Genomic DNA, 112,975 nt, shown 5'->3' with positions numbered 1-112,975 from the left:
GCGTCCCTACGGGGATTCGAACCCCGGTTACCGCCGTGAAAGGGCGATGTCCTAGGCCTCTAGACGATAGGGACGTTTCAGAGGTGGGCGTATATTAGGTCGATTTAATAAAAGTGTCAAATAGTTTTCTGAAGAAATATTAAAAAAAACAGTCAAGCGATTAAAAATAACTCAAATTGTAGAAAATATATACATTTAGCCTTCATTTTTCTGAAAAGGCTCAATAATTGCCTTTATGACCGACGGATGTTGTAGATACCCTAAAATCTCATGAGGTTGGTTGGCGAAAGTATAAATTTTCTGATTAATAATGGCAGGTTCAAAATTAAATGGGGCTTCGCACAATGGAAATGCGGTCAAAAAATCATCTTGAGAGTAAAAATTAAACCAATCACCGTAAATACATGGCGGTCTAGAAATTGGACTCGGGAGCTTACTTTGAATCACGCGAAAAGATAAAGGGGAAGCTAGGGTGATAAAACGCTTAACTGAGAATTGATAAGATGGATCTGATAATAATTGGAAAGCGATAACTGAACCAAGAGAGTGTCCGACCACAATATAATCTTCGTCTTCTCGCATTTTCTTTAAAATTCTTTGATGTACTTCCTCCATAAACTCTGGGTTAGATAGATACATATAGGTTTCGATGAGGAATTGTTGAATCAAACTTTCATGCAGTTTAGGAAAGTTATTTAATAAAACAACTAGTTCTTTCAGTACACGATCTTTAACTAATTGAGAAGTGAGATAAAGCCGTTCTGAGAAGCTTTTATCAGCTTGATCGGTTGAGGGACGTAACAATGGAACAAATGGAGTGTGCTCTCTAGTCGGAGGATTACTTGGGTGTAAGTTAATAGGGAAATAATTATTAAAAAATGACTTAGGTAACAAAGTGTTAAGATCTAATTGGTTACTTAACTGGTATTTGGTCATTAAGTCGCCATAAAATGGCATGTGGATATGAAGATCCCGGACATTAACTTTGCAAGGCATTTGTTTTAAGCCCAGCTTAAACACTTTTAACCAATGCTCTTTCAAGCGATGTGCTGTGTAGTTTTGTTGATTCATCCCATGGATAAATATAATTTTCATTCTATACAAGATTTTGTTTTTAATATAAATTTTAATCTACAACGGTATGTTATTTAAAACCAGTATATAGGCAAAAAAAAGTGTAGCTTTTTGCTACACTTTAATTGAATAACGACGCGTTTAGCCTTTATTGCGATAAAAAATAAAATAACTGACATAACATAAAGCTGTAAAAATAAGACAGCCTACAAAACCAGCGCGCATTTCAGGGTCTGCTGCCATACTTAAGCAAGTAATGAAACAGAAAACAAAACCTAAAATTGGCACAATAGGGAATAAAGGCGCAGCATATTGTAAGTCTTTAACTGTATGACCTGATCTATACCATTGGCGGCGGAAGTTGAACTGACTTAAACAAATGCTCATCCATACGATGACCATGGTAAAAGCAGCTACACCCAGCAGATTCTTAAAAATAGTCTCAGGTGCAAATTGCTCTGATAATAAACCTGGAATTGCACCGAACATAGTTACAACTAGAGCTACGATTGGTGTTCCACTTTTTGATAAAGTCGCAAACACACTAGGTAGTAATTTTTGTTCTGACAGAAACCACATCATACGTGAAGCTGCATATAGGCCAGAATTGGCTGCTGAAAGCAGAGCTGTGATAATTACAAATCTAATAATGTCATCCGCATATGGAATGCCAATATAATTAAATACCGTCACAAAAGGACTGCTACTTACACCGTCACCTCCTAAACCCGCAAGTTGGAAAGGAAGTAAAGCGCTAATAACAATGATGGTACCCACAAAGAAAATAAGGAGGCGCCAGATCGCGGCATTAATCGCTTTTGGTACATTTTGAGCCGGATCTTTTGTTTCGCCAGCTGCTACACCAATTAATTCGGTTCCTGAGAATGCAAAGTTAACAATTAACATGGTCGTAAAAATAGGAATTAAACCATGTGGGAACCAGCCTTGAGCCGTAAGATTGCTAAATAGTGGAGCAGTCTGGGCACCATGGAATGGAATTAAACCAAAAATTGCTAATAGGCCGAGCACAATAAAGGCAATGACAGTAACGACTTTAACAAGAGCCAGCCAAAACTCAGATTCAGCAAAAATACGCGTTGAACTAATATTTAAGCCAAAGATGGTAACTGCAAAAATAATTGTCCAAATCCACATGGAAATCTGCGGGAACCATTCTTGCATGAGTAGAGCTGCGGCAGTGAATTCAGTTCCAAGCGTTGCAGTCCAGGTGAGCCAGTACATCCAAGAAATCATATAGCCAGTACTTGGACTGATATATTTTTTGGCGTAGGCACCAAAAGAACCTGAAACAGGCATGTGTACAGCGAGTTCTCCTAGGCAGAGCATGACCATGTAAGCGATCGCGCCACCAAGAATATAGGCAATAATTGCGCCAATAGCTCCAGTTTGTGAAATGACTTCCCCTGAACCTAAAAATAGACCAGTTCCGATCGCTCCGCCCAGTGATAACATCACAAGATGGCGAGTACTCATGGCTCTTTTTAAAGGTGCAGTACTGTTCTGATGCTGATGAGCATCTAGTTGATTGTCAGATGGCTGCATATTACACATTGAGAGAATTAAGAAAGACGCTATTTTAGATAAAATAGACAAATGTGCAATCTAGAAAGAGATAAAGAATAAACAGTAAGGTGACGATAGAGTCTTTTTATAATTTTTAAAGCAGAATATGGCGTCCCTACGGGGATTCGAACCCCGGTTACCGCCGTGAAAGGGCGATGTCCTAGGCCTCTAGACGATAGGGACTTGATGAGGCAAACACAAAGGAGCGTGGTGGAGTCAAGCGGGATCGAACCGCTGACCTCTACAATGCCATTGTAGCGCTCTACCAACTGAGCTATGACCCCAGTTTGTGTGAGCGCAATCTTAGGGTGAATGCGCTCACACGTCAACAAAAAAATGAATTAAACTTCGCTAGTTGCGTCATTTTTCGGCAATTTTAAGCTCTCATTGAGTTTTTCCCAATTTTTAACTTCTTTCTTGCTTGGTCCGCCCACAATTTCTAAGGCATGACGTAAGCGAGCGAAAGTTAAATCAGGTCCAAGCGTAACCATTGATTGCATCACTGGTGTTGAACTCGTTGAACCGGCAATTGCGATAAAGAACGCTGGCATGAAATCACGTAGTTTAATGCCCATCTGATTCGCAAGATCCATTAGGGTTTGGCTAACGGTGTCATTATTCCAAGTAAACTGACCTTCAAGACGCCAAATTGCAAATTGTAAACTTTGACGAACTTGCTCTTGAGTCAATTTTTTACTTTCAAACATTTCAGCAGTAATTTGTGGCATATGGTTAAAATAGAAACCAGCCCAATTCACAGCTTCTGAAAGTAAATTAATACGTGGTTGAATAGCGGCAGCAATGTCTTCTAAGGTGCTGCGATCACTCTTCCATGTTAATAAACGGTCTAATAATTGACCTGGAGTTAACCCTTTAATCCACTGACCGTTGAGCCAGTTGAGTTTCTCAACATCAAAAATTGGTCCGCCTAGTGATACACGTTGAATGTCAAAGTTATCCATCATGTCTTGTAATGTGAAAACTTCTCTTTCATCTGGCATTGACCAACCCATACGGCCTAAATAGTTGAGTAAGGCTTCTGGTAATACACCGATATCTCGGTAGTAGTTAATTGATGTTGGGTTTTTGCGTTTAGATAATTTTGATTTATCAGGGTTACGCAACAGTGGCATATGGCAAAGTGTTGGCATTTCCCAACCAAAATATTGGTAAAGCAACTGATGCTTCGGTGCAGATGGAAGCCATTCCTCACCACGCAATACATGAGTGATTTCCATTAAATGGTCATCAACAACGTTAGCTAAGTGGTAAGTCGGTAAGCCATCATTTTTAAGAAGAACTTGCATGTCGACTTGCGCCCAAGGAATTTCAACCTCACCACGTAGCAAGTCATTAAATTTACAAACACCTTCTTCAGGCACTTTCATACGAATGACATGAGGTTCACCCGCTTCAAGACGTCGAGTCACTTCTTCTTGAGAAAGTTTTAAACCGCGGCCGTCATATTTTGGTGTTTCGCCACGTGCTTGTTGTTCAGCACGCATTTGGTCAAGTTCTTCTGCGGTTGCGAAACAGTAAAAAGCATGACCTTTTTCAACAAGTTCTAATGCGTATTGCTTATAAATTCCCATACGTTCAGATTGGCGATATGGTGCATGTGGGCCACCTACATCTGGACCTTCAGACCAATTCAAACCTAACCAACGTAATGAATCCAAAATCATTTTTTCAGACTCTGGTGTAGAACGAAGTTGGTCTGTATCTTCAATCCTTAAAATAAATTCTCCGCCATGTTGCTTCGCAAAACACATGTTAAATAAAGCAATATAGGCTGTGCCCACATGAGGAAAACCAGTAGGGGAAGGTGCAATACGAGTACGAACTTTCATAGATAATGGGTCAGAATAAAAATTGAAACTATTATAACGAAAAAGCCCAGTATTCTGACGTTTTATTTAACGTCAGTCTGGGCTAAAACTGAAACGAAGAGGGGGGTGTTTCAGATTTTAAGAAGCATGCGGCTGAAAGATTGCCTGAACAAAACGTGAAAAACGTTCGTGTTGTGCAGCAAGAAAATTTTGAGTTGGTGTAACGCGAATCGTATTCAGAACCTTAAGTTCATCATTTGTAGAAGGTAATACAATAGGATTACGTTTCTGCTGATCTAAAGCTTTTTCAATAAGCGAAGTTTGCTTATCTGATCCAGTTTTGTTTGGAGTATCTTTAAGTACTGCTGCTGCAGAAAACTGTGATGCCAAACTCAGCACCAAACTTAAGCTTAAAGCTTTTCCATAATGAATTTTCATTGTTAATCATCCCCTCTGTTCATTACATTTCATCTATTTTTTGAGTTTAACAAAATGTAAAATTACGGTAATGCTACGATTTAAACATAAATATTAATAAAAAAGTGGAACTGTGTCACACTTTTTACAAAATTTACCTATATTTTAAATTGGTCGACTCAAATGTAGACCATATGTATCCTTTACGCTTCATTATTTAACAAATTAATGTGTAGATAAAGTGAAGGCCCTAAATAAGTTGTAAGAATAATTACAAAATTTTTCAAAAATGAAATAACTTCGACATTCTAAGCTATATATCTAAAAAAGATTAATAAAAAAGATATAAATATAAGTAATTGATTGTAAAAAATAAAATTAAAAATATAGTTAAACTAAAACGAATGATGGATTTTGTAAATGAAAAAAATATCAATAATAGCGGTCGCTTTATATGTGGGAATGGTGACAACAGCGGCTCAAGCAGCGACCTCTTTTTTAAATGTTTCTTATGATCCTACTCGAGAGTTCTATCAAGAATATAACCAAGCATTTGGTAAGTTTTGGAAACAGCGAACAGGGCAAGATGTTGAATTTAAACAGTCACATGGTGGATCTGGAAAACAAGCCCGCGCGGTAGCCACGGGACTTGAAGCTGATGTAGTAACGTTAGCATTAGCGAATGATATTGATGAGATTGTGAAAGCTGGGTTTATTCAGCCGAACTGGCAAAAAGAATTCCCAAATAATTCTGCCCCCTATACGTCAACTGTCGTGTTTCTAGTACGAAAAGGTAACCCGAAAAATATACGCGACTGGAATGATTTAACAAAACCAGGTGTGGAAATTATCACCCCTAACCCTAAAACAGGTGGCGCACCGCGTTGGATTTATCTTTCTGCATGGGGATATGCTTTAAAACAGCCGGGTGGAAATGACACTAAGGCTCGAGAGCTAGTTAAAAAACTTTATCACAATGTAAAAGTTCTAGATTCGGGAGCGCGTGGTTCACTTACGACATTTGCCGAACGTGGCATTGGTGATGTTTTGTTGTCTTGGGAAAATGAAGCTTTGTTGGCGACGAAAGGACCTGATAAAGATAAATATCAAATTGTTTATCCATCAATTTCAATTTTGGCAGAACCATCTGTCGCGATTGTAGATAAAACCGTAGATAAAGATGGAAACCGAACCTTGGCAAAAGGTTATCTGAACTTTTTATATTCACCTTTAGGCCAAGAATTGGCTGCTAAACATTATTTCCGACCGCGTAATGCTCAAGTGGCTACAAAATATGCAGCGCAATTTCCAAAAATTAAATTATTTACCATTAATGATGTGTTCGGTGGCTGGGCTAAAGCTCAGAAAACTCACTTTGCAAACGGTGCTATTTTTGATCAAATTTATGATGGCAAGCAGTAAATAAAATGATCTAAAAACAATAGTCCAAAAAGAAAACTTAGAAGTTAAATATTCATAAAGAAAGCAAGCAAACTTAAAAAAGTAAGCTTGCTTTCTTTTTTTGCTTAAAAAATGCTAACAAAACGGTTTTATCTATGAAAAATTAATATTTTCCTACAAAAAGCCGTTTGGCGTTGGTCATAAACAAGGTGATAATGTGCAGTTACATTTTTACGCAATGATTTAACACCTATGTCGCATATTTCTGTCTTACTTTTTGAGACCGTTGAGAGCTTATTGGCAGATCGCACAACAGGGGTGTATATCGATGCAACCTTCGGACGAGGTGGGCATACACGTTTATTGCTCTCGAAACTTGATGAAAATGCACGAGTATATGCATTTGATAAAGACCCTCAAGCTTTGGAAGTTGCAGCTGCTTTGGCACAAGAAGACCCGAGATTTACCATTATTCATGCCAGTTTTGCTGATATTAAAGAAAAAATGCAGGAAATTGGTGTGATGAGTGTTGATGGCATTATGGCTGACTTAGGGGTGTCATCTCCTCAACTCGACCAAGCTGAGCGTGGTTTCAGTTTTATGCAGGATGGTCCTCTAGACATGCGAATGGATAATTCTAAGGGGTTAACCGCAGCTGAGTGGTTACTTGAAATTGAAGAAGAACAATTAGCAAATATTATTTATCAATATGGCGAAGAACGTTATAGTCGACGTATTGCAAAAGCGATTAAACAAGCTGGAAAACTAGATACAACAGCCCAATTGGCAGAACTTGTTAAAACAGCTCATCCAAAGTGGGAAAAACATAAGCATCCAGCAACACGTACATTTCAGGCAATTCGTATTGCTATTAATAAAGAACTAGATGATATTGAAGTATTTTTACCACAAGCTGTAGACTTACTAAAACCAAAAGGGCGTTTGTCTGTGATTAGCTTTCATTCTCTTGAAGATCGTTTAATCAAACAATTTATTCAAAAAGAATCGACTTTGGCAGAAGATATTGGCTGGGGAATGCCACAGCAACAGGTAGATACAAGAAGGTTAAAGAAAATTTCACGGGTTCGTGCGAGTGGAGAAGAAGTAAAAGCGAACCCACGTTCACGTAGTGCATGGCTTCGGGTTGCTGAACGCTTGGAACAAAAAGGCGCGTAATGAAAAGCAGTGATGAAATTGAAACCACCGAAAATAAAGTGGTGAAAAAAGTTGTGGCATACACCGTATTAGTGGCGCTTGTTTTTATCAGTGCCATGATGGTGGTATTTCAAGTATTTGAATATCGTCATGATTATAGAGAGCTTAGCTCTTATATGCGTGAACGTGATGATCTCAATGCTGAATGGGGGCGTTTGCTTATTGAGCAACAAACCTTCGGTGCAACAGCACAGATTGGTACGCGTGCTGTAACTCAACTACGCATGTTTTCGCCACCTGCTGCAGAAACGGTGGTAATTTCTTTACCGATGACCTCAGAGCAAAATAAGTAAGGCCTTGCTGTATGGTAGATAAGCGAACAAAGCAAACACGGAAAAAACAGCAGTCTATTTCGGAAAAACCAACTCTTGCCTTCGATATGTGGCGGTTTTATCTGCTATGGGCAACAGTACTGCTCTGTTTTGTTGTATTAATTGCACGTGCATTTTATGTGCAAGTGATTAATAAAGACTTTTTACAAAACAAGGCCAATGCCAATATTTTGCGTACGGAACGTATTGAGGCAATGCGTGGGGTTATTAGCGACCGTCATGGTGTGCCTTTGGCCATTAGTACGCCTATTATGAAAATTGTCATTGATCCACGTGATTACTTTGATACCAAGCATTTATATGACGAAATTACAGCCGAATTAAAAAAAGATCCAAATAATCGTAAGTTAAAACGACAATTACCAGATAAAAACCTAAACCTTGATGAGTTAGCGGATGTGGTTGGTTTAGATCGTGCAGATCTAAAAAAACAGATGAATGCGCGTCCACGTTCTCGTTATTTGGTTTTGAAAAAAGAAGTGCCGCCACAGCAGGCAGATCTCATTACAAAGGGTAACTTCCAAGGCGTTTATGCTGAGAAAACATATAAACGTTATTATCCTCAACCGCAGCCAAATGCTCAGATTATTGGTTTAACCAATAGTGAAGGCCAAGGGATTGAAGGCTTGGAAATGCAGTTGAATAAACAACTGTCTGGGATAGATGGCGAACAAAAAATTATTCGTGATAAACGTGGTAACCGCTTAAAAGTTTCTGAGGTTATTCGTGAAGGTGAGCCGGGCGAAAACATCACTTTAAGTATCGACTCTCGTTTGCAATATATTATGTATCGTGAGTTGACTGCTGCTGGTGTTGCAAATAACGCCCGTTCGGCGACAGCAATTGCTGTAGATGTTAAAACAGGCGAAATTCTGGCTATGACCAGTTGGCCATCTTATAACCCGAATGATAAAAACGGTTTATCTAATAAAGATGCCATGCGTAACCGCGGTGCGATTGATATGTTCGAGCCGGGTTCTACTATGAAGCCTTTTACAGTTTCTGCTGCACTCGAAACTGGACAATATACCCCAAATACGATTGTCAACACTTCGCCAGGTTCAATGCGTTTAGGCTGGCATACTATTCGTGATACGCATAACTATGGTGCTTTGACTGTCAGTGGCGTAATTATTAAGTCATCAAACGTGGGTTCGGCAAAAATTGCGTTGTCACTTCCTAAAGAAACGTTACCAAGCTTCTTTAATCGTGCTGGCTTTGGTAAACGTTCTGCTGTGAAGTTCCCCGGTGAAAGCTCTGGTTTAGTACTTCCTGTAAGCAAATTAAACTCTTCCCAAATTGGTACCATGGCTTATGGTTATGGTCTAAATGCAACTATTCTTCAGTTGGCGCAAGGCTATGCAATGCTTGCAAACCATGGGGTGAAAATGCCTCTAAGTTTGCATAAGCTCGATCAAGCACCTAAAGGTGAGCAAGTTCTTGCTCCAAAAATTGCTGATCAGGTTTTGCTTATGCTAGAACAGGTGACGATGCCGGGCGGTACTGCAAAGCAAGCTAATATTCCGGGTTATCGCGTTGGTGGTAAAACAGGTACAGCTCATAAACTTCGTGCAGACCGTAAAGGTTATTCAAATAATGAATACCGTGCTTTATTTGCAGGCGTAGCTCCGATTAGTGATCCTCGTTTAGCGGTTATCGTAGTTGTTGAAAATCCACAAGGTCGTTATTACGGTGGTTTGGTTGCGGCCCCTGTTTTCGCACGCATTATGCAAGAATCATTGCGCTTAATGAATGTGCCGCTTGATAAGCCTCTTGATACTCCAGAAAATCCTATTCGCAGGTAAGCTATGTCTGTTTCTTTCCAAGAAATTAATCCAGTCGAGATCGATGCACAGTGGTCTAAACAGCCTTTTCAAGGCTTTAGTTTAGATAGCCGTAAGGTTGTGTCAGGCCAGATCTTTATCGCTTTGACCAGTTATAGCCAACCTGAAAAAACACGCGCTTTTGCTGAGTCAGCTTTAGCTAATGGTGCACTTGCCATTATTAGCGAAACTGAGTTGGGCGTAGCAAATGAGTGGGTGTGTTCTGATGTGCGTCAACGTATGGGTGAGTGGCAAGAACGTTATTTACAGCGTATAGATCCCGTAGTACCAGTGCGTATTATTGCAGTGACTGGTACAAATGGTAAAACCACAATTTCGCGTCTAGTGGCTGAATTAATTAGCTCTCAACAACAGCGCTGTGCTGTTATGGGCACTACAGGCAATGGTATTTTACCAGACTTAACACCATCAACTCACACTACGCTTGATGCTTTACAACTGCAAAATGCATTGCATGATTATGCAAAACAAGGCGCGACTTTTGCTTCTTTAGAGGCAAGTTCACATGGTTTGGAACAAGGTCGTTTAAATGGTTGTGCGATTGAGATTGCTGTTTATAGCAATTTGAGTCGTGACCATCTGGATTACCACGGCACTTTAGAGGCTTATGCAGAAGCGAAGGCTCTTTTATTCCGTTTTAGCTCTTTAAAAGTAGCCGTTATTAATTTAGATGATGAGCATGCAGCTCTCATGATTAATGCAGCAAAGCAAAATCCTGCTCAACCGAAAATTTTAACGTATTCACTTACTCAAAATACTGCTGATTATTATATTACTGACCTGAGTTACAGTTTAGCGGGGGCGACATTTAATTTAGTGAGCCCGCAAGGTTCTTTTGCTGTGCAAAGTCCATTGTTAGGGCATTTTAATGTCGAAAACTTGGTTGCAGCTCTTATTGCTACTGAGCAAGCAGGTTTTGATTTAAAAGCGCTAGTAGCTTTCGTTCCTGAGCTGATTGGTGCTCCAGGTCGAATGCAAGTTATTCGTGATGGTGAGCGTTTATTTGTTGTTGATTATGCGCATACACCAGATGCATTAATTCAAGTGCTTAAAACATTAAAACGTCATGTTTCGAATCAACTTTGGGCTGTATTTGGGTGTGGCGGGGACCGTGATCGCGGTAAGCGCCCATTAATGACTCAAGCAGCTTTAGACGGCGCAAATCCAGTTATTTTGACGTCGGATAACCCAAGAACAGAAGACCCTGAACAAATTTTTGCTGACATGAAGCAAGGAATCGATTTTTCAGGGCACCGTATGCATGAAATTCATGACCGCCGTGAAGCAATTAAATTTGTTGCACAGCAGGCTCAGGCTGGTGATATTGTTGTGATTGCCGGTAAAGGACATGAAAATTATCAAGAAATTAATGGCGTACGTCACTGGTTTGATGATGTTGTTGAAGTGCGTTCTGCGATTGATGCACAACATCACACTGTAGACGCTGCTTACCCTGCACAATAGGACAAATTATGCATACTTCAACCACCAGTACCGTGCCTTTGGAACCGTGGACAGCTCAACAATTACAACAGGCAACACAGGGCTACTGGCATAAAGACCAAATCCCTCAAACTGAAATTAAACGTATTTTGACGGACTCTCGTCATGCGGAAACTGGGGATGCCTTTTTAGCACTAAAAGGTGAGCGTTTCGATGCGCATGATTTCGTTGCGCAAGTTGCTGCAAATGGTTGTCAAATAGCTATTGTGGAACGTCCGCTAGATGTAGATATTGCGCAACTCGTTGTTGCCGATACCCGATTGGCTTTAGGGCAACTCGGCGCTTATCGCCGTGAGCAAAACTCACAATTAAAGGTGATTGCCTTAACTGGAAGTAGTGGTAAAACTACAACCAAAGAAATGCTGGGAAGTATATTGTCGCGCTTAGCACCGACACTAATCACCCGAGGCAATTTAAATAATGACCTTGGTGTACCAATGATGTTGCTAGAGCTTCGCAAAGAACATCAATATGCGGTGATGGAGTTGGGTGCAAGCCATCAAGGCGAGATTGATTACACATCAAAACTCGTTCAGCCTCATGTTGCCGGCATATTAAATATTGGTACAGCTCATTTAGGCGAATTTGGTGGCCGTGAAGGTATTTGCCGCGCAAAATCAGAAATTTATCGTCATATTTTACCAAATGGTGTTGCAATTGTGCCGCAACAAGATGACTTCACTGCCGAAATTCTTGATGCTGCAAAAGCTCATCGTATTTCTACATTTGGTGTAGGAGGCGATGTCTATGCAACAGATGTGGAATTATTGCCTCAATCAACGAATTTTAGCCTTCATACACCACAAGGTAGCAGTGCAGTTAAGCTTCCTTTTGCGGGTGAGCATAATGTTCAAAATGCGACCGCAGCTGTAGCTTTTGCTTTAGCAATTGGTATTGGACTAGAAGATATTGTCCAAGGACTAGAGCAAGCTCAGGGAGCGAAAGGTCGTCTTAACTTTATTCAAAAGTCACCTTACTTATTTATTGATGATACCTACAATGCCAATCCGACTTCTATGCGCGCTGCTGCACAAGTGTTGTTGCAGCAACAAGGCGTAAAAGTAATGGTCATGGGGGATATTGGTGAGTTAGGTGATAGCAGTTGGCAAGAGCATCATGATTTAGGTCGTGATCTTGCCGAACTCCCTTTAGATCATATTATTGCAGTTGGACAGTTCGCTCCAGCTGCTCTCGAGGGTGCAGACTCTCATTCTAATAAAGTGAAAGCATTTCAGACACAAGCTGAGGCGCTTCCATTTTTAATCAATCTAATCCAAACACATCAACCCCAGTCCATGAGTTTCCTGTTTAAAGGTTCTCGCTTTACTCATATGGAAACGTTGATGGCTGATTTGATGGAGAAACTTTAAATGCTGTTATGGTTGTTTGAACAACTTGCGGGCTATCACAGCTCGTTTCAGGTCGTTCGTTATTTAACATTACGTTCTTTACTCAGTGTATTAACTTCACTGACCATTGGTTTGGTCCTTGGGCCGATCATGATTCGTAAATTACAAGCGTTAAAATACGGTCAGGCAGTAAGTTCGTTTGCTCCTGAAAATCATGCTAAAAAAATGGGTACACCAACGATGGGTGGAATCTTAATTCTACTTTCAATTGGTATTAGTACTTTGCTATGGGCTGATTTATCTAACCCTTATGTCTGGATTGTGCTTGGTGTAATGGTTGTGTTCGGTGCTGTAGGCTGGGCAGATGACTGGATTAAAATTCGCTATAAAGACAATGCAGGTTTACCTGCACGTAAGAAGTTTTTCTGGACTTCTGTTGCATCGCTGGGTGCTGGTATTGCGTTATATTTAATCGCAACTCAACAGTCCAATGCAGAACATACCGCAAACATGTTGGATTTATTGATTCCATTCTTTAAGAATCTTTCAATTCCACTCTCAATTGTTCCTTTAGGTCTGGCATTTATTGTATTTACCTATCTGGTGATTAATGGTGCTTCTAACGCAGTTAACTTAACAGATGGTTTAGATGGCTTGGCAATCATGCCAGTTGTCATGGTAGCTACGGGCTTAGGCGTATTTGCTTACTTGTCTGGTGACATCCGTTTCGCTAACTACTTACATATTCCTTATGTGAAATATACATCTGAACTCGTAGTAATCTGTTCTGCCATGATTGGTGCTGGTTTGGCATTCCTTTGGTATAACGCGCATCCTGCTCAAGTATTTATGGGGGATGTCGGTGCTTTAGCTTTAGGTGCGATGCTTGGAACAATTGCAGTTATGGTTCGTCAAGAAATCGTATTTGCAATTATGGGTGGTGTATTTGTAATGGAGGCAGTATCTGTATTCTTACAAATCGGCTCCTTGCGTATGCGTAATAAACGTGTGTTCTTAATGGCGCCGCTGCATCATCACTATGAAAAGCAGGGCTGGAAAGAAACGCAAGTTGTGATCCGTTTTTGGATTATTACAATTATATTAGTAGTTTTAGGTCTAATGACTTTAAAATTGCGATAGATCTTATTTTAGTGTCAATATAAAGCCAGTTCTACTGGCTTTTTTATTGGAGAGGTGAATGACAAAAGTTGCTGGTCTAGACCAATTATCGGTGATTAATCAAAAAGTAGTTGGAGAGGGCGAGGTATTACCTCAAGTTGTACTTAAAGATGGAAGTCAGGTTCAAACAGGAACTGTAGCAACAATGCTGCACAATATTGAATTATACAATGCAGGGCAAAGAGGACAAATTGAGGAAGAGCTAAAGATCGCAATTCCAACGTTAGTCAAAGTAGGTCTGTTTGATTTGTTTCAGGTAGATGAATGGATTAATGGTACAAATGCAGGTCGCACCTTTGTTGGACTACACGCAAAGACTTATTTACAACAAAAAGAACAAGAGAATAATTAAAAGTGGCTAAGCAAGTTTTAATGTGTCCTGTGTGTCGTCAGTCCCTGAATTTAACTGAACGAACTTGGCGATGTGAGCAAGAACATAGTTATGATGTAGCTAAACAAGGCTATGTCAATTTACATGTGGTGCAACATAAACATAGTAAAAACCCAGGGGATACGCCCGAGTCAGTCGATGCGCGACGAGCTTTTTTGCAAGGTGGTTATTATCAGCCTTTACAGCAGGCTGTAGTCGCTTTATTAAAGCAATTAGATGTAAAAGCAATACTCGATATCGGATGTGGTGAGGGCTACTATACAAGTGCTATGCAGCAAGTTGTTGAGCAGTGTGTTGGAGTTGATATTGCAAAAAACGCGGTACAACGTGCGGCAAAACTCAACACTGAAGTAACTTGGGTGGTGGGAACAGGAGCAACTTTACCTGTATTGGATAGGAGTATGGATGCTTGCACCAGTTTATTTAGCCCAATTCCGCAAGCAGAAATTGCGCGTGTTTTAAAAGATGAGGGTCATTTAATTGTTGTTACGCCTGCTTCTGAACATTTGTATGCCATGCGTGAGGCTTTATTTGAGCAAGTTAATCCTCACACACCAGAAAAGTTTGTAGAGCAACTACAAGATTTGTTTGAATTAAAGCAAGAGCAAATTATTGATGCGCCTTTTGTGCTTGATCAACAGGCTCTAAAAAATCTGATTGCTATGACACCTTATGCTTATAAAGCCTCTCCTGAGCGCCGTTCGCAGTTAGAGCAGCAATCACAATTAGAAATAACTGCATCTTTTCAAATTTATGTCTTTCAGAAGCGCAATAAAAAAGCCATCTAACGATCTATTTTAAGAGCGCAAAAAAAGAAGCCATCTAACGATGGCTTTTTCTATTATTCAATCTGATTAATCAGATTTTCTAATTCATCTTTTTCTCGCTTAGGAGCGGACTCCTGTGAAGGTCTCATGGCAGGAGGCGCAGCTTTTGACGGAATAACAATTTCTTCACCTGGTAAATCGGAAAAGTCATTGTCATTGCTTAGTTTTGGTTGTGGCGGTGCTGGTCGATAGAGCGGACGTGCTAGTGGTGGAGCCGCACGATAAGTTTTCTTATCGGCTACTTCTGTCACCGTTTCTTGTTGGTCACGTGAAATAGGACCTTTAGCATCTTTATCTAAACGGACCCAAGCTGCTGGCGTACCTTGCAATGCTTGACCCATAAAGTTAATCCAGATCGGTAATGCAGCAATACCACCATATTCACGACGGCCAAGCGTAGTCGGTTGGTCAAATCCAACCCATGCTACAGTCACTAACTTGCCGTTGAAGCCTGCAAACCATGCATCTTTTGCATCATTTGTAGTACCTGTTTTACCACCTAAATCACTACGGCCAATTTTAAGTGCAGCACGACCTGTACCATGCTCAATTACATCACGTAAGATGTTCGCCATATCATAAGCAGAGCTTGACTTTAAAATACGTTGAGCTTGGCGATATTGACTGTTGTTTTTGTCAGTCTGTTTAAGATTAAGCTGCTTAGCTGCGTTTTCTTTCTGTTCTATGTCTTTATTCGTAACTTCAATGACTTCATCATCAGTCGTTGTAGGTTTTTGTTCATCACCTGTCGTGTCAGGTGCATTAATACATGGAATACATGCGTATTCTGGTTTGGCTTCATAAATGACTTTGCCGTAAGCATCTTCAATACGTTGAATGAAATGCGGTTGAACACGGTAGCCGCCGTTTGCAAACGTTGCATAACCAGTTGCCATTTGAATTGGTAATACTTGAGGAGTACCTAAGGCAATGGTGTAGTTACGAGGAATTTGATCTTCTTGTAAACCAAAATCCATAAATAATTGGCGAGTACGTTCAATCCCTACTGTTTGTAGAAGTCTTACTGATACGGTGTTACGAGACAAATATAAAGCACGACGTAATGGGATCATACCTAAGTAACGGCCATCAGAGTTTCGTGGTGTCCATTTGCCAATCGTAATTGGGCTATCATTCACCATGCTATACGGGGTCATACCTCTTTCTAATGCTAAAGCATAGAGGAATGGCTTGATTGTAGAACCCGGTTGACGCCAGCCTTGTAAGGCGCGGTTAAATTTTGATTGATAGAAGTTATAGCCGCCTACGATTGCTTCAATTGAACCATCATTAGGGTTAATTGCAATGAGTTGACCTTGAACTTTTGGAACCTGAACTAAAGACCATGCTGTTTTATTATCGTTTGGGCGTAAACGAACAATATCTTTAACTTTAACAATTTGGGACGCACGTGAAGGAGCGCCACCTACGCTATTTGCATTGCGATAGGGGCGTGCCCATGACATGCCGGACCACTGAACCGTAACGGTTGAGCCATCTTGCATTAATGCTTCAAAAGAGCTGCTATTTACCTTAGTAACTTGTGCAGGATAGGTGTTGGCATATGCTCTAAATTCAGTTAACGGTTTGTCATGTGCTTCTGCACCACGCCAGCCATGGCGACGGTCATAAGCTTCAAGGCCATCTTGCACAGCTTTTTCTGCAATCGCTTGGCGTTTAGCATTAATTGTTGTGTAGACTTTATACCCAGAATCAATGGCTTGTTCACCAAAATGCTTTACAAGTTCTGAACGAACCATTTCCCCAGCATAGGGATGAATATTATTTAAATCCCGATTGGGCATATTTAAATTGATCGGCTCTGCAACTGCTTTTTGATATTCTGCTTGAGAAATATAACCCAGCTGTAACATACGGCCTAAAATCCAGTTGCGTCGTTCGAGTGCGCGCTCAGGATTAACTACAGGGTTATATTTAGAAGGTGCTTTTGGCAAACCTGCGATCATTGCCATTTGAGCAATGCTGAGCTCATTAATGCTTTTGTTATAATAAATTTTAGCTGCTGCCGCGATACCATACGCATTTTTCCCTAAGAAGATTTTATTCACATAGAGACTGAGAATTTCTTCTTTAGACAAATTTTGCTCAATTTTTCGAGCCAAAAAGATTTCGGTTATTTTACGTTTTAGAGTTCTTTCTGGACTCAAATAATAGTTCTTTGCAACTTGCATGGTGATCGTTGAACCACCAGTTTGCACATCTGAACCCGTCACACTTTCGCTCAAAGCACGACCTAAACCTTTAAAACTGATCCCGCTATGTTCAAAGAAAGAAGAGTCTTCTGCTGCTAAAAATGCATGAATAAAAGCAGGGGGAATTTGTTTGTATTCAACCGGAATAGAAAGCTTACCACCGTACTCGGCAATCAGTTGATTGTCTGAAGTGTAGACCTGTAATGGTTTTAAGAGGGGAGCTTTTTTTAGTGAACTCATTTCTGGAAGCGATGGGGCGATATAGAGATACATGCCATAAAAGCCCATCGGAAGTGAGACTAAGATAATAATAATGATCAAAAAAATTGGACGCACGAAGCCCAAACTGGATAGCTTTTTCATGATAAGTAAGCTTTAATAAGATCGAATACAAACTAATTGTGGTCAGTATAGCCTTTAGACATGCGGATTGTTAGATGAGATATTGTATCCGTGTAAAAATAAAGACCTAGATTATTGGTTTGTAATTTTTTTTGGGGATAAAAAAATAATAGGACAATAGTGTGCTCAGGTTATATCGTAAACCGAATAAGGGGTTAATGGGCGTCGATATTAGTTCGACTTCTGTTAAGTTGTTAGAGCTCTCTGTTAAGAACGGTAAATATTGGGTAGAAAGCTATGCTTTAACGCCTTTACCTGAGAACAGTGTAGTTGAAAAAAATATTTTGAATCCAGAAGCAGTTGCAGAAGCTTTGGAACGGGCGATGAATTTAGCAAATCCCCACACCACTAACGCTGCAATTGCTGTTCCAACATCGACGGTTATTCATAAAACCATCGAAATGGATGCAGATATGAACGATGATGAACGTGAAGTTCAGATTCGATTAGATGCGGAGCAATATATACCGTTCCCTTTAGATGAGGTGAGCCTTGATTTTGAGGTTTTACCAGATCGACTGCCGAATCCAAATCGTGTGAATGTACTTTTAGTCGCAACACGAACAGAAAATGTTGAAACACGCGTAGAAGTACTGGAACTGGTTGATTTAACGCCTAAGCTTGCTGATGTTGAAAGTTATGCTGTCGAGCGTGCTTTCAGTGTGTTTGCTGATAGCTTACCCATGGGTGCAAATACCATTGGTATTTTAGATATTGGCCATACCATGACCACATTATCGGTTATGCAAAATGGCAAAATCATTTATACCCGTGAACAAGTCTTTGGCGGTAAACAGCTTACTTTGGAAATTCAAAGCCGTTACGGTTTGTCATTAGAAGAAGCGGGACGCGCTAAAAAAGAACGTTCTTTGCCAGATGATTATGACATCGAAATCTTAGAACCATTTTTAGATGCTGTAGTTCAGCAAGCTGCTAGATCTCTACAATTTTTCTTCTCTTCATCCCAATTCAATGAAATTGACCATATTTTGCTAGCGGGTGGCAATGCCAACATTCCAGGGCTTGCTAAATTGTTGCAGCAGAAACTCGGTTACCGAGTCACTATTGCCAATCCATTTTTACAAATGGGTTTCTCTCCTCAAGTCGACGTTCAAAAAATTGAAAATGATGCTTCTTCATTAATGGTTGCATGTGGCTTGGCTTTAAGGAGTTTTGATTAATGGCAACAATTAATTTACTCCCTTGGCGTGATGGGCTTAGGGAGCAGCGTAAAAAACAATTTATTATTTTATGTTTTGGGGTCGTTGTTTTGGGGATAACCACTGTATTTGCAGGGTGGTTTTATTTGAATCAAAAATTAAATGATCAAGAACAAGCAAATCAGCTCATCATCAGTACAAACCAGAATCTAGATCAACAACTTAAAACCTTAAATGGCTTGCAAGAACAGCGGGACGCAATTATTGAGCGTATGAAGCTCATTCAAGGTTTGCAAAGCCAGCGTCCGGTCGTTGTACGTTTGGTGGATGAATTAGTACGTGTGACCCCGGCAGCCATGTATTTGACTAAATTCAGTCGAACCGGAGATAAATTTACGATTGAAGGTAAAGCGGAAAGTCCAAATACGGTTGCAGAATTATTACGTAATCTCGAAGCATCGCCATGGTATCGCAACGCTTTTATGAGTTCTTTCTTGGCGACCGAAGAGAAAAAAGATAAAGCTGTAAGTTCTTTGCTTCCTAGAGTTGAAGATAGCTATGGCAGTTTTGTTGTTACTGTTGATGTAGGGGAAATGGGGGTGACCACAACAGATGATACCGCCAATACGCCTTTAGGTACGGATAAGGGGGTGGCAAAATGAGTCCTGATGAACTTCATGAGCTGTCTTTAGAACAAGCTCCATCTAAGAAAAAAAAGATCACCTTAGAAAAATTTCTTCAGCAATTTAACACGCTCGACATGAACAGTTATGGCAGCTGGCCATTATCTGTGAAAATTACGTGTTGGATTTTTATTTTCTTTGCTGTACTGGCTTTAGGGTATTTTGTTGCTATTCAACCAAAGCTACAAGCAATTGATAATGCTCAAGCACAAGAAAGTAATTTATTAAATGAGTTTCGTGAAAAAGACTCAAAATTACGCAACTTGCAGCAATACCAGCTTCAACTTCAAGAGATGCAAGCCAACTTCAATCAGCAGTTAGAACAATTGCCAAAAGAAACCGAAATTCCAAGTTTAGTTGAAGATATTAACTTAACGGGCGTGAATTCTGGTCTGAAGTTTAAAAATATTCGCTTAGAAGATGAAGTGAAGCAAGAAATTTTTATTGAACAGCCTATTACTATCGAAGCAACTGGGGATTATCACGCTTTCGGTGCTTTTGTTAGCAGTATTGCGGCATTACCACGTATTGTGACGATGCATGATTTTATTGTTGAAGCTGCTCCTGTTAAGGATGGTAAATCAGATATTCCTGTGCTTAATTATTCTATCAAAGCAAAAACTTATCGCTATATGGGCGCGGTTGAAAACCAAAATAACAGTGATCCTCAAGTAATAAATGGTGAAAGTCAGATAAACGCCTCCGATAGCCGTAATGCACATATTCCTTCTATAAAGAAGTCAAAGCGAAAGTAGGAGGATAACTAATGAAACTAAAGAAAATTTTACTTTCTCTGGGGATAGGCTTGGTTTTGGTTGGATGCGACTCTAGAATCGACGCCGTAAATCAACAAATGGCCGATATACGTAATCAGCCACCACAAGCTATAGAATCGGCACCTGTTTTTACACCTGTGCCACAATTTAATTATGCAGCCCATCAGTTAAAGAGCCCATTTTTACCAAGCTCACTTGCTGCTGAGCTGAAAATTATGGCGGGGAAACGAGTATATCCGAATTTCTCACGTGCACCACAGCCACTCGAAAGCTATGCATTAGAGTCCTTAAATATGAAAGGAAGTATGCGTAATAGCCGCGGGCAAGTCATGGCTCTGATCCAAACACCTGATCAACAAATTGAGCGAGTGCAGGTAGGGAACTATATCGGGATGAATCAAGGTCGAATTACCCATATTGGTCCTACTCAGATTGATTTGGTGGAGATTGTCCCTGATGGGCGAGAAGGCTATGTGGAGAGACCAAGAACCTTAGTGTTAATTGGACCCGCACCCTAAAATTTAGGGAATAACAAAGAAAAAATTATTTTTAAAGATTATTTATTGGGGATGGTTAGACAATGAATCAGGTATTCCGTCAGTTTTCTATGGGAGCTGTGGCGATTGCAATTATGCAGGTTGCGTCTGCACAGGTCAGCATGACTAATATTGTACCGATGCAAATAGCGGGTCAGGGAACAGAAATTCGAGTGATATTTAATGGCTTGCCACCGCAACCACAGGCATATCAGCTTGAGAATCCTTCACGTTTGATTTTAGACTTTAATAAAGCGCAGCAGAATTTAATAGAGTCAAAAGTGGCGATTGGAACGGATGAAGCGAGTTCGGTCGATGTAAGCTCTGATGATCAGCGTTCACGTTTAACTGTAAATTTGAAAGAGGCAGGTGCTTTTACTACTCGTATTGAAGGCAACACTTTTATTTTAAAGATTAATTCTGCGCAAGCTGTAGCTAAACCTGTATCAGCAAATGCAATGCAAACCCACGGTGTTTCAAACATCGGCTTCCAACGCGGTAGTCAAGGGGAAGGTCTTATTGTTATTGACCTGTTGGGGAGTAATACGCCTGTTGATGTGCAACAACAAGGCAGCAAAGTTGTAGTAAAAACTTTGGGTTCTAAAATTCCTACTCATTTAGCTAAGCGCTTAAATGTAAATGATTTTGCAACGCCTGTTTCGACCATTGAATCTTATAATGATAAAGGCAACGGTGTTATTACGATTCAATCTACTGGTAGCTATGAATATATGGCTTATCAGGCGGAAAATAAATTAACCATCAGTCTCAAGCGTCCTCAAGATAAAAGTGTAAACACTTCATCTAAACCATCTAATTATTCTGGTAATAAGCTTTCTCTTGATTTTCAAGATATTGAAGTTCGTCGCGTTTTACAATTACTTGCTGATTTTACTGGCATTAATATGGTTGCGGCTGACAGTGTGCAAGGTAACATCACTTTGCGTTTAAAAGATGTTCCATGGGATCAGGCACTTGATATTATTTTAAAAACTAAAAATTTAGATAAACGCAGAAATGGTAATGTAATTTGGATTGCTCCAGTTGCGGAACTGATCAAGGCAGAAGACGATGAGGCAAAAGCTTTAGCACAAACTATTAAATTAGCACCGATCCAAACAGATTATATTCGTTTGAATTATGCAAAAGCAGCAGATGTCCTTAAACTAATTGAAGAGACTCGTGATGGCAAGACAGCTGTCGCAAATCGTACAGCAGGTTCAGACTCTCTTGCTTTAGAAAGCTTGTTAAGCTCAAGAGGTAGTGCTGTTGCCGATACGCGTACTAATACTTTGATTGTAAATGATACAGCCCAAAATATTGATAAAGTTCGTAAAATGATTGATTTGATTGATGTACAGATCAAACAAGTCATGGTGGAAGCTCGAATTGTAAGAGCTTCTACTTCTTTTACTAAAGAGCTCGGTGTTAAATGGGGAATATTATCGCAAGGGATTACCAACAATAATAATTTATTAGTTGGTGGTAGCGAAACGACCTTATGGAATTTACGAGAGCCCAAAAAGGATGAGACTACGGGTGGTTATAAATACACGATTGAACGTCCAGATAACTTAAATGTCGATTTAGGTGTAACCAATCCGGCTGGAAGTATTGCCTTTGGCTTGATTAGTATGTCTGATTTTATGCTTGATCTCGAACTTTCTGCATTACAAGCTGACGGTTATGGTGAGGTGATTTCTACACCTAAAGTGATGACTGCAGACAAACAACCTGCGAGAGTGGCAACAGGTCAACAAGTTCCTTATCAAACCACGACGAATTCTGCTGCGGGTGCCACAGCAAGTACATCATTTAAAGATGCACTATTAAGCCTGGATGTTACCCCGAGCATTACGCCTGACGGTAAAATTCAAATGAAATTGGATATTTCTAAGGATTCTGTAGCTGGCGAAGCACCTAATGGTGAATTAATTTTAAATAAAAATAATATTAATACCAATGTACTCGTTAATAATGGTGAGACAGTCATTTTAGGAGGGGTGTTTGAGCAGACTACTTCTAATTCACAAACCAAGGTTCCTTTCTTTGGAGACATTCCTGTCGTTGGACGTTTATTTAGAAAAGATGTGAAATCTGATGATAAGCAAGAGTTACTGATTTTCGTTACGCCACGAATTGTTAATGACACTTTGGTGAGAAATCATTAATATATTTTTTAATGAAAGCAATTGAAATAGGTGGCGCCTTGCCAAGCAAAGCGTTTGAAACCCTGCCAAATATTTATTTGGTAGGGCCCATGGGGGCAGGAAAAACAACCGTTGGACGTCATTTAGCCGAACTATTAGGGCGTGAATTTTTAGATAGTGATCATGAAATTGAACGCAAAACAGGTGCCACTATTCCCTGGATTTTTGAGAAAGAAGGGGAGTTTGGATTTCGTACTCGTGAAACAGTAGTGTTAAATGAGTTGACTTCCCGTAGAGCCTTAGTGTTGGCGACAGGTGGAGGTGCAATTACTCAAGCACCCAACCGCGAATTTCTAAAGCAACGTGGTATTGTTGTTTATCTTTACACTCCTGTAGAACTACAATTACAACGAACTTACCGCGATAAAAATAGACCTCTATTACAAGTTGAAAACCCTGAACAAAAATTACGTGATTTGTTAAAAATACGTGATCCTTTATATCGTGAAGTTGCGCATTACACGATTGAAACCAATCAGGGTGCTGCTCGTGATCTTGCTCAAAAGATTTTGCAACTTATTTTGTCCAACCCGCTAAAATAGCCAAACTTACTTGTGGTTTTATAAACTCATGCAAACTTTACATGTTGAATTAGGCGAACGCCGTTATCCTATTTTTATTGGCAGTCAACTTGATCCTAAGCAGTTGCTTGAGCCTTATATTCATGGTCAACAGGTCATGATCGTGAGTAACGAAACGGTCGCTCCTTTATATTTATCTCATTATCAAGAAGCTTTAAAAAGTTTGGGTAAAACTGTAGCGACTTGTATTTTGCCAGATGGTGAGAAATATAAAGATATTCAACATCTAAATTTAATTTTTGATGCTTTACTTGAAGCTGGTTTTAATCGTGATTGTACGGTTTTAGCTTTGGGTGGTGGTGTTATCGGGGATATGGCTGGTTTTGCGTCAGCATGTTTCCAACGTGGTGTTTATTTTATTCAGGTTCCGACTACACTTCTTTCACAAGTAGACTCAAGTGTAGGTGGTAAAACGGGGATTAATCATCCTCTTGGTAAGAACATGTTGGGCGCATTTCAGCAACCTCAAGTTGTTTTGGCTGATATGGCTCAACTCGATACTTTACCAGATCGAGAGTTATCTGCTGGATTATCAGAAGTCATTAAATATGCCTTGTTGGGTGACGCTGATTTTCTTGTTTGGTTAGAGCAGAATATGGATGGGTTAATTGGGCGAGATGCTGAACTTTTAGCAGAAGCTGTTTATCGTTCATGTGCTCATAAAGCACGAATTGTGGCCAACGATGAAAAAGAGCAAGGCGAACGAGCTTTACTCAACTTGGGTCATACTTTCGGTCATGCGATTGAATCTTACCTTGGCTATGGCACTTGGTTGCATGGTGAAGCAGTAGCGACAGGGATGGTAATGGCGGCTGATTTATCACAACGTTTAGGTTGGATTTCAAGCGATGATGTAGAGCGTACAAAAAAAATTATTCAACGCGCTAATTTGCCGATATCATGTCCAAAAATTCCATTGGATGAATTCCTTGGATATATGGCGCATGATAAAAAAGTTCTCAATGGTCAATTACGTTTAGTGCTGTTAAAGCAACTTGGGCAAGCAGTAATTACTAAAGACTTTGATGTCGAACTCATGAAACAAGCTATTTTGGCAAATCAACACGGATAATAAATTAAGGTAACACATGACTGTATCACGTACACTTTGGCAGAATGTTCAACAATATATCTGGTTGGTGGGTGGTATCGTCTGCTTGTTGCTCGCTTTTATTTTTTGGGTAATGACCGATAGTAAAAAGCTGGTTGAAGTTGAAAAATCAGCTGATTCGGATGCGCCAGTGCAAATTCAGCCAGAGAAGGTAGCAACAACGGCTAATTTAGGGGCTTTAGCTGATGAAGTTAGACCTCTTGATTTAACAACTCGTACGGTTGCTTCTGGTCAGCATGAGGCAGAGTTTCGCGGTACAAAATTTATTAATGAAAACAAGAAACAATGGACGCTTGAGCTTTTCCGTGCGTCTGATGAAGATATTATTAAAAACTTTTTAAAAAATCGTCCAGAACGAAATAAATTTATCTACTTCCGTTTAAGCGGAGATAAGCAATCTGAACAATATGTTTTGACATATGGTGTATTTAAACGTTCTGAAGATGCAATTCAGCAGTTAACCCAACTTAATCTTGATTTACCTGAATCAATTAAACCCCAACCGCAACAATTTTCGACCTATGCGCCATTAGTCAATGATTTAGGGGCGGATGAAATGAAGGGTGGTATTAGCCAAACTTATGAAGTGCGGTTACGTCCAGCTGCTCTGCCTAAAATTGATGAGTCCTTACTCATAGGGGGCGGCGTGGCTACACAACCTAAAGTGGTGGCTCCAGCAACAAACTCTACAACTCGTACAACCATTATTCGTCGAGATGCTGAGGGGAATGTTGTGGATGTACATCAGTCTAATTCGGCAGTTGATGTGGCTAAAAAGGCTCAACAGAATCGTACAACAGAACCTTCAGTAAAAAATGCAACAAATGAGGGCACAAGAGGGAATTAATTATAAGGATGTATCGCACAAATATGGTGCAATAATAATAAGCATATATATTTTTTGATCACCTGTGGTGCATATTTAGTCATTTATTAAAATGATAACGCGAATAAAATCGATCTATTTTCAACAATTATAAATACTTAATTGTAAAAAATAACATTGGCATAGTTTTTGCTTTATTCTTGTGCTTATTAATGTGCTGTAAACTATTTTAGCGCTCTAAAGAGTAAATTCTATGCAGAGTCGAGGGGTCGAACTGCTTTAAAAGAGTGCGAAATAAGTCAAAACATTTTTCTAGCAAAAACCAGTGTACGTAAAAATGGAACAGCGTATATTGGCTTATCAGCCCAAAAATTTTTTTTGTGAAACATTGAGCTAACTGTCGTCCGTAGGCACTATCGCAAAAAGAAGTTGTTTGTTTGACGCTCGAAAGAGCCTTATTGAAAGAAGGGTACGCTATGCACATGCCATCGCCTAATACTGTAGCTCCCGCTCAAGGTTTATATCAACCTGATGAGTTTAAGGATAACTGTGGTTTTGGACTGATTGCCCATATGAAGGGTGAATCAAGTCATCATCTAGTTGAAACCGCGATTCACAGTTTAAGTTGCATGACGCACCGTGGTGGTATTGCCGCAGATGGCAAGACGGGAGATGGTTGCGGCTTATTATTGGCGATGCCAAAGCAATTTTTCCGTGATGAAGCAAAAAAACTGAGTGATATTACACTGAGTGAAATTTTTGCTGTGGGTACTGTATTTTTAAATACTGATCCGGCATTAGCGCAACATTCTAAAAATATTTTAACGAAAGAAATCGAGTCAGATGGCCTACGTGTACTGGCTTGGCGTGTTGTCCCTACAAATAACGATGCATTAGGTGAAATTGCGCTTCAATCTTTACCAGCTTTTGAACAGGTCATTGTGAACTGTCCAATGGGCGTAACTGAAGTTGAATTTAACCGTAAATTATTCTTGGCACGTCGTCGTGCAGAACAACAATTACAAAATGATCCGTCATTCTATGTGACTACGCTTTGTTCGACAGTAATCAGCTATAAAGGCTTGATGATGCCGGCTGCAATTGCTGAGTTCTATACAGACTTAGCAGATGAGCGCTTAAAATCACATATCGTGGTATTCCACCAACGCTTCTCTACTAATACATTACCGCGTTGGCCGTTGGCTCAACCATTCCGTTACCTTGCTCATAATGGTGAAATCAACACAATTACAGCAAACCGTAACTGGGCGTTGGCGCGTACTCCTAAATTTGAAAACCCATTATTACCAGGTCTTACTGAGCTTAACCCAATCGTTAACCGTACGGGTTCGGACTCTTCAAGCTTAGATAACATGCTTGAGATCTTAGTTGGTGGTGGTATGGATTTATTCCGTGCCTTACGTATGCTCGTACCACCAGCTTGGCAAAACGTAGAAACTTTAGATGCAGACTTACGCGCATTCTATGAGTTCAACTCTAAACATATGGAAGCTTGGGATGGCCCAGCAGGTCTTGTTATTCAAGATGGTCGTCACGCAATCTGTATGCTTGACCGTAACGGCTTGCGTCCTGCGCGTTGGGTAATTACTAAAAATGATTACATTACTTTGGCATCTGAAATCGGTGTTTGGGGTTATGAGCCTGAAGACGTAGTTTCTAAAGGTCGTGTAGGTCCTGGCCAAATTTTGGTAGTTGATACCTTAACAGGCAAAGTACTTGATACTAAAGATGTTAGTACACATTTGAAAAACATGCGTCCGTACCGTGAGTGGTTGCGTGATCATGCGATCCGTTTAAATGCAAACCCAGAACTTGAAGAGCAATTAGTCGATAAAGGCTTAACTGGCGACGCTTTAAAAGCGGCTCAAAAAATGTTTATGGTGACATTTGAAGAACGCGACCAGTTGTTACGTCCAATCGCTGAAAGTGGACAAGAAGCTGTTGGTTCGATGGGTGATGATACGCCAATGGCTGTATTGTCTCGTCAAGTACGCCACGTAACAGATTACTTCCGTCAACAGTTCGCTCAAGTTACGAACCCGCCAATTGACCCGCTACGTGAGTCAATTGTAATGTCGCTTGAAACCTGTTTGGGTCGTGAGCAGAATGTATTTGAGCAAGGCCCTGAGCATGCTGACCGTATCATCATCTCTAGCCCTGTATTGTCAAATTCAAAAATGCAGCAAATCCGTAGCATTGAGCGTCCGGGTTATGAAGCAGTTGATATCAATTTAAACTATGCCGAAGAAGAAGGGTTACAAGCTGCGATCACGCGTATCTGTGAAGAAGCGGCGCAAGCGGTTCGTGATGGCAAAACTTTAATTGTTTTAACAGATAAAAATATCCGTCAAGGTTTACTGCCAGCAAACGCAGCACTTGCAACAGGTGCGGTACATCATTACCTCATCAAAACTGGTCTGCGTACTGATGCAAACATCATGGTTGAAACTGGTTTTGCACGTGATCCGCATCAATTTGCGGTATTACTTGGTTTTGGTGCAACCGCAGTTTACCCATATCTTGCATATGACGTGATCAATGATTTGATCGCTAAAGGTGAGCTTTTAGGTGACCCAATTCATGCGCAAGCAAACTTCCGTAAAGGTATTGAGAAAGGCTTATTAAAAGTCCTTTCAAAAATGGGTATCTCTACAGTTGCTTCTTATCGTGGCGGTCAGCTATTCGAAGCAGTAGGTTTATCATCAGAAGTGGTAGATCAGTGTTTCTTAGGTGTTCCAAGTCGTATTCAGGGTGCAACATTTACTGATCTTGAAAAAGACCAGAAAAAATTAGCAGCAACAGCTTGGTCAAATCGTAAGCCAATTGATCAGGGTGGTTTACTTAAATTCGTATTTGATAAAGAGTACCATGCGTTTAACCCAGATGTGATTAACGCATTACACAAAGCCGTTCGCTCTGGTAAATACGAAGACTTTAAAGAATATGCTGAGCTGGTGAATAACCGCCCAGTAGCGACTATTCGTGACTTATTTAAGTTAAAAACAACGAACTCAATTCCAGTTGAGCAAGTTGAATCAGTTGAAGATATCTTGCCTCGCTTTGATTCGGCAGGTATGTCTTTAGGTGCTCTTTCTCCAGAAGCACATGAAGCAATTGCAATCGCGATGAATACGATTGGCGGTCGTTCAAACTCTGGTGAAGGCGGTGAAGATCCTGTTCGTTACGGCACAATTCGTAACTCGAAAATCAAACAGATCGCATCTGGTCGTTTTGGTGTAACTCCTGCATACCTAACTTCTGCTGAAGTATTGCAAATTAAAGTTGCTCAGGGTGCGAAACCAGGTGAGGGCGGTCAGTTACCGGGTGGTAAAGTAAATGGCTTAATCGCACGTTTACGTTACTCAGTACCAGGTGTAACGCTAATTTCACCTCCACCACACCACGACATTTACTCAATTGAAGATTTGTCTCAGTTAATTTTTGACTTGAAGCAAGTTAACCCGAAAGCAATGGTATCTGTAAAATTGGTATCTGAGCCGGGTGTAGGAACAATTGCAGCAGGTGTTGCTAAAGCATATGCGGACTTCATTACCATTTCTGGTTATGACGGTGGTACCGCAGCATCTCCACTTTCTTCAATTCACCATGCAGGTTCTCCATGGGAATTGGGTCTTAGCGAGGCGCATCAAGCACTTCGTGTAAACGACTTACGTGGAAAAGTACGTGTACAAACTGATGGTGGTTTAAAAACTGGTCTTGATGTAATCAAGGCAGCAATTTTAGGTGCTGAAAGTTTCGGCTTTGGTTCAACACCAATGATCGCTTTAGGTTGTAAATACCTCCGTATTTGTCACTTAAATAACTGTGCAACCGGCGTTGCAACTCAACAAGATCATTTACGTCAAGAGCACTACATTGGCGAGCCAGAAATGCTCATCAACTTCTTCCACTTTATTGCGGAAGAAACTCGTGAATGGTTGGCTGCACTAGGTGTTTCTTCATTGAAAGACTTGATTGGTCGTGTTGATTTGCTTGAAGTATTACCGGGCGAGACTGAAAAACATGCTCACCTTGATTTAAGTGCTCTGTTAACTTCTCATCCTTCTGCTGAAGGTAAAGCACAATACTGTCAAGTAGAAGGTAATGCACCATTTGATAAAGGTGTATTGGCTGAGAGAATGGTCGCTGAAATGCTTCCTGCAATTGAGTCAAGCGCTGGTGGTCAGTTCAACTTCAACGTCGTGAACTGTGACCGCTCAATCGGTGCTCGTGTTTCGGGTGAAATTGCTCGTCGCTACGGCAACTTGGGTATGGAAGCTCATCCAGTTGTAATGAACTTAACTGGTACAGCTGGTCAGTCGCTTGGTGTTTGGAATGCTGGTGGTTTACACATCCGTCTTGAAGGTGATGCAAACGACTATGTAGGTAAAGGTATGGCGGGTGGTCGTATTTCGATTTTCCCACCACAAGGTTCACCTTTCCAAACACAAAACACAGCAATTATTGGTAATACCTGTTTGTATGGTGCAACTGGCGGTAAGCTTTTTGCAGCAGGTACAGCGGGTGAGCGTTTTGCAGTTCGTAACTCTGGCGCATTTGCTGTAATCGAAGGTGCGGGTGATCACTGCTGTGAATATATGACAGGTGGTGTTGTGACTGTACTTGGTAAAGTAGGCCATAACTTTGGTGCGGGCATGACTGGTGGTTTTGCTTATGTACTTGACCTCGATAATGACTTCGTAGATTACTACAACCACGAATTGATCGATTTAAATCGTATTTCAACAGAATCTATGGAAGATCATAAAGAGTTCTTGTTGCGTATTATCGATGAGCATATCAAAGAAACTGGTAGTGCTTGGGCTTATAAAATCCGCAATGAGTTCGATTTCTACAGCCGTAAATTCTGGCTTGTGAAACCAAAAGCTGCTAACTTGCAAACGCTTTTGAAAACAACACAAGCTGACCCACAATAATTCCACGACTGCAAAGACATAGGCAGGTGCGGGCAACAAGGAAATCCGCGCCTACCCACGGAGAGAGACATGGCAGAACGCCTAAATAATGACTTTCAATTTCTGGATGTACCACGCCAAGATCCAGAGAAAAAAGATATTACTGTCCGCAAAGCAGAATTTGTGGAAATTTATAAGCCTTTTACATCGGAAACTGTCACTAATCAGACTCACCGTTGTTTAGGCTGTGGTAACCCATATTGCGAATGGAAATGTCCTGTACATAACTACATTCCAAACTGGTTAAAACTGATCGCTGAAGGCCAAATTTTCCAAGCTGCTGAGCTTTGTCATCAAACCAACACACTACCTGAGGTATGTGGTCGCGTATGCCCACAAGACCGTTTGTGTGAAGGTGCTTGTACCTTAAATGATGGTTTTGGTGCAGTAACCATTGGTAATGCTGAGAAATATATCAATGACACAGCTTTTGCTTTAGGCTGGCGTCCAGATATGTCAGGCGTAAAATGGACTGACAAAAAAGTTGCAATTATTGGTGCTGGTCCTGCTGGTTTAGGCTGTGCGGATATTCTAGCTCGCGGTGGTGTTAAACCAGTTGTATTTGATAAGCGTCCTGAAATTGGTGGCTTACTTACATTCGGTATTCCAGAATTTAAAATGGAAAAGGACGTAATGAAACGCCGTCGTGAAATCTTCACGGGTATGGGCATCGAATTCCGTTTAAATACTGAAATTGGTAAAGACATCACGATTGATGAATTACTTGTAGAATATGATGCGGTATTCATGGGTATGGGAACTTACACCTATATGAAGGGTGGCTTCCCAGGTGAAGATCTTGATGGTGTTTATGATGCACTTGATTTCTTAATCTCTAACGTGAACCGTTGCCAAGGTTGGGAAAAAGATCCAAGTGAATACATCAGCTTAGATGGTAAAAAAGTGATTGTTCTAGGTGGTGGTGATACCGCTATGGACTGTAACCGTACTTCATTGCGCCAAGGTGCTCACGATGTAACTTGTGCATACCGTCGTGATGAAAGCAATATGCCGGGTTCTGCACGTGAAGTAAAAAATGCCTATGAAGAGGGTGTAAAATTCCTATTCAATCGTCAACCAATCGAAATCGTTGGGGAAAATGGCAAAGTGACAGGCGTAAAAGTGGTAACGACACAAATGGGTGAACCAGATAGTCGTGGCCGTCGTAGCCCTGAGCCAATTCCGGGTTCTGAAGAAGTATTACCAGCTGATGCAGTTTTACTTGCTTTCGGTTTCCGCCCAAGCCCAGCAGACTGGTTTGGTAATGTGAATATTAATCTTGATGGTTCAGGCCGTGTTGTCGCAGCTGAAAAGCAAGAATTCAAATTCCAGACATCAAACCCGAAAATCTTTGCTGGTGGTGATATGGTACGTGGCTCAGACCTTGTTGTGACTGCTATTTGGGAAGGTCGTCAAGCTGCTGAAGGCATTTTGGATTATCTTGGTGTTTAATAAAGACATTTGTTAAAATACTCAAAAAAGCCTACTACAAGTAGGCTTTTTTATTGTCTACCATTAGTCACTTTGATGTTTTTGGCAAATATAATAAGCTTTTTTGCCCTTTTTAGCTTTTTAAGCTCGCGACATACTCGAAACTTCCTTCTTCAATACAGTAGGTGTTGAATATGAACATCGCAGGTATGACGGCAGAAAAATCATATTTAAATCGTCGAAAAGCGTTGGGTATTACAGTGCGTCGTCTTGAATTTAATCCAAAGGCGATTAAGCGGCACTATTTTGCAAATTCACCCCTCATGTCGCATTTTTTAACTGCACTCTCATCAACATTTCCTGTAGGAGAGCAGTTTTTTGTAAATAGCGTCCGTAATGTGCGTGATAAAGTCTCAGATCCTCAGCTACAAGCACAAATTGCGGCTTTCATTGGACAAGAGGCCATGCATTCCAAAGCTCATAGTGAGTTTAATGAAGCTTGGCGAACGGATGATTATAATCTGGACAGTTTTCAAAATTGGCTAAATGAGCGCGATAAATATTTAAGAACAATTCCACCTAAGCTGCAATTGGCACTCACCTGTGCATTTGAACATTTCACTGCTTTACTTGGGGGATATGTTTTACAACATCCAGAGTTATTAAAAACCCTAGATGAAGATGCGCTAAAACTTTGGGTATGGCATGCGATTGAAGAAATTGAACACCGTTCGGTTGCATTTGATGTTTATCAACATATATATGGTGATGATCGTATCCGTCGCTTACTCATGCGTAGCGTCACTACTGGATTTGCGAGTCTCGCTTTTTATGGGACAACTCGTTTATTTTGGCAAGATAAATGGAATAGCGTACCTAAAATTGGGGGTAATTTATTTGGATTATATTTGCTGATTAAGATGCTTGTTCAGTTAATGCCTGAATACTTCGCATATTACAAAAAAGACTTTCATCCGAGTCAAAAAGATTATGGCAGGATGGTTAATTATTGGAAAAGTTCTTTAGCAGAAGAATATCAAATGGCAAGTTTTGAGCAAGAAAAAGATCAGCGATTGAGCTAATAGATAACCGGATTTAAAAGTCCGGTTTTTTAAAATCAATAAAATAAAAGCAACACAATAATGCCTAATTCATCATACAATCAGGTAAAGAGGTTAAAAATATAAAGAAAAACTTGAGGATAATGTGACGATGAAAACGTTGAAACAATTTGCGATCGCAACAACACTTGCCAGTACCTTACTGTTTTCGGGATGTGGCTATAACACTCTACAAGTAAAAGATGAGGCTGTAACAGCAGCGTGGTCTGAAGTACAGAACCAATATCAACGTCGTTCAGATTTGGTACCAAATCTTGTGAACGTCGTTAAAGGCTATGCTAAGCACGAAGAGCAAGTATTAACTGAAGTGACACAGGCACGTTCTAATGTGGCAGGTTTAAAAGTTGATAAAGAAGTTTTAGAAGACCCAGCTTTACTTGAAAAATATCAACAGGCTCAAAGTCAATTAACAGGGGCGTTATCTCGACTCATTGCTGTTTCGGAAAATTACCCAGATTTGAAAGCCAATACTCAATTCCAAGAACTACAAGTTCAGCTTGAAGGTACTGAAAACCGTATTGCTGTTGCGCGTAATCGTTATATTACAACAGTACAAGACTATAACTCATATGTGCGTCAGTTCCCTCAGGCAGTAACAGCAAAAGTAATTGGTATGCATCCAAAAGCCAATTTCTCTGCAGAAGCATCTGCACAACAGGCTCCAAAAGTTTCTTTTGATTAATTTTACAAATCAAAGGAGTGCCGTATGAGAAATACTCTATTGCTTCAATCAAAGCAAATTAAGGTCTTTATTTCGACCTTAATTTTGCTTTGTTGTGGTGTTCTTTTTCAGAATACGGCATGGAGTGAAACTAATATTGCAACTGCTACCGATGAGGGAGACGCAATAGTTGCTGGCAAAATTGTTCAAAAGCAACAAACTCAAGCTGCTGCAACTAAAATAGAGGGGCAAGCTGCTTCAAGTCCTGCTCCTCAAGTCCAATTTACTAATGATATGGCTGATGGGGAATCAATTCGTGGTTTGCCAACTTTAAACCAGCCTGTTATTGATCAAGCCAATATCTTAAGCGAGGCTGAGAAGCAGCAACTTAATCAAAAAATTCTAAGTTTATACCAACAAGGCAAAGCGCAGATTGGTATTGTGATTGTTCCTACCACTGGCCAAGAAGATATCTTTGATTATGCGTTACGTGTTGGTGAAAAGTGGCAATTGGGATCATCTAAACGTGATAATGGATTACTCATTGCAGTCGCTGTAAATGACCGCCGTATACAAATACTAACTGGTTATGGCCTAGAAGGTGTGTTGCCAGATATTGTGGCAAGTCGGATCATTCGAAACCAAATTACACCTTATTTTAAACAAGCCCAATATGCACAAGGTTTGAGTGCAGGTATCGATGAAATCGGAAGAATTTTAAATCTTGACCCAGAAGTAGCACAGCAAGCTGCTCAAGATTTAAAAGAACGTCAGCATCAAGCTGCAGAAGAACAGCAAGCCAAGCAGACAACGCTGACAATGGCTTTATTTATTCTTGTTGCTGGAATTGTGGGTTCATTTATTGTCGGTCGTCCGCTTAGTGCATCTACAGCTGGTGTTGCTGCTGCAGTAGTAGGATTCGTAAATGGAGCAGGGCTAGTCACTAGCTTACTACTTGGTTTTGGTATTTTCTTTTTACTCATTACATCAATTGCCCAATTTATTTTACAGGCCATTCTGAGTGGTTCTGGTGGCGGTGGACGTGGAGGAGGCTTCGGCGGAGGTGGCGGAGGCTATGGTGGCGGCGGAGGCCGTTTTGGCGGTGGAGGTGCTTCAGGCTCATGGTAACAACATCAGAAACAACACAAATTATTACTCAACCAAAAATTGAGGAATCTGTAGAGCCAAGCATAAAACGTTGGTTTAAACATCTATGCTATTTACCTGCTAGTAATCGTTATTTTTCAAAACAAGATAAGCAAGCTATTGCCGATGCTGTACAACAGGCAGAACATGGCCATGTTGGAGAAATACAGGTTGTAATTGAAGGCCATATTCCAGTATCACAAGCCTACAGACAAAATACGCGTTTAAGAGCACAGCAATTATTTGCAGAATTAGGTGTTTGGGATACTGCATTAAATAGTGGTGTATTGTTATACCTAAATTTATGTGAGCGAACAGTAGAAATTATATTTGATCGTGGTATTAGAAATGCGACTAACGATCAAGTCTGGCAACAGATTTGTGAAGCAATGGTACAAAAGCTTAAACAAAAAAAATATCAACAAGCTGTAGTGATGGGCGTACAACAAATTGGAGAGGTGATGTCACGGTTTTATGACGAAAACATGCCTGATCAATCCAATGAATTAGAAAATACTCCGATTATTCTTAATTGATTTGCCTTGTCGCATTCCTACATTAGTTAAGTTTCATAATTTTTACTTTTAAAGATGACTGACAAAAAATGTCACCTACTTATTTATTTCTAAAGAGATTTTGTTCACATAAATAAATATAAACTTTGAATTGTGTATTTTATTTTTTTTAATACGTGAAGTGTTTTTATAAAAAGTTATATGACAATTTTTGTCAATTACTTACACCGATTTAATATTTAAGAATAATGGGGTCTGATATAAGTATTTGTTTTTTAATTAAAATAAAAGTTGGCATGGATGCTGCAATATAGTTGATAGCTGAAAAAGCTTATATAAAAACATACATACAATCTTTGGGGAAAAGGCTATGAATGCACAAAAAGGTTTTACATTAATTGAGCTTATGATCGTGGTTGCCATTATTGGTATTTTGGCAGCAATCGCGATTCCTGCATATCAAAACTATATCGCTAAGTCACAAGTAAGTACTGGCTTGGCTGATATTACAGCTGGTAAAACAAATGCAGAAACTAAATTGGCAGAAGGTTTAACCGCTGCATTAACCGATGTAACAACTTTAGGCTTACAAGCATCTACGAATGCTTGTGCTGTTACAGCGAATATTGGAACTAATGGTGCAAGTAATATTACTTGTACACTGAAGGGTACATCACAAATTAATGGTAAGAAAATTGAATGGATCCGTGATGCGGATAATGCTACAAATGGTACGACAGGTGCTTGGCGCTGTAAGACAGATGTAGCTGAAAACTTACGTCCTAAATCATGTGGTGCTTCTTAATAGTTAAATAATAAAAAAGGGAGGTTTTAACCTCTCTTTTTTATTAAAGAAAATAAATATGTTAAAAAAAAATATTCTATTTCTTTTAATAGTAACTTATCTTATTACAGCATTATTAGGTTATCAAATTGGCTGGTCAGTTTTCCAATATGATGAACTTCGTTTATTACATTTTCCATTGGCACTATGTGCTTTGTTAATTTTGATTTTTACAAAAAAAATAGAATATTCAATTTCCACTCAAATTACTTTTTTTCTGATTGGTGTATTAACTGCTATACAGATAACAACTTATAGCATTTTTCAATTTCAAGAACTTTGGTCTGCGATAGCATTACTATTTATATTTTCTGCTTTAGCATATGATTTAAAGAATGTAAAAAATATAGAACATAGCTTAGCATTAGTCGTTTTTTCAGCATTTATTCCTTGTTTATTTATTTTTGTTTCTATTACTAATTTTATTTTCTACAAACAATGGTTTGACTGGCAATTTAACTCTGGCACGATCCGAATTTATGACAGTGTTATCGTACCTATATTCTTTTTTCTAATTTTTTTAAAAAATAAAAACTACCCTTATTTTCATTACTTTTATCCATTTGCTAGTTTCTTTTTTGCTTTAGCATGGTTTTTTGATGGAGCCAGATCCGCCTTACTTGCTGTAGCGACAGGATTGTTAGTTTTCGTTATCTACTCTCGAGAAAATCGAAAGCTCATTTTGCAAAGCTGTATTTACATTTTTTTTGCTTTTTTAGTTTATAAAACTACGATTTATTTCGCTGATAAAAATACCATGACCGTAATGAGAGTAGGGACATCCATGCGTACAGAGATGTGGAGTTTCGTTTTTGAGCAATGGAAAGAAAAGCCATGGTTTGGAGTTGGGGGAGGATATCTCTCAGAAATCCAATATAAATATGGACATCACATGCATAATTTATATTTAAGGTTAATTTTTGAATGGGGAATAGTTGGATGTATTTTTTTAGTTTGGATGATATATCAAGTTGTTAAGTTGTTTCGAGATAAGGATGCTTTACCTATTACGAAAGCTGGCTTAATTGCAATTTTAGTTGATGCGATGTTCTCAGGAAGTATGGTTTATCCCGCTTCACAAATAGCCTGTATATTATTTTTAGCATTTGCTTTTTCTCAGTCGGAGCAGTCTAAAGAATATTTGAAATCTCCTTATAGACTGATGAAACTATTAATTGGTTTATGGGGAGCTTTATTTTTATACATTACGATTATGTACTTAGGACAAGATTTAACTTGCTGGGGGTGTACGAGTTATGTCGGACGGATGGCACCAAATTTTTGGGAGTATGGTAGTACACAGCACTTGATACCAGCTTCACACATTCCTTAATTTTTTATACTAAATTTTATTAAGGTCTTTTCATTTAGACTTCATACATTCTTTTTTAGACTTCCATGTATAATTCTCACAAGTTTTGGTCTCTAGCCTCTCACTATGCAAGTATTCTTTCTGTTCTTCGCTGCAATCCTGTTGGGTTTTGCATGGTTGTCTCCATTTCACTACAGCCCGTGGGTCATGTTCTCAAGTGAAGTCAGTACTTTTGGGGCTGGGCTATGTGTATTAATTGCTTTACTTCAACAAAATATTAAAATTCCTAGAGCACAGATATTGTTGCTACCATTTACTTTAATTCCTATTGTGCAGTGGGGCTTTGGTTTAGTTTTTGATTTAAGTACGGCTTTATTAAGTACATTTTACTTATTAGGTTTTTGGTTTATGGTCTTGGCTGGCTACAACCTATCTTTAGATCAAAAAAAGAGAGATCAAATTTTTTCAGGTTTTAGCTTATTAGTAATTATTACATCGCTATTAACTAGTCTTATAGCAATTTTTCAATGGTTGAATATTGAATCACATTTAATTTATACCCTTCATCTGATTGGTAACCGTCCTTACGGAAATTTTGGTCAACCCAACAACATGGCAACATTCCTAATTATTGGGTTATTAGGATGTTTGTATCTATATGAAAAAAATAAGGCAACCGTCTGGTTACTCCTGCCTTCAGCCCTCATTATTCTGTTTACGATCGCCTTGAGTCAGTCACGAACATCATGGATCGTTTTTCCATTTTTATTCATCTATTGGATAGTTAAACAATTTGGGAAACAAAAAAGATTTGGAGTTTTTCAAGGTTTTTTGTGGTGCATCGGTTTTTTCGTAATGGCTGGTGTAATTCTACCATTTGCTACTAATTTAATTGAAGCATGGTCAAGTACTGATGTAACCGAAGCAAGTGGTTTGGTTGAAAGAGCAAGCTCTGGGTATTTGCGTTTTAATATCTGGTCACAAATGTTGCTTGCTGTACAGCAGCACCCTTGGTTAGGTTATGGTTGGAATCAAACCAGTGTGGCACAAATGACAGTTTACCATGCTTTCCCAACAGGAGAGTGGACTACCAGTGCACATAATGTACTGCTTGATTTAATTATCTGGAATGGTATTCCCTTGGGTACTGTAATCATTACCTACTTTGCTTGCTGGTTTATTTGGTTAAATCAACAGGCTAAAAATACGATCTCGATTATAGCGATTATGATGGTCTGTACAGTGCTTATTCATGCCATGTTAGAGTTTCCACAGCGCTATGCTTATTTCTTACTTACTTGTGGATTCCTACTGGGTATTGTGCAAGCACAAACTACTGTACTTAAGGGAATTATCCTCAACAAACATCTTTTTCGCTTATCATGGGTTGTAAGTTTATTGCTTATTATTGCAATTCTACGTGATTACAATGTCTATGTTCTGAATAGTAATTTGCTTTTTAATAATAAGCGTCCAAACGCTGAATTTATGGGAAGTGGTAAAATTTTTGTTTTAACACAGTTTGAGCAGCGTTTAAGTTGGATAGAACTTAATCCCCAAAATATTTTATCTGAAGGTGATTTGGTTGAATGGGAAAATTTTATAAAGAATAAGCCTACTCCATATAACTTACGTAAATACGCAAAATTGCTCGCTTACAACGGGAAAGTAGAACAGGCACAGCAGCAAATATTTATTTTGCAACATCTTTATAAGCAAAAAATAACGCTATCGGAATTACTAAAAGAGAAGTAATAAAAAATCCCCTTAAGTATAAGGGGATTTTTTTATGAGAAATTACATTTGGCTCTGGATATAATTTTCAATACCAACATTGCCAATAAGATCAATTTGAGTATCTAGCCAGTCCCAGTATTCTTCTTCTTTTTCTAGAATTTCTTGAACAAGGTCACGAGTGACATAATCTTGCTCTGTTTCAGCTAAAGCAACCGCTTTTTGAATTGCTTCTATATTTTCTTTTACTTTACGAATGTCACAGTGCAGAACTTCTTCTGTGTGTTGACCAATATAAAGCTTACCTAAATGTTGAAGGTTAGGTAGTCCTTCTAAAAATAAAATACGTTCAATGATTTTATCTGCATGCTTCATTTGACGAATTGATTCTTTATATTCAGCAGAGCCAAGCTGCTCAATTCCCCAGTCATTAAACATGCGTGAATGTAAAAAGTATTGATTAATTGCAGTTAAATGATGATACAGCACTTGGTTAAGCTGATTAATGACATCACGATTGCCTTTCATTGTAGCTACTCCAAAACAATTTCTGCCTCAAACTTAATTAAGACAATCTATAAATCCATTTTAGTGAACAATCACGGAGATGGCGAGTAATTTATGGAACAGCAAATGAAAATCGCAATCAAAAACAACACAATATTAGAAAGGAGGTTTTCAAGCCAAAAAAAACCGCTTGAATGAGGAACTATAAAGGTTCCGCAAAAAGCGGTGGAGGAGTCAATAAATTTTGTTAAATATTAATTTTTATTATGCAGCTACAGAAATGCGAGCAGCGATTTCTGCTAATTCTTCGCTAATGATAGCGCGAGCTTCTGGTGCACAGCGTCCACAGCATGTACCAAGATCAAGCAAGTCGCGAATTTCACGATAGCTTTCAGCGCCATTTTCAATAGCGTCTTTAATATCCTGATCGGTAATGCCACGACACAAGCAAACGTACATGGGAGTGATCCCCAAATATAAATGCGATAATTGATATTATTGATAATTATTATCGTTTGTCAATGAAATTCATTTAAAATCTCATTTATCATTATTGGGATTTTGAATAAAAAAAGACCACCTAAGCGGAAATCCAAGAAGTATTTAGATTTTTATGCCAAGGTGGTTCGTGTTTTAAAAAACTAAATAGTGAAATTTAGATATTTTAATTTTTATATCTTATTGATTAATAATTACAATTCCGTCCATTTCTACTAATGCGCCTTTTGGCAAGCTTGCTACACCAAGAGCTGCACGTGCAGGGTAGGGCTGAGCAAAATATTCACCCATAATTTGGTTTACGAGTTGGAAATTTGATAGATCAGTTAAAAAAATATTGAGCTTAGCAATATCTGCAAGTGAACCACCAGCAGCTTCACAAACTGCTTTTAAATTATCAAATACACGGCGAATTTGAGCTTCGATACCTTCTACAAGTTCCATACTGTATGGGTCTAAACCAATTTGCCCTGAAAGATATAGCGTATTGTCTACTAAAATAGCTTGAGAGTATGTGCCGATAGCAGCAGGGGCATTTTCAGTATGAATGACTTGGCGGGACATTTGGTTCTCCTTGATTAAATCTATTTCCATCATAATCGATGATAGCTTTGGACAAAAGTATCATCGATTTAATTGATTAAGTGAATTTGGAAAGTTTGATTTTGTTAAGGAAACATAAATCTAGTCAATTGTCTCTATAGAAATTTAGCTTACTTTTGAAATTTCCATTTGCGGAGCAGGAGCGTCTAAACGTTCAATCCGTGGGAAACCATAGTGCATGCGTAAATCACGAATGACTTTTGCAATGTGCTTACGGTTATTCACTACAATATTCACAAATGTTCTTTGCTCATTTGAGTGAACCATCTCTACACCAGCGTTATTTTTACGACATTGATAGATCAGGTCTGATACTTGTTCATCATTCATCGCCATATAAATAGCAAGGTACGCTGTAAAACGGACATCATCTACATCATCTGCTTTCCATTGAAGCGGCATGATATTTTCAGGATGTAAATGTTGCTCATGTAGTAAATTATGACAGCGAATTCGATGCACAATTAACCCTCGACGTGTTAAATGTCCTTGAATTGGATCGCCTAAAATTGGATTGCAACAGTGTGCATATTTAACGTCGACCCCTTCAGTACTTTGAATAAGTCGATCTGAGTTTTCTACTTGCGGATGTTTATCATGAGCAAACAGGTGGTTTGCTACAAGCTGAGGTAGTAAATCACCAACCGCAATTTGTTCAAACAATGTATTTTTATTATCAATGTGACGCCATTGCAATAGATCTAGCCAATCAGCTTCAGAAAGATCATTGATTGAACGATTAAAGAGTTTCAGTGCACGAGAAAGGGCTTGTGCACCAACTAGACGTTGTTCTTCGATATCTTGATCTTTTAGTACATGCTGTAATGCACGACGTGCTTTTTGCGTATTAATAAAGCTTAGCCAGTCTGGGTTTGGTGTTGCCAAAACATCCGTAATAATCTCGATAACCTGACCGCTAACTAATGGTGTAGAGAGTGGTTTAATCTCTCCATCGACTTTTGCACCAACCGCATGGTTACCTAAAAATAAGCTTGCTGAATAAGCAAAATCAACTACGGTAGCGCCTTGCGGTAGCTCATGCAGTTGACCATGTGGTGTATATACCCAGATTTTTTCTTGATGTAGATAATCAAGTAAATCATTAAAAGTTGTTTTAGCACATTCACCGTCAATCAATGTATTTAAGTTCTGCATTGAAGCCTGAATGGCAGAGCGGCAAGTTTGCGGCGCATTTTCACCTAACACTACCCCAAAACGGGCAGCTTTACGCATGAGCTCGGTTTGAATGGTAAGAGATAGTGTTGTTTTTTCGCCTTTAAGCTTTATCAGTAAAGACTGATTACCGCCAGGTAGTGGGCGACGAATATGGTCTTGGTACTGGATAACCTGAAAATTTTCTCTTAATGCTTCTTCTAGGCGGTCACAGTCGGCAATGCTTTGTAGAACAATTTCAAAAGCATGACTATGGGTAAGCTCTTGGAGATCCATCTCGTTTTTAACGAAATGGCGTAATAATTCGATATTGTTATTTTTCTTTTTAATACGGCCTTGAATATGATAATTATGCAGAAGTTCAGCGAGGTTTTGTTCCCAAATACTTTGATATTTACAGCGTTCTGGCTTTGTCTGTAGCAGAGCATTCTGAACGTTATCAAACATATCAAGGTCAAGGTTTTGATAGCAGAGATTCTCTAGATTATCGCCCATTTCATTCATGCCGACTAATCTTGCCATCGGTACAAATATATCAAAAGTTTCTTGAGCGATACGGGCTCGTTTATCTGGGCGTAAAGCACCTAGAGTTGTCATATTATGATAGCGATCTGCTAATTTAATAATGATGACACGCGGATCTTGTAGGGTCGCTTGCAAAATTTTTCGGAATGAAGCTGCCTTATTATATTCTTTATCGCTTGATTGGCTAAGTTTGGTTACACCATCTACTAGCTCTGCAACGGTTAGGCCAAACTTCTCAATAATATCTTCTTTTGTATATTGAGTATCTTCAATAACATCATGCAAAAGTGCTGCCATTAAAGTTTCAGCATCTAAACGCATGTTTGCAAGAATACAGCTTACAGCAATCGGATGCAGAATATAGGGTTCGCCACTTTTACGCGTAATGCCAGTGTGCGCTAGATCGGCAAAATCGCAGGCAGCAAGCACTTTTTCGACTTCGCTTACCGATAAGTAAGGGTCGATAATTAATTTGAGCTGTTGCTTGGCTTGGCTGACCTCTTCGCCTGGCATAAATCACCCTTTTTCCTATTGCTGAAAAACTAAATCTATCTGCTTCTTAATGAAAAGCATATTGCGGAACTTGTCAATTTTTTCATTTGAAAAAGTGTATTTTTTTTTCAATGAAAATAATTGCTTTTCTCAATATGTTTAAATATGGGACAAAGCCAAATAAAAAACCATCGCAGAAAAACGATGGTTTTTTTATGAAACAGGGTGAATTAGAAAGAAAAACCTTCTAAATTCAAGCTGTTTGTAGAAAGGGCAAGATCAAGACTAGAAGTTTGGTAATCTTGCTCACGTTGTTTAAGAATTTCTTTCGTAACGTGCCCAGCCGCGATTTCGCGCAAAGAAACTACAGTCGGTTTGTCGTTATCCCATTCTACAGTTGGCTCCATGCCTTGACGTGCCAATTGACGAGCACGTTTACTTGCAACGAGCACAAGCTCAAAACGGTTGTCTACATGATCTAAACAATCTTCAACGGTGACGCGTGCCATAAAAGTTCTCGTTTTGGAATGGTGAATTTGAACAGACTAAATAGTATAAAAGGCTTTCGATCTAGACTCAAGTTATTCCTGTTTTGGTTGAGGAGTAATCAAGTCCTGAATTAAAGTTTGATGACGTTTTGCTTGCTGAGATAGCACCAAACGGTTCGCTGTAATCACAGCTTCAAGCTCATGTAAGGCTTTATTAAAATCATCATTAATAATGATGTAATCAAAGTTCGTGTAGTGCTGCATATCTTCTACTGCACAGCTTAAACGATGCTCAATGACTTCAACTGAGTCAGTGCCGCGATTAGATAAACGCTGACGTAGATCAAATTGAGTTGGAGGTAAAATAAATATTTGCTTGGATTCAGGGAAAAGCTTGCGGACTTGTTCTGCACCTTGCCAATCAATTTCAAGTAAGACATCGTGTCCTTGAGCTAACTGTTGTTTTACCGTAGCTTGAGAAGTGCCATAGTAGTTACCAAATACTTCAGCGTATTCGATAAAGCCATCATGGTTGACTTGGTCTAGAAATTCATCTTTTGTAGTGAAGTGATAGTGAACACCATCTAACTCACCGGGACGTTGACCTCGGGTTGTATGCGAGACTGAAACATGTAAATTGCTCACACGGTCAAGCAGGGCTTTTACCAAAGATGTTTTGCCCGTTCCTGATGCAGCAGAAACGACAAACAATAGACCCGACATGATATTTTTCCTGATATGATAAAATATCTTCGCTATTGTAGTGTACCGTGCGTTTAAACTGAATAGTTTTAATTGCAAATATTCAAGAGAAATTCCCCTGTTTTATTAATTTTGAGGCTGTTATGGAAATTGTGTTAGCTAATCCGCGTGGTTTTTGTGCCGGTGTTGATCGAGCCATAGCAATCGTCAATCGGGCTTTAGAATGTTTCAATCCTCCTATTTATGTACGTCATGAAGTTGTACACAATAAATTTGTGGTAGATGACTTGCGTCAAAGAGGAGCCGTTTTTGTTGATGAACTAGATCAGGTTCCAGATGATTCAATTGTAATTTTTAGTGCGCACGGTGTTTCAAAAGCAGTTCAACAAGAAGCTGAACGCAGAGGCTTAAAAGTTTTCGATGCGACTTGTCCTTTAGTGACTAAAGTTCATATTGAAGTGACTAAATATGCGCGTGAAGGTACTGAAGCTATTTTAATTGGTCATGAAGGGCACCCAGAAGTCGAAGGCACAATGGGGCAATATGACAAATTAAAAGGCGGTGATATTTATCTGGTTGAAGATGAAGAAGATGTCGCTGCACTTACCGTACGACATCCTGAGAAACTTGCTTTCGTAACACAAACAACGCTATCTATTGATGATACAGCTAAAGTTATTGATGCTTTGCGTGCAAAATTTCCACATATTCAGGGTCCGCGTAAAGATGATATTTGCTACGCAACTCAAAACAGACAAGATGCTGTGCGTGATTTAGCTGAAAAGTGTGATGTGGTTTTAGTTGTAGGTTCACCTAACTCATCAAACTCAAATCGATTACGTGAGCTTGCAGAGCGTATGGGTAAAGCCGCTTACCTTGTAGATAATGCTGATCAGTTAGAGCAGTCATGGTTCAATGAGACTTGTAAAATTGGTGTTACTGCTGGTGCCTCTGCGCCAGAAATTTTGATTAAACAAGTGATTCAACGTTTACAAGATTGGGGTGCTCAAGCACCGAAAGAATTAGATGGGCGTGAAGAGAACATAACCTTTAGTCTTCCTAAAGAATTACGCATTCATGTGACTCAAGCGTAAAGTGTGATGTATTTAACATACTGATTTTAAAAAGTTAAACAGATAATTGTTGATATGACAGTTATCTGTTTTTTTATACCCTTTATCTGCTTTGTATTTGTTTTGTAAACATAAGAAGTAAAATTTAATTAATAAATAAAAAATTTTAAAGTTTATTTGGGGTATGGGGATGAGGGGAATTATTCCGCAAGATGGGTTCACCTTGGTTGAGCTTATGGTGACGATTGCGGTCATGGCTATTATTGCGTTGATGGCTGCACCATCTATGTCGAATTTATTAGAAAGCAAACGACTAGATGGAAACCAACGAGATCTAATCAATACTTTATCGGAAGCAAAGAGCCAAGCCATACTTGGTCGACAAGACGTTTCTATCAATCTGAATTCAACGGCTTTAAATACTCCCACTTCCTTGAATTGGAAAGCTGATTCCAATAACAGTCTTGAACTTAAAAATATCGCTGCTGATGGTACGCAGAGTTCATTAACAGCGACGACTTTAACTTTTAATGCGAATGGGGTGATAACCAATATCACCCAAGATACACTTTTATCTATTTGTAATTCAAAAATAAATAAAAAGAAAATTCTTATTTTAACAAAGCTTGGCACATTAATTTTTAAAGCTGAGGAGACATGTTAATGCAGGGCTCTAAACGAAAAGCTCAAGTTGGGGTGGGTTTATTAGAAGTGTTGGTTGCCTTAATTTTAATTGCGATAGGGGTTTTAGGATATGTTGCCTTGCAAGTTCGGGCTATGGATGCTTCCTCAGAGGCATTAAGCAAATCTCAAGCGATTATGATCATGAGAGGATTAGCAGAAAACATTCGCGTAAATAGTTCTCAAGCTAGTCAGTATCCCGCATTTGTCCGTAGTTATAGCAATTATTCATCTACCACCGCAGCTCCTACGTTGTGTTTCAATGCAGCTTGTACACCTTCTCAGCTTGCCCAATTTGATGCATATCAAGCAGCAAGAAATGCTGATCAACTTGGCATGAAAATTACAATGACAAATTGCCCAGGGGTTACAAGCACGATGGCCCAGCAGAGGCAATGTCTTTTTGTTTTTTGGGGAAAAACCTCTCCGGTAATTACAACAAATGAGGGAGTCACGAGCGCGGATGTGTCGAGTTGTATGAGTACAAATGGCGTTTATGTCAATAATTCGAACTGTTTAATGATGGAGGCATATTAATGGCTCACTCATTTGTATTATGGAAACAACGAGGCTTTACATTAATTGAGCTGATGGTTGCATTGGCTTTAGGTCTAATTTTGGTGGCCGCGGCGACTCAATTATTTATTGGTGGACTTCTATCAAGTCGTCTACAAAAAGCAAATGCTGAAATACAAGATAGCGGTATTTTTGGTTTGGAGTATATTGCCCGTGATATACGCCTTCTAAATTATGGAAATATAACCAACCCAATATTAACTGATACGACCCCTTGGGGCGGTGTTGTATTAACTGGTTCAACTGCAACCAATAACAACAATGTTAATTTTGTCCCTAACGTTGGAACAAATACTTATATTGCTGACACATTACTTAGTCGTGGTGCAGGGGATACGGTGAGTACTGTGAGTAATCACTGGAAAGGTCTTTCAAATATACAGAACAGTTCAAATGCTGCTGTGCAAAGTGATCAGCTGACTATCCAATTTATTGCACCTACGAATATGACCAATTGTGAAGGTATAAATGTACTTGCAGGTGATTTAATTGTAGAGCGTTATTTTTTACGTCTGGATAGCAATGGTAGTTCCCAGCAAGACTATGCACTTGCATGTGATGCAAATACTCCCTCTGCTGTAGCCACAGCTCAACCGACCACTGTTGCTGGGTTAGGCGACGCTGGTCAAATTGTATTGCCGCGTATTGACCATTTCCATGTGCTGTTTGGTGCAAAAAATGCGGCTGGCAATTTTGCTTATTATACCATTCCCCAATATCGCGCTGCTGCACAGGCTGCCCGAGATGCCACACCATCTGTGATGCCGCCACGAATTCTTTCAATACAAATGTCTGTATTAGCGCGCTCTACTAATAATGCCCAAAGCAAAGCAATAGATCCTGAGCAATCTTTTTTTATGTTAGATCAAACCGTGCATGCTTCTGATAATACAACTCGATTCTTACGCCGCACTTATAACTTAACAATTGCTCTACGCAACGCGATGGGGGAAAGTCTATGACCCATTTAATTCATAAAAGTAGATCTAAGGAAAAAGGGGCAACCCTTATTGTTGTGCTTATTATTTTATTGATTGTTATTTCTGTAGGCGTTTTAGCAATAAGAGTGGCTATTGTTTCTTTAAAAGTTGCTACCAATAGTCAAGTGAGCCAATTAAATTTTCAGTCATCTGACACACCTTTAGAACTCATTGTGCAGATGAATCCTACTACCCTAACTAATATTACTAATGTGATTGGTGCCGCACTTAAAGAGCACGAAAGTAACCCTGGTGCGGAATACAACTTTTGTTATAAGCCTGTTTCTACAGCAACAAATTTTGCTCAGACCAGAGGCGCAAGTTTACTTCGAGCAGGAAGTGCTAATAATGCAGTTGTCGAAGATGGCGGAGTGGCTGGTTTCTGCAATTTAACAACTGACTATGGAAGTAATCGTCAAGCAGTGGTTACCCAAGTTGCTGTAAGTGTTCCAACAGATGCTGCTAGCGATATTCCAGGTTCAAATTTACCACGAGGAACAAACACCTCGGAAGGTACGCAACTACCTAAAAGCATGTTGTCTACACAACGTATTCGAGTGATTACAACTGCTTTTTTGCCAGCCTATGCATCTACCTCTATTGAAACTTTACAAAGAGATTGCTTAAGCACGAGTTCGGCAAAGATTAGCGACAATTTTGATACCGCATTAACGGCTAAACAAACATTGGCGGAGTGTTTGGCAAATCATAACGTGCCTTTTAGTACTCAAGTTCAAGAATTTAACTATACCAATAAACTCACTCAAATTACGGCACCAGGTTCATAACGGGGAATATCGTGAAACTAAAATTGAAGAATTTTAAGCCAAATAATTTATGGTATGCCATCTGTTCGAGTTCGGTTGCTTTTACATGGTTGATGACAAGCTCCGTGGTGCAGGCGAGTGATTTACAAATTTATGCTTCACCTACAGCGGGTAAAAAAACTATTGTGATGATGTTGGATACATCAGGAAGTATGACCAACAATAGTTATGGTGAAAATCGTCTGGCCATGCTTAAAAATGGTATGAATGCTTTTTTAGCAAGTAATAATCCTGTTTTAAATGACACTCGTGTGGGGTTGGGAAATTTCTCTGCAAATGGTGATAGCCGAAGTGGGCAGGTTCTAGTGGCTGCTGCTCCTTTAGGAGATGCGAGTACGTTAAATACAGTGGGTTCTCAACGTTATAAATTAAAACAGGCTGTTGCAAATTTAACTGCTGGCGGGTCAACGCCTTCAGCACATGCTTATGCGGAAGCTGCTGCTTATTTGATGGGTACAACGACCTATTCAGAGGCAAATTATGCCATTCGGAAAGATAGCTATATAAAGCGTGTGCGAAAATCTGATAATAGAACGGAATACTCATATTGTACGAATTATCGCGATTCACAAATCGATACTACAAATCTATGGCAACCTTGTCGTTCTAATAACTATTGGAGTAACTGGTCAACTTCTAATCCGGGTGTGGATACGGCAACTGCTTATGATACTTCGTCGGATTGGACCTATTCTTATACTTATTACTACACCACCTTTAATTATGCTGTAGCAAATGCAGATAGTGGTATCCCAAAATCAAAATCAAATGATACAGCTAGCAATCCCAATATTGTTGTAGATAGAAATGCCTCCAATTTAAATGCTATTTACCAATCTCCTTTACCTGCAGTGGCCAATCGCCAGAGTTGTGATGGGCAAGGAATCTACTTTTTATCAGATGGAGAACCGAACAATACCACAAATACACGTTCGGCAACTGTAATGTCGACAGCCCTAGGCAGTACTTTGGGAGCAAATTTTACTTGTTCTGGAGGTTTGTCTAACACTACAGCAGACTCTGGTTGGGCCTGTATGGGGGAATTTGCAAAAAGATTATTTGATAAAACAAAAAACCCAGCTGGAGTTTCTATTCAAACAGCATTTGTCGGTTTTGGTAGTGACTTTTCTAGTTTAAGTTCTTCTGATGTAAAAAATGCCTGTCGTTTAAGTTCGAGAACCCAATCTGATCGTAAAAGTGATGATAATTGTTCGCCGAATCAGACCACAAATGCGGTCGCTGCACCTGGTTATGGAAATGGAGGTTTTTTCCCTACTCAAAGTGCGCAAGGTGTAACAGACAGTGTTATCGCATTTATTAATAACTTAGATAAAGTTCCTTTAGAACCCTTAACCACAGGTGCTATCTCTGTTCCTTATGATGCACTAAATCCTAAAAATTTACAGGAATATGGTTACTTACGTGCTTTTGAGCCAAACCCGGCTAACACCTACTTAACATGGCGTGGAAATTTAAAGAAATATCATGTTGTTTTATCGGGAACAAATGCTGGTGCTTTTGAAGCGAATACTGGTGGGTTGGTTTACAACGCAACTGGGGCATTTAGAACGGGTACGAAAGATTATTGGAATAGCTCTACTTATAATGATGGAGGTAAAGTCTTTTTTGGTGGTTCATATGCAAAAGTTCCTTTACCAATTGCTGGACAAAATGAAACACATGATGAAGAAGGAAATATCACAAAATATTATTATGCAGTACAAACTAAAATCCGCAACTTATTTACTGATGTTTCCGCCGTTGCAGCGGATGGTAGCTTAACGAAAATATCGACTTCTGGAACTAATTTGCTAAAAATTCCAGCTACCCCACCAGAAGGAACTAATCCTTTTGATAGTGTGGCTAATACAGCAAGTTATGTTTTAGGAAAATTTAACGCATCAACTGGACAAGATATTTTAAAAGCTTTCCCGATTAGCTTGAAATTAAAAATATTAAATTATCTAGGTTACTCAACTGATATTAGCGCTACGACTTTACCTTCGTCATTAGTTACATCGAATGAACCCTATTTATCGATGGGCGGTAGTATTCATTCTTTACCGGTACAGCTTACCTATAATGGAACATTAGATGAAAATGGAAATTTAACATCTGCGCGTGAACAATCCATTCTCTATGGAACGATGGAAGGTGGTCTGCATATTGTGGATGCCTCAACTGGTGTAGAACAAATGGCTTTCGTTCCTGCCGATATATTAAATGATCCAGTTGCATCAAAAGCTTTAGTGGTTGGTCAAAGTGATGCTACAGCTCCTGCTCACGGTATGGATGGGGCTTGGGTATCTGACCCTGCATATAGTATTACTACAACAGGAAGCGGTAGTTCAGCAGTATCAAAAGTAACTGCAAAACAAATGAATATTTATGGTGGCATGCGAATGGGGGGCAGCAGTTATTATGGCTTAAATGTCTTAAATCCTGCTTCACCTAAGCTTCTCTTTAGAGTAGGAGCAGATCAAACTGATTATAGTCGTATGGGGCAGAGTTGGTCTAAACCTGTACTTGCAAATATACGTTATAACGGAGTTATTAAACGGGTTATGATTGTTGGTGGTGGCTACGACCAATGTTATGAAAACCCGAATATTACCTTGAGTAATTCTTGCTTTACGAATGGAAAAGCAAAAGGGAATGCTGTTTATATTATTGATGCTAAAACTGGGGAACGCTTATGGTGGACTAGTGATACAGGCTCTAATATAGATAACTCTAATATGAAGCACAGTATTGTTAGTCGCATTAGTACCTTAGATCGAGATGCTGATGGTTTAGTCGACCATTTATATTTTGGCGATTTAGGCGGACAAATTTTCCGTATCGATCTTAATAATAACCAGACAAAAACAAATTCAACTTATAGCAGTTTCGGTATTCGAGTTGTTCGATTAGCCAATTTAGCAACGAATGACTCAACTTATGATGCCTCGAACGACTATACCGCTGGGAATGCGCCGCGTTTTTATGAACCGCCAACAGTGACAATTCACGATTATGGTATCCACACTTTTATTACTGTAGGCATTGCTTCAGGTGACCGTAGTACACCTTTAGATGTTTATCCGCTTACAGGTCGTGAGGGGATGTCACCGAGCACCGCATTAAGCGGAAGACCTGTAAACAACGTTTATGGAATTATCGATAAAGACTTTATTAAAAAGAATTTAATGTCTTTAACAGATAGCCAGCTTGAAACGAAAGATATTACTCGATCGACGCTTCGAAAAAATCCACAAATTTTACGATCTGGAGAAACACGAGTAGCACAGATTTTCTTTCCCAATACGGGGACGGGACAAAATGGTTGGTATCGTTCACTTTCTAGTATGAGCGATGGTACCGAGAAAGCTAATAATAGTTTCCGTATTAAAGGAGGTCTTAAAGCTTTTGAAGAGCCTATGGCAATTACAGGGACTTTAATTGTGCCTGTTTATGATCCACAGGGAACAGGTATTGTAGCGGCAGACCCATGTTTACCCCGGGTAGTAGGTGAAACTGATCAGCAGACGTTCTGTTTACCATTTGGTGCCTGCCTTAATTCTGATGGATCAATTGATCAGAATAAAGAGAATGGAAGTGGATTTAAAACACAAACTGGTACTAATTGCCCAGTAGGAGCTTCTGAATGTAATAAAAACGTTATTGGCTCCGGTATTCGCGGCATAGCATTTGTTCCAAAAAGAGATGAACCTCCAGTGACTAATAGTTGTGGGAAATTACAACTGTCTGGAAACGAGAGTGGAACGGGCGAGTGGCAGTGTACAAGTCATTTAGTTCCTACACGCTGGTATGAGCGTTATCGCTAAGGGATGACTGATGAATAAATATTATATTCTGCGGTTTAATCAGGGTGTTACCTTGATTGAGCTCATGGTTGTCATCGTGATTGTCGCTATTTTTGCTTCGATTGCTATCCCTTCATATCAAAGTTATAGCCGTAGAGCGACGGCTTCTGCTGCTAAAGGTGAAATTCTAAAATTGGCAGAACAATTGGAACGGCATAAATCCAAGAACTTTACCTATAGAGGATTTACCACCACATCTGTAACTTTGCCACGGGGTGGTTATACGATTGAAATTAGTGATGATACGACGACAGGAAATTTATTGACGAATGCTGCTGCAAATGGGCAAACATGGGTCATTAAAGCGACAACTACAGATTCAAGAAACTTTAATTTTATTGCTAAGAATTCAGGTTTGCGTTGCCAAAGTTTAACAGCTACGGCTGTTGATAATGACTGTGGTGGAACAGTCACTTGCAATGTATGTGAAACAAATAGTGAGAGTTGGCAATGAAGAATGGTTTTACCTTAATAGAACTTATGATTGTAGTAGCAATAATTGCAATTTTAGCAGCTATAGCGACACCTTCATATTTGCAGTATTTACGCAAAGGGCATCGTACAGCTGTTCAATCTGAAATGATGAATATTGCCCAAACATTAGAATCAGAAAAAGTAGTTCACAATCGTTATCCGTCGAATGCGACGATTACTTCGATTTATGGTTCTAGTGTCAGTCCTCAACAAGGCCAAGCCTTATATAACTTAGCTTTTTCTAGCATAACTGATTCAAGCTGGGTGTTAACTGCTACACCTATTGCTACTAGTTCTCAAGCTGGTGATGGGATCATTTGTCTTAATGATCAAGGGCAAAAATTTTGGGCAAAAGGTGCAACTGATTGTGCGTTATCTGCCACATCAAATTGGCTACAGTAATTTTAAATTCAAAACTGCGGATAACTCAAAAAATAATCTTTCTTTCAGGGCGAAAATCACGTAGAATGTCGCCCTCTATGAAAGGGGTTTGAAGTGTTGCCGATGGTCGGCGCAGGGATAATCCGTAAGAATTATAAGGCTTTTATCATGGTTGTTATTCGTTTAGCACGTGGCGGCGCAAAAAAACGTCCATTCTATCAAATCGTTGTGACTGACAGCCGCAATGCACGTGATGGTCGTTTCATCGAGCGTATCGGTTTCTTTAACCCGACTGCACAAGGTCAAGCAGAAAAACTTCGTTTAGATGCAGACCGTTTTGCTCACTGGGTTTCTCAAGGTGCTCAACCTTCTGAACGTGTTGCTTCTTTAGCTGCTCAAGCTAAAAAAGCTACTGCATAATTTTTGTAGTAGGTAGCCCATGACATCAACACAGAATGTTCCCGAAGATCGTATTCAGATTGGACAGTTACGTTCAGCTTATGGATTGAATGGGTGGCTCTGGGTGTATTCAAATACAGAACCTATGAGCAACATGTTTGACTACCTGCCTTGGTACATTGAGACCAAGGCAGGTTGGCAAACAATAGATGTAAAACGTTGGAAACCACATGGCAAAGGCCTAGTTGTTGCGTTGAAAGGTGTGAGTGATCGCACTGGGGCGGAAAGCTTGGTTGGCGCTAATATCTGGATTGCTAAGTCTCAACTGCCAAAAGCAGATGTAGATGAATACTACTGGTCAGATTTAAAGGGCTTAACTGTGTTAGGTCTTGATGAAGAAGAACAGGAAGTAAACTTAGGGAAAATTCATGAGTTGTTTGAAACTGGAGCTAATGATGTGATGGTGGTGCATGCTACCCCAGACAGCATTGATTCAGAAGAGCGCATGATTCCTTGGCATAAAGATGTAGTACAACGTGTTGATCTTGAAGCTGGTCGTATTTATGTCAATTGGGGCGTAGATTATTAATCCTTTTAGGATTAATACAGCAGGAAAATAGAGGAGTCTGTGATGTTTTTTGCAGTCATTACGCTTTTTCCTGAAATGTTTGAAGCGATTACAGCCTACGGCATCAGCGGACGTGCGGCAAAACGAGATATTGTACAAGTCACTTGTATTAATCCTCGTGATTTTGCTGAGGGAAACTACAGAAGAGTGGATGAACGTCCATTTGGTGGCGGCCCAGGTATGGTGATGATGGCTGAGCCTTTGGCGAAAGCAATTGCACATGCCAAACAGCTTGCCTCACAAGCAGGACGTGTTCATGTTCCTGTGGTGTATATGTCCCCACAAGGCAAAACCTTAAATGAACAGGCAGTACAGCAGTTTGTTGATTATGACGGCTTAATTGTACTGTGTGGACGTTATGAAGGAGTCGATGAACGTTTGATCCAGCATTATGTTGATCAAGAATGGTCAATTGGTGATTATGTTCTATCTGGTGGTGAACTGCCCGCTATGGTGTTACTTGACAGTATTATTCGCCGTTTGCCGAATGTAATGTCAGATGAACAATCAGCAGTACAAGATTCTTTTGTTGACGGTCTTTTAGACTGTCCACAATATACAAAGCCGGACCATTTTGAAGGGCTGGATGTGCCAGAGGTATTAAAATCTGGACATCATGGCAATATTGAAAAATGGCGTTTTTTGCAGCGATATCAACGAACTCTAGAGCGCCGACCAGAGTTGGTCGAAAAGGTTGAGTTGACTAAGCAGCAAAAAAAATGGCTAAAAGATACGCAAGAGAATGGTGGTAATTCTTAATCGTTATTCTCAAGAACGAAAGTTCTGCAACAAGACGAGAAGCAATGCTTCGAGTTAAAGCATAATTCTATTTATTGAATAGTTTTATGTAAATTTAAAGGCTCTTTATAGACATATTGTCGTAAAGGGAAAGATAAACGGGTTGATATGCGCTTTAGCCTCTATCCCCAGCGGAAATTCAGACCTCTTCTGACTCCGCACATATTGGAGATTCCCACAATGAGTGGTAAACATCCTTTAGTTCAAGCTGTTGAAAATGCACAGTTAAAATCTGATATCCCTGCTTTTGCTCCTGGTGACACTGTCATCGTTCAAGTAAAAGTAAAAGAGGGTGATCGTGAACGTCTTCAAGCATTTGAAGGTGTTGTAATCGCTAAGAAAAACCGTGGTTTGAACTCTGCGTTCACAGTACGTAAAATTTCTAGCGGTGTTGGTGTTGAGCGTGTATTCCAAACTCACTCACCAGTTGTTGCTAAAATCGAAGTGAAACGTCGTGGTGACGTTCGTCGTGCTAAACTTTACTACCTTCGTGACTTGTCTGGTAAAGCTGCACGTATTCGTGAAAAATTACCAGCTCGTAAAGCGTAAGCTTATAGCGAGTAAAAAAAATGCGCCTTTTGGCGCATTTTTTGTTTAAAAACTATAGTCCTTGAAGTTTTAAACGGTTTGCATGTTGACGGTAAACCGAGACAGGATCGGAAGCGAAAATAGAACGTATACCAAGTACTTGATTCACTTCATCTAAATGATTCCAGTTGTAATCATCACGAATTGTTTTACCAAATTTGGCACTGCATCGGGAAACAAGTCCATCATTATCACCAAATGGATCGACGACTAAACTACTGCCTGTAAGCGCAATATCAAATGGATCTAATGGGTTGGTCAGCGCTTTATTCCCCGAGAAAGAATACATATAAATACCTTTCTCTTGGTATGTCCCTTCACCACAAGAAGTAGTTGGTACACCCATAGGGAATTGAGCATTAAATTGAGCTGAACCTTGAGTTGATAAGCTATGAGCACCTGCTAAAGAGTCGTGCGGATAGCTTGTTGGGTCTAGGCCTCCTGCCCAAGTAATGGCTGCTGAAAACCAGTTTACTAACGTTGCCAGTCCAGACAGAGGAGTACCCTCAACATTCAGGATCACATCTGCCATTGGTGATCCTTTATGAGGTGCACCTATCGTAGTGAGTGAGGCAACTTTCTCTGGCATGATACCGGCCACATAGCGAATTGTCGGGCCCCCATGGCTATGACCGATTAAGTTGACTTTAGGTTTACCAGTAATGGCAATAATCTCTTCTACTTGCTGGGCAAGTTGTTCACCACGCACTTCTGTTGAGTTAAAAGGTGACACTCTGGTGGCCCAGACATTTCCTCCATTACGAGCAAGATCCGGAAGGATTTGGTACCAGTAATCGAGACCAAGTGTATCTGTCCCAACTCGGTTAAAACCCGCCATACCGTGGTTAAAAACCAGTGGATATTTGGTTTGTGCATAAGATGAATAGACGAACGAGTTTTTAACTTGTTCAGCATTTGTGGCATGGGCCGCTGAAATACTCAGTCCTGAGAGCATTGCAGCGCAAAAAAACGTTAACTTCCTTTTCATTTTTTACTCACTATTTTTATTTTGTATGAAAAGCAGCTTCTTACTGCTAGTGCTTGTTTAGCCAGTTCCTAAAAGAAAAGGCTTAATAATTAAATGGCAGTTCACCTCCCTGATCATGGACCGTTTCAAAAGTTCGAAGTCTTAATTGTTCTTGTGATGAGTTAAATTGTTGTTGGCGTAATTGTTGTATGGCTTGGTTTTTAGCACTATCGCTCATATTGCTTTTAATAATTTCATCTCGTCCACTCAAGTAACTTGTGACCCTTTGCTGCCAAGCACTACGCTGTGTATCTAAAGTTTCTAATCGTTGAGTCGCCTCGGCTCCAACAAGTGCTGTACGCATTTGTCTAAGTTCTTCTGCAGAACCATGACGAGCTTTAATTTGTTTGGTCAGTGCATGTAAATCATCAAGTTTTGAGAGCTCTTGTAGGTTTTGTTGCCAGTCTTCTGGTAGTTGTTCAAAGCGTTCTTTAAGTTTTTGAGCCTTTTCAATTTCGCTTAAAGATGAGTCCTCAAGTATTTGCATACGATCAAGCGTATAGTTCTGATAGATATCTTCGGTTGAGAAGAGTCCATCAATTTCAGCGGCCGAAAAGAAACGTTTTCTTAAATCTTGAATTGAATTAAAAATCTTTTGAAAATAATTTTTATCTTGTTGTTTTGATGGAGGTGTTTGGATTTGAGCAAGCTGTTCACGGTATTTTAAGTAGCGGGTCCATAAATCCAGAATCTGTGAGCGAGCTGGTTCTAAATATTTTCCCTGAATAAATTGTCCAAAGTGATTTTTAATTTGCTCTAAATCATTTTCTCCATATTGAGTAATAAAATATTCAAAGCAGTCACGAGTTTGACTGTTAACGACCAAATGTTGGGAATTATCAATTTTTAACTGACAGTTAACTTCAGTATCTTGCTGACTTTTACTATGGTAAGCATCTGCATTTAGCGATGAGTGATTTGCAGGTGGAACAGATGCTAAATTTTGAGCTGTCTTTTCACTGACTTGGGTTGATGTGTTTTTTGAATCAGGACTTAACCAATATACACATGCAATGAGGCCCAAAATAAAAAATCCGAGCACGCACCACAATACCTTCTTCTGCATTCCTTGCATAAAGATATCTTCCTTAAGTTTTAATTTGTTGTTTTTTTACTCGATCATTAATGTGCCATAAAATAAGTGAAAAGGCACCTAAATATTGTGAAAATATCTTGCCGAATTTGCTAACATGTCGGCACTTTTTTCTAGCTTTGTGTTCCAGTAAAAATGACGACAAAAAATCAAAAAATTTCTCGTCGCCATATCAGTGGTGTATTTCTATTAAATAAACCATTAGGCTTAAGTTCAAATGCGGCTTTGCAAAAAGTGCGTTGGTTATACCGCGCCCAAAAAGCAGGCCATACTGGAGCGTTAGACCCCTTGGCGACAGGTTTGCTCCCGATTTGTTTGGGAGAGGCGACCAAGTTCTCACATTATTTGCTGGACTCAACAAAGCGTTATCAAACCACTGTTCGATTGGGACAGACCACAACGACAGGTGATGTGGAAGGGGAGATTTTACAAGAGCGTCCTATTCCTGTGCTTAACCCAGAACTTATTGAACAAACTTTAGAAAAGTTTAGAGGCGATATTCAACAAGTTCCACCCATGTATTCGGCTTTGAAAAAAGAAGGTAAGCCGTTATATGAGCTGGCGAGAAAAGGTATAGAGATTGAGCGTGAAGCGCGTCCAGTCACGATTTATGCTTTAGAACTTATTGAGTTTACCGAAAATAGTATCACTCTGGATGTAACCTGTTCTAAAGGGACTTACATCCGTGTACTAGGTGAAGATATTGGTGAAGCACTTGGTTGTGGTGGGCATTTAACGATGCTGAACCGGACTCAAACAGGACATTTTGAGCTTATCCCAAGTTATACCATTGAATATCTGGAAAGTTTAACAGAAGAGCAAAGAGAAGCTTTGCTACTTCCAGTTTATGCACCAGTTGACCATTTCCTAAAAATTCAAGTTCCGGAAGGGCGTGAAAAATATTTTTGCAACGGTTTAGAAAGCAATATTGAGCATTCTGCAGAAGCAGAAGTTTTGGTGTTTTCGGGTGAGCGCTGTTTAGGCTTAGCCGAGATTACCGATAAAAAACGGTTGGTACCTAAGCGTATCTTAAATTTGTAGTAGATGTAGAGTATAGAGCATGGGCATGGAATGGGACGTTATCCTTAGTTTGATCTTTTTTGCGTTTACTGCAGGAGCAATTGATGCTGCTGTAGGCGGCGGTGGACTTATCCAGATTCCGGGGATCATGAGCACTTTTCCTAACATGTCGACTGCTACGGTGATTGGTACCAATAAAGTCTCATCCATTTTTGGTACAGCATCGGCGGCTTATACATTTGCTAAAAAAGTAAAGTTGCAATGGAAGCTTTTAGCCGTTATTGCCATTTGTGCCTTGATTAGTTCTTTTGCCGGCGCGGCATGCTTATCACTTATTCCTCAATCGGTATTGCGTCCTTTCGTTTTCGTAATGTTGATTGTGATTGCGATTTATACCCTAGTTAAAAAGAACTTCGGTCAAGTTCATACCGAGCAAAAAATTACCACGAAAATGTTAATTTTAGCTGGTATTGGTAGTTTGGCCATTGGTTTCTACGACGGTATTTTTGGGCCGGGTACTGGTAGTTTCTTTATTTTCTTCTTTATTCGTTTTTTACAAGTTGATTTCTTACATGCTTCAGCTTTGTCAAAAATCGGTAATTTTATGACTAACTTAGCTGCGCTGAGTTTCCTCATCCCAACTGGTCACGCTATTTTACATATTGGTTTAATGATGGCAGCGGCTAACGTACTTGGTTCTATTGTTGGGGTGCGTACCGCGCTTAAGTACGGTAGTGGTTTTGTGCGTATTATCTTTTTAATCTTGGTGAGTATTCTGATTTGCCGTTTGGGCTATCAAATGTTTGTTACGGGTTAAATAAGATTGAAAGTATGAGCTGTCCCTAAAATGCAGTTCATACTTTTATGTATCATTTAAAGCTAGAAATATAAAAATCATTACAGAAATTTACTAGAAAGAAAACTGTGTAAAAAATAGTCTCATTTTAAGCTACTTAAACATTATAAATTTCAACGTATGATAAACCTTGAAATAAAAAAGATTTTTTAGCTAAAAAATGAGGAAGAGAATGAATATTTTCGAAGCATTAAGAGAAAGCCATGAAAATCAACGTAACCTTTCTGAACAACTCATTCAGACACACGGTTTAACCGAAGAAAGAAAAGAATTATTTGAAGCATTAAAAAATGAACTTTATGCCCATTCAGTTGCCGAAGACCGTTTCCTCTATATTCCTTTAATGTTTGATGATGTCGGTTTAGATATTACGAGACATGCTTTATCAGAACATCATGAAATGGATGAGTTGGTTGAACAGCTCGAAAAGACCGATATGAGTAGCCCAAGCTGGTTAGCAACCGCCAAACAGTTGAGTGAAAAAGTCCATCACCATTTAAAAGAAGAAGAACATAAGTTTTTTCAACAAGCCGGAAAAATTCTTAAAGACAGCGAAAAAGAAACGCTGGGTAATAAATATTTAAAGGAGTATAAAAAGTATAAAAAGCAGCAGTAGATTAAACCTACGCAGCTTTTTTAGTACTTCTTAAAGTAACACCAATAGAGGCCAGCATTACGCAAGCCAAAGCCACCCATTGCAGCATGCTGATTTCTTCGTGAAGTAATAAGAAACCCGTTAATGCTGCCAATGCTGGTGCTAAACTCGTTAGAGTCCCGTAAGTTAATTTATTAAGTTGTTTGAGAGCCATTAAGTCGAGTGCATATGGAATTGCAGTCGCTAACACTGCAATAAGTAAGGCTTTACCCCAGTACTGTGTTTCAAGTAATGCAGGAGCATTATGCCAGATTCCAATTGGCAATAACGCAAGTGCAGATACACCGATCCCAATCGTTAATGCGTGCATCCCGATATTTTGGGTCACAACTTTATGACCAAAATAGATATAGAAGGCCCAGCAAAGTCCGGCACCTAGTGCACATGCTGCGCCTACATACGAGAAATGGTGTTGAATAGGGTTTTGCCAAGGTACCATGAGTGCAATGCCTAACATGGCAAGTGCTACCCAAATGTAGTCGCTCTTTTGTTTGATAGAAAGAAGCGCAAGACCTAATGGACCAATAAATTCTAGACCTACTGCAATACCTTGGGGCAATTTTCCAAGTGATGTATAAAATAGGATATTCATTAATCCTAAAGATGCACAGTACATCAATAAATCACGCCATTTTAAATAGGGTAAGCGCGACCAGATTTTCCAAGAGCGGAACATGATCGCGACAATGACTGTTGCAAAACTCAGCCTTAAAATTGTAACGGTGAGAGGGTCTAATGTTGCAATGAGCTGTTTGGCAAATGAAGCGCTGATTTGATACGAAACCATCGACAAAATCATATACAGCACAGCAATAATTGGAAGATTTTGCATGGAAAATACTCTAGCGCTTCATCTGATGTCTAAAAATAATGGTGGACAATTATAACGAATACTATGTTTTAGCTGGCAGATTTCATTAAATTAACTTGCTGCTTTTTCACGTTCTTGGCGAGCTTTCTGGGTGGTTACGGTACAACCAACAGAGGCAGTGATAATGGTTGCAAGTGCTAGCCATTGATTCCATAAAAGATATTCACCCAAGAAGATAAATCCGGAAAGTGCTGCAACTGCGGGCTCTAGGCTCATCAATGTTCCAAAGCTTAGAGGTGTCAAATTGCGCAGTGCTAACATTTCTAAAGAGAATGGAAGAGCACTGGCTAAAATGGCCAAACCAATAAAATAAAAAAGATAGGGAAGTTCTATAACTTGTGCAATTGAGCCTGAAAAAAAGGTAATGGGTAATAAGATGCATGCACCTACACTCATTCCTAAACACACCGTATGATTACCTGAAATACCAGAAGGTTTCTGTCCCGCAATAATATAAAGCGCCCAACAAGACCCTGCACTAATTGCAAATAAAACGCCGATCCAATCTAGACTATGTGCCTGATTAAAAGGGAAAAGTAAAATCAGCCCAATAATTGCGAAGCTCACCCAAACGAAATCATATTTTTGCCGTGCGTGATATAACGCCACACTTAAAGGGCCAATAAATTCAAAAGCAACCGCAATTCCAATGGGTAAGCGTTCGATCGACAGATAAAATAAGGCGTTCATGCCTGCAAGCGCAAATCCATAAGCTAAGATTGCTTTCCAGCGGACCTGATTAAAATTAATTCGCCAAATTTGAAAAATAATGGCAAGAATAATTGCACCTAAACATAGGCGCATTGCAGAAACAGTCAGTACAGGGAAGTTCTGAAACAAAATTTTAGCTAAAGATGCGCTACTTTGAACGCTTAACATGGCAAGAATAAGAAAACCCAAAGCATGTAGCTGAGATTTCTGGTTTAAAGTGGACATTTTATTATTTGATCAATTGGTATACTTTTCACATGATAATGTAAATACCCATAAAAAAGCCACAGACAATGCTGTGGCTTGTGAATTTACAGTCCGTATTAGAACAATACGCGCACGCGAATTGTACCTTCAACTTCATGCAACATATCTAAAGCTTCTTGAGAAGCAGAAGCGTCAACATCCATGACGAGGTAACCGATGTCACCTTTAGTCATAAGTGACTGACCAGAAATGTTGATGCCTTGTTCAGCAAACAAGTTGTTGATTTTAGACAATACACCTGGCACGTTTTTGTGGATGTGCAATAAACGGTGTTGACCAGCTGTCAATGGTAATGCGATTTCTGGGAAGTTAACCGCAGAAAGTGTCATACCTTTGTCAGAGTAAGCAACAAATTTCTCTGCAACTTCTAAACCAATGTTTGCTTGCGCTTCCATGGTTGAACCACCAACGTGAGGAGTTAAAATCACGTTATCTAGGCCGCGAAGTGGAGATTGGAATTCTTCACCATTTGCTTTTGGTTCTTTCGGGAATACGTCAACCGCTGCACCAGCAATATGACCAGACTTGATTGCATCAGCTAAATCTTCAATTACTACACATGTACCACGTGCAGCATTTAAGAAGATCGCGCCTTCTTTCATTTTCGCAAATTGTTCTTTAGTGAAGAAGTTACGTGTAGACGGAACATCTGGCACATGCAAAGTTACAACATCTGCAGTTGCTAAAAGTTCATCTAGAGAACCAACTTGGCGAGCATTACCCATTGGTAATTTGGTTACTGCATCATAATAAATCACATGCATACCCATGCTTTCAGCAAGAACTGAAAGTTGAGAACCGATGGAACCGTAACCCACAATACCTAAAGTTTTGCCACGAGTTTCAAAAGAACCGACAGCAGACTTGTCCCAACCACCACGATGACAAGCCGCCGATTTTTCAGGAACACGGCGAAGAAGAAGAATCGTTTCAGCAAGTACAAGCTCTGCAACCGAACGCGTATTTGAATACGGTGCGTTGAATACAGGAATACCACGTGCCATTGCTGCTTTAAGATCAACTTGGTTTGTTCCGATACAGAAACAACCTACTGCGATCAATTTGTTTGCAGCTTCGAAAACTTCTTCAGTCAATTGGGTACGCGAACGAATACCAATAAAGTGAGCATCTTTAATTGCTTCTTTAAGCGCTTCGCCTTCAAGAGCAGTTTTACGATAGTCAATATTGGTGTAACCCGCAGCGTTTAGAGTATCGACTGCGTTTTGATGAACGCCTTCTAACAAAAGGAAACGGATTTTATCTTTAGGTAGTGAAAGATGTTGGCTCATTACGGCTCCGCTACAAAGGCCAAATTTGGTGGCGGTATAATAACATACTGGGCGGTGCTATAGATATTTCGTTTATACCATCGCCTTATGGCAATTTTATCTATGTCTAATCACTTCTGTTTATGGCTTGTCGAGCATTTTAAAATATGCTTGGTAGGGGGGTAAATGTGATTTTTCTCTGAAAGCCCCATAGAAAGTATTTATTTATGTTAAACATGTTTTGTAGTGACAGTATCTCTATTCTGAACTTTATCGCTTGCGCGGATACATGTAGAATATAGGAGTTCCTTGAACATTATGACTTTGCTCAGGTGAGAACCTTGAGAATTATGAGGTCATAGTCCCACCACAGTTTACTTCTTGCTAGGTCTGCAAACGATGAATGCTCCAGTCGCTTTAACACCTGAGTTACTCACCCAATTAACAGCAATCGTCGGTGAAAACCGTATTAAAACCGATGCTGATAGTCTCGAAAACTGGGGTAAAGATCATACCAAGCATTTTAATCCGAACCCATCGGTCATCGTTTTTCCGTCAACGACTGAACAAGTTCAGGCAGTTGTAAAGCTTGCGAACCAGTTTAATGTTGCGATTACACCGTCAGGTGGTCGTACTGGTCTCTCTGCTGGTGCGGTAGCAACCAATGGTGAAATTGTCATTAGCATGGACAAAATGAACCAAATTCTTGAGTTCTTCCCGGCAGACCGTATGGTGCGTGTTCAAGCTGGTGTTGTGACTGAGCAATTGCAGAATTATGCAGAAGAACAAGGCATGTATTATCCGGTGGACTTTGCGTCAGCGGGTTCTAGTCAGATTGGCGGTAATATTGGTACCAATGCTGGTGGTATTAAAGTTATTAAATATGGCATGACACGTAACTGGGTACTTGGTTTAACTGTAGTGACTGGTAAAGGTGACATCCTGCGTTTAAACAAAGGCATGGTTAAAAATGCAACTGGTTATGCATTACAGCATTTGTTTATTGGCGGTGAAGGCACATTAGGTTTAGTGACCGAAGCAGAAATTAAACTTGAGCGTCAACCACAAAACTTACAAGTTTTAGTTTTAGGTGTCCCTGATTTTGATGCAGTAATGCCTGTGTTACATGCTTTCCAAAAAGACATCGACTTAACTGCATTTGAGTTCTTTGGTGAACTTGCAATGCAAAAAGTTTTAGATCATGGACATGTACAACGCCCATTTGAAACTCAATGCCCGTTCTATGTATTACTTGAGTTTGAAGCTCCATATGAGCCGATTCTCGATAAAGCAATGGAAATTTTCGAGCATTGTATGGAGCAGGGTTGGGTACTTGATGGCGTAATGAGCCAGAGCCTTGACCAAGTAGAAAGCTTATGGCGTTTACGCGAAGATATCTCTGAATCAATCGCGCCATTTATTCCATACAAAAACGATATTTCAGTATTAATTACTCACGTACCTGCATTTATTCGTGAAATTGATGCGATTGTTCAAGAAAACTATCCAGACTTTGAAATTTGTTGGTTCGGTCATATCGGTGACGGTAACTTGCACTTAAATATTTTAAAACCTGAAAACTTAACCAAAGATGAGTTCTTTGCGAAGTGTCAGGTAGTAAATAAATATGTGTTTGATACCGTTAAAAAATACGACGGTTCAATCTCTGCTGAACACGGTGTCGGTATGACGAAAAAGCCATATTTGGAATATTCACGTTCGCCTGAAGAAATTGAATATATGAAAGCTTTGAAAAAAGTATTTGACCCGAATGGTTTGATGAACCCAGGTAAATTATTCGATCTTTAATTTAGATCTATTTTGTAGGACTACATAGTTTCTACAGAGTAACCGACAAAGCCATAGCATCATAAAGCTATGGCTTTTGTTTTGGTGATAAAAATGCAACGTTTATTTTTAATTTCAGCGCTCTGTGCTGGACTTTTTACTGGGTGTGCGACGACTAGTAAATTAATCCCCTTTGTGGGTTCGGAAACTCCGATGCAACAAGTACTTAAAGCCCAGCCTGAGATCGTAAAAGAGCATAACAATACCTCAGTTCAGCAAGTATTTAACCGAGTAGAATCTCCAACAGTTTCCCGTATTACCGTTATCCAAACAGGTTTAATGGATGATTCTGTTTCTGCAATCCGAACAGAATATTCATTTAAGCTAGTTGATGAAAAGTGGCAATTGCAAAATAAGCAAAAGAGCTATCAATGCGCGAGAGGGAAAGGCTCTAGAGGTTTTCAAACCCAGCTTTGCTCTTAAAATAAAAAAGACGATAAATATATCGTCTTTTTTAATGATCTAAATTATACGCCGTTTTCTAAAATTTTAATTTTAACGTCAACTACATCATCTTTAACTGCTTCATGATGTGCTTGCATATGGGGCGTCGCTAAATGCGCTTCAAGATGGGCAACACTTTGCCATTTTTCTAGCATGACAATCATGTCAGGCTCTTGGGTTTGGAAGCTCGCATTTGATTTGTGATCAACTAAAGGTTCATAACCATGACAACCATCTTCTGCTAAAACAGTTGGAATGATTTTTTGAAAGGCATCCAATACGTTCTGGCGATGCTGTCCACCCGATTTAGTACGAATTTCCGCAATAATGGTTAGCATGGATTTCTCCTTATTAGGCTGCTGCAAATACAGTATTTAAGTGTGCTTTATATTCTTCAACATAACTATCAACGTCAGGCATTTTAATTACGTCATTTACGATAAATGTCGGAAGGGTGCTCATGCCTAAGAACTGATTGGCTTTATGAAATGGTAAATAAACACCATCTACACCTACGCCGTGGAAGAATTGATCTGCATCTTCAAATGCTTCCATTGGAGCATTCCAAGTCAATGACAGCATATATTTTTTGTCATGAATTAGACCACCTGAACCATATTTTTTTGAGGCATCAGAACGGCTACGGCCATCACTTGTATAAAGTGAACCATGACCAGTGGTAAAGACATCATCAATGTATTTTTTGACTGTCCAAGGTGCGCCCATCCACCAGCCTGGCATTTGATAAATAACAACATCTGCCCATAAGTATTTTTCAACTTCACTTTCAGCATCATAATTGCTGTCTGCACGGGTGACTTGAACTTCGTGGCCGAGTTCCGTGAGATGTGTGGTTGCTAGGGTGGTTAATGTGTCATTTAATTCACCGTTTGAGTGGGCAAATTGTTTAGCACCATTAATCACTAAAATCTTACTCATGGAGGTTGCTCTCATTAAATTCCTGTATTTGACGCATACTCTATGAGATTTACTGTTGTAGAAAAATGCATGAATAGGAAAAATATTGTTGATAAAAAATCAATAATTATTATTGGATTTCTATTTAAAATTAATCTATCTCATTAATATCAATAAATTTATACCTATTTACAAAGCTCAAAAGGAAAAAGTGGCCTATTATCTTTAGCATTAATTTTGAGTAAATAGAGGGGATGAGTGATGAAAAAGAATGGTTTGTTGATTATTTTCAGCTTAAGCATATTAACAGCTTGTGCTCCCCCTCAAAATTCTTCTGCACAACTTGCTGATAGTCCTATACAGGCTGTATTACTCGATCAACCAGATCTTTTAAATGATGCAAGCAATTTAGATATTTCACAGCAAATGAATGCTTCGGATGATCCTTCCAATGCGCAAGTTACTATTTTGCAAACAGAACCTAGTCCAGATGCGGTGTCGAAAACACGTACTGAATATTTATTAAAACGAGATCAGCAAATCTGGAAAATTGTGAATAAAAAGCAAAGCTATCAATGTACAAAAGGAGAGGAAACTACAGACTTCCAAGTTAATCCTTGCCCATGATGCTTAATTTTTTATCGAATATGTGGATAACTTTGAGTTTGTGCACAAGCATAATTTGCATGCCTTTTTGTGCAAAAAACTGAAATTTAAGCTTCTTGAAGTTGCATGATTGCTGATCAATTTAAAAAGTGCTATTGTTGCGCTCGGCAATTGTGCCAATTGGTAAAAATTACCGAATCTCACGTCATATATTTTTTCTCGTTTTAGACACCTTGTGAATACGGTGTTTCACACTCTAAACATGCACTCTCACGGCATATAACAACTTAACTAAAGATTGATTGACCATACATGTCATCGTCATGACTACATTTTATTTTATAGGTAGTCGCACAGACATATGGCCGCTATTTTGAAGTGTACAACTCATGAAAAATATTCAAACGACAACGTTGAACCGTACAACGTTGATGTTTCCTTTGGCCTTAGTGCTATTTGAATTTGCGGTTTATATTGGTAATGACCTGATTCAGCCAGCCATGTTGGCAATTACTGAAGATTTTGGTGTAAGTGCAACTTGGGCACCATCTTCTATGTCATTTTATTTGTTAGGTGGCGCATCTGTTGCATGGTTACTTGGTCCTTTGTCGGACCGTCTCGGACGTAAAAAAGTACTATTAGCAGGAGTTTTATTCTTTGCTCTATGCTGTTTTTTAATTTTACTGACGACGCAAATCGAGCAATTTCTAGCTTTAAGATTCTTGCAGGGAATTGGCTTAACCGTAATTTCAGCAGTTGGATATGCGGCTATTCAAGAAAGCTTTGCTGAACGTGATGCGATTAAAGTCATGGCACTCATGGCAAATATCTCATTACTTGCACCCTTGCTAGGACCTGTACTTGGCGCTTTCTTAATTGATTATGTGTCATGGCACTGGGGCTTTGTCGCCATCGCTGTATTGGCATTACTCAGTTGGATCGGGTTGAAAAAACAGATGCCAAGCCAGCAAGTCAGTGTAACCAAGCAACCTTTTAGTTATCTTTTTGATGATTTTAAAAAGGTGTTTGCCAACCGCCGTTTTTTAGGTTTAAGCCTCGCATTACCTTTAGTGGGTATGCCTTTAATGCTATGGATTGCTTTATCTCCAATCATTTTAGTAGATGAATTAAAGCTCACCAGTGTGCAATATGGCTTAGCTCAATTCCCCGTATTTTTGGGTTTAATCGTAGGCAACATTGTCTTAATCAAAATTATTGACCGTTTGCCTTTGGGTAAAACCGTCATGATGGGTTTGCCGATTATGCTAACCGGTACACTCATTTTAATATTAGGTGTAGTGTGGCAAACCTATCTCATACCATGTTTGCTTACAGGCATGACACTGATTTGTTTTGGTGAGGGGATTAGTTTCTCGGTCTTGTATCGTTTTGCGCTCATGTCATCTGAGGTCTCAAAAGGAACTGTTGCAGCAGCAGTTTCAATGTTACTGATGATGAGCTTCTTTGCAATGATTGAACTTGTACGTTATCTCTATACACAATTTCATTTATGGGCTTTTGCATTGTCTGCATTTACCTTTATTGTTCTTTGGTTTAGCCAACCGCGAAGTGCTTTGAAGCAGGAAATGCAAGAAAGACTGCAACAAGGCAACAATTAAATAAAAAATACCGGAAGTGATATTCCGGTATTTTTTTATTCTACTTAATCTCTTGTTCTAAAAGTTTGTCTTTAAGTGTTAATAATTCTGGCAAGGTTTCTAGCAATAAACTGATTTGTTTTAACACGAGTGTGTAATTCTCTGAAAAGTGCTCATGAGTAGTTAGGCTTTGAATTTGCGCTAAAGTCTGCTCAAGGAAATTGAAATCAATATAAGCCGGATCAAATAAGCTCTGTTTAAGAATTTGCTGACAATCTAGTAAGAGTTGTAATACCTGTTGATCATCAATTTTTTGTCGTTGGCTTCCTAACGCTGCTACGTAACTCAGTTGGCTGTGGCTATAAACCAGATAACGAAAAGCATAATGGATGAGTTGAGGGTTCGGGTTCGGTTCAGCACTTAAGCTTGAAATCATGTTGGATAGCTCAATCTGAGCGTTATGTGCAGCACGGCGAATTCTACGATATTCGATGTCTTGATTTTTGCCATATTGATATTGCTCAACAATCACATTGAAATAATCTAAGGTCGCTTTGCTGCTTTTATTAATATTGTTGGGGATGTTCCGAAAGTTCCAGTCGGGCCAAATAAAGTTTACGGCGAGCCATGCAATAAAGCAGCCTAATAAGGTATCTATCAGTCGAGGCAAAATAATACTGTAGCCAGCGCCTTTTAAGTTGAAAATTAATAGCACCATAAGGGTAGCCATGAGCGTAGCCAAAGCATATTTCTTTTGACGTAAGTAAAAAAAGCAGACTCCACAAATAATTGTAATGATGAGCTGGCCTTCAATACTCGGTACAAAATATAAAATAGGTATTCCTAATAAAACCCCAAGTAATGTACCAATCGTTCTTAATTTAAGACGGCTTTTAGTCGCAAAATAAGTAATCTGACAGACAAACAAACTGGTGAGTAAAATCCAGTAACCATGCTGCGCAAAGGGTAATAATGAAATGGCATACCCTGCGGCGAAAACCACAGCAATCCGTATAGCATGCCTAAACAGCGCTGACTGTGGCGTAAGTTGTTGCCGAATTTTTAAGATAAGATCTGAAAATCCTTGAATATCGTCATCAAGTAAATTTAAGTGTTCTTGTCTTGTTTGAGTGCTATTTTCAGGAACAGGTTGGGCATATTGCAGTTGTTCAAACTGTTCATGCATTCCTTTTAAATTATCAAAAATAAGTTTTAAATTTTTAACTTCAAAATTTTGTGGATGTTGTTGTATCCAATCTTTTAAAGAACTTTCCAAATGTCCTAGTACTTTCTGACTTTCTTGCGAAGGCTGATATGGCTGGTTATATAAAATACATTGAGCTAAGTCTTGGCATGCTTGTGCTTGTAGACGCAGGTTTTTTTGGAAACGGAAAATAAGATCACTACGGCTAAAATTCTGTTGAATATGTTCGTAATGTAAATAATTTGAAGTGGCTTGCTCATGAATATCTCGTGCGAAAAAATATAGGTTTAGCCAATAGATACTTTTATTACTGACTCTGGAAGCTTTGAGCCGAGTAAGTAGTGAACTGCGTATTTGATTGAGGCTTTGGGCAACTTGCGTATTTTGTAGAGATAATTCATATAAAAGCTGTTCAACATTCTCTTTATTGTCCGGATCAAACAAACGAGCTTTTGCTTGTAGTAGAACAGAAATTTCTTTAAAAATTTGTGAGAGCTTATCTTGTAAGGGAAGTGTCGGTTTAATAATAAAAAATAAAATAGAAGTTAAACCGTACCACAGAGCGCCATAAACAAAATAAGTAGGTTGTTGATACCAATGTGCATATTCGCCTAAACCGAACATACTATAAATAGAGAGCAAAATAGTACCAAAAGAAATCGTGGCATAACGTTGCCCTAAGGCGCCTAGTAATATGAAAAAAGCGCTTGAGATAGAGAGATATAAAATAAAGAAAATTTTGTAAGGAGCTAAAAAGCCAAGAATACTACTGACTGTAAAAAAGAGCAGGCAGACATAGACCAAGTTGCGTAATCGAATACTTAAACGATCATCAAAGTCTGTTAATGCTGCTGCAATTGCGCCTAAGGTCACGGGAACAATAAGTTGATTATAGCCCAGCCACAGCAAACCTAAAGTTGTGCCAGTGAGTACAATCAGAATTTGCAGGCAATAAATTAAAATAGAGTTTGTCTTAAAGCTATTAAATATTTGGGTCAGATAATTCACGGCTTTTGTTCTAAATTAGAGAATACGTGAGAAAGCAGTATGTAACTTTAAATTTTTATTACTTCAAAAATATTATTCTTTTTATCTACAAAAGTCAGTCATTTTTTAAGATTTTATTAGACTTAAACCAAGTTGTAACGATCAATAAATTAACAGAATTGTGGATATCTTTTTATATACCCACAATTTGTAAAATATATAAATTATTTAATCACACCACATGCAATTCGTGCTCCACCACCGCCAAGAGGTTGAGGTGAGTCTGAGTAATTGTCGCCACCCGCATGGATCATAATCGCTCGACCCTGAATATCAGCAAGTTTTAATCGAGGTGCGATTACGGCAGTTGTTGCAACACCTGTATTATCGACAACTAAAACAGGTAGATCGCCTAAATGGCCAGTGGTTGGAGTACCGTGATGAGGGGCTTGGTTCGGGTTGTAGTGGCTACCCGCAGCTAAAGCAGCCCCAGGTTTTCCATCTTTTACAGCAGGTGCGCAAGAAGCATTTTCATGAATATGGAAACCACGAGTACCACTTGGTAAGTCAGCAAGAGCAGGGGTAATAATTAAACCTTTGTCGCTATCTTGAAAGCTAATTGTACCTATTTTTTTTCCAATACCGTTAGCTGTTACTTCATTTACGTCGACCACTTTTTTAGTATGCATTGAGGTTAATGCTTGGGCAGTGTCAGATACAGTTTTAGTTACCGAACTACAGCCAACGGTAAAAAGGGCTGTAAGCGCACAGACTGCGCCAATTTTATTAAACATCTGCATGATTGGATGTCCTTATAAATATATATGATTATTTGATTCAAACAAACAGAGGTCTGACCTACAAGTTAATTTAAATAGTTAATTTGTATCTAGAAACATTTTTAAATTAAATAACTATGTCACTCTTTGTCATTGGAGGATTCACTCTCAGAATCATAAATCATGGTCGTTTTTGGCATAGGTTCAGGCTCAATCGTCTCATGTAACCATTCACGCCAAATTGCCAATAAAATAGCCAGAATTACAGGACCAATAAATAATCCGACCAAGCCAAAACTCGCAATACCGCCTAATACACCAAACATAATTAATAAGAACGGAATTTTGGTTGCACCAGAAATGACGAGTGGTCTAATCACATTATCTGAGCTACTGACAATCAGCACACCCCAAACCACAACACCAATTGCCTCCATAGTTTGTCCCTGAGAGAACAACCATAAGCCAACGCCTAAATAAGAAATTGGAGTACCAAATGGAATTAAAGCCAATAAGAAAGTAACAATAGTGAGTACCATAGGGTTTGGTACACCTGCTACGAAGTAACTTAATCCAGCTAAAACGGCTTGAGCAATTGCAGTTAAACCGACACCATAGACTACTGCACGAGTTGTTTCAGAAATTGTATCGAGATAATGATGAATACGAGGACCAATGACCATTTCTAAAGCTTTACTCACTTGAGATAAAATCATTTGTCCATCACGATAGAAGAAAAATAGGCTAAATACTGCAAAGCCAAGTTTGACAATATTTTTACTAATTTCACCAAGCAGTACACGGCCATAACTTAAATGGCTTTGTACCCAAGCTGCGATATTTTGAATCGTACTATTTGGATCGTTGTTCAATTCATTGAGTGTACGAGAAATCTCTTTTCCTACAAAAGGAAGGTCACGGATAAAATCTGGAACGCTTAAATGACCCGAAAAAACCTGACGTTGTAAATCAAAATATAAGTTACGTCCCTCATGCTGCAAAATAAAAACCGCGCATGTAAAGGGGATACCAACTACCAAAATGACCAGACTAATCATCAGGGTTGCGTTTAAAGTATTACGTGATTCTCCAAAAAAACGCTGAATTCTTAAATAAATAGGCCAAGTCATATATGCAATGATGGCAGCCCAAAGTACAGGAACAATAAAATATTTCAGGATATTAAATCCTAAAAAAATCAAAATAAAAAACAGCCCAAACAATAAAACGCGCTGTAAATTAGGAGCGTATGGATGCACGAACAATATTTCTCTAATTTTCTACATAGAATAAAGTCATATTAACTGAAAAATAACCTGAGGCAAATTTTAAGGCCGTAATGTAAAGAACCTTATACATGCGGTTTTAGAGGCTAAAACTCCCTTAAAACCACTCAGCTTTATCTTCAATTAACTTGTTTAGAACAGGTTGCCATTGATTTTGGATACTAATAAAGTTCTTTTGCGGTTTATCAAAAATGCTTAAGCCTTGCATTGCTAAGCTGCCATATGCAGTGCGTTCAGCAATCCATGCAACAGGTTCCTGTTCAATTTTTTCAAAGAACTGTTGGATATCTTTTGAGCTTGCACTGTTTGGTTTTACACGGTTAGCAAGAAGCAAAATCTGTACTTTGCCTTTGCGAATACGTTTAATATCTTGTAAATGCTTCAAAAAGCGACGAGTACTGTCTATGTCAAAAAATGAAGGCTGAAGCGGAGTAATAATGGCATGAGCTTCACTAATAAGTTGTTCAGCATGCTCACCTGACAGAGCACCAGGCGCATCAATAATTAAATAGTCCAGATTTTTGGGTGCATCACCAATTGATTTCTCATGACGCCAGTCTAGGCTTTGAATCGTTGCAACGGTATCAGGGCGCTGTTTTAACCATTGTAAAGCCGATTTTTGATTGTCCGAATCTGCTAATGCTACTTTATATCCTTTTTGTGCCAATGCTGTTGCCAACGTAATGGCCGTCATGGTTTTTCCGCATCCGCCCTTTTGATTTGCAATAAGTATCGTTTTCATAAATCCAATTATTTTCAGCAGCACATTTGTTTATGTTTTATACCTTAGCATCTTTTTATGTGAAGGAGATGACCACATTTGACAAAAGTTTAAGCTGTTTCGTTATTTTAGATATGATTAGATCTGTAATCTTAATTCGTGCTTTTTAAGGAAAATTTATGTCTGTATGGCTTGCCATGCTTATTGGTGCTGGAATTGGCATCATTATCACTACTCTTATTTTATCAAATACACGTAATGGACGAATTAAGGCTGAATATGAGCAATATATTGCTGAACTTGAATTAGAGCATCAACAAGCTCTCACTCAAGCACAAAAGAGAAGTGTAAATACAAGTCGTGCGGTGTTGAAAGGAAAAATGGCAGAACAATTTGCTCCGGTTTTACCTGAATTTCAGTATTTACCAAGCGATGCAAAATTCATGGGCGATCCGGTGGACTATATTATTTTTGATGGATATACCGATTTTCGTGATAGCGATGGTACGGCAGAAGACATCAATATTATTTTGCTCGATGTAAAAAGTGGAGGAGCTAGACTTACGAAAGGTCAACAGGCAATTGCACAAGCTGTTCAACAAGGTAAGGTTCGTTTTGAAACGTTGAGAATAGATTTCGAAGATTAACAAGCTGTTTAATTCAGCACAAAAATAGACGAAATTGATCTGTATTGTTACTAAATTTCGATATTTTTTTCATCGCTTAAAGCTATTATAAATTGAAGATCTATTCACTTTGATCTAGCAATATTTGAGGTGTAACACGATGAAAAAAAAACGTTTGATGATGGGCTTTTTAGCTGCTATTGGCATGAGTTCAGCATTTGCATCGACCTCAAGTGAATATAATATTGCCAAAGGTTTGAGCCCGATAGAAAAAGATCAATCTATTTCTGTATTACAACCTTTTCAAGGAAATTTCAGAATCTTGGGTTCAAAAGTTTATCAAAATGATGAACAAGCTAAATTTTCTCCTATTGACTATGCCGTAAGTTGGGGATTGTTCGCACAGCCTGAAATCGCACGTCATATTTCAGTGAAACAATATGATCGTTATTTAAACTGGAAAATTCCTAAATTACCTGTTCCAGCAGAGCAAGCAATGCAAATGGTGTCTAACATGCACATCATTCCTGCAAACCCTGAGATTGCTCAGCAGATTAAACAGGTTAAACGTGGTGATTTAGTTTATCTAAAAGGTGACCTTGTCGAGATTAAGGACAAAAATTTAGTCTGGAAATCTTCACTTACGCCGACTGATACTGGTGATGGTGCATGTGAGTTATTTCGCGTTCAGGCAATTCATTGGGTTGAAAAGCAAAATATATAATTTAAAAAAAAGCCTTCATAAGTTTGAAGGCTTTTTTATAACCACTACATTGCTTATTTCTGTTGCGATGCTTTCCAATATTTTAATTGATTTTGTGCTTGTAAATAGTCGGCAAGATCATTGATCTGTTCATCTTTATTGGCTTGTTTATCACTCAAGTGTTTTTCTTGGTTTTCCCAATATTGATAAAGTAAACCCTGAATGTAACGGCCCTGCTCAGTTTTTAGATCTAAATCTTTTAACATGGTTAGAGCAGAGCGCACATTATCGAGAGTACGCTGTTGCTCAAACTCTGTAGTGAGGGTTCCAGCTTCATGCATTTTTGCTAATTCACTTTCCATCTCGTCACTCATTTCTGTAAAGCGACGGTCATAATCCTCTAACAGCGCAATATCGTGCGCATCATCAGCAGTGGCAGGGAAGGTCTTAACAGGTCTTTCATTCAGTTTTTCTAAAACCTGATCGGTAGATGAGGTGCTAGAAGGTTGCTCCGTCTTAGCAGGCTCATCCGCTTTTTTACAAGCAGTCAGAAATAGGCTAGAGCAAAGCAAAGACATTAATATGATTTGAGGTGTTTTCTTCATAACTTTCAACCAAACCTATTCACTAATTATTTAATGGGTAACGTACTTTTCTGAAAGTGATATGCATACGTAATATATGGAAAATCAATCTGATCTTGAGGACCTAATCCCGTAAAATCATAAACAATTTTTTCAAACTGTGCTTTGAGTTGTAATTGATCTTTTTCAGTCATTGCAGCAATAAAACTAGTAGAGAGTAAACGTTTACTCACGACTTGTTCGACAGAACCCTGTTGTGACTGTGTGAATGTTTGTAGGCTATCAAATACAAATAAATCTTGTTGTTCAAATACGCGTTTCCACTTTTCACTATGATAACGAGGTGTGTCACCTTCAAGAGGAAGTAGGAAGTCAGCTAAAGCCTTGACCCAATCTGTACGTTCGTCGCGTTGATTCCAAACTAGCCCTAAATGTCCTTCTGGTTTTAATACTCTATGCATTTCTGTTAGGGTGTCGAGGTTGTCAAACCAGTGAAAAGATTGCGCACAAATAATGGCATCAATTTTATGATCTGCTACAGGAATTGAATGGCTAAAAGCCTGTAATGTTTGAATATCAGGATAAACTTGTTGAAGCTGCTGTAACATCTCGCCAATTGGCTCAACTGCAATAACATCAGCATGTGTTTGTTTTAAGTAGGGTAAGAATTTGCCAGTACCCGATCCAAGATCAATAACAGTAGATTTTTCCTGTATTTGTAGGCAATTTTGCAGCCAACTTACTATTTCTGCGGGATAATTGGGTCTAACTTGCTGATATAGTTCAGCAGCTGAACTGAAGCCTTTTTGAGCGGCAGGATGTAAGGATTGTGTCATATTTTGCGCTTTTTAATCTGACTGGCATCTATAAAATAAGATACTCCGCAATCATAAATTGGCAAAACACCTATTTTGTTTCATTTTTGACGTTGTATGTGGGAGTAAATTTTCTTTCGGTGTGAGCATGGATAAGCAAATTATTTTTGAAGACGAACACATTAGAGCCATTTTTTTACCAGGCGATTCTAATACATTGGTTCTCTCTTTTGGCGATTTGATTACCCGAGCGAGTGGCTTATCTATCAATGCTGAAAAGTCCCTAATTAAATACCAATATAATGTTATTGGGGTAATGCCAAAACAAAAATCATGGTTTCCTCAAGCAAGCATGATTGAGCTGGCAAAAGCAATTTCGCCTATTCTAAAAGGCTTTAAAAATATTGTGGGTTATGGCGGTTCAATGGGCGGCTATGCGGCAATCAAATATTCTAATTTATTGAATATGAACCGTGTGATTGCATTTGTGCCTCAATATTCAATTGACCCTGAACACGTTGAAGACCGACGCTATGCTGAGTTTTTTGATGCTATAGCAAATAAAGACATGCAGATTCAGCCGCAAGATGTCGATGCAGCGCGTGAATACGTCATTGTTTATGACCCATATTTCTCGATTGACCGTGAACATTACTTAAAAATAAAAGAGCTGTTACCAAGCTTACATACGATTCATTTGCCATTTACTGGTCATGAAGCATTGTCTGTATTGGCTAGTTCAAGTTTATTACATGATTTTATTGAACATGATTTCTATGAAATCTATTTTTATCAGCAAGTTCGTAAGGTCAAAAAACAAAGTAAGTTTTACTTCCGTAATGTACTTGCGCATGTTCTTACCCAACATGATGAAATGTTGTTAAAAATATTACGTCAAAATGATTTTCAGTTAGATGAACGTTATTTTGATAACCCCCTTAAACAGGCTATTACACGTAGTCTGATAAAAACAAATCAAGCAACTGAGTTGGATTTTCAAAAGCTTGGTATTAAAGTACAACGAATTCAAGAAGATGCAAATTACAAAGAAGGCTTGCAGACTAGCTTTGGTTTAATTTTGGTATTTAACCTTATCAATTCAAAGTTTGAAAGTTACACGGTAGACACTCTACTGGCGAATAAACCTTATTTGGTTCCAATTGTGGCTGAGCAAACTGGTGTAGTGAATATTGAATTAAATAATGAAATTTATTTGTTAGCGATGAATGATCGCAAAGTCATTAAATTGTTCAAGAGTGAAGAGCCTTTAACATCTGATATGAGCCCATTTGTAATCAAAAAATATTCCGACTGCTTTGCGATTAGCTATAAGCAACTAAATTTATCTTGTGATGAACAAGGGCTGTGTGAATTTACGGAAGGTTCAATTCAACCTACAGAGCAGTTGACTACCATCAGCTATTAAAACTTTATAGTGTTTAAATAAAGCTCAGACCTTTAGGTTTGGGCTTTATTTTTTGCTTAAAAAATATTTTTTTATAAACTTATTTGTATATTTTTTTAAAATTCATTATTTAAATAAATAGTAGGTTTATTATATGGTGATCTGCTGTATTTAAAGTAGGCATAATCAGTAATGTATATAAATATTATATTTAAAAATAAATGGGTTTTTATAATACATAAATTATAGAAATAATATAAGATTAATTAAAATACAGTTATAGCTATAAAAAAATATAACTAAATGTTTTTACTATATATTTTATTTTTACCTGAAGAGCTTGGTTAAAATAAGTTCACTATTCAAAGATAATTGCATATTTATTTTTTTCTCCTAAAATGATTTTTTACTAAATTGTCGTTACAGTTTTTTATATGCAATCATTAAATTATCGGAATAATGATGCATCGCAACATGGAAGTTCTGCACCTTTGAAACGAGCAATGAGTACTCGACATTTGGTGATGATCTCCCTTGGCGGTGCCATAGGTACAGGTCTTTTTTTAGGGTCTGGTGATGTAATTTCCCAAGCAGGCCCAATTGGCGCAATTATTTCTTATTTTTTGGGCGGTTTAATTGCCTATACCGTGATGTTATGCCTTGGTGAGCTTGCGGTTCATGTGCCGGAATCAGGTTCTTTTGGGGAATATGCGCGTCGTTATATTGGTCCGGGTACGGGCTATATGATTACTTGGCTCTATTGGTTAACCTGGACTGCAACTTTGGGGACTGAGTTTACTGCGGCAGCTTTATTGGTGCAGGAGTGGTTTCCATCTACCTCGGTATGGGCTTGGACTCTTTTTTTTGGTGCCTTAGTTTTTTTTCTTAATATCAGTTCAACTCGATTATTTGCCGAATCTGAATTCTGGTTGGCCCTCGTCAAAGTTATTACAATCATCTGTTTTATTGGTTTAGGTTTACTGGCAATTTTTGGTTTTATTCCTTACCACGGACATGAAACAGCGCCATTATTTAGTAACCTGACTGCTCACGGTTGGTTCCCAAACGGTCTCTTCCCAATTTTTGCTACTATGCTGATTGTTAACTTTGCTTTTTCGGGCACAGAATTAATTGGAGTAGCGGCGGGGGAAGCTGAGAATCCAGCACAGACAGTTCCTAAAGCAATCAATGCGGCTATTTGGCGTTTACTGATTTTCTTTGTTGGTACAATTGTGGTGATTAGTTCATTACTGCCGTTCCAGCTTGCAGGCCTTAGTGCAAATGAAGTAAGTAATAGTCCTTTTGTGACGGTATTTAACTATATTGGTATTCCATACGCAGAAGACATTATTCGCTTTGTAATTATTACGGCTTTACTATCTGCTGCAAATTCTGGTTTGTTTGCTGCTTCACGTATGATGTGGTCGCTTTCGGCAAAAAATCAATTACCAAAAATATTTTCTAAATTAACTCCTTCTGGAACACCGATTGTTGCCATTACTGTAACTATGTTTGGTGCAATTCCTGGATTGCTTTCAGAACAATTCGCGCCAGAAACAATTTTTAAGAATTTGTTGGGCGTTGCAGCTTTTACAATGGTTGTGGTTTGGATTGCGATTTGCGTTTCACAGTTTAACTTCCGTAGACAGTGGTATAAGTCGGGTAAAACAGCAAAAGATTTACGCTTCGCGGCACCTCTTTTCCCTCTTACTCCAATTGTAGGTGGGCTGTTCTGTATCGTTACCTGTATCAGTATGGTGTTTGACCCATCTATGCAAGTTGGTTTTATCTGCTGCATTATTTTTATCATTTTATGCTATGCAAGCTACTTCATTTTTTATCGAAAGAAAGATCTAGTGTAAAGCTAAGCTTTTTAGTCGAAAAATGTGTTTTTAAAGGTCCCGAAAGGGGCCTTTTTTGTGCCTTAAAGGAACTGCAAAAGAAAGAATTTCTGTATTTTTTTTAAAAATGAAGTTTTATTTTTAATCATGAAAACAAATATTGTTTTATAAAATTACCATTTATCGGATTCTTATTAATATTTATTTATTATTAATAGTTGATTAAGTCTATGTTTAGCTTGGTTATTTGATAAAGAGGTTTTTGGGTTTTTATAAAATATGAATTAGAAATGGACTTATTATAGATTTAATGTAGAGGTGGTATAATTTTTTGACAAATTCATGAAGGTGATTAATTTTTAAGTTATTGTTATTTATAATTTTAATTTGGTGTATTTTTTTAAATTATGATTTTATGTTTTCTATAAATTTTTTTTATTAAAGTTAAGCTTTTTTTAATATTTGTTGTTTTTTTATTATAAAGATTAGTGCGATTTGATTATTTTTTCTCTGCTTATTTATTTTAAAATGTTCTAAATGAGTGTGCTCTATGCTATATTTATTGGAAGATTTTATAGCTATGTTCCGGCTTAATTTTAAGCGGTATGTGTAGAGATAATTAATCTGTAGCATTATTGAACAATGTTTATTTTTAAAAAGACTAATGGAGGGATCTATCGATTAGTCAAAATAATTTTTATGGACATATGATTTTTTTATAAATCATCGTTCTTTTTAACTCCCAAACGGTTATGCCATTTCTTTTGTATTTATATTTCAGCCGACTGGATTAAGTGGGTTGTGGTTAAACTTTGCTTTTATAAAGATAGCTTTATAAACAGTAAGTTAAATGAAAGAAAGCTTGTAAAAGATATCGATATATAAAAGTAGATCATACTTTTAGTATCAACAAATGGAATTTAAAAAACCTAATGCTTTAGAAGAGCAGAAGGTTTAGTAAATAAACTAAGACTTTGTTATTGCAAGGTTTTAGTTGCTGAATAATAAAGACTACGGATTTATCAAATCTGAGTCTATGAAGGTATATAGGAAAAAAGATGTCAGATCTTTCATACGTAAACGAACATAGCGATGCATGGCAAACTTACTTGGCACAAATTGACCGTGTAGCGCCATATTTAGAACATTTAGCTGATTATATCGATACTTTAAAACGTCCTAAGCGTGCGCTTATTGTTGACGTGCCAATCGTGATGGATGACGGTTCGATCCAGCACTTTGAAGGTTACCGTGTACAACACAACTTGTCTCGTGGTCCGGGTAAAGGCGGTGTTCGTTACCATCCAAATGTTGACTTGAATGAAGTGATGGCGTTGTCTGCATGGATGACAATTAAAACTGCTGTTTTGAACTTGCCATTTGGTGGTGCAAAAGGTGGTATCCGTGTTGATCCACGTAAATTATCAACTCGTGAATTAGAGCGTTTGACTCGTCGTTATACGACTGAAATTGGTCATATTATTGGGCCTCAAAAAGATATTCCTGCTCCAGACGTTGGTACGAATGCCAATATCATGGGTTGGATGATGGATACTTATTCTACTAGCCAAGGTCACACGGTAACTGGTGTTGTAACTGGTAAACCAGTTCACTTAGGCGGTTCTTTAGGTCGTGTGAAAGCAACTGGTCGTGGCGTATTCGTTACAGGTCGTGAAGTAGCAGCAAAAATTAATTTACCAATTGAAGGCGCGAAAGTTGCTATTCAAGGTTTTGGTAACGTAGGTAGTGAAGCAGCTTTCTTATTTGTTGAATCAAAAGCGAAAGTTACACACGTTCAAGACCATACTGGCACAATTTTCAATGCTGATGGTATTGATCTTGAAGCATTACGTGATCACGTAAATGCAAATCAAGGTGTTGGTGGTTTTGCTGGTGCGCAATCAATTGCTGACGAAGATTTCTGGACAGCTGAAGTTGACATTATTGTTCCAGCTGCATTGGAAGGCCAAATCACTGTTGAACGTGCTCAAAAACTTAAAGCTAAGTTGATTTTAGAAGGCGCAAACGGCCCGACATATCCTAAAGCTGAAGACGTATTAGTTGAGCGTGGCATTGTTGTAGTTCCTGACGTGGTATGTAACGCCGGCGGTGTAACTGTAAGTTACTTCGAATGGGTTCAAGACATGGCGAGCTACTTCTGGAGCGAAGAAGAAATCAACGAGCGTTTAGACAAGTTGATGGTTCAAGCTATGGAAGATGTTTGGAATACAGCAAACAGCAACGCTTGTACTTTACGTACAGCGGCTTACATCTTGGCATGTGAGCGTATCTTAAAAGCTCGTAAAGAACGCGGTATTTTCCCAGGCTAATCTGCGGAAATTACTTTTAGAAAAAGTGGTCTGAACAAATATAAAGGATGTTATAGGGTTTATTTGTTCAGTCCCTTTTTCTGAATTATTCAAATTTAAGTGTTATCGAATATATTAAATAAATACTGAGGTAAGCATGGAACAGCCAATTTCTGTAACTCGAAGCAACTTTAACGACTGGATGGTTCCAGTTTTTGCACCGGCAAATTTCATTCCGGTACGTGGTGAAGGTTCACGTATTTGGGATCAAGAAAATAAAGAATATATCGATTTTGCAGGCGGGATTGCAGTAAACGCATTAGGTCATGCGCATCCAGTGGCAGTGAATGCTTTAACAGAACAAGCAACAAAACTTTGGCATGTAGGCAACGGTTATACAAATGAACCTGTTCTACGCCTCGCAAAACAACTCACTGAAAATACATTTGCAGATAAAGTATTCTTCTGTAACTCAGGTGCAGAAGCGAATGAAGCAGCATTAAAACTAGCTCGTAAAGTTGGACTCGACAGTGGTGTTGCTGGCAAAAGTGGCATTGTGGCATTTAACAATGCGTTCCACGGCCGTACCTTATTTACCGTTTCAGCGGGTGGTCAACCTAAATATTCACAAGACTTTGCACCACTTCCAAATGGTATCAACCATGTTGCCTTTAATGATTTAGAAGCTGCAAAAGCGGTCATTAATGAACAAACTTGTGCCGTGATTGTTGAGCCAATCCAAGGTGAAGGCGGCGTTATTCCTGCTGACATCGAATTTTTAAAAGGTTTACGTGCACTGTGTGATGACTTCGGTGCCTTACTTATTTTTGATGAAGTACAAACTGGTGTTGGCCGTACAGGTGCACTTTATGCCTACATGAACTCTGGTGTTATTCCAGATGTATTAACGACTGCAAAAGCACTAGGTGGTGGTTTCCCAGTCGGCGCAATGTTAACAACTGATAAGTTTGCTCCGCATTTTTCAGTGGGTACACATGGCACGACTTATGGTGGTAACCCGTTAGCAAGTGCGGTTGCAGGTGCAGTATTTGAGTTTATTAATACGCCTGAAGTACTTGAAGGTGTAAAACATCGTCATCAATATTTCCTAGACGCATTAAATAAATTAAATACTGAGTACCCGATTTTTGAAGAAATTCGTGGTCAAGGCTTACTCATTGGTTGTGTATTAAAAGCTGAGTATGCAGGGAAAGCGAAAGACATTACGACTTGGGCGGGCGAAGAAGGTTTGCTTGCTTTAATCGCGGGACCAAACGTGGTTCGTTTTACACCGTCTCTAATTATTCCTGAACAAGATATTGATGAAGGAATTGCTCGTTTAAAACGCGCATTGGCAAAGTTGGCTAAATAAAAAAAAGGAAAGCTAGCCATGATGATCGTCCGTCATGCCGAGTTTCGAGACCTTGAAGATATTTATAAATTAGCAGGTAAGTCGGGTGTAGGTCTGACTTCCTTGCCGCAAAATATGGATACACTTTCGGCTCGAATTTCACGTACTCGCAATACTTTAAATGGCAATGTCCATAAAAGTGAACAAGGTTATTTATTTGTTCTTGAAGATACAGAAGCTCAACGTGTTATTGGGTTAAGTGCAATTGAAGTTGCTGTAGGGCTCATTGAACCTTGGTACAACTTTCATGTTGGTACTCAAGTACACGCTTCAAAAGCATTAAATGTTTATAAGTCATTACCTACTTTATTTTTAAGTAATGACAGAACAGGTAGTAGCGAACTCTGTACACTATTTTTAGATCCAGAGCGTCGTGAAAACCAAAACGGTAAATTCTTATCGAAAATCCGTTTTATGTTTATCGCTGCCTTTAAGCAATATTTCGAGAAAAAGTTAATTGCTGAAATGCGTGGTTTCTCAGACGAAAATGGATGTTCTCCATTTTGGGATGCGATTGGTCACCATTTCTTTAATATGGATTTTTCAACAGCAGACTATTTGAGTGGAATTGGGCAAAAAGTGTTTATTGCAGAGCTTATGCCACGTTTCCCAGTTTATGTAGATCTCTTGCCAAAAGATGCGCAAGAGGTAATTGGAAAAATGCATCCACAAACTTTGCCTGCTTATCATGTGCTTGAGTCGGAAGGCTTACGCTATCAAGGATATGTCGATATTTTTGATGCTGGTCCAACCATTGAAGCCAATATTGATGAATTGCGAGCAGTAAAAGAAAGTCAGTTACTAAACGTCAAAATTACAAGTGAAGCTGCGGTCGGTAAGACCCAATATCTCATTGCCAATGATAATTATCATGACTATAAGGCAATGCTGTTAAAGCTTGATCTTGTTGATAACACAATAAATTTAACACATGAACAAGCTGAAAAACTCGGTGTACAAGAAGGTCACGTTGTTCGTGTGTTATCACTAAATCCAATGGAAGTATCCTGATGTCAAACTCTTTATTTATAAACGGTGTCTGGTTACAAGGCAGCGGCGCAACATTTGAAAAAACAAATCCTGTTGATAACCAAACTGTATGGTCAGGTGCCGAGGCTACTGCTACTAATGTAGAGCAAGCTTGTCAGGCAGCGCGTACTGCGTTTCCAGCTTGGGCGCGTTTACCACTTGCAGAGCGTGTAGCGATTGTTGAAAAATTTGCCGCTTTGCTTGAAGAAAATAAAAAGCATTTAGCAGAAGTCATTAGCCAAGAAACCAGTAAGCCATTTTGGGAAACGTTAACTGAAGTTCAATCAATGATTGGCAAAGTTGCGATTTCGATTCGCGCTTACCACCAGCGTACAGGCGAAACTTCAACTGAAATGGCCGATGGTGTAGCATCTTTACGTCATCGTCCGCATGGTGTGCTTGCAGTTTTCGGTCCATATAACTTCCCGGGCCATCTACCAAATGGGCATATTGTTCCTGCATTGCTTGCTGGCAACACAGTTGTATTTAAACCAAGTGAATTAACGCCTTGGACTGCTGAAGAAACTGTAAAACTTTGGCAACAAGCTGGTCTGCCAAATGGTGTGATGAATTTGGTTCAAGGTGGACGCACAACTGGTGAAGCCTTGGCTGCCTCACATGAAATTGATGGTTTATTGTTTACCGGAAGTGCAAACACTGGTTATCACTTGCATAAGCAAATGGCGGGTGCACCTGAAAAAATTCTTGCGCTTGAAATGGGTGGCAATAATGCATTGATTATTGATGAAATTGTTGATGTCGATGCAGTAGTTAATCTTGCTATTCAATCTGCTTTTGTTTCGGCAGGTCAGCGTTGTACATGTGCGCGCCGCATCTTGGTAAAAAATGGTGCTGAAGGTGATGCATTTATTCAACGTTTTGTTGAAGTTGCTAAAAACCTAAAAGTTGGTCGTTGGAATGATGAACAACAACCATTTATGGGTGGCGTTATCTCGTCGGTTGCTGCAACAAACATGATGCATGCTCAGCAAAAATTACTTGAGTTGGGTGCAAAAAGTTTATTAGCCATGACACGTCCTCAAGAAGACAGCTCATTACTTACTCCGGGTATTGTTGATGTCACAGGCGTGAAAGATATTCCAGATGAAGAATATTTCGGTCCACTTACCACCATTCAACGTTATGACAGTTTTGATGAAGCATTAAAAATTGCTAACGCAACTCGTTTTGGCTTGTCAGTTGGTTTGGTTTCACCAAAACGTGAACTGTTTGATGACTTACTCATTGAAGCACGTGCAGGTATTGTGAATTGGAATAAGCCATTAACTGGTGCTTCAAGTGCTGCACCGTTTGGTGGTGTAGGGGCATCAGGTAATCACCGCGCGAGTGCTTTTTACGCTGCCGACTATTGTGCTTGGCCAATGGCATCACTTGAAAGTGGCAGCTTAACCTTACCAGAAAAATTATCTCCAGGGATTGTGTTGCCTTAAACACTAGGGAAAGAAAAAAATGAAAGGATATGAAGTAAATTTCGATGGTTTAGTGGGACCAACACATCACTACGCGGGTTTGTCGTTTGGTAATGAAGCATCGACAAAAAACCGTAATAATACCTCGAATCCAAAATTAGCAGCTAAACAAGGTTTGCTAAAGATGAAAGCTTTGGCTGACATGGGAATGAAACAAGGTGTACTTGCTCCGCATGAGCGTCCACATGTTCCAATGTTACGCCGTTTAGGTTTTACAGGTGATGACATTAGCGTTGTTGCTCAAGCAATGCGTCATTCACCTGAACTATTATCATCTTTAAGTTCAGCTTCTCCAATGTGGACTGCCAATGCGGCTACCGTTTCACCTTCGGCAGATAGCCAAGATGAGCGTGTGCATTTCACAGCAGCGAACTTGAATAATAAGTTTCACCGTTCAATTGAAGCTGAAACTACAAGCCAAGTTTTACAAGCGATCTTTAAAAATGAACGTCACTTTGTACACCACGAAGCATTGCCACAAGTGGCTTTGTTTGGTGACGAAGGTGCAGCCAATCACAATCGTTTAGGGGGTGATTATGCTAAGCGCGGTGTTCAGGTGTTTGTTTATGGTCAACAACATTTAAATAATGGCTTACCGGGACCAAAACGCTATCCAGCTCGTCAAACGCGTGAGGCAAGTGAAGCAATTGCACGTTTGCACCGTTTAGATGATGCACATACCGTTTTTGTTCAGCAAAACCCGGATGTGATTGATCAGGGTGTTTTCCATAATGATGTAATTGCGGTAAGTAACCAGCAGGTTTTATTCCATCATCAACATGCCTTTTTAAATCAAGATCAGGCTTTTGCTGAAATTCGTCAAAAAATGGCAAGCATCGGTGAAGACTTTATTTCAATTGAAGTCCCTGAAAACCGTGTTACCGTTGACGATGCCGTAGCAACCTATTTATTTAATAGCCAAATTTTGACTCGTCCTGATGGTGGAATGACTATTGTTGTACCGGAAGAGTCTCGTCAAAATGCAGCAGTCTGGGGCTATTTGAATGACATGATTCAAATGGGCACACCAATTGATGCTATTCAGGTATATGACTTACGTGAAAGTATGCGTAACGGTGGTGGTCCAGCTTGTCTACGTTTACGTGTAGCTTTAAACGAAACTGAGTTAAATGCCGTAAATCCAAAAGTACTCATGAACGATCAGTTGTTTGGCACACTCAATCAATGGGTTGATAAACATTATCGTGATCGTTTAGCACAAGAAGATTTGGCTGATCCGCATTTGTTAATGGAAAGCCGTATGGCACTTGACGAACTGACCAAAATTTTAGGTTTAGGTTCGGTTTATCCTTTCCAAAAATAATGAGGAGGTGACATGCAAGATTTTCTAGCATTAACCTTACAAGGTGAGCAGCCTACAACTCGCGAAGCAAAACAAAATAATTTTTCTTGGCGCTGGTTGGGTGAAGGACTTCTTGAATGTACGCCAAACGCACAGTACGACAAAGCTGTCGTACTGTCAGCTGGAGTGCATGGTAATGAAACAGCACCAATTGAATTATTATCTCATCTTTGCACGGATTTATTTGCAGGGCGTTTAAACCTTGCTGTGAGGTTGCTGCTTGTATTGGGTAACCCTTATGCAATGCGTCAAGGCAAACGCTATGTGCATGACGATGTAAATCGAATGTTTTGTGGTGGATATAAAACTCTAGGCGTGTCTGAAGAATCAAAGCGTGCTGAAGTTTTAGAGCAAGTTGTCACAAATTTCTTTCAAGAAAGTGCAAGTGATGCTAAACGCTATCACTATGATTTACACACAGCAATTCGTGCTTCATTGTTACCAACGTTTGCTTTATTTCCATATCAAACGCATGGCTATGATGCTGATTTAACAGCAAGTCTTGAAGCAGCCGATTTAGATGCTTTGGTTTATCACAATGCGGTAGGTAAAACGTTTACACATTTTACGAGTGAGAATTTTAAAGCGGCGAGCGCAACTTTAGAGTTAGGCAAAGCCTTGCCATTTGGGCAAAATGACTTGAGCCAATTTGCTGCAATTGATGAAGTTATTCGTAATGTAGTTTCTGAGCAAGCCTTACCGCTACGCAATAAAACAAAAATTCGAGTCTTTAAAGTGTCTGATTCTTTAATTAAAAAAGATGAAGACTTCCAGATGAATTTATCTGCTGAAGCTCCGAATTTTTCGACTTTTACCAAAGGTGAAATCATTGCAACTCAACCTTCTGGTAATTATGTGGTTGAGCAAGATCAGGTCTGGATTTTATTTCCAAATCCAAATGTGAAGCTTGGTTTGCGTGCGGGCTTAGTTTTAACTGAAGCGACTTGAATACTTGATTTTGAGAAATAAAAAAGGGCAATTAATTGCCCTTTTTTATTTATAACGGATTAGTTATTACCGAAAAGACCTTTAACCCAAGATTTCTTTTCAGCTTTTTGTGTAGTCGCTTGAGCGCCTGCATTTACGTTTGCATTTGCATTAATACCAGCAACATTAACACCAACGTTTACACCTGTTTGAGCGTTAACTCCATGAGCTGGTTGAGCTGCATTTAATTTTGCTTGAGCATCAGCTTTAGTTTCGGCTACAAACTCTTTTTGCTCAGCTTGGTTTTGAGCTACACGAGTTTTTACAGCATCTACATGCGCTTGAGCATTAGCTTGTTTTTCAGCAGTAAACTCTTTTTGATCTGCTTGTTTTTCTGCAACTTTAGCTTTTACAGCATCAACACCTGCTTTTGTATCAGCTTTCGCTTCAACTGCTAAGTTTTTAGTACCGTTTGCAGCTTTAGTCGCTACATTTTTAGTACCTGTTACTGCTTCGGTAGCAAAATGTTTAGTACCATTTGCGGCTTTAGTTGCTACATTTTTAGTACCTGTCGCAGCTTCGGTAGCAAAATGTTTTGTACCATTTGCAGCTTTAGAAGAAAGTTCAGTCACTTTTCCTGTTGTTTTTTTTGTTGCTTTAACTGTAGTGTCAGCCGCTACATGACCAGCATGCTTCGCTGAGCTACCTACATTATGAGCAGTATTTTTGACTGTATTGGCTACGCCACTAACAAGACCACCCGGTTGTACATTTACTTGAGCAGAAGCACCTGCATTAACGCCCGCACTTTGTGCAAAAATAGAGGCAGAAGCAAGAACACTTGCAGTAACGATAGCTGTTTTCATCATTTTCATTGCGATATCCTTCAAAGAATATACCCTTTTAGTGAGGTATTTCATAAACGCAAACGAATCATAGCCAAGGGAATATAGTCTTGTGAACTATCTTCATCAAAATGTTACAACAGTGTTACGTTGAGTAAACAGACTAGGGATAAATTGTGAAGATTAATAAAAATTAATAATAAAGTGAAAAAGAACATTTATTTGTTAGATATTCTAATTAAGCTCTCTTGTCTTTCCTTTTTTAAAAAATATCCTTTAATTTTTTCTCTTTCGGTTTTTCTAGATTTGTCCTTTATATCTTTAAATGTGATGTGAATCTAATTATTTATTAGAGGAAACGGCATAATTATTGCTTATTATGAGAATGGAGTGCTTTTTTAGCACTTTTTTGAAACATATTCTGCCAGAAATATAAATGTACAGGGCAGAACTGTATTTTTGCTTATTCGGGAAAAGGTACTTTAGCTTTTCTCAGGTTTTTACATTTCATGAGATAGAAATTTCACATGAAATATATTGAAAGAAATAGCACTTTATTTCGAATAATCAAAAATAAAAATAGATGTCTATAAACAAAAAAACAGAGATCTTACAGATGAAAATTATTGCTTCCCTTCTTGTATTGGTCGGCTTGATCGCCGTTGTTCTCTATCTTAAGCCAACAAGTGGTGCATCTGATGTGTTCAATTCTGCTCTACATGAGTCGAATTCGCCACAACCAGACACCTCATCCTTTCTTTCTAAACTTAAGGAGCCTACTCAACCTAAAAATCTATCTCAACATTCAACTCATCCTCAATCGGTATCAGCTGATACCGTTCCTTTTTATGACACAAAAAGTGATCTTTCTATTCAACCGATTGATCCAGAAAAAGATCCAGCAAATGAAATAAAAGCGAAATAAGCAAATTGTTAGTTGAAAAACTACGGAGAAAAATAATGCAAAGTAAAACGTTATTTCTATTAGGTCTATGTACGATATTAAGTACAACTGCATCCGCTCTTCCTTTGGATTCTCAAGGGGCTAAACAGCGGTTAAATCAAGCAGCAAAACAAAAAGTATTTCAGGGCAAAATCGATTTGGATGCCTTGGTCAATAATGATTCGAATGATTTAATCGTTGAATACAATATTCCTTCGGTGAGTGTGCCTTCTGGTTTAGAACGGCGGAGTTATATTGCAACAAATAAAAAGAATATACAGGCAAGGTTTAACCGTGCTGGCGGTGTCCAAGTACTTCGGGACTACAATAATTTGCCTTTAGCTTTCTATCGAATTAGTAATCGCGAAGCTTTGGTGACTTTATTAAATGATCCAAATGTTAAAGCGGTTTATCCGAATCGTATTAACCGGACTACAACCAATGAAAGTTTACCTTTAATTAATCAACCACAAGCCAATACCAATGGTTTTACGGGTGAGGGCTCTAGTGTGGCAGTGATTGATACAGGTGTGAATTATCTTCATTCTGATTTTGGCTGTACGGCAGTGAATACACCATCAAGCACATGTCGAGTTGTTTATTCACTTGATAGTGCACCAGATGATGGCGCTTTAGATGATGATGGGCATGGTAGTAATGTTTCAGGCATTGTGTCTAAGGTTGCTACCAAGACCAAAATTATAGGCATTGATGTTTTTAGAAAGGTCAGATCCCAAGGTAAATGGGTAAGCACAGCTTATGATAGTGATATCCTCGCAGGGATTAACTGGGCTGTAAATAATGCACAAACCTATAATATTAAAGCAGTTAACTTAAGCCTTGGCGTACCAGGTGTTAAATATACCTCGGAGTGTAGTGATAGCAGTTATGGAACTGCATTTGCCAATGCACGAGCTGCTGGTGTGGTACCTGTAGTCGCTTCAGGCAATGATGCATTTTCAGATGGCATCTCATCTCCTGCTTGTGTTGCTGGTGCAGTAAGAGTGGGGGCTGTTTATGATAGTAATATTGGTGGTGTGTCATGGGGGAACCCTGTGAAATGTTCGGACCCAACCACAGCGGCAGACAAGGTGGCGTGCTTTAGTAATGGTGGTAGTCTTGTGACCTTATTGGCACCGGGAGCAATGATCACGGCGGGTGGTTATACCATGGGGGGTACATCTCAAGCGACACCACATGTGGCAGGTGCAATTGCTTTATTACGAGCAAATCGTGTGAGTCCGACAGAAAGTATTGATCAAACGATTAGTCGTTTAAAAACCACAGGTAAGCCAATTACTGACTCAAGAACGGGTTTGGTTTTCCCGCGTATTGATTTGTTAGCGGCAACAAATGGTTTGACTATTAATTAAATAGCTTATTTATAATTTTTTAAATTAGGTCCAAGAAATTTTTAAATAGCTATAACCCGTTGCAAAGGGTAACTTCTGCAACGGGCTTTTTATGAAAAAAGTACTAATTACACTTTGCTAGATTCGCTGAATTAAAGTTGCTTTGGAGTTTTTTGAAATTATTCTGAATTTCTGGATCTTGAATATTAAATGTCGTTGAGCTTTTGGTTGTAGAGTTGGTTGCCTGATTTAATATGCCTGATTCATCAGGATACTGCATAGTCGATGAGGTCGCTGAAATTAGACCATTATTATTAAAAGTCCAGTGCTCAGTTACATGTCCACCCCCTAAATAGCCAGTAAATTCAATCATACAAGCTTGTTTATCTTGTTTAATGAGTTTGGCTACATTACCTGTGGTAGAGGGATAAGCCTCGATATTCGTATCTTGTTCTAAAACTTGTGCTTGAGAATAAGATGAAGGAGGTGTAGAGGTCGCACATGCAGTTAATGCTAAGCAGCATAGTGTTGAAAAGAGGAGTTTTTGACTATTCATAAGGCAGATTCCTAGCTTTCTTATAGTTAATGACATTATTTCTAGATGAATATCTGGGTTTATAAGCGCGCGAAGTTATCGCGCTATCCAAAAAATTAGTTAGCTGTTGTGCTCGATTTACTTAATTCACCTTGCTCGATCGGGATATTTTCACCATTTCGACTACTGGTAATATTTTGTTTGGCTTGCTCTATTTTCTGTTCAGTAAATACTTTAGCTGTATCTGCTTTTTGTTGAACGACTTCTGCTTTTTCAGCAGTAAATTCTTTGGTGTTTTGCCATTTCTCACTAATTTTATTCGATGTTTTTTCAGAAGCACCTTGAATAGAGTTTCCTAAATTTTGTATGCCTTTGCCTGTTTTATACAACAGTACGCGCCCTAAGCTAGGGTTATCACCATAAGGTTGTGCTTTAGAGGTTGTTTCAACAACTTGTTGTGGCTGTGTTGTTTCTGCAAATAAGGTTGATGAAGCCAATATAGAACTTGCAACGCATAATACTTGTAAGGTTTTCATATGGATCAATCTCCCCAACCAGAATCAAAAGATGAAGTGGTGATCTTACTGTTAAAAATAAAGCTTGTACTGCAATGAGATAAAACCCATACGATTTGATTACGATAAATCATCACTTGATCGCAATAAAGTAATTATCCCAATGACTCATAAACAAAATTCAGACTTAATTAAATCTAAAAACATATCTCGAGCTTTATGGTTGCTCACATTTTTATGCCAGAAAAATTGATTCTGCATAAAGGCAAAGTGTTCAAATTTATAACTTTGGATATGGGCCAAATTTTTATATTGCTCATAAATACTTTTAGGCACTAACGCCACCCCTGAGCCTGCACTGACACAGCCAATAATCGTGGCATAGCTAGTAATGCTGGTAATAGGAAGAGAGATATTCTTCAGTTTAAGCCATTCTTCAAGGGCTGCACGGTAAGGACAGCCTTCAGTCCACATAAAAATTTCTTTACCAATCAGGTCTTCTTGGTTGTGGATTTCTCCCAAAGAATGAGATGCAATCAAGACCATTTCTTCTTGGTAAATACTAAGTTTATTTAGCATAGGAAACTCAATATTGCCCGCGACAATTGCACCATCAAGTTTGTGCTGAGAAATATCGACTAATAGCTGTTTCCATGTGCCTGTAATAATTTGAATGGAAACCTCTGGAAAACGTTGATGATATTTCGCAAGTAAATTGGGTAGGCGAGTTGTAGCTGAAGATTCAATCGCCCCAATTTTTAATGGACCAGAGGGTGGTGCATCAGGATGAATACTTCGTTTTGCTTCATCGCACAGCGCTAAAATTTTATGGCAATAATTAAGAAAGATTTCTCCTGATGGCGTGAGTTTTAAAATTTTTCCTTCCCGATAAAACAGCGGTGCGCCTAGTTCTTCTTCGAGTTGTTTAATGCGCGTTGTGATATTGGATGGTACACAATGTAGTTGCATTGATGCCTTAGCCATTGTTCCGCATTCAACCACGGTCTGAAACATTTTTAACTGTGTGATATCCATGATTTTATCATTCACTTTTAATGAATATTTGACTCAATATAAGTTAATTTTATTCAACTATCCATGCGCATATGATGAAAGAGTTCCATTTCATTAGTGCAGATTTAACATGGCAATTTCTCTTGCTGTCGAAACCCAGCCTCCCGCATTTAAGCTCTATTTATGTATTGCTGTGACTGTCTTTTGTTGGGGTTATTCACCTATTGGCGTGCATAGTGCTTTACATTCATATACACCGCAGCATATTGCCTTGCTCCGCTTTTTGATTGCATCATTTTTTTTACTGCTTTTGATCATGAAAAAAGGCATTCAACCTTTAAAGTGGAAAGATGCTCCTGCGCTTGGGGTGTTAGGATTTTTCTCTGTGACGCTGCATCATTTGCTGATAAATACAGGGCAGCAATATGTGACTGCGGTTGCATCTAGTATTTTGAGTCAATCCATTCCTCTATTCACTTTTATTATTTCAGCTTTGCTTTTTAAAGAAAAAATCAGTTTTAAACAGTGGCTATGTATTTTGCTCGGTCTTTGCGGCGCCGTGTTGGTGGTTAGTGGAGATCATGGTTTTGGTATGCCGAGCCCTTACAGTTTGTTGATTGTGTTAGCAGCAATTGCTTGGGGCCTTTATTTTAATTTATATAAAAAATTTGCTTTAAATTATGATGCCTTGAGCATGATGTGCTACATCATCTGGTTCGGGACCATTCCTTTACTATTTTATAGTGCTCATTTGCCTAGTGAAATTTTACATGCCACTTGGCAAGCCAATATGTCGGTTGTCTTATTGGGTATTTTCCCAAGTGCGATGGCGTATGTGCTTTGGGGATATGTACTAAAAAATATGCCATTAACGATTGCATCGAATTTTTTATATTGCTCGCCGATTGTCGCCATGAGTTTGGCAGTTGTTTTCTTAAATGAAAAACCATCCATGATGGTGCTGTTAGGTGGAGTAATTATTGTGGGAAGTTTGGTATGGATGAATTGGGGGAATAGGCGTACTATCGAATAAGCTATGTCATACGCTACTTGCTTTAAAAGAATAAGATGATTGTTGTTACCTTGACCTATAAAAAACCATTAGCTGAAGTTGATGCTGTACTCAAAGAGCATATTGCTTTTTTAGATCATTATTATGAGAAAAAGAAGTTTTTAGCGTCGGGGCGCCGCGAAAATAGAGTAGGTGGGGTGATTTTAGTTTTAAGCTCTTCCATTCAAGAAGCTGAAGAAATCATGAAAAATGATCCGTTTTATATTCATGATGTGGCTGATTATGACTTTATGTGGTTTGAGCCATCAAAAAGTTTAGAAGAAATTAAAGCATTTGTTTAACTCAAAAAAATAAAGGGATCTATAAAAGATCCCTTTATTTCATAATAAGCTAATTAGCCCTGCAACACGCTCACATCAGCTACAGCAGTAAATAAGTTACGCAACTGAGCCAATAAACGTAAACGGTTTGCTTTTAGGTCAGCATCATCTGCCATTACCATTACGCCATCAAAGAATGCATCAATCGGCGCGCGAAGTGCTGCAAGCTTAGAGAGAGCAGCAGTGTAGTCTTTTGCTGCAAGTAATGGTTCAACCACAGGGGTCACTGCTTGAAGTTCAGCGAATAATGCTTTTTCAGCATCTTCAACCAAGTTTGCTTCAACTACAGAACCTTCTGGTGCCGCTTCTTTTGCAAGAATATTAGCAACACGTTTGTTTGCAGCAGCAAGTGCAGCAGCTTCAGGTAATGTACGGAAGTGGTTAACAGCATTTACGCGCTTGTCAAAATCAAGTGGAGACTTCGGTGCGAGTGCTTGAACAGCTTGAAGTACGTCAACAGCAACACCTTGGTCTTCATACTTAGCACGGTAACGACCTTCCAAGAACGCAACCGCATCAGCACGAGTTTTGTCGTGGTCTTTAACGATATCGCCATAACCTTGAAGTGCAAGATTAACTAGCTCTTCAATTGTTACATCTAATTCATTTTCAATGATTAAACGTAAGATACCAATTGCTGAACGGCGAAGAGCAAATGGGTCTTTAGAACCTGTAGGCGCTTGTCCAATACCAAAAATACCAACAAGTGTATCTAAACGGTCAGCAAGAGCAATCGTTGTACCAGTTTTGGTTTTTGGTAAAACATCACCAGCAAATTTTGGTAAATATTGCTCACCTAAAGCTTCAGAAACTTCAGTGTTTTCACCTTCAATACGCGCGTAGTAAGTACCTGCAATACCTTGAAGTTCTGGGAACTCACCAACAAGCTCAGACGTTAAGTCGCATTTAGCAAGTAATGCAGCTTTTTCAGCATCTGCTGGGTTTGCGCCAGTGATTGCAGATAATGCAACAGCAAGTTTTGCAATACGTGTTGATTTATCCCAAAGCGTACCGAGTTGTGCTTGGAATACCATGTTTGCTAATTTTTCTTTACGAGATGCAAGCGGTTGCTTTTGGTCTTGTAAGAAGAAGAATTCAGCATCAGACAAACGAGGACGAACAACTTTTTCATTACCTTCAATAATTTGAGTCGGGTCTTTAGACTCAATGTTTGAAACAGTAATGAAGTAAGGCTGTAATTTACCTTCGCTATTGATCAAGCAGAAATACTTCTGGTTGTCTTGCATCGTCGTAATGAGTGCTTCTTGAGGAACAGCAAGGAAGCGCTCTTCAAAGTTTGCACGAAGAGCAACTGGCCATTCAACCAAGCTTGTTACTTCATCAAGTAAGTCAGCTGGAACAATTGCAGTCGCGTTAACTTCATCAGCTAACTTTTTCACTTGTTCTTGAATGGTTGCTTGACGTTTTTCAAAGTTCGCAACAACGTAAGCTTTTTCTAAAGCAGCTAAATAGTCATTTGCATGTGCTAAAGTCACAGCTTCAGGTGCATGGAAACGGTGACCATAAGTCACATTACTAGCTTTATGATCTTGAATAGTCGCGTCAACAATTTGGTCATCTTTGAGTAAGAGAACCCATTTAACTGGACGTACAAATTCGGTACGGCTTGCCGCAGAACGCATACGCTTAGCAATTGGTAAATTGTCTAACGCAGTTTGTAAAATCTGTGGAAGTAAAGCATCAATGCTTTGACCTTTTACATCTTTTAAATAGCAAACTTTTTCAACTTTACCTGCTTGGAAAGTAGAAAGCTGATCAACTGTAATCCCTTGACCACGCATAAAGCCTTCAAGTGCTTTAGTCGGTTTACCTTCTGCATCGTAAGCCGCTTGAACAGCAGGGCCGTCAAAACGTTTTTGTGTATCGGCTTGAGCAGCATCGATATCAACAATTTTAAGCGCTAAACGACGTGGAGCAGCATAAGCTTCAATTGATGCGAAGTTTAAGCCCGCATCTTTTAAGCCTTTTACCGTTTCTGCCTGTAATGCATCACGTAAAGCTTTCAAGCTTTTTGGTGGAAGTTCTTCACAGCCAAGTTCGAATAAAACAGTATGTTTGCTCATTAGTTTTTCTCCGCCTTTGCTGCTTCACTTTCAGCTTGTGCTTTTAACTGTGCCAATACTTCATCACGTAAGTGTGGTTCTGCCATTGGGAAGCCAAGCTCTGCACGTGCTTGTACATAACTTTCTGCAATTGCACGAGCCAAAGTACGTACACGTAAAATGTAACGTTGACGCTCAGTCACAGAAATTGCGCCACGTGCATCAAGCAAGTTAAAGGTATGAGACGCTTTAACCACTTGCTCATAAGCAGGAAGAGAAAGTTTTGCTTCAATTAAACGGTTTGCTTCTGATTCGTAAAAATCAAACAGTTCAAATAGTTTTTCAACTGGAGCGTATTCAAAGTTATAAGTCGATTGCTCAACTTCATTTTGATGGAAAACGTCACCGTAAGTCACAGTACCAAATTGGCCTTTAGTCCAAACAAGGTCATAAACCGAGTCAACACCTTGAAGGTACATTGCAAGACGTTCTAAACCGTAAGTGATTTCGCCTGTTACTGGGTAACATTCAACACCACCGACTTGTTGGAAGTAAGTGAACTGAGTCACTTCCATACCGTTAAGCCAAACTTCCCAACCTAAGCCCCAAGCCCCAAGCGTCGGAGATTCCCAGTTGTCTTCTACGAAGCGGATGTCGTGAGTTAGGGTATCAATCCCGATTGCTTTTAAAGAATCGAGATAAAGCTGTTGAATGTTGTCTGGATTTGGCTTAAGTACCACTTGGAACTGGTAGTAGTGTTGCAAACGGTTCGGGTTTTCACCGTAGCGGCCATCTTTTGGACGACGTGAAGGTTGAACGTATGCAGCATTCCAAGTTTCAGGCCCTAAAGCACGTAAGAATGTTGCGGTGTGGAATGTTCCAGCGCCCATTTCCATGTCGTAAGGTTGTAGTACGACGCAGCCTTGTTCGGCCCAATAGTTTTGTAGGGCAAGAATTAAGCCCTGAAATGTATCAATGTGCGAGATGGCGCGACTCATGTAGCATCCACGAATTTATGAGAAAAATTGCCCCTAAGTATAAGGATTTTGTGGGGGAGTGGCAAAGGCTAGTTTCTATACCTATAAAAAATTATTGGCTGTCATTTAGCTGGGATTTTCCTGCATGTTTTGCTTTTAATCGAGGTTGAAATGAAGCAAAAAACCAAAAAATGAGGCTAAGAATAAAACTTACAGTGAATGTAGAGGTTGAGATCAAAGTACGTCCAACAGTTGGGAATACATAATCAAATATTGGTAAATTATGAGAAATATTTTCATAGACCGCTAAGAAGAAATAAATCAGGCTAAATGATACATGTGCACCTAACCACATTAATGGAAAGATAAAGCGGTTTTTAGTAATGAGTACTTGGCATATCTTAAGTAGTAATGGGAATAAGATAATATAATAAGTACCAACAAAGATTCCAATAATATAGAGGAGATCAAGTGTAAACTTGCCAGTAAGTACGGACAATAAAATTAAGAGGCTGATCGGAATAAGAGGGGTAATAATAAGAGCAATTTTAGGTTGGTATTCGATATTTGGCGTTGTCGGATTCATCTTAATCATAGTAGGTCATGTTTTTTAAATTCTAAAATGATCTGTTGATAATGTCCATGAACCATTAAAACAAGATTATTATCTTTTGTATTTAATACATCTTTTGATAGGATGATTTTTCATAGTTTGAATTAGATTATTTTAGAATGAATTTGAAAAAATATTATTTTGGAATTTTAATATTATTTTTAGGCTTTGTTGGTTTTTACTATTTAAAGAATAATTGGACTTATTATTCAGCTAAATACAACTACAATTTCAATAAGTTAAATGCAGATGAGCTAAATAATTATGCTGCATTATTATATTATAAAAATAGAAATGATTGGATTCGAAATAAAGAGGGTGATGAGGCCACTGAAGCAAAAAAAGCCTTAGAAATTGAAAAGCTCTTTCAACAAGCGGCTGAACAAGGGAGTGCTTTAGCTAAATTGAATTTGACTACGCTTTATTATCGGAAAGAAGACTTAAATGCTTTTGTACCTAAGATGTTCAAACTCTCTGAAGAGGCTGCACAAGCAGGCAATGCTGATGCTCAGTTCAGGGTAGGTACGTTTTATCATCTAGGTTATGGTGTAGATACGGACTATAAAAAAGCAATGTATTGGTATACAAAAGCTGCTGAGCAAGGTAATCCAGCAGGAATGAATAATATAGGGGTTCTTTATCAACAGGGTTTAGGCGTAGCAAAAAATGGTAAGGTTTCAACAGAGTGGTATATTAAAGCCGCCAATCTTGGTTATGCGAATGGTCAAGAAAATATGTTTCAAAATTATTATTCTGGGTTAAATGGGCTACCTCAGGATAAAGAGGAAGCAATGAAATGGCGTGATATGTGCTCTTACCGTACAGAAGAGATACCAATACAACCGGTTTATAATATTGATCTTAAAGTTGATGAAACCTATCCGAATACCTGTAAAAATCAGTAAAACTTTAAGCTGCCACCATATAGAATGGTTGGGACTATTTCATAAATAAAAGAAATGAATAGTTTTCTATTGCTGAAGAAAGTTCAACTTATAAGGGTTTTATATTCAATTAGCAGAACGTTTATTCAATGTTGATGTTCTGTTCCTTGGTCTTATTATTTTTATAGTTATACCAAGTCAATAATGCCCAAAAATTAAAAGCTGTAATTAGTGTAGAGATTCCAATCCAACTAAAAATAAGCTCGGAAAAAAAGGTCTTAAAGGATAAGTTAGCAAGTGTATTAAAGATGAGGAGTATACCGAGTGCTATCAAAGATATTGTTATGAAATTTAGAAGCTTGAATTTATTTAATAATATAGACGTTGCTATAAGGAATGGTAAAAAGAACAGATATATAACGAATAAATAAGTAAGCATAGAGCTCGTTGAAGTCAAAATAATAAGCACTGGTATAGGAGCGAAGAATAGTCCCTTTATTATGTCTAAATACCGATAGGTAATCGTTAAAGAATTTTTGTTATATTGAGGCATATTAAAAATTATAGAATCGAGAATAAATTATGCTGAAATTTTGCTGCAAACTCATTGTTTTATCCAGCCTTTTTTGTAGTCACTGGTTGTATGCGCAGATCGATGCTGACGAGCAAGACGAGTACAACCAATGTGTAGAGCAGACCATTAAAGAAATGCAGCTTGAGAGTATTAACAATATGGTTGTGCATAGCTGTTCTGAACAAGCTAAAAAGACTTATGAAGAAAAAATAGTTGCTTTGATTGATCAAATTCGTACACAAAGCGAAGAATATAAACAGCCAGAGCGTTATCAAGATATTCTAAAATCTCAACGACTTTGGAAAGCTTATGTAGATCAGGAGTGGAGTCAGTAGTAATGCAGGCTCATACATTGGCTCACCGATGTATTCATATTGCCCAATGCAAGAGTATGCCGAGCGTGTAAAGCAACTAGAAGAATATGTTAATTAAGACGGATTATTTTAAACGTCACCTCATGACGCCGAGCGTACTTCACTGGATTAAATTTAAGAATGCAAAATGATATTTTTTAAACGATGCCATAAATGAGTCGTTTGATATGTCTGATCGCATTCGGGAAAAACTACAGATTCTTGCTGATGCTGCTAAATATGATGTGTCTTGTTCATCAAGTGGCAGTGACCGTAAAAATAAAGATAAAGGTTTGGGAGATGCCAGTCATTCAGGAATTTGCCATAGCTATACTGAAGATGGCCGCTGTGTATCTCTCTTAAAAATTCTATTTAGTAATGTTTGTATTTTTGACTGTGCCTATTGTGTTTCACGCCGTTCTAACGACGTCCAGCGTGCAGCATTTACGGTGCAAGAGGTTGTAGACTTAACCATTAATTTTTACCGTCGTAATTATATCGAAGGCTTATTTTTAAGCTCTGGCATTTTTAAATCGGCAGATTATACGATGGAGCGTATGCTTCAAGTCGTAAAGAAGTTGCGCCTTGAAGAAAACTTTAATGGTTATATTCATCTAAAAACGATTCCGGGAGCATCGCCTGAACTGATTCATGAAGCAGGTTTATATGCTGACCGGATGAGTATTAATTTAGAGATGCCGACCGAGGTTGGGCTAAAAACTTTTGCACCCGAAAAATCACATCAGGAAGTGCAAAAAGATTTAGGTTTGGTCCGTGACAGGCTCATTCAGCTTAAAGATGAGCGACAAATCATTAAGCATGTGCCGAAATATGTACCAGCAGGGCAGACCACACAAATGGTAGTGGGGGCCCATCAAGAGTCAGACCAAGATGTCTTGTTTATGGCAGACAAGCATTACAAAGAATTTAAACTCAAACGCGTCTATTTTTCTGGTTATATCCCAATTAATACCGAAAATAATTACTTGCCAGCAGTGGGTTCTGCACCGCCATTACTACGGGAAAACCGACTCTATCAAAGCGATTGGCTAATGCGTTTTTACGGTTTTGAAGTTAATGAAATTGTCAATGAAAAACACCCAAACTTAGACCTTGATGTAGACCCGAAATTAAGCTGGGCATTAAGGCATCCTGAACAGTTTCCAGTAGATTTAAATCGTGCCGATTATCAAATGATTTTGCGTGTGCCGGGTATTGGAGTGAAATCGGCCAAGAAAATTGTACAGGCTCGTCGTTTTGGAAAAATCCATATCGATTTATTAAAAAAACTAGGCGTGGCCTATCAGCGTGCAAAATTCTTTATTCGCTGCGAAGACAGTCCAAAGTTCCAAAAAGAACTTTCTTCAAGTTTTATTCGGCAGCAGATTTTAACGCAGGGTTCTTCGAAATATGTGCAGCAACTCTCGCCACAATTAAGCCTTGGGTTTTAGCAATGTTTAATGATGAAGTAGCTTACTATTTTGATGGTTCGATGGTTGGGCTGCTGAGCTGTGTTTTTCGTGCATTTCAATTTAAAGAATTACAGGCCAGGCTTTGCTTGAATGATGCGGCTCAACATGGCTTATTTGCCGATAAAATTGAGGTTGAAAATAACGAACGGCATGCTGAACGTGTTTGGTCAGCGCTACAAAAAAAGCTTTCATCTTCTTCGTTAAAACAATTTTATTTTGCCTCTTTATCTGAATCTTTAGACGCCTATCAGCACTTATTTGATTATTGTATCTATGTGTTTACTAGCCATGTTTCCATTGAAAAAGATTATTCAAATCCTAGTGTTTTAGCGATTGCGCAGTGGACGAAAAAAGTCGGGCGAGAGAAACATCGGATGGAAGCTTTTATTCGGTTTAAGAAAACTAAAGATGAGCTTTTTTTAAGTTTAGTACGTCCCGATTTTAATGTTTTACCGCTTATTCAGCCTCATTTTAAACGGCGTTATCAAGATCAACGTTGGCTTATTTATGACGAACAACGCAAGTTTGGAATCTATTATGATTTACGTGAAATACATGAAGTTTCATTAGAAGCCTCGGATGTTGATCGTAATTTAAAAAATGGAATGAGCCAAAGCTTTCAGCTTGAGCTTGATGAGCAGGAAGTTTTATATGATCAGCTTTGGAAGGATTATTTTAACAGCGTAAATATTACTGAACGGCAAAATATAAAACTTCATGTGCAATATTTGCCGAAGCGTTATTGGCGTTATTTAAATGAAAAATTGATGGAATATTAAAGTATTAGAATAGTAAGAATAGGTTTAATAAGTTTTCTGATAGTTAAAAGGTATAATTTAAATGCACTTTAAGTGGCTTTGGGCGTATACTTTTGCCCGTTATAAATAACGGCATATCCCCAAAGGTGTACTGTGAGTGTTATACAGCGAGAATGGTTACAGATTTTAAAGCCAAATTTTAAAGTTTTACCCTTAAAAGAACGGTTACTTTGCGGTATTGGAGCGTTGTGTGGTTTAGCAATTTCCTCCTTAATTAGCTGGTATGTTCTCGGTGGAATTAATGCATGGTATATCGCCCCAATGGGTGCCTCATCTGTTCTTCTTTTTGCTGTGCCGACCAGTCCTTTGGCCCAACCATGGAATGTAATTGTTGGTAATACCTTAGCCGGCATAATTGGCGTTGCCTGTGCACAGTGGATTCCGGATTTAACCACGGCTTTTAGTGTGGCTGTGGGTTTTGCTATATTTTTAATGATGACCACCGACTCTTTGCACCCGCCGAGTGGAGCGGTTGCGATTACAGCCGTGCTGGGTGGGTCAGCAATTCATAAGTTGGGCTTTTACTTTATTTTTTATCCAGTTTTACTCAATTCGTTACTTCTACTTGGGTTTGCTGTTTTCTTCAATCGATTGATTGGGCGACATTATCCGGTTACCGCGCATGTAAATGAACGTAGTAAAGACCCAACGCCAACTCAAAAAGTATCAATTCAGCCGAAAGATATTGAGTATGCATTAGGCCATCACACTGAACTTTTAGATATTAGCCAATACGACTTAGAAAAAATCATTTTAGAAGCTCAGGAACATGCCAATGAGCGTATGGTAAATCAATATATCTGTCAGGATATTATGAGCCGTGATGTGATTAAACTACATGAAGATGATGATATTCATCAGGCACTCGATAAGTTTAAACAAGTGAACTTAATGAGCCTACCTGTAGTAAATGCAGAAAACCATTTGGTCGGAACTTTAGCGTTATATGAAGTCGTAGAGTGGTTTAAAGGTGCAGCCGATCCAAGAAATTCTTGGCAGCATTATGTAAAACAAATCATGAGCCGTAGAGTGGTTACCGTACTGCCAACCCAACCTATTCAAGATTTGGTGCCATACTTTGTTGAAAAGTCGTTTAACTACATTCCTGTGGTTGAAGAGCGTAAGCTCGTAGGAATGATCAGCCGTGCAGATATGATTGCTGCATTACAGCAACAGTTAAATCGAAAGCTATAATTTTTAGAATAAAAAAAGCTACGGTTGATTAGGGGATGCAACCGTAGCGACCAAAGTTATGAATTAACGTACTTGTTCTTCATTTACTGTTCGGACGGATTGTCGATAGCCTTCAATATGTTCTGGCTGTTTTTTCGGAATCACTAACCATAAAACCAGATAAACTAAAATTCCTGGAAAGGCAGCACTCATAATTGAGATCAAAACAAAAATGACACGTAGTAAAGTTACGTTCCAACCAAAACGTTCAGCAATACCACCCATTACACCGGCGATCATGCTGTGTCGGTTCGAGCGATATAAACCAGAACTGGCCATCTAATTCTCCTTAAAGATAAAAGTTACAAGAAGCTATTGCTCTTGCTTAATAAAAATATGGAGACGAAATAACGGGTTTAAAGTCTTTTAAAAAGTAAAATAGTTAAAATATGTAAAGGATTGAAAGGAACGAAACCAACATCTACTAAAATGCACCCTTTCAGGGCTTAAGAGTTTAAAGCGGCAATCAACTAATACTTGATTTGAAGTGTAAATATAGCTGTTGCTGTTATCTGTGAATAATGTATATGTCTTTGAAGTGGTCTCGTTTTTCAGTTAAGCATGTGGTTGTAGTGGCTGCACTGTGCATGACACTGAGTGCTTGCGATATAAACCATACCAATTCAAAAGATCACTCGACTACAAGTTCTAGTTCTAATCATGAAGAAAACTTAATAAAAAGTAGTACATCTATAAAAACATTGGATTATGTCGCTGGACGAACTTTCTTACCTGAAGATACCTCAGATCAAACCCAAAAATTAAACGCAGCCTCATTGCAATATGTAGGGCGATATCACACTCGTATTTCATGTGAAGATGCTTTTGCTGATTGTGAATCAGGCGAAGCAGAGTACATTTTAAATTTATTACCAAATGGGTCGGCTTATTGGAATGTTGTCCATTTTGGTCGTGTGGGAAGTAAGGACGGTGCTAAAAGTGCCGCTGTAAATCAATTATGTCCTACTCTAAATTGGAAAGTGGAAGAAAAAGAGCGTGAGTTAATAATTCAATGTCCATTATCTAAAGTTAATTTTTATTTTAATATTGATTCAAATAAAAGATTGGTCACAAATTTAGAAAAATTACTTTATAGCGACTATGGAAAAAATCGTGAATTTTTAGAGCAAAATTATTTTGTTCCAAATCAGGCTTATGTTTTAACTAAAGAATAGATATCCGATAAATATAAAAAAGAGCGCAATATTAAATTGCGCTCTTTTTATTTCACCACTTAAAAATCTTTAGTAGTCGAAGCTAAAGTGTTCCACTGGTAATGATGTTAGTGTGCGAGATGTAGTCACCATCGATTCTGCATGACCTTGAGCGCGTGGCAATAAACGATCAAAGTAGAAATCAGCAACTTTGATTTTTGCTTTATAGAACTCAGCAGTTTCTTGGCCGTTACCTGCTTCTAATTTTTCAGAAGCAACCACAGCTTGTTGAGCCCAGAAATAAGCCATCATCACGTAGCCTGAGAACATCAAGAAATCTACAGAAGCAGAAGATACGATGTCGCGGTCTTTACGTGCAGCAAGCATGATACGAACTGTTAAAGTGTTCCACTGAGCACAAAGCTTGGTTAAGTCCCAAGCAAAACGACGTAAATATTTATTACGTGCATGTGCAGCACAGAATTTTAAGATTTCAGCAGTGTATTCACGAACTACTTTACCTTTTGAACTTAACAACACTTTACGACCAATTAAGTCGAGTGCTTGAACACCAGTTGTTCCTTCATACAAAGTCGCAATACGTGCATCACGTGCGATTTGCTCCATACCCCATTCTTTAATGTAGCCATGGCCACCGTAAACTTGCATACCGTGGTTAGCAGCTTCTAAACCAAGTTCAGTTAAGAAACCTTTTAAAATTGGTGTATAGAAACCAAGTTTATCATCGTAGTCTTCAAAAGCAGCTTGATCACCACGTGCTAAAGCATCTGTCATTTTGTCAGCGATTTGAGCAGCGTAGTAAATCATAGAGCGACCGCCTTCAGCGATTGCTTTTTGAGTTAACAGCATACGGCGTACGTCTGCATGGTGAATGATTGCATCAGCAACTTTATCCGGATCTTTTTTACCAGAAAGCGCACGCATTGACATACGATCTTTAGCATATGGTAATGCGCCTTGGAAAGATAACTCAGCATGTGCAATACCTTGAACAGCAGTACCAATACGTGCTGTATTCATGAAGGTAAACATTGCATGTAGGCCTTTGTTCACTTCACCGATTAAATAACCAGTTGCATTATCAAAGTTGAGTACTGCAGTTGCAGATGCACGGATCCCCATTTTGTGTTCGATTGAACCACAAGCGACTGTATTACGCCCACCAACACCGCCATCAGCTGTAGGCATAAATTTTGGTACGATGAATAATGAGATACCGCGCGTACCAGCAGGTGCATCCGGAAGGCGCGCAAGCACGATGTGAATGATGTTTTCAGTTAAATCATGTTCACCGGCAGAAATGAAGATTTTTGTACCAGTAATTTTGTAACTACCGTCTGCTTGAGGTTCAGCTTTAGTTTTTACCTGCCCTAAGTCTGTACCACATTGAGGTTCGGTTAAGCACATTGTGCCGCTCCAAGTGCCTTCAACAAGCTTAGGCATATATGTTTGTTTTTGCTCATCAGTACCGAATTGCAAAATAGTGTTCATACAACCAGAACTTAAACCTGGGTACATGGTAAATGACCAGTTTGCAGTACCCATCATCTCTGATTTAATCAGGTTTAAAGACATTGGTAGGCCTTGACCACCAAACTCTTCTGGGTAAGAAAGACCTTGCCAACCGCCCATTACGAATTGGTCATAAGCTTCTTTAAAGCCTTTAGGCGTAGTTACTTCGCCGTTGTCAAAATGGCAACCTTCTTCATCACCAGATTGGTTAAGTGGCGATAATACGTTTTCACAATAATCTGCCGCACCTTCAAGAATCATATCAACAGTATCTGGATCAGCATTTTCACCATTTGATAAAGTTTTATAGTGAGCAGGGTAATCTAGTACTTCATTCATTAAGAAGCGGATATCGTGTAGCGGAGCTTTATATGCTGGCATGGCTTTAATCCTAATTTTGAATCATTGTGGGATTATCTGTATCGATGATTTGATTATTCACTCGCATGATAAAAATACAATGTTAATCGCACCCGAAAGAAATGTCAGAAAAGCGAATTTTGTCGAAAATAAATACACCTGAAATTATAATTTCTGCTACATTCAGGACTTATACTTTTATGTGAAAAAACAACTAATTTTCTTATTTTTAGCAAGTTTTGTTAAAAAGATAAAGCGATAAGGTTTTAAAAAAGGTTATGCATTTAAAATATCTCAGTTTATGTTTATTTAGTTTGGGTTTGACCGCTTGTGCGCAGCATAACCTACGTCCATCGGTAGCATCTACTCAGTTAGATCAAAAAGTCATTCAGGGTATGAATGCAATATATGAATACCCAAGCTATGACTATCGTGGGCATTTTAAAGTTAGTGTTGATCCAAATCAGTCAAAAAAAATAAATAATGTAGAAAAAACAGTGCAGCTAGATGCTGCAGTGCAAAAAAAAGTAGATCAATATTTACGTGAACAAAAAATTAATTTGAATAAAAAACAGAAGCAGGCGCTGTATGCCGCAATTGCAAATGAGCAAGCGGATTCAGGCATTTCCGGTGAATCACGCTCAGAAAAAGTAAACGCCGTATTAATTAATTTATTAAATGATCTTCAATTTAGTTACGATGGTTCGGTTCATTATCGTCAAAAAATGGGGTCTTTAAACCTTACAGCAAGGTATGAAAAACCGACACTTTTGGTACAGGCAAAATTGCCAATGGTACTTGATCTGAAAGATTATAAATTTTACGTTAATTATTTTGGATTAATGCCTTATCTGGTCAATAAAGATAATCAAAATAATTTAGCGTATGTCGATTTTTCAAAGTATAAAAATCTGTTTACGAATGTCGATATGAAGAAATTCGTTGAATATGCGAAAGCTTCTGGCGCTGTATCTTATCGTTTGGCTGAACCACAAAATTTACAGCGTTTATCAGTTAGTGACGCTGAGCGTAAAGCGGGAATTGTAGAAAAAATTCGTTTAAAAGATACGGTTGAAGCGTTATTGCTACAATCGGAGCTCTATAGTCAGGTCAATGCTAAATATCTGCAAAAAAATGTTTTCGGTTTTGATGAAGAAAAAATTGCCGAATCTATAGCAACTGAATTAGCTGCTTCGGAAGCGAAGAGAAAGGTAAGTGGTGCTGAAGAGCAGAAAGTTTCTTCAGAAGATGCAGCAGCAGTTAGCCAACAACTTTACTCACTGATTAATGCTCATTTCGGTAATGCTTTAGATTCTGAGTATGATGAAGACCAATCAAGTGCAGTTCAAGCTGGTGCAGCCGAAGAGGAAGCTTCTGATACGGCTCAAGCCGAAGATGTTGCTGTAGCAGATGCTGAAGAAGTCACACAAGATGAAGAAGTGGCTTCACTTACAGAAGATCAGTGTGTTGAATTACAGTCTCAAAAAAGTCCCGTTGCCTTAGGTGATATTAATTACTGTCAAATTTACGGTATTGATGTGCTTGATCAGAGCGCTGGAAATACCGAAAAAACTCAGATTAAAGCTCGTCAAGCTGCGTTGAAACAAACTTTTGCTGCTTATGATCAAAACCAGTTTGTTGATGATGAAGCATTCAAAGCTCTATGGAACAAGCATAAGGCAGAAATTGAACAAGCTTTACCAAAACAAAGAAATCCGGTTGCGATTGATGTCGGACTGGATGAAAAGGGCCGTTTAGTCAACGCGGATTATGATATTGCGTATACACCAGCTGAATTTAACCATCGCTTTAATATTAAAGCAGACATGCAAATTCTCAATTATGGTAAAGCGACCCCAATTAATCAGCAGCAGCTTAAACAGGCTAAATCAGTTGCAGAGGCAAGCAAAGGTTCTTTATTTGAAAACTTCGTAAAAGGATTTAGTGAAAAACTTGGACAGGGTGATGTTTCTGAGCATCCAGTTGGTGCACATAGCGATGTACAAGATTTAGACTCGACTCTAGCGCTGTTGGCTAACCAAACTTATGATGCAACACGTGCTTATGACAAAACGTATAAGGCTGTGTTTATTGCAAAATTGACTGCCGAAAAACCGTCATATATTCATTATTATTCAGTTCAACAGTTGCAAGAAATTGCCGAGGTTTATGCTTACTGGTTCTCTGAAGAGGAAACTTATAACCCTCAAGGTAAAGCTTTAGAACGTATTGAGACATTGCAGAAAAAACATCATCTTGAGCAAGAAGACCAATTTGATAATGACTTAGGCCGAGCTGTGGACCATATTGTGATCACAACAATACAAGGTGAAGCTGGGCGTGAAGCATGGCAAAAACTACAGAAACAATATAAGCAACCTGAACAGCTTTTCTCAAAACAGTATCAATTAGAGTTTGAAAAACAAAATGGTAGTTCTGATGAAGAAAAACACTTGTTGTCAGAAACAGCTGATATTTTAGGTAAAGTTTATGTCGCTGCTCGCAAACAGCAACTTACGGAAAAAACAATTCAGAATTTAAAACCTGAACATAATGAATTTATTGATTATGAGATTTTCCGAGATGTTTATAAGCAGATGGTTACAGCTAAAAAATAATAGATGAGATAAAAAAAGAACCTACTTCGTGTAGGTTCTTTTTTTGACTTATAGAAAATCTTTTAATTCTGGCTTTACGCCATTCCAGATATAGAAGGCTTCAATGGCTTGGCCAACTAGCATGCCAAAACCTTCTGCATAAGGCACATTGCGTTGTTTTGCTTGATCAAGGAAGCTAGATGGCTTGCCATAGGCCATCTCATAGGCATATTTGAACTCTAGACTTTCTGGTAGTTGTAATGCATCACCAGACAGGCTTGCAGAAGTTGCATTAATTACAATATCAAATTTCCCTTCTAGCTCATTTAGAGAAACTGCTTGCAATTGAGCTTGCGGAACTGCTGCTTTTAGGTCATTTACAAGTTGTTCAGCACGAGCAAGAGTCCGGTTTGCAATCACAATCTTTTTAGCACCAGCCTGCACAAGCGGGTAAATAACACCGCGAGTTGCACCACCAGCCCCTAAAATTAAAATAGCTGTATTTTCTAAGTTCCAATCTAAAGCTTGAATTGCGGCAACTAAGCCTTGGCCATCTGTATTGTCACCATGCAATTTGCCATCTTCCATCCATAACGTATTTACAGCTTTAGCAATTTGAGCACGTTCAGTCAGCACATCACACAAAGCAAATGCCTGTTCTTTAAACGGCACGGTAACGTTCATGCCACTCCCGCCATTTTCAAAGAAACTACGCATACTTGGCTCGAAACCCTCAAGAGGCGCGAGACGTTTTTGGTAATTTAGGTCAACACCTGTTTTTTGAGCGAAAGCGTGATGCAATTCAGGAGAGCGTGATTGTTCGATGGGGTTGCCAATTACTGCAAACTGTTTGGTCATTCTTATATCCAAAATTTTAAAATGGCATGAGGCAGATAAAGTCTGTACTGAATTTTCAGCAGGCCTCACTATAAGCCAAATTTTAATAAGAAAAAATATTTGAATGAGATCCAAAAAATTGAAAATAAAAAAGGAGATTCTTTAGGGTGGAAGCCAAAGAATCTCCAAAAAGCAAAAAATTAAGCGACTTTTTCTTTTAGGTTTAACCAGTCACGTGGTTTTAAGTAATAGTCGGTCAAACGTTTCTCTGGTGAGTCTTCATCCCATTCTGGACGATATGACCAAGCTGCAAGATTAGGCAGGCTGACTAAAATAGACTCAATACGTCCACCTGTTTGTAAACCAAACAATGTTCCGCGGTCATAGACTAAATTATATTCGACATAACGACCACGACGGTAAAGCTGGAACTCTCGTTGAGCTTCGGTATAAGGCTGTTCACGATGTTTTTCAAAAATTGGCAGAATGGCATTTAAATAACCATTGCCTACAGCTTGGATATATTTAAAGCAGGTTTCGAAATCCCAGCAATTTAAATCATCAAAGAATAAACCACCGACACCACGCTGTTCATCTCGATGTTTTAGATAGAAATAGTCATCACACCATTTTTTATGTTCAGCGTAGACATTGTCACCAAAAGGCTGGCATAGGTCATATGCGGCTTGATGCCAATCGATAACATCCTGTTCATCTGGATAGAACGGTGTTAAGTCAAAACCACCGCCAAACCACCAAATTGGATCTTGTCCTTCAGGCTCTGCAACGAATAAACGTACATTGGCATGGGAGGTTGGAATATTCGGGTTTTTAGGGTGAATGACTAATGACACACCGAGCGCTTGTGCTTTAGCACCAGCAATTTGAGGATGTCTTTCTGTAGCAGAAGCGGGCAGTTTACTAATATTGATGTGAGAAAACATCACACCACCTTTTTCAATCACGGTGCCATTTTGTAAAACTCGTGAACGACCGCCACCACCTTCTGGACGTTCCCAATCATCAATAATGAATTCACCCGTACCACCACCAGCTTTTTCTTGTTGTTCTAAACCAGCACAAATACGAGCTTGTAAATCGAGGAGGAATTCGCGGACACGTTGTATATCTGTTGAAGTCGGATGTTGCATAGTGACCCTCAAAGATGATTGAGATAGGAGATAGATACATCAAAACACAAAACCATAAAAAAAGTAAGGGATTTTTAAGAAATGTCTTAAAAATCCCTTCCAATTATTTTTAAATTTATAATTTTGTTTTAGAAATCATCTTTTTGATAAAGGTGATCCATGCGTTCACGTTTAGTTTTTAAATATTGTTCATTAAAAGGATTACGTCCAACCGTTAACGGAACACGACCAACCACATTAATACCTTGATCCTTGAGTGCCTGAATTTTCAAAGGATTGTTAGTAATTAACTTAACTTCTTTTACTTTTAAATGATCAAGCATAATGCTACACATGTCATAACGGCGCGCATCAGCTGGCAAATTTAAAAGTAAATTTGCATCTACCGTGTCATGACCTTGATCTTGTAAGGCATACGCACGAATTTTATTTGTAAGCCCAATACCACGTCCTTCTTGACGTAAATATAAAATAACGCCTTGACCTGCTTCGTTAATGAGCTTTTGAGTTGCCTGTAATTGAGGGCCGCAGTCACATTTTAATGATGCAAAAGCATCACCTGTTAAGCATTCTGAATGAACACGTACTAAAACAGGGCCTGTGGGTGGATTTTCTAACCCTTTAGAAAGTGCCACATGTTCTTCACCTGATACTGGATCTTGAAACACAGAAATATTGAATTCACCAAAAGCGGTCGGGAGTTTTGATGTTGCAATGAACTCTATAGGCACAGATTAACTCATCTTTTAACCGAAAACGGTTTAAAGTATAGCGTAATGCTGGGAGATTGGTCGAATTGTCATAATCATTTTGAGCACTAAGGTTTTCTTTTTTGTATAAAGAAGACGATAATAGTTGATAAATAGTCAGATTATTCAGGATAATCTGCCAACCATACCCATACTGTATGAGAGACTGCTTTGCATGACCTCGTTCGCAAATGTGGCTGATTGAAGGTGACTTCATTCGATTGTATGATCGACCCATTTTGACCCAGCTTAGGATTTGCCAGGCTTATAAAGGCTTTGCCACATATGTTGTATACCGAAATTCCAACTCAACGCCCTGTTACGCCATTGTTAGATGCAATTGATCATCCTCAACAATTACGTCAGCTCGAGCATAGCCAATTGGTTCAAGTGGCTGATGAGTTGCGTCAATATATTTTATATGCAGCAGGCCAGAGTGGTGGCCATTTCGGTGCTAACCTCGGCGTGGTTGAGCTGACGGTTGCGCTGCATTATTGCTTTAATACTCCAAATGACCGATTAGTTTGGGATGTAGGACATCAGGCGTATCCACACAAAGTCTTGACTGGTCGCCGTGAGCAAATGACAACAATCCGTGCTAAGAACGGTTTAGCAGCATTTCCAGCTAGAGAAGAATCAGTTTTTGATACTTTTGGTGTAGGGCATTCATCAACTGCAATTTCAGCCGGTTTAGGAATGTCTTTAGCACGTCGCTATCAAAATGACCCATGTGAAGTCGTTTGTATTGTGGGTGATGGCGCAATGACAGCAGGTATGGCATTTGAAGCCATGAACGATGCTGTGGCACACGATGCCGATTTAATTGTTGTACTTAATGACAATGACATGTCGATTTCTTGCAGTACAGGTGGTTTTGCTAAGCATT

Annotated in this window: 102 protein-coding genes, 3 tRNA genes and 3 pseudogenes (1 of these 108 only partly in view); 68 read left to right on the top strand and 40 right to left on the bottom strand. The window is 38.8% G+C overall.

Annotation, left to right across the window (positions count from 1 at the left end):
- Position 1: 1 nt before the first annotated feature.
- The 7 genes from RMB06_RS08825 to RMB06_RS08795 form a co-directional block, all read right to left on the bottom strand.
- Positions 2-74: transfer RNA gene (locus tag RMB06_RS08825), tRNA-Glu, on the bottom strand.
- A 121-nt stretch (positions 75-195) separates the two neighbouring features.
- A complete protein-coding gene (locus tag RMB06_RS08820) occupies positions 196-1,095 on the bottom strand; it encodes a hypothetical protein (protein WP_311079093.1) in 900 nt (299 codons plus the stop codon).
- A gap of 120 nt (positions 1,096-1,215) precedes the next feature.
- On the bottom strand, positions 1,216-2,637 hold the full coding sequence (locus RMB06_RS08815; protein ID WP_311079091.1) for an amino acid permease: 1,422 nt from the start codon (positions 2,635-2,637) through the stop codon (positions 1,216-1,218).
- Positions 2,638-2,765: 128 nt separating this feature from the next.
- Positions 2,766-2,841 (bottom strand) — tRNA-Glu (locus RMB06_RS08810).
- A gap of 25 nt (positions 2,842-2,866) precedes the next feature.
- Positions 2,867-2,942 (bottom strand) — tRNA-Ala (locus RMB06_RS08805).
- 57 nt (positions 2,943-2,999) lie between these two features.
- The gene (gene gltX / locus RMB06_RS08800; RefSeq protein WP_311079090.1) at positions 3,000-4,508 is read right to left on the bottom strand and encodes a glutamate--tRNA ligase; all 1,509 of its coding nucleotides are present in this window, start codon (positions 4,506-4,508) and stop codon (positions 3,000-3,002) included.
- A gap of 117 nt (positions 4,509-4,625) precedes the next feature.
- Positions 4,626-4,925: a DUF4179 domain-containing protein gene (locus RMB06_RS08795; RefSeq protein WP_311079088.1), complete on the bottom strand. Its 300-nt coding sequence runs from the start codon at positions 4,923-4,925 to the stop codon at positions 4,626-4,628.
- A gap of 399 nt (positions 4,926-5,324) precedes the next feature.
- Here RMB06_RS08795 and RMB06_RS08790 point away from each other — a divergent pair, with 399 nt between their 5' ends.
- From RMB06_RS08790 to RMB06_RS08750, 9 genes are all read left to right on the top strand, one after another.
- Positions 5,325-6,326: a sulfate ABC transporter substrate-binding protein gene (locus RMB06_RS08790; RefSeq protein WP_311079087.1), complete on the top strand. Its 1,002-nt coding sequence runs from the start codon at positions 5,325-5,327 to the stop codon at positions 6,324-6,326.
- Between the two features lie 231 nt (positions 6,327-6,557).
- The gene (gene rsmH / locus RMB06_RS08785) at positions 6,558-7,481 is read left to right on the top strand and encodes a 16S rRNA (cytosine(1402)-N(4))-methyltransferase RsmH (RefSeq protein ID WP_032006377.1); all 924 of its coding nucleotides are present in this window, start codon (positions 6,558-6,560) and stop codon (positions 7,479-7,481) included.
- Entirely contained in the window at positions 7,481-7,813 is a 333-nt protein-coding gene (ftsL, locus tag RMB06_RS08780; RefSeq protein WP_002116847.1) for a cell division protein FtsL, read from the top strand. The genes rsmH and ftsL overlap by 1 nt, the downstream gene beginning before the upstream one ends.
- 11 nt (positions 7,814-7,824) lie before the next feature.
- Positions 7,825-9,657: a penicillin-binding protein PBP3 gene (gene ftsI, locus RMB06_RS08775; protein ID WP_087400201.1), complete on the top strand. Its 1,833-nt coding sequence runs from the start codon at positions 7,825-7,827 to the stop codon at positions 9,655-9,657.
- 3 nt (positions 9,658-9,660) lie between these two features.
- The gene (locus tag RMB06_RS08770) at positions 9,661-11,160 is read left to right on the top strand and encodes a UDP-N-acetylmuramoyl-L-alanyl-D-glutamate--2,6-diaminopimelate ligase (RefSeq protein WP_032052652.1); all 1,500 of its coding nucleotides are present in this window, start codon (positions 9,661-9,663) and stop codon (positions 11,158-11,160) included.
- A gap of 8 nt (positions 11,161-11,168) precedes the next feature.
- Entirely contained in the window at positions 11,169-12,569 is a 1,401-nt protein-coding gene (gene murF / locus RMB06_RS08765) for a UDP-N-acetylmuramoyl-tripeptide--D-alanyl-D-alanine ligase (RefSeq protein ID WP_063097766.1), read from the top strand.
- Positions 12,570-13,688 (top strand): phospho-N-acetylmuramoyl-pentapeptide-transferase, encoded by a 1,119-nt coding sequence (gene mraY / locus RMB06_RS08760; RefSeq protein WP_002116751.1) that lies wholly within the window; start codon positions 12,570-12,572, stop codon positions 13,686-13,688. It abuts the gene before it with no gap.
- A 58-nt stretch (positions 13,689-13,746) separates the two neighbouring features.
- Positions 13,747-14,079, top strand: a complete 333-nt coding sequence (locus tag RMB06_RS08755) for a hypothetical protein (protein ID WP_002116981.1) — start codon at positions 13,747-13,749, stop codon at positions 14,077-14,079.
- A gap of 2 nt (positions 14,080-14,081) precedes the next feature.
- Entirely contained in the window at positions 14,082-14,906 is an 825-nt protein-coding gene (locus RMB06_RS08750) for a putative RNA methyltransferase (RefSeq protein ID WP_311079084.1), read from the top strand.
- A 53-nt stretch (positions 14,907-14,959) separates the two neighbouring features.
- Here RMB06_RS08750 and ponA read toward each other — a convergent pair whose 3' ends face one another.
- A complete protein-coding gene (gene ponA, locus RMB06_RS08745; RefSeq protein ID WP_032052651.1) occupies positions 14,960-17,521 on the bottom strand; it encodes a penicillin-binding protein PBP1a in 2,562 nt (853 codons plus the stop codon).
- A 161-nt stretch (positions 17,522-17,682) separates the two neighbouring features.
- Here ponA and RMB06_RS08740 point away from each other — a divergent pair, with 161 nt between their 5' ends.
- The 17 genes from RMB06_RS08740 to RMB06_RS08660 all read left to right on the top strand — a co-directional run bounded on the left by RMB06_RS08740 (position 17,683) and on the right by RMB06_RS08660 (position 39,225).
- Positions 17,683-18,741: a pilus assembly protein PilM gene (locus RMB06_RS08740; protein ID WP_005067078.1), complete on the top strand. Its 1,059-nt coding sequence runs from the start codon at positions 17,683-17,685 to the stop codon at positions 18,739-18,741.
- Entirely contained in the window at positions 18,741-19,382 is a 642-nt protein-coding gene (locus RMB06_RS08735) for a PilN domain-containing protein (RefSeq protein WP_033848908.1), read from the top strand. Before RMB06_RS08740 ends, RMB06_RS08735 begins: the two co-directional genes overlap by 1 nt.
- Complete coding sequence (locus tag RMB06_RS08730; RefSeq protein WP_005067082.1) at positions 19,379-20,158, top strand: type 4a pilus biogenesis protein PilO; 780 nt, start codon at positions 19,379-19,381, stop codon at positions 20,156-20,158. Before RMB06_RS08735 ends, RMB06_RS08730 begins: the two co-directional genes overlap by 4 nt.
- A gap of 11 nt (positions 20,159-20,169) precedes the next feature.
- A complete protein-coding gene (locus tag RMB06_RS08725) occupies positions 20,170-20,697 on the top strand; it encodes a pilus assembly protein PilP (RefSeq protein WP_005078479.1) in 528 nt (175 codons plus the stop codon).
- 62 nt (positions 20,698-20,759) lie between these two features.
- On the top strand, positions 20,760-22,886 hold the full coding sequence (gene pilQ / locus RMB06_RS08720) for a type IV pilus secretin PilQ (RefSeq protein ID WP_311079079.1): 2,127 nt from the start codon (positions 20,760-20,762) through the stop codon (positions 22,884-22,886).
- 11 nt (positions 22,887-22,897) lie between these two features.
- Positions 22,898-23,467: a shikimate kinase AroK gene (gene aroK, locus RMB06_RS08715; protein WP_032004887.1), complete on the top strand. Its 570-nt coding sequence runs from the start codon at positions 22,898-22,900 to the stop codon at positions 23,465-23,467.
- A 28-nt stretch (positions 23,468-23,495) separates the two neighbouring features.
- On the top strand, positions 23,496-24,578 hold the full coding sequence (gene aroB, locus RMB06_RS08710; protein WP_005067096.1) for a 3-dehydroquinate synthase: 1,083 nt from the start codon (positions 23,496-23,498) through the stop codon (positions 24,576-24,578).
- 16 nt (positions 24,579-24,594) lie between these two features.
- Positions 24,595-25,464: a hypothetical protein gene (locus RMB06_RS08705; protein WP_032004886.1), complete on the top strand. Its 870-nt coding sequence runs from the start codon at positions 24,595-24,597 to the stop codon at positions 25,462-25,464.
- Between the two features lie 461 nt (positions 25,465-25,925).
- A complete protein-coding gene (gltB, locus tag RMB06_RS08700; protein WP_171294552.1) occupies positions 25,926-30,401 on the top strand; it encodes a glutamate synthase large subunit in 4,476 nt (1,491 codons plus the stop codon).
- A gap of 69 nt (positions 30,402-30,470) precedes the next feature.
- Complete coding sequence (locus tag RMB06_RS08695; protein WP_311079076.1) at positions 30,471-31,892, top strand: FAD-dependent oxidoreductase; 1,422 nt, start codon at positions 30,471-30,473, stop codon at positions 31,890-31,892.
- Positions 31,893-32,065: 173 nt separating this feature from the next.
- A complete protein-coding gene (locus RMB06_RS08690; RefSeq protein ID WP_311079074.1) occupies positions 32,066-32,953 on the top strand; it encodes a metal-dependent hydrolase in 888 nt (295 codons plus the stop codon).
- Between the two features lie 130 nt (positions 32,954-33,083).
- Positions 33,084-33,674, top strand: coding sequence for a LemA family protein (locus tag RMB06_RS08685; protein WP_002117090.1), 591 nt, complete (start codon positions 33,084-33,086; stop codon positions 33,672-33,674).
- A 24-nt stretch (positions 33,675-33,698) separates the two neighbouring features.
- Positions 33,699-34,781: a TPM domain-containing protein gene (locus tag RMB06_RS08680; protein WP_311079072.1), complete on the top strand. Its 1,083-nt coding sequence runs from the start codon at positions 33,699-33,701 to the stop codon at positions 34,779-34,781.
- A complete protein-coding gene (locus RMB06_RS08675; protein ID WP_311079070.1) occupies positions 34,775-35,335 on the top strand; it encodes a TPM domain-containing protein in 561 nt (186 codons plus the stop codon). The genes RMB06_RS08680 and RMB06_RS08675 overlap by 7 nt, the downstream gene beginning before the upstream one ends.
- Before the next feature lie 349 nt (positions 35,336-35,684).
- Positions 35,685-36,119, top strand: coding sequence for a pilin (locus RMB06_RS08670; RefSeq protein WP_014207821.1), 435 nt, complete (start codon positions 35,685-35,687; stop codon positions 36,117-36,119).
- 58 nt (positions 36,120-36,177) lie between these two features.
- The gene (locus tag RMB06_RS08665; RefSeq protein ID WP_032004878.1) at positions 36,178-37,491 is read left to right on the top strand and encodes an O-antigen ligase; all 1,314 of its coding nucleotides are present in this window, start codon (positions 36,178-36,180) and stop codon (positions 37,489-37,491) included.
- 105 nt (positions 37,492-37,596) lie between these two features.
- Positions 37,597-39,225 carry a Wzy polymerase domain-containing protein gene (locus RMB06_RS08660; RefSeq protein WP_311079069.1) on the top strand — a complete coding sequence of 543 codons (1,629 nt, stop codon included), beginning with the start codon at positions 37,597-37,599 and terminating at the stop codon, positions 39,223-39,225.
- 42 nt (positions 39,226-39,267) lie between these two features.
- Here RMB06_RS08660 and bfr read toward each other — a convergent pair whose 3' ends face one another.
- Positions 39,268-39,732 (bottom strand): bacterioferritin, encoded by a 465-nt coding sequence (bfr, locus tag RMB06_RS08655; RefSeq protein ID WP_005067113.1) that lies wholly within the window; start codon positions 39,730-39,732, stop codon positions 39,268-39,270.
- Positions 39,733-39,975: 243 nt separating this feature from the next.
- Positions 39,976-40,170 (bottom strand): bacterioferritin-associated ferredoxin, encoded by a 195-nt coding sequence (locus RMB06_RS08650; protein WP_000289091.1) that lies wholly within the window; start codon positions 40,168-40,170, stop codon positions 39,976-39,978.
- Between the two features lie 102 nt (positions 40,171-40,272).
- Here RMB06_RS08650 and RMB06_RS08645 point away from each other — a divergent pair.
- A pseudogene (locus tag RMB06_RS08645) lies at positions 40,273-40,350 on the top strand (hypothetical protein); the annotation flags it as partial.
- Between the two features lie 39 nt (positions 40,351-40,389).
- Here RMB06_RS08645 and RMB06_RS08640 read toward each other — a convergent pair.
- The 5 genes and pseudogenes from RMB06_RS08640 to gmk form a co-directional block, all read right to left on the bottom strand.
- Complete coding sequence (locus tag RMB06_RS08640) at positions 40,390-40,773, bottom strand: RidA family protein (RefSeq protein WP_002116996.1); 384 nt, start codon at positions 40,771-40,773, stop codon at positions 40,390-40,392.
- Between the two features lie 144 nt (positions 40,774-40,917).
- Positions 40,918-43,023 carry a bifunctional (p)ppGpp synthetase/guanosine-3',5'-bis(diphosphate) 3'-pyrophosphohydrolase gene (locus RMB06_RS08635; RefSeq protein ID WP_002116807.1) on the bottom strand — a complete coding sequence of 702 codons (2,106 nt, stop codon included), beginning with the start codon at positions 43,021-43,023 and terminating at the stop codon, positions 40,918-40,920.
- Between the two features lie 15 nt (positions 43,024-43,038).
- Positions 43,039-43,194 (bottom strand): annotated as a pseudogene (locus RMB06_RS08630) (hypothetical protein).
- A 38-nt stretch (positions 43,195-43,232) separates the two neighbouring features.
- Positions 43,233-43,511 carry a DNA-directed RNA polymerase subunit omega gene (gene rpoZ, locus RMB06_RS08625; protein WP_002116990.1) on the bottom strand — a complete coding sequence of 93 codons (279 nt, stop codon included), beginning with the start codon at positions 43,509-43,511 and terminating at the stop codon, positions 43,233-43,235.
- 72 nt (positions 43,512-43,583) lie between these two features.
- On the bottom strand, positions 43,584-44,213 hold the full coding sequence (gene gmk, locus RMB06_RS08620; RefSeq protein WP_002116973.1) for a guanylate kinase: 630 nt from the start codon (positions 44,211-44,213) through the stop codon (positions 43,584-43,586).
- 122 nt (positions 44,214-44,335) lie between these two features.
- Here gmk and ispH point away from each other — a divergent pair, with 122 nt between their 5' ends.
- From ispH to rplS, 12 genes are all read left to right on the top strand, one after another.
- A complete protein-coding gene (gene ispH, locus RMB06_RS08615; RefSeq protein WP_002116992.1) occupies positions 44,336-45,286 on the top strand; it encodes a 4-hydroxy-3-methylbut-2-enyl diphosphate reductase in 951 nt (316 codons plus the stop codon).
- Between the two features lie 169 nt (positions 45,287-45,455).
- Entirely contained in the window at positions 45,456-45,929 is a 474-nt protein-coding gene (locus RMB06_RS08610) for a GspH/FimT family pseudopilin (protein WP_311079063.1), read from the top strand.
- Positions 45,923-46,483, top strand: coding sequence for a type IV pilus modification protein PilV (pilV, locus tag RMB06_RS08605; protein WP_202744830.1), 561 nt, complete (start codon positions 45,923-45,925; stop codon positions 46,481-46,483). Before RMB06_RS08610 ends, pilV begins: the two co-directional genes overlap by 7 nt.
- Positions 46,483-47,484, top strand: a complete 1,002-nt coding sequence (locus tag RMB06_RS08600; RefSeq protein ID WP_311079061.1) for a PilW family protein — start codon at positions 46,483-46,485, stop codon at positions 47,482-47,484. The genes pilV and RMB06_RS08600 overlap by 1 nt, the downstream gene beginning before the upstream one ends.
- Positions 47,481-48,290, top strand: coding sequence for a PilX N-terminal domain-containing pilus assembly protein (locus tag RMB06_RS08595; protein WP_005067126.1), 810 nt, complete (start codon positions 47,481-47,483; stop codon positions 48,288-48,290). Before RMB06_RS08600 ends, RMB06_RS08595 begins: the two co-directional genes overlap by 4 nt.
- 11 nt (positions 48,291-48,301) lie before the next feature.
- Positions 48,302-52,156 (top strand): PilC/PilY family type IV pilus protein, encoded by a 3,855-nt coding sequence (locus RMB06_RS08590; protein ID WP_311079058.1) that lies wholly within the window; start codon positions 48,302-48,304, stop codon positions 52,154-52,156.
- Between the two features lie 10 nt (positions 52,157-52,166).
- Complete coding sequence (locus RMB06_RS08585) at positions 52,167-52,649, top strand: type IV pilin protein (RefSeq protein ID WP_311079057.1); 483 nt, start codon at positions 52,167-52,169, stop codon at positions 52,647-52,649.
- Positions 52,646-53,071, top strand: a complete 426-nt coding sequence (locus tag RMB06_RS08580) for a type IV pilin protein (protein WP_014207809.1) — start codon at positions 52,646-52,648, stop codon at positions 53,069-53,071. The genes RMB06_RS08585 and RMB06_RS08580 overlap by 4 nt, the downstream gene beginning before the upstream one ends.
- 147 nt (positions 53,072-53,218) lie before the next feature.
- Positions 53,219-53,470 (top strand): 30S ribosomal protein S16, encoded by a 252-nt coding sequence (rpsP, locus tag RMB06_RS08575; protein WP_000260334.1) that lies wholly within the window; start codon positions 53,219-53,221, stop codon positions 53,468-53,470.
- A gap of 19 nt (positions 53,471-53,489) precedes the next feature.
- Positions 53,490-54,038: a ribosome maturation factor RimM gene (gene rimM / locus RMB06_RS08570; RefSeq protein WP_002116736.1), complete on the top strand. Its 549-nt coding sequence runs from the start codon at positions 53,490-53,492 to the stop codon at positions 54,036-54,038.
- Positions 54,039-54,080: 42 nt separating this feature from the next.
- Entirely contained in the window at positions 54,081-54,836 is a 756-nt protein-coding gene (gene trmD / locus RMB06_RS08565; RefSeq protein WP_063097786.1) for a tRNA (guanosine(37)-N1)-methyltransferase TrmD, read from the top strand.
- A gap of 219 nt (positions 54,837-55,055) precedes the next feature.
- A complete protein-coding gene (gene rplS, locus RMB06_RS08560; protein WP_002116654.1) occupies positions 55,056-55,424 on the top strand; it encodes a 50S ribosomal protein L19 in 369 nt (122 codons plus the stop codon).
- A 52-nt stretch (positions 55,425-55,476) separates the two neighbouring features.
- Here the strand turns inward: rplS and RMB06_RS08555 are convergent, their stop codons facing one another.
- Together RMB06_RS08555 and RMB06_RS08550 are read right to left on the bottom strand one after the other, a co-directional pair.
- On the bottom strand, positions 55,477-56,418 hold the full coding sequence (locus RMB06_RS08555; protein ID WP_014207808.1) for an alpha/beta fold hydrolase: 942 nt from the start codon (positions 56,416-56,418) through the stop codon (positions 55,477-55,479).
- Positions 56,419-56,533: 115 nt separating this feature from the next.
- The gene (locus tag RMB06_RS08550; protein ID WP_068929752.1) at positions 56,534-57,565 is read right to left on the bottom strand and encodes a lipase secretion chaperone; all 1,032 of its coding nucleotides are present in this window, start codon (positions 57,563-57,565) and stop codon (positions 56,534-56,536) included.
- 153 nt (positions 57,566-57,718) lie between these two features.
- Here RMB06_RS08550 and truB point away from each other — a divergent pair, with 153 nt between their 5' ends.
- The 3 genes from truB (at position 57,719) to RMB06_RS08535 (ending at position 60,075) form a co-directional block, all read left to right on the top strand.
- Entirely contained in the window at positions 57,719-58,624 is a 906-nt protein-coding gene (gene truB / locus RMB06_RS08545) for a tRNA pseudouridine(55) synthase TruB (RefSeq protein WP_068929751.1), read from the top strand.
- A 19-nt stretch (positions 58,625-58,643) separates the two neighbouring features.
- Positions 58,644-59,420, top strand: a complete 777-nt coding sequence (locus RMB06_RS08540) for a TSUP family transporter (protein WP_000525218.1) — start codon at positions 58,644-58,646, stop codon at positions 59,418-59,420.
- A 211-nt stretch (positions 59,421-59,631) separates the two neighbouring features.
- Positions 59,632-60,075, top strand: coding sequence for a hemerythrin domain-containing protein (locus tag RMB06_RS08535; protein WP_174723207.1), 444 nt, complete (start codon positions 59,632-59,634; stop codon positions 60,073-60,075).
- 7 nt (positions 60,076-60,082) lie between these two features.
- On the opposite strand, the gene RMB06_RS08530 is transcribed toward RMB06_RS08535, so the two are convergent.
- From RMB06_RS08530 to serA, 3 genes are all read right to left on the bottom strand, one after another.
- Complete coding sequence (locus RMB06_RS08530; RefSeq protein WP_014207805.1) at positions 60,083-60,946, bottom strand: DMT family transporter; 864 nt, start codon at positions 60,944-60,946, stop codon at positions 60,083-60,085.
- Between the two features lie 90 nt (positions 60,947-61,036).
- Positions 61,037-61,921, bottom strand: a complete 885-nt coding sequence (locus RMB06_RS08525) for a DMT family transporter (protein ID WP_017481710.1) — start codon at positions 61,919-61,921, stop codon at positions 61,037-61,039.
- A gap of 98 nt (positions 61,922-62,019) precedes the next feature.
- The gene (gene serA, locus RMB06_RS08520) at positions 62,020-63,252 is read right to left on the bottom strand and encodes a phosphoglycerate dehydrogenase (protein WP_002116919.1); all 1,233 of its coding nucleotides are present in this window, start codon (positions 63,250-63,252) and stop codon (positions 62,020-62,022) included.
- A 378-nt stretch (positions 63,253-63,630) separates the two neighbouring features.
- Here serA and RMB06_RS08515 point away from each other — a divergent pair, with 378 nt between their 5' ends.
- Positions 63,631-65,040, top strand: a complete 1,410-nt coding sequence (locus RMB06_RS08515; RefSeq protein ID WP_002116692.1) for an FAD-binding oxidoreductase — start codon at positions 63,631-63,633, stop codon at positions 65,038-65,040.
- Between the two features lie 93 nt (positions 65,041-65,133).
- Complete coding sequence (locus RMB06_RS08510) at positions 65,134-65,502, top strand: hypothetical protein (RefSeq protein ID WP_017400479.1); 369 nt, start codon at positions 65,134-65,136, stop codon at positions 65,500-65,502.
- A 44-nt stretch (positions 65,503-65,546) separates the two neighbouring features.
- Here RMB06_RS08510 and RMB06_RS08505 read toward each other — a convergent pair whose 3' ends face one another.
- On the bottom strand, positions 65,547-65,861 hold the full coding sequence (locus RMB06_RS08505) for a putative quinol monooxygenase (RefSeq protein ID WP_078224974.1): 315 nt from the start codon (positions 65,859-65,861) through the stop codon (positions 65,547-65,549).
- Between the two features lie 13 nt (positions 65,862-65,874).
- On the bottom strand, positions 65,875-66,462 hold the full coding sequence (locus RMB06_RS08500; protein WP_311079056.1) for an NAD(P)H-dependent oxidoreductase: 588 nt from the start codon (positions 66,460-66,462) through the stop codon (positions 65,875-65,877).
- 237 nt (positions 66,463-66,699) lie between these two features.
- On the opposite strand from RMB06_RS08500, the gene RMB06_RS08495 reads away from it, so the two are divergent.
- Together RMB06_RS08495 and RMB06_RS08490 are read left to right on the top strand one after the other, a co-directional pair.
- Positions 66,700-67,068 (top strand): hypothetical protein, encoded by a 369-nt coding sequence (locus RMB06_RS08495; protein ID WP_014207798.1) that lies wholly within the window; start codon positions 66,700-66,702, stop codon positions 67,066-67,068.
- Positions 67,069-67,436: 368 nt separating this feature from the next.
- Complete coding sequence (locus RMB06_RS08490; protein WP_069120184.1) at positions 67,437-68,666, top strand: MFS transporter; 1,230 nt, start codon at positions 67,437-67,439, stop codon at positions 68,664-68,666.
- A 40-nt stretch (positions 68,667-68,706) separates the two neighbouring features.
- Here the strand turns inward: RMB06_RS08490 and yccS are convergent, their stop codons facing one another.
- The 4 genes from yccS to RMB06_RS08470 all read right to left on the bottom strand — a co-directional run bounded on the left by yccS (position 68,707) and on the right by RMB06_RS08470 (position 73,643).
- Positions 68,707-70,857, bottom strand: coding sequence for a YccS family putative transporter (gene yccS / locus RMB06_RS08485; RefSeq protein WP_032036649.1), 2,151 nt, complete (start codon positions 70,855-70,857; stop codon positions 68,707-68,709).
- A 203-nt stretch (positions 70,858-71,060) separates the two neighbouring features.
- Entirely contained in the window at positions 71,061-71,630 is a 570-nt protein-coding gene (sodC, locus tag RMB06_RS08480) for a superoxide dismutase family protein (protein ID WP_075383285.1), read from the bottom strand.
- 125 nt (positions 71,631-71,755) lie between these two features.
- Entirely contained in the window at positions 71,756-72,874 is a 1,119-nt protein-coding gene (locus tag RMB06_RS08475) for an AI-2E family transporter (protein WP_005067168.1), read from the bottom strand.
- 124 nt (positions 72,875-72,998) lie between these two features.
- On the bottom strand, positions 72,999-73,643 hold the full coding sequence (locus RMB06_RS08470) for a ParA family protein (protein ID WP_005804567.1): 645 nt from the start codon (positions 73,641-73,643) through the stop codon (positions 72,999-73,001).
- A 158-nt stretch (positions 73,644-73,801) separates the two neighbouring features.
- Between RMB06_RS08470 and RMB06_RS08465 the strand changes: the two genes are divergently transcribed.
- Positions 73,802-74,269 carry a Holliday junction resolvase-like protein gene (locus RMB06_RS08465; RefSeq protein ID WP_311079055.1) on the top strand — a complete coding sequence of 156 codons (468 nt, stop codon included), beginning with the start codon at positions 73,802-73,804 and terminating at the stop codon, positions 74,267-74,269.
- Positions 74,270-74,408: 139 nt separating this feature from the next.
- Positions 74,409-74,972 carry a hypothetical protein gene (locus RMB06_RS08460; RefSeq protein ID WP_311079054.1) on the top strand — a complete coding sequence of 188 codons (564 nt, stop codon included), beginning with the start codon at positions 74,409-74,411 and terminating at the stop codon, positions 74,970-74,972.
- A gap of 53 nt (positions 74,973-75,025) precedes the next feature.
- Here RMB06_RS08460 and RMB06_RS08455 read toward each other — a convergent pair whose 3' ends face one another.
- Together RMB06_RS08455 and RMB06_RS08450 are read right to left on the bottom strand one after the other, a co-directional pair.
- Positions 75,026-75,556, bottom strand: a complete 531-nt coding sequence (locus tag RMB06_RS08455) for a hypothetical protein (RefSeq protein ID WP_078219767.1) — start codon at positions 75,554-75,556, stop codon at positions 75,026-75,028.
- Between the two features lie 26 nt (positions 75,557-75,582).
- Entirely contained in the window at positions 75,583-76,371 is a 789-nt protein-coding gene (locus tag RMB06_RS08450; protein ID WP_060464962.1) for a class I SAM-dependent methyltransferase, read from the bottom strand.
- A gap of 127 nt (positions 76,372-76,498) precedes the next feature.
- On the opposite strand from RMB06_RS08450, the gene RMB06_RS08445 reads away from it, so the two are divergent.
- From RMB06_RS08445 to astE, 8 genes are all read left to right on the top strand, one after another.
- On the top strand, positions 76,499-77,776 hold the full coding sequence (locus RMB06_RS08445) for a hypothetical protein (RefSeq protein ID WP_311079053.1): 1,278 nt from the start codon (positions 76,499-76,501) through the stop codon (positions 77,774-77,776).
- 413 nt (positions 77,777-78,189) lie between these two features.
- Entirely contained in the window at positions 78,190-79,617 is a 1,428-nt protein-coding gene (locus RMB06_RS08440) for an amino acid permease (protein WP_005078414.1), read from the top strand.
- Positions 79,618-80,654: 1,037 nt separating this feature from the next.
- Positions 80,655-81,926 carry a Glu/Leu/Phe/Val dehydrogenase gene (locus RMB06_RS08435; RefSeq protein ID WP_005078412.1) on the top strand — a complete coding sequence of 424 codons (1,272 nt, stop codon included), beginning with the start codon at positions 80,655-80,657 and terminating at the stop codon, positions 81,924-81,926.
- 136 nt (positions 81,927-82,062) lie between these two features.
- Positions 82,063-83,277: an aspartate aminotransferase family protein gene (locus RMB06_RS08430; protein WP_311079052.1), complete on the top strand. Its 1,215-nt coding sequence runs from the start codon at positions 82,063-82,065 to the stop codon at positions 83,275-83,277.
- An 18-nt stretch (positions 83,278-83,295) separates the two neighbouring features.
- Complete coding sequence (gene astA / locus RMB06_RS08425; protein ID WP_002116871.1) at positions 83,296-84,327, top strand: arginine N-succinyltransferase; 1,032 nt, start codon at positions 83,296-83,298, stop codon at positions 84,325-84,327.
- Complete coding sequence (gene astD / locus RMB06_RS08420) at positions 84,327-85,796, top strand: succinylglutamate-semialdehyde dehydrogenase (protein WP_311079051.1); 1,470 nt, start codon at positions 84,327-84,329, stop codon at positions 85,794-85,796. The genes astA and astD overlap by 1 nt, the downstream gene beginning before the upstream one ends.
- A 19-nt stretch (positions 85,797-85,815) precedes the next feature.
- A complete protein-coding gene (gene astB, locus RMB06_RS08415; protein ID WP_002116805.1) occupies positions 85,816-87,159 on the top strand; it encodes an N-succinylarginine dihydrolase in 1,344 nt (447 codons plus the stop codon).
- A 12-nt stretch (positions 87,160-87,171) separates the two neighbouring features.
- Positions 87,172-88,146: a succinylglutamate desuccinylase gene (gene astE / locus RMB06_RS08410; protein WP_311079050.1), complete on the top strand. Its 975-nt coding sequence runs from the start codon at positions 87,172-87,174 to the stop codon at positions 88,144-88,146.
- A 59-nt stretch (positions 88,147-88,205) separates the two neighbouring features.
- Here astE and RMB06_RS08405 read toward each other — a convergent pair whose 3' ends face one another.
- Positions 88,206-89,000, bottom strand: a complete 795-nt coding sequence (locus tag RMB06_RS08405; protein ID WP_078224978.1) for a hypothetical protein — start codon at positions 88,998-89,000, stop codon at positions 88,206-88,208.
- Positions 89,001-89,586: 586 nt separating this feature from the next.
- On the opposite strand from RMB06_RS08405, the gene RMB06_RS08400 reads away from it, so the two are divergent.
- Positions 89,587-89,895: a hypothetical protein gene (locus RMB06_RS08400; RefSeq protein WP_086394060.1), complete on the top strand. Its 309-nt coding sequence runs from the start codon at positions 89,587-89,589 to the stop codon at positions 89,893-89,895.
- A gap of 35 nt (positions 89,896-89,930) precedes the next feature.
- Positions 89,931-91,286, top strand: coding sequence for a S8 family serine peptidase (locus RMB06_RS08395; RefSeq protein ID WP_002117062.1), 1,356 nt, complete (start codon positions 89,931-89,933; stop codon positions 91,284-91,286).
- Positions 91,287-91,389: 103 nt separating this feature from the next.
- On the opposite strand, the gene RMB06_RS08390 is transcribed toward RMB06_RS08395, so the two are convergent.
- From RMB06_RS08390 to RMB06_RS08380, 3 genes are all read right to left on the bottom strand, one after another.
- Positions 91,390-91,821, bottom strand: coding sequence for a hypothetical protein (locus RMB06_RS08390; RefSeq protein ID WP_002117095.1), 432 nt, complete (start codon positions 91,819-91,821; stop codon positions 91,390-91,392).
- Between the two features lie 95 nt (positions 91,822-91,916).
- Positions 91,917-92,336 carry a hypothetical protein gene (locus RMB06_RS08385; protein WP_002116877.1) on the bottom strand — a complete coding sequence of 140 codons (420 nt, stop codon included), beginning with the start codon at positions 92,334-92,336 and terminating at the stop codon, positions 91,917-91,919.
- A 147-nt stretch (positions 92,337-92,483) separates the two neighbouring features.
- The gene (locus tag RMB06_RS08380) at positions 92,484-93,350 is read right to left on the bottom strand and encodes a LysR family transcriptional regulator (protein WP_005078395.1); all 867 of its coding nucleotides are present in this window, start codon (positions 93,348-93,350) and stop codon (positions 92,484-92,486) included.
- 109 nt (positions 93,351-93,459) lie between these two features.
- Between RMB06_RS08380 and RMB06_RS08375 the strand changes: the two genes are divergently transcribed.
- Positions 93,460-94,362, top strand: coding sequence for a DMT family transporter (locus tag RMB06_RS08375; RefSeq protein WP_002117112.1), 903 nt, complete (start codon positions 93,460-93,462; stop codon positions 94,360-94,362).
- Between the two features lie 35 nt (positions 94,363-94,397).
- Positions 94,398-94,682: a YciI family protein gene (locus RMB06_RS08370; RefSeq protein WP_311079049.1), complete on the top strand. Its 285-nt coding sequence runs from the start codon at positions 94,398-94,400 to the stop codon at positions 94,680-94,682.
- A gap of 53 nt (positions 94,683-94,735) precedes the next feature.
- On the opposite strand, the gene glyS is transcribed toward RMB06_RS08370, so the two are convergent.
- The 3 genes from glyS to RMB06_RS08355 form a co-directional block, all read right to left on the bottom strand.
- The gene (glyS, locus tag RMB06_RS08365) at positions 94,736-96,805 is read right to left on the bottom strand and encodes a glycine--tRNA ligase subunit beta (protein ID WP_311079048.1); all 2,070 of its coding nucleotides are present in this window, start codon (positions 96,803-96,805) and stop codon (positions 94,736-94,738) included.
- Positions 96,805-97,782 carry a glycine--tRNA ligase subunit alpha gene (gene glyQ / locus RMB06_RS08360; RefSeq protein ID WP_311079047.1) on the bottom strand — a complete coding sequence of 326 codons (978 nt, stop codon included), beginning with the start codon at positions 97,780-97,782 and terminating at the stop codon, positions 96,805-96,807. The genes glyS and glyQ overlap by 1 nt, the downstream gene beginning before the upstream one ends.
- A gap of 91 nt (positions 97,783-97,873) precedes the next feature.
- Complete coding sequence (locus RMB06_RS08355) at positions 97,874-98,356, bottom strand: hypothetical protein (RefSeq protein ID WP_262461989.1); 483 nt, start codon at positions 98,354-98,356, stop codon at positions 97,874-97,876.
- 137 nt (positions 98,357-98,493) lie between these two features.
- On the opposite strand from RMB06_RS08355, the gene RMB06_RS08350 reads away from it, so the two are divergent.
- From RMB06_RS08350 to RMB06_RS08330, 5 genes and pseudogenes are all read left to right on the top strand, one after another.
- Positions 98,494-99,279 (top strand): tetratricopeptide repeat protein, encoded by a 786-nt coding sequence (locus RMB06_RS08350; protein ID WP_262461987.1) that lies wholly within the window; start codon positions 98,494-98,496, stop codon positions 99,277-99,279.
- A gap of 561 nt (positions 99,280-99,840) precedes the next feature.
- Positions 99,841-100,264 (top strand): annotated as a pseudogene (locus tag RMB06_RS08345) (lysozyme inhibitor LprI family protein).
- 109 nt (positions 100,265-100,373) lie between these two features.
- Entirely contained in the window at positions 100,374-101,636 is a 1,263-nt protein-coding gene (locus RMB06_RS08340; protein ID WP_151963900.1) for a putative DNA modification/repair radical SAM protein, read from the top strand.
- Positions 101,637-101,638: 2 nt separating this feature from the next.
- Positions 101,639-102,436: a TIGR03915 family putative DNA repair protein gene (locus RMB06_RS08335; protein WP_213385297.1), complete on the top strand. Its 798-nt coding sequence runs from the start codon at positions 101,639-101,641 to the stop codon at positions 102,434-102,436.
- Between the two features lie 132 nt (positions 102,437-102,568).
- A complete protein-coding gene (locus RMB06_RS08330) occupies positions 102,569-103,669 on the top strand; it encodes an HPP family protein (protein WP_032006472.1) in 1,101 nt (366 codons plus the stop codon).
- 63 nt (positions 103,670-103,732) lie between these two features.
- Here the strand turns inward: RMB06_RS08330 and RMB06_RS08325 are convergent, their stop codons facing one another.
- Positions 103,733-103,987 carry a PspC domain-containing protein gene (locus RMB06_RS08325; RefSeq protein WP_002116779.1) on the bottom strand — a complete coding sequence of 85 codons (255 nt, stop codon included), beginning with the start codon at positions 103,985-103,987 and terminating at the stop codon, positions 103,733-103,735.
- Positions 103,988-104,235: 248 nt separating this feature from the next.
- Between RMB06_RS08325 and RMB06_RS08320 the strand changes: the two genes are divergently transcribed.
- Positions 104,236-104,883, top strand: a complete 648-nt coding sequence (locus tag RMB06_RS08320) for a hypothetical protein (protein WP_081325613.1) — start codon at positions 104,236-104,238, stop codon at positions 104,881-104,883.
- Positions 104,884-104,952: 69 nt separating this feature from the next.
- On the opposite strand, the gene RMB06_RS08315 is transcribed toward RMB06_RS08320, so the two are convergent.
- Positions 104,953-106,776 carry an acyl-CoA dehydrogenase C-terminal domain-containing protein gene (locus tag RMB06_RS08315; protein ID WP_311079046.1) on the bottom strand — a complete coding sequence of 608 codons (1,824 nt, stop codon included), beginning with the start codon at positions 106,774-106,776 and terminating at the stop codon, positions 104,953-104,955.
- Positions 106,777-107,033: 257 nt separating this feature from the next.
- Between RMB06_RS08315 and RMB06_RS08310 the strand changes: the two genes are divergently transcribed.
- Positions 107,034-109,373 (top strand): hypothetical protein, encoded by a 2,340-nt coding sequence (locus RMB06_RS08310; protein WP_311079045.1) that lies wholly within the window; start codon positions 107,034-107,036, stop codon positions 109,371-109,373.
- Positions 109,374-109,421: 48 nt separating this feature from the next.
- On the opposite strand, the gene aroE is transcribed toward RMB06_RS08310, so the two are convergent.
- The 3 genes from aroE to ribA form a co-directional block, all read right to left on the bottom strand.
- Positions 109,422-110,210, bottom strand: a complete 789-nt coding sequence (gene aroE / locus RMB06_RS08305; protein ID WP_311079044.1) for a shikimate dehydrogenase — start codon at positions 110,208-110,210, stop codon at positions 109,422-109,424.
- Between the two features lie 179 nt (positions 110,211-110,389).
- Entirely contained in the window at positions 110,390-111,340 is a 951-nt protein-coding gene (gene hemF / locus RMB06_RS08300; protein WP_019767450.1) for an oxygen-dependent coproporphyrinogen oxidase, read from the bottom strand.
- Positions 111,341-111,468: 128 nt separating this feature from the next.
- The gene (gene ribA, locus RMB06_RS08295) at positions 111,469-112,071 is read right to left on the bottom strand and encodes a GTP cyclohydrolase II (RefSeq protein WP_002116908.1); all 603 of its coding nucleotides are present in this window, start codon (positions 112,069-112,071) and stop codon (positions 111,469-111,471) included.
- Positions 112,072-112,374: 303 nt separating this feature from the next.
- Here ribA and dxs point away from each other — a divergent pair, with 303 nt between their 5' ends.
- Positions 112,375-112,975 carry the 5' end (the start) of a 1-deoxy-D-xylulose-5-phosphate synthase gene (gene dxs / locus RMB06_RS08290; protein ID WP_039766860.1) on the top strand. 1,304 nt of this gene lie beyond the right edge of the window, so 601 of the gene's 1,905 nt are visible here — the first part of the coding sequence; it begins with the start codon at positions 112,375-112,377; its stop codon lies off the right edge, out of view.

Source organism: Acinetobacter sp. V104_13, assembly GCF_031798995.1.
GTDB lineage: Bacteria > Pseudomonadota > Gammaproteobacteria > Pseudomonadales > Moraxellaceae > Acinetobacter > Acinetobacter pittii.
Note: the sequence above shows the minus strand (reverse complement) of the source record. Positions and strands in the feature narration are given on the sequence as shown.

Excerpts from the sequence above, each read along its gene's own strand:
- rsmH (WP_032006377.1), top strand. The coding sequence starts at position 6,558 with ATGTCGCATATTTCTGTCTTACTTTTTGAGACCGTTGAGAGCTTATTG.
- RMB06_RS08435 (WP_005078412.1), top strand. The coding sequence starts at position 80,655 with ATGTCAGATCTTTCATACGTAAACGAACATAGCGATGCATGGCAAACT.
- astD (WP_311079051.1), top strand. The coding sequence starts at position 84,327 with ATGTCAAACTCTTTATTTATAAACGGTGTCTGGTTACAAGGCAGCGGC.
- RMB06_RS08405 (WP_078224978.1), bottom strand. The coding sequence starts at position 89,000 with ATGAAAATGATGAAAACAGCTATCGTTACTGCAAGTGTTCTTGCTTCT.
- RMB06_RS08340 (WP_151963900.1), top strand. The coding sequence starts at position 100,374 with ATGTCTGATCGCATTCGGGAAAAACTACAGATTCTTGCTGATGCTGCT.
- RMB06_RS08400 (WP_086394060.1), top strand. The coding sequence starts at position 89,587 with ATGAAAATTATTGCTTCCCTTCTTGTATTGGTCGGCTTGATCGCCGTT.
- RMB06_RS08510 (WP_017400479.1), top strand. The coding sequence starts at position 65,134 with ATGCAACGTTTATTTTTAATTTCAGCGCTCTGTGCTGGACTTTTTACT.
- RMB06_RS08430 (WP_311079052.1), top strand. The coding sequence starts at position 82,063 with ATGGAACAGCCAATTTCTGTAACTCGAAGCAACTTTAACGACTGGATG.
- RMB06_RS08525 (WP_017481710.1), bottom strand. The coding sequence starts at position 61,921 with ATGTCCACTTTAAACCAGAAATCTCAGCTACATGCTTTGGGTTTTCTT.
- RMB06_RS08640 (WP_002116996.1), bottom strand. The coding sequence starts at position 40,773 with ATGTCCCGCCAAGTCATTCATACTGAAAATGCCCCTGCTGCTATCGGC.
- RMB06_RS08370 (WP_311079049.1), top strand. The coding sequence starts at position 94,398 with ATGATTGTTGTTACCTTGACCTATAAAAAACCATTAGCTGAAGTTGAT.
- RMB06_RS08585 (WP_311079057.1), top strand. The coding sequence starts at position 52,167 with ATGAATAAATATTATATTCTGCGGTTTAATCAGGGTGTTACCTTGATT.
- rplS (WP_002116654.1), top strand. The coding sequence starts at position 55,056 with ATGAGTGGTAAACATCCTTTAGTTCAAGCTGTTGAAAATGCACAGTTA.
- RMB06_RS08535 (WP_174723207.1), top strand. The coding sequence starts at position 59,632 with ATGAATATTTTCGAAGCATTAAGAGAAAGCCATGAAAATCAACGTAAC.
- RMB06_RS08680 (WP_311079072.1), top strand. The coding sequence starts at position 33,699 with ATGAGAAATACTCTATTGCTTCAATCAAAGCAAATTAAGGTCTTTATT.
- hemF (WP_019767450.1), bottom strand. The coding sequence starts at position 111,340 with ATGCAACATCCGACTTCAACAGATATACAACGTGTCCGCGAATTCCTC.
- trmD (WP_063097786.1), top strand. The coding sequence starts at position 54,081 with ATGTTTTTTGCAGTCATTACGCTTTTTCCTGAAATGTTTGAAGCGATT.
- RMB06_RS08465 (WP_311079055.1), top strand. The coding sequence starts at position 73,802 with ATGTCTGTATGGCTTGCCATGCTTATTGGTGCTGGAATTGGCATCATT.
- RMB06_RS08350 (WP_262461987.1), top strand. The coding sequence starts at position 98,494 with ATGAATTTGAAAAAATATTATTTTGGAATTTTAATATTATTTTTAGGC.
- RMB06_RS08455 (WP_078219767.1), bottom strand. The coding sequence starts at position 75,556 with ATGAAGAAAACACCTCAAATCATATTAATGTCTTTGCTTTGCTCTAGC.
- ftsL (WP_002116847.1), top strand. The coding sequence starts at position 7,481 with ATGAAAAGCAGTGATGAAATTGAAACCACCGAAAATAAAGTGGTGAAA.
- truB (WP_068929751.1), top strand. The coding sequence starts at position 57,719 with ATGACGACAAAAAATCAAAAAATTTCTCGTCGCCATATCAGTGGTGTA.
- astE (WP_311079050.1), top strand. The coding sequence starts at position 87,172 with ATGCAAGATTTTCTAGCATTAACCTTACAAGGTGAGCAGCCTACAACT.
- RMB06_RS08815 (WP_311079091.1), bottom strand. The coding sequence starts at position 2,637 with ATGCAGCCATCTGACAATCAACTAGATGCTCATCAGCATCAGAACAGT.
- sodC (WP_075383285.1), bottom strand. The coding sequence starts at position 71,630 with ATGTTTAATAAAATTGGCGCAGTCTGTGCGCTTACAGCCCTTTTTACC.
- RMB06_RS08580 (WP_014207809.1), top strand. The coding sequence starts at position 52,646 with ATGAAGAATGGTTTTACCTTAATAGAACTTATGATTGTAGTAGCAATA.
- RMB06_RS08375 (WP_002117112.1), top strand. The coding sequence starts at position 93,460 with ATGGCAATTTCTCTTGCTGTCGAAACCCAGCCTCCCGCATTTAAGCTC.
- RMB06_RS08515 (WP_002116692.1), top strand. The coding sequence starts at position 63,631 with ATGAATGCTCCAGTCGCTTTAACACCTGAGTTACTCACCCAATTAACA.
- ponA (WP_032052651.1), bottom strand. The coding sequence starts at position 17,521 with ATGAAAAAGCTATCCAGTTTGGGCTTCGTGCGTCCAATTTTTTTGATC.
- RMB06_RS08795 (WP_311079088.1), bottom strand. The coding sequence starts at position 4,925 with ATGAAAATTCATTATGGAAAAGCTTTAAGCTTAAGTTTGGTGCTGAGT.
- bfr (WP_005067113.1), bottom strand. The coding sequence starts at position 39,732 with ATGAAAGGCAATCGTGATGTCATTAATCAGCTTAACCAAGTGCTGTAT.
- RMB06_RS08755 (WP_002116981.1), top strand. The coding sequence starts at position 13,747 with ATGACAAAAGTTGCTGGTCTAGACCAATTATCGGTGATTAATCAAAAA.
- RMB06_RS08320 (WP_081325613.1), top strand. The coding sequence starts at position 104,236 with ATGTCTTTGAAGTGGTCTCGTTTTTCAGTTAAGCATGTGGTTGTAGTG.
- mraY (WP_002116751.1), top strand. The coding sequence starts at position 12,570 with ATGCTGTTATGGTTGTTTGAACAACTTGCGGGCTATCACAGCTCGTTT.
- rpsP (WP_000260334.1), top strand. The coding sequence starts at position 53,219 with ATGGTTGTTATTCGTTTAGCACGTGGCGGCGCAAAAAAACGTCCATTC.
- RMB06_RS08555 (WP_014207808.1), bottom strand. The coding sequence starts at position 56,418 with ATGCTCTCAGGACTGAGTATTTCAGCGGCCCATGCCACAAATGCTGAA.
- serA (WP_002116919.1), bottom strand. The coding sequence starts at position 63,252 with ATGAGCCAACATCTTTCACTACCTAAAGATAAAATCCGTTTCCTTTTG.
- rpoZ (WP_002116990.1), bottom strand. The coding sequence starts at position 43,511 with ATGGCACGCGTCACCGTTGAAGATTGTTTAGATCATGTAGACAACCGT.
- RMB06_RS08670 (WP_014207821.1), top strand. The coding sequence starts at position 35,685 with ATGAATGCACAAAAAGGTTTTACATTAATTGAGCTTATGATCGTGGTT.
- RMB06_RS08530 (WP_014207805.1), bottom strand. The coding sequence starts at position 60,946 with ATGCAAAATCTTCCAATTATTGCTGTGCTGTATATGATTTTGTCGATG.
- RMB06_RS08635 (WP_002116807.1), bottom strand. The coding sequence starts at position 43,023 with ATGCCAGGCGAAGAGGTCAGCCAAGCCAAGCAACAGCTCAAATTAATT.
- astB (WP_002116805.1), top strand. The coding sequence starts at position 85,816 with ATGAAAGGATATGAAGTAAATTTCGATGGTTTAGTGGGACCAACACAT.
- pilV (WP_202744830.1), top strand. The coding sequence starts at position 45,923 with ATGTTAATGCAGGGCTCTAAACGAAAAGCTCAAGTTGGGGTGGGTTTA.
- RMB06_RS08500 (WP_311079056.1), bottom strand. The coding sequence starts at position 66,462 with ATGAGTAAGATTTTAGTGATTAATGGTGCTAAACAATTTGCCCACTCA.
- RMB06_RS08610 (WP_311079063.1), top strand. The coding sequence starts at position 45,456 with ATGAGGGGAATTATTCCGCAAGATGGGTTCACCTTGGTTGAGCTTATG.
- RMB06_RS08440 (WP_005078414.1), top strand. The coding sequence starts at position 78,190 with ATGCAATCATTAAATTATCGGAATAATGATGCATCGCAACATGGAAGT.
- RMB06_RS08595 (WP_005067126.1), top strand. The coding sequence starts at position 47,481 with ATGACCCATTTAATTCATAAAAGTAGATCTAAGGAAAAAGGGGCAACC.
- RMB06_RS08690 (WP_311079074.1), top strand. The coding sequence starts at position 32,066 with ATGAACATCGCAGGTATGACGGCAGAAAAATCATATTTAAATCGTCGA.
- RMB06_RS08445 (WP_311079053.1), top strand. The coding sequence starts at position 76,499 with ATGGATAAGCAAATTATTTTTGAAGACGAACACATTAGAGCCATTTTT.
- RMB06_RS08490 (WP_069120184.1), top strand. The coding sequence starts at position 67,437 with ATGAAAAATATTCAAACGACAACGTTGAACCGTACAACGTTGATGTTT.
- pilQ (WP_311079079.1), top strand. The coding sequence starts at position 20,760 with ATGAATCAGGTATTCCGTCAGTTTTCTATGGGAGCTGTGGCGATTGCA.
- astA (WP_002116871.1), top strand. The coding sequence starts at position 83,296 with ATGATGATCGTCCGTCATGCCGAGTTTCGAGACCTTGAAGATATTTAT.
- RMB06_RS08820 (WP_311079093.1), bottom strand. The coding sequence starts at position 1,095 with ATGAAAATTATATTTATCCATGGGATGAATCAACAAAACTACACAGCA.
- glyS (WP_311079048.1), bottom strand. The coding sequence starts at position 96,805 with ATGAGCAAACATACTGTTTTATTCGAACTTGGCTGTGAAGAACTTCCA.
- murF (WP_063097766.1), top strand. The coding sequence starts at position 11,169 with ATGCATACTTCAACCACCAGTACCGTGCCTTTGGAACCGTGGACAGCT.
- RMB06_RS08315 (WP_311079046.1), bottom strand. The coding sequence starts at position 106,776 with ATGCCAGCATATAAAGCTCCGCTACACGATATCCGCTTCTTAATGAAT.
- aroB (WP_005067096.1), top strand. The coding sequence starts at position 23,496 with ATGCAAACTTTACATGTTGAATTAGGCGAACGCCGTTATCCTATTTTT.
- gltX (WP_311079090.1), bottom strand. The coding sequence starts at position 4,508 with ATGAAAGTTCGTACTCGTATTGCACCTTCCCCTACTGGTTTTCCTCAT.
- RMB06_RS08725 (WP_005078479.1), top strand. The coding sequence starts at position 20,170 with ATGAAACTAAAGAAAATTTTACTTTCTCTGGGGATAGGCTTGGTTTTG.
- gmk (WP_002116973.1), bottom strand. The coding sequence starts at position 44,213 with ATGTCGGGTCTATTGTTTGTCGTTTCTGCTGCATCAGGAACGGGCAAA.
- RMB06_RS08310 (WP_311079045.1), top strand. The coding sequence starts at position 107,034 with ATGCATTTAAAATATCTCAGTTTATGTTTATTTAGTTTGGGTTTGACC.
- RMB06_RS08460 (WP_311079054.1), top strand. The coding sequence starts at position 74,409 with ATGAAAAAAAAACGTTTGATGATGGGCTTTTTAGCTGCTATTGGCATG.
- glyQ (WP_311079047.1), bottom strand. The coding sequence starts at position 97,782 with ATGAGTCGCGCCATCTCGCACATTGATACATTTCAGGGCTTAATTCTT.
- ispH (WP_002116992.1), top strand. The coding sequence starts at position 44,336 with ATGGAAATTGTGTTAGCTAATCCGCGTGGTTTTTGTGCCGGTGTTGAT.
- RMB06_RS08790 (WP_311079087.1), top strand. The coding sequence starts at position 5,325 with ATGAAAAAAATATCAATAATAGCGGTCGCTTTATATGTGGGAATGGTG.
- RMB06_RS08650 (WP_000289091.1), bottom strand. The coding sequence starts at position 40,170 with ATGTACGTTTGCTTGTGTCGTGGCATTACCGATCAGGATATTAAAGAC.
- RMB06_RS08355 (WP_262461989.1), bottom strand. The coding sequence starts at position 98,356 with ATGATTAAGATGAATCCGACAACGCCAAATATCGAATACCAACCTAAA.
- RMB06_RS08450 (WP_060464962.1), bottom strand. The coding sequence starts at position 76,371 with ATGACACAATCCTTACATCCTGCCGCTCAAAAAGGCTTCAGTTCAGCT.
- RMB06_RS08385 (WP_002116877.1), bottom strand. The coding sequence starts at position 92,336 with ATGAAAACCTTACAAGTATTATGCGTTGCAAGTTCTATATTGGCTTCA.
- ftsI (WP_087400201.1), top strand. The coding sequence starts at position 7,825 with ATGGTAGATAAGCGAACAAAGCAAACACGGAAAAAACAGCAGTCTATT.
- RMB06_RS08665 (WP_032004878.1), top strand. The coding sequence starts at position 36,178 with ATGTTAAAAAAAAATATTCTATTTCTTTTAATAGTAACTTATCTTATT.
- RMB06_RS08705 (WP_032004886.1), top strand. The coding sequence starts at position 24,595 with ATGACTGTATCACGTACACTTTGGCAGAATGTTCAACAATATATCTGG.
- RMB06_RS08505 (WP_078224974.1), bottom strand. The coding sequence starts at position 65,861 with ATGCTAACCATTATTGCGGAAATTCGTACTAAATCGGGTGGACAGCAT.
- RMB06_RS08550 (WP_068929752.1), bottom strand. The coding sequence starts at position 57,565 with ATGCAAGGAATGCAGAAGAAGGTATTGTGGTGCGTGCTCGGATTTTTT.
- RMB06_RS08735 (WP_033848908.1), top strand. The coding sequence starts at position 18,741 with ATGGCAACAATTAATTTACTCCCTTGGCGTGATGGGCTTAGGGAGCAG.
- gltB (WP_171294552.1), top strand. The coding sequence starts at position 25,926 with ATGCCATCGCCTAATACTGTAGCTCCCGCTCAAGGTTTATATCAACCT.
- RMB06_RS08695 (WP_311079076.1), top strand. The coding sequence starts at position 30,471 with ATGGCAGAACGCCTAAATAATGACTTTCAATTTCTGGATGTACCACGC.
- RMB06_RS08325 (WP_002116779.1), bottom strand. The coding sequence starts at position 103,987 with ATGGCCAGTTCTGGTTTATATCGCTCGAACCGACACAGCATGATCGCC.
- RMB06_RS08600 (WP_311079061.1), top strand. The coding sequence starts at position 46,483 with ATGGCTCACTCATTTGTATTATGGAAACAACGAGGCTTTACATTAATT.
- RMB06_RS08685 (WP_002117090.1), top strand. The coding sequence starts at position 33,084 with ATGAAAACGTTGAAACAATTTGCGATCGCAACAACACTTGCCAGTACC.
- RMB06_RS08390 (WP_002117095.1), bottom strand. The coding sequence starts at position 91,821 with ATGAATAGTCAAAAACTCCTCTTTTCAACACTATGCTGCTTAGCATTA.
- RMB06_RS08770 (WP_032052652.1), top strand. The coding sequence starts at position 9,661 with ATGTCTGTTTCTTTCCAAGAAATTAATCCAGTCGAGATCGATGCACAG.
- aroE (WP_311079044.1), bottom strand. The coding sequence starts at position 110,210 with ATGACCAAACAGTTTGCAGTAATTGGCAACCCCATCGAACAATCACGC.
- RMB06_RS08380 (WP_005078395.1), bottom strand. The coding sequence starts at position 93,350 with ATGGATATCACACAGTTAAAAATGTTTCAGACCGTGGTTGAATGCGGA.
- RMB06_RS08660 (WP_311079069.1), top strand. The coding sequence starts at position 37,597 with ATGCAAGTATTCTTTCTGTTCTTCGCTGCAATCCTGTTGGGTTTTGCA.
- RMB06_RS08470 (WP_005804567.1), bottom strand. The coding sequence starts at position 73,643 with ATGAAAACGATACTTATTGCAAATCAAAAGGGCGGATGCGGAAAAACC.
- RMB06_RS08730 (WP_005067082.1), top strand. The coding sequence starts at position 19,379 with ATGAGTCCTGATGAACTTCATGAGCTGTCTTTAGAACAAGCTCCATCT.
- RMB06_RS08335 (WP_213385297.1), top strand. The coding sequence starts at position 101,639 with ATGTTTAATGATGAAGTAGCTTACTATTTTGATGGTTCGATGGTTGGG.
- aroK (WP_032004887.1), top strand. The coding sequence starts at position 22,898 with ATGAAAGCAATTGAAATAGGTGGCGCCTTGCCAAGCAAAGCGTTTGAA.
- RMB06_RS08540 (WP_000525218.1), top strand. The coding sequence starts at position 58,644 with ATGGGCATGGAATGGGACGTTATCCTTAGTTTGATCTTTTTTGCGTTT.
- rimM (WP_002116736.1), top strand. The coding sequence starts at position 53,490 with ATGACATCAACACAGAATGTTCCCGAAGATCGTATTCAGATTGGACAG.
- RMB06_RS08395 (WP_002117062.1), top strand. The coding sequence starts at position 89,931 with ATGCAAAGTAAAACGTTATTTCTATTAGGTCTATGTACGATATTAAGT.
- RMB06_RS08675 (WP_311079070.1), top strand. The coding sequence starts at position 34,775 with ATGGTAACAACATCAGAAACAACACAAATTATTACTCAACCAAAAATT.